The sequence below is a fragment of the Mesorhizobium sp. WSM4871 genome (assembly GCF_055811295.1).
On record NZ_JBVVPU010000003.1, the window covers coordinates 1 to 112791 of the forward strand.

General features: G+C 63.8%; 106 protein-coding genes and 1 other RNA gene. 68 read left to right on the forward strand and 39 right to left on the reverse strand.

The features are described 5' to 3' along the window. From AC0L2H_RS06645 to AC0L2H_RS06655, 3 genes are all read right to left on the reverse strand, one after another. The coding region (locus AC0L2H_RS06645) for a thiamine pyrophosphate-binding protein (RefSeq protein WP_473589480.1) at positions 1-276 on the reverse strand (276 nt) is incomplete at its 3' end. After that, the gene (locus AC0L2H_RS06650) at positions 273-1448 is read right to left on the reverse strand and encodes a CaiB/BaiF CoA transferase family protein (RefSeq protein WP_473589481.1); all 1176 of its coding nucleotides are present in this window, start codon (positions 1446-1448) and stop codon (positions 273-275) included. The genes AC0L2H_RS06650 and AC0L2H_RS06645, both read right to left, overlap by 4 nt. Before the next feature lie 81 nt (positions 1449-1529). Then, a complete protein-coding gene (locus AC0L2H_RS06655) occupies positions 1530-2462 on the reverse strand; it encodes an alpha/beta fold hydrolase (RefSeq protein WP_473589482.1) in 933 nt (310 codons plus the stop codon). 196 nt (positions 2463-2658) lie between these two features. Here AC0L2H_RS06655 and AC0L2H_RS06660 point away from each other — a divergent pair, with 196 nt between their 5' ends. Beyond that, on the forward strand, positions 2659-3672 hold the full coding sequence (locus AC0L2H_RS06660; RefSeq protein WP_473589483.1) for a ribonuclease T2 family protein: 1014 nt from the start codon (positions 2659-2661) through the stop codon (positions 3670-3672). Between the two features lie 26 nt (positions 3673-3698). Here AC0L2H_RS06660 and AC0L2H_RS06665 read toward each other — a convergent pair whose 3' ends face one another. Continuing rightward, a complete protein-coding gene (locus AC0L2H_RS06665) occupies positions 3699-4994 on the reverse strand; it encodes a GGDEF domain-containing protein (RefSeq protein WP_473589911.1) in 1296 nt (431 codons plus the stop codon). Between the two features lie 260 nt (positions 4995-5254). Here AC0L2H_RS06665 and ettA point away from each other — a divergent pair, with 260 nt between their 5' ends. From ettA to AC0L2H_RS06690, 5 genes are all read left to right on the forward strand, one after another. Continuing rightward, positions 5255-6904: an energy-dependent translational throttle protein EttA gene (ettA, locus tag AC0L2H_RS06670; RefSeq protein ID WP_473589484.1), complete on the forward strand. Its 1650-nt coding sequence runs from the start codon at positions 5255-5257 to the stop codon at positions 6902-6904. Positions 6905-6963: 59 nt separating this feature from the next. Beyond that, positions 6964-7200: a type II toxin-antitoxin system RelB family antitoxin gene (relB, locus tag AC0L2H_RS06675; protein WP_473589485.1), complete on the forward strand. Its 237-nt coding sequence runs from the start codon at positions 6964-6966 to the stop codon at positions 7198-7200. Positions 7201-7202: 2 nt separating this feature from the next. Beyond that, on the forward strand, positions 7203-7466 hold the full coding sequence (locus AC0L2H_RS06680) for a type II toxin-antitoxin system RelE family toxin (protein ID WP_473589912.1): 264 nt from the start codon (positions 7203-7205) through the stop codon (positions 7464-7466). Next, positions 7463-8254: a trans-aconitate 2-methyltransferase gene (gene tam / locus AC0L2H_RS06685; protein ID WP_473589486.1), complete on the forward strand. Its 792-nt coding sequence runs from the start codon at positions 7463-7465 to the stop codon at positions 8252-8254. Before AC0L2H_RS06680 ends, tam begins: the two co-directional genes overlap by 4 nt. 212 nt (positions 8255-8466) lie before the next feature. Next, positions 8467-9588: a beta-ketoacyl-ACP synthase III gene (locus AC0L2H_RS06690; protein WP_473589487.1), complete on the forward strand. Its 1122-nt coding sequence runs from the start codon at positions 8467-8469 to the stop codon at positions 9586-9588. Here the strand turns inward: AC0L2H_RS06690 and AC0L2H_RS06695 are convergent. Continuing rightward, positions 9552-10154 (reverse strand): methyltransferase family protein, encoded by a 603-nt coding sequence (locus AC0L2H_RS06695; RefSeq protein ID WP_473589488.1) that lies wholly within the window; start codon positions 10152-10154, stop codon positions 9552-9554. The two genes, AC0L2H_RS06690 and AC0L2H_RS06695, sit on opposite strands and share 37 nt — an antisense overlap. After that, the gene (locus AC0L2H_RS06700) at positions 10136-10342 is read right to left on the reverse strand and encodes a hypothetical protein (RefSeq protein WP_473589489.1); all 207 of its coding nucleotides are present in this window, start codon (positions 10340-10342) and stop codon (positions 10136-10138) included. Before AC0L2H_RS06700 ends, AC0L2H_RS06695 begins: the two co-directional genes overlap by 19 nt. 17 nt (positions 10343-10359) lie before the next feature. Between AC0L2H_RS06700 and AC0L2H_RS06705 the strand changes: the two genes are divergently transcribed. Next, on the forward strand, positions 10360-10995 hold the full coding sequence (locus AC0L2H_RS06705) for an MOSC domain-containing protein (protein WP_473589490.1): 636 nt from the start codon (positions 10360-10362) through the stop codon (positions 10993-10995). Positions 10996-11024: 29 nt separating this feature from the next. Here the strand turns inward: AC0L2H_RS06705 and AC0L2H_RS06710 are convergent, their stop codons facing one another. Next, on the reverse strand, positions 11025-11336 hold the full coding sequence (locus AC0L2H_RS06710) for a DUF2293 domain-containing protein (RefSeq protein ID WP_107651581.1): 312 nt from the start codon (positions 11334-11336) through the stop codon (positions 11025-11027). Next, the gene (tsaA, locus tag AC0L2H_RS06715) at positions 11333-11857 is read right to left on the reverse strand and encodes a tRNA (N6-threonylcarbamoyladenosine(37)-N6)-methyltransferase TrmO (RefSeq protein WP_473589491.1); all 525 of its coding nucleotides are present in this window, start codon (positions 11855-11857) and stop codon (positions 11333-11335) included. Before tsaA ends, AC0L2H_RS06710 begins: the two co-directional genes overlap by 4 nt. A 183-nt stretch (positions 11858-12040) precedes the next feature. Between tsaA and AC0L2H_RS06720 the strand changes: the two genes are divergently transcribed. Together AC0L2H_RS06720 and metF are read left to right on the forward strand one after the other, a co-directional pair. Beyond that, positions 12041-13063, forward strand: a complete 1023-nt coding sequence (locus AC0L2H_RS06720) for an ArsR/SmtB family transcription factor (protein ID WP_473589492.1) — start codon at positions 12041-12043, stop codon at positions 13061-13063. Continuing rightward, complete coding sequence (metF, locus tag AC0L2H_RS06725) at positions 13063-13980, forward strand: methylenetetrahydrofolate reductase [NAD(P)H] (RefSeq protein WP_473589493.1); 918 nt, start codon at positions 13063-13065, stop codon at positions 13978-13980. The genes AC0L2H_RS06720 and metF overlap by 1 nt, the downstream gene beginning before the upstream one ends. A gap of 437 nt (positions 13981-14417) precedes the next feature. Here metF and AC0L2H_RS06730 read toward each other — a convergent pair whose 3' ends face one another. Further along, entirely contained in the window at positions 14418-15356 is a 939-nt protein-coding gene (locus tag AC0L2H_RS06730; RefSeq protein ID WP_473589494.1) for a DMT family transporter, read from the reverse strand. A 200-nt stretch (positions 15357-15556) separates the two neighbouring features. Between AC0L2H_RS06730 and AC0L2H_RS06735 the strand changes: the two genes are divergently transcribed. Further along, positions 15557-16777: an alanine racemase gene (locus AC0L2H_RS06735; RefSeq protein WP_107651578.1), complete on the forward strand. Its 1221-nt coding sequence runs from the start codon at positions 15557-15559 to the stop codon at positions 16775-16777. A gap of 107 nt (positions 16778-16884) precedes the next feature. On the opposite strand, the gene AC0L2H_RS06740 is transcribed toward AC0L2H_RS06735, so the two are convergent. Together AC0L2H_RS06740 and AC0L2H_RS06745 are read right to left on the reverse strand one after the other, a co-directional pair. Next, positions 16885-18063: a lytic murein transglycosylase gene (locus AC0L2H_RS06740; protein WP_473589495.1), complete on the reverse strand. Its 1179-nt coding sequence runs from the start codon at positions 18061-18063 to the stop codon at positions 16885-16887. Positions 18064-18167: 104 nt separating this feature from the next. Then, positions 18168-18965: a glycoside hydrolase family 25 protein gene (locus tag AC0L2H_RS06745; protein WP_473589496.1), complete on the reverse strand. Its 798-nt coding sequence runs from the start codon at positions 18963-18965 to the stop codon at positions 18168-18170. Between the two features lie 227 nt (positions 18966-19192). Between AC0L2H_RS06745 and AC0L2H_RS06750 the strand changes: the two genes are divergently transcribed. After that, the gene (locus AC0L2H_RS06750) at positions 19193-20572 is read left to right on the forward strand and encodes a serine hydrolase domain-containing protein (RefSeq protein ID WP_473589497.1); all 1380 of its coding nucleotides are present in this window, start codon (positions 19193-19195) and stop codon (positions 20570-20572) included. Between the two features lie 29 nt (positions 20573-20601). Here AC0L2H_RS06750 and AC0L2H_RS06755 read toward each other — a convergent pair whose 3' ends face one another. From AC0L2H_RS06755 to AC0L2H_RS06770, 4 genes are all read right to left on the reverse strand, one after another. Further along, positions 20602-21279 carry a class I SAM-dependent methyltransferase gene (locus tag AC0L2H_RS06755; protein ID WP_473589498.1) on the reverse strand — a complete coding sequence of 226 codons (678 nt, stop codon included), beginning with the start codon at positions 21277-21279 and terminating at the stop codon, positions 20602-20604. Further along, the gene (locus AC0L2H_RS06760; protein WP_473589499.1) at positions 21276-22574 is read right to left on the reverse strand and encodes a BtaA family protein; all 1299 of its coding nucleotides are present in this window, start codon (positions 22572-22574) and stop codon (positions 21276-21278) included. Before AC0L2H_RS06760 ends, AC0L2H_RS06755 begins: the two co-directional genes overlap by 4 nt. A gap of 58 nt (positions 22575-22632) precedes the next feature. Continuing rightward, the gene (locus AC0L2H_RS06765) at positions 22633-22827 is read right to left on the reverse strand and encodes a hypothetical protein (RefSeq protein WP_473589500.1); all 195 of its coding nucleotides are present in this window, start codon (positions 22825-22827) and stop codon (positions 22633-22635) included. Positions 22828-22908: 81 nt separating this feature from the next. Further along, entirely contained in the window at positions 22909-26802 is a 3894-nt protein-coding gene (locus AC0L2H_RS06770; protein ID WP_473589501.1) for a hydantoinase B/oxoprolinase family protein, read from the reverse strand. Positions 26803-26984: 182 nt separating this feature from the next. Between AC0L2H_RS06770 and AC0L2H_RS06775 the strand changes: the two genes are divergently transcribed. The 7 genes from AC0L2H_RS06775 to AC0L2H_RS06805 all read left to right on the forward strand — a co-directional run bounded on the left by AC0L2H_RS06775 (position 26985) and on the right by AC0L2H_RS06805 (position 30963). After that, positions 26985-27185: a hypothetical protein gene (locus AC0L2H_RS06775; protein WP_083918660.1), complete on the forward strand. Its 201-nt coding sequence runs from the start codon at positions 26985-26987 to the stop codon at positions 27183-27185. Positions 27186-27361: 176 nt separating this feature from the next. Continuing rightward, positions 27362-28081 (forward strand): TerB family tellurite resistance protein, encoded by a 720-nt coding sequence (locus AC0L2H_RS06780; protein WP_473589502.1) that lies wholly within the window; start codon positions 27362-27364, stop codon positions 28079-28081. Further along, positions 28078-28845 (forward strand): peptidoglycan recognition protein family protein, encoded by a 768-nt coding sequence (locus tag AC0L2H_RS06785; RefSeq protein WP_473589503.1) that lies wholly within the window; start codon positions 28078-28080, stop codon positions 28843-28845. Before AC0L2H_RS06780 ends, AC0L2H_RS06785 begins: the two co-directional genes overlap by 4 nt. A 185-nt stretch (positions 28846-29030) precedes the next feature. Next, positions 29031-29777, forward strand: a complete 747-nt coding sequence (locus AC0L2H_RS06790) for a lytic transglycosylase domain-containing protein (RefSeq protein ID WP_473589504.1) — start codon at positions 29031-29033, stop codon at positions 29775-29777. Between the two features lie 60 nt (positions 29778-29837). After that, positions 29838-30247: RNase P RNA component class A (gene rnpB / locus AC0L2H_RS06795), an RNA gene on the forward strand. Between the two features lie 143 nt (positions 30248-30390). Then, positions 30391-30654 carry a type II toxin-antitoxin system ParD family antitoxin gene (locus tag AC0L2H_RS06800; RefSeq protein WP_473589505.1) on the forward strand — a complete coding sequence of 88 codons (264 nt, stop codon included), beginning with the start codon at positions 30391-30393 and terminating at the stop codon, positions 30652-30654. Positions 30655-30660: 6 nt separating this feature from the next. Continuing rightward, entirely contained in the window at positions 30661-30963 is a 303-nt protein-coding gene (locus AC0L2H_RS06805; protein WP_473589506.1) for a type II toxin-antitoxin system RelE/ParE family toxin, read from the forward strand. A 9-nt stretch (positions 30964-30972) separates the two neighbouring features. On the opposite strand, the gene AC0L2H_RS06810 is transcribed toward AC0L2H_RS06805, so the two are convergent. Beyond that, on the reverse strand, positions 30973-32088 hold the full coding sequence (locus tag AC0L2H_RS06810) for a cystathionine gamma-lyase (protein WP_473589507.1): 1116 nt from the start codon (positions 32086-32088) through the stop codon (positions 30973-30975). Between the two features lie 395 nt (positions 32089-32483). On the opposite strand from AC0L2H_RS06810, the gene mraZ reads away from it, so the two are divergent. The 21 genes from mraZ (at position 32484) to AC0L2H_RS06915 (ending at position 58726) form a co-directional block, all read left to right on the forward strand. After that, positions 32484-32942, forward strand: a complete 459-nt coding sequence (gene mraZ / locus AC0L2H_RS06815) for a division/cell wall cluster transcriptional repressor MraZ (protein WP_107650509.1) — start codon at positions 32484-32486, stop codon at positions 32940-32942. After that, the gene (gene rsmH / locus AC0L2H_RS06820; RefSeq protein ID WP_473589508.1) at positions 32939-33970 is read left to right on the forward strand and encodes a 16S rRNA (cytosine(1402)-N(4))-methyltransferase RsmH; all 1032 of its coding nucleotides are present in this window, start codon (positions 32939-32941) and stop codon (positions 33968-33970) included. Before mraZ ends, rsmH begins: the two co-directional genes overlap by 4 nt. Before the next feature lie 4 nt (positions 33971-33974). Next, positions 33975-34370, forward strand: coding sequence for a cell division protein FtsL (gene ftsL / locus AC0L2H_RS06825; protein WP_473589509.1), 396 nt, complete (start codon positions 33975-33977; stop codon positions 34368-34370). Further along, positions 34367-36121: a peptidoglycan D,D-transpeptidase FtsI family protein gene (locus AC0L2H_RS06830; RefSeq protein ID WP_473589510.1), complete on the forward strand. Its 1755-nt coding sequence runs from the start codon at positions 34367-34369 to the stop codon at positions 36119-36121. The genes ftsL and AC0L2H_RS06830 overlap by 4 nt, the downstream gene beginning before the upstream one ends. A gap of 54 nt (positions 36122-36175) precedes the next feature. Further along, positions 36176-37630 carry a UDP-N-acetylmuramoyl-L-alanyl-D-glutamate--2,6-diaminopimelate ligase gene (locus tag AC0L2H_RS06835; RefSeq protein WP_473589511.1) on the forward strand — a complete coding sequence of 485 codons (1455 nt, stop codon included), beginning with the start codon at positions 36176-36178 and terminating at the stop codon, positions 37628-37630. Then, positions 37627-39060 carry a UDP-N-acetylmuramoylalanyl-D-glutamyl-2,6-diaminopimelate--D-alanyl-D-alanine ligase gene (locus tag AC0L2H_RS06840; RefSeq protein ID WP_473589512.1) on the forward strand — a complete coding sequence of 478 codons (1434 nt, stop codon included), beginning with the start codon at positions 37627-37629 and terminating at the stop codon, positions 39058-39060. Before AC0L2H_RS06835 ends, AC0L2H_RS06840 begins: the two co-directional genes overlap by 4 nt. A 26-nt stretch (positions 39061-39086) precedes the next feature. Beyond that, entirely contained in the window at positions 39087-40169 is a 1083-nt protein-coding gene (gene mraY / locus AC0L2H_RS06845; RefSeq protein WP_097575393.1) for a phospho-N-acetylmuramoyl-pentapeptide-transferase, read from the forward strand. 8 nt (positions 40170-40177) lie between these two features. Then, positions 40178-41578 carry a UDP-N-acetylmuramoyl-L-alanine--D-glutamate ligase gene (gene murD, locus AC0L2H_RS06850; protein WP_473589513.1) on the forward strand — a complete coding sequence of 467 codons (1401 nt, stop codon included), beginning with the start codon at positions 40178-40180 and terminating at the stop codon, positions 41576-41578. Then, positions 41578-42729, forward strand: a complete 1152-nt coding sequence (gene ftsW / locus AC0L2H_RS06855; RefSeq protein ID WP_473589514.1) for a putative lipid II flippase FtsW — start codon at positions 41578-41580, stop codon at positions 42727-42729. The genes murD and ftsW overlap by 1 nt, the downstream gene beginning before the upstream one ends. 1 nt (position 42730) lies before the next feature. Then, positions 42731-43855 (forward strand): undecaprenyldiphospho-muramoylpentapeptide beta-N-acetylglucosaminyltransferase, encoded by a 1125-nt coding sequence (murG, locus tag AC0L2H_RS06860; protein ID WP_473589515.1) that lies wholly within the window; start codon positions 42731-42733, stop codon positions 43853-43855. Continuing rightward, positions 43855-45261: a UDP-N-acetylmuramate--L-alanine ligase gene (gene murC, locus AC0L2H_RS06865; protein ID WP_473589516.1), complete on the forward strand. Its 1407-nt coding sequence runs from the start codon at positions 43855-43857 to the stop codon at positions 45259-45261. The genes murG and murC overlap by 1 nt, the downstream gene beginning before the upstream one ends. Further along, positions 45258-46223 carry a UDP-N-acetylmuramate dehydrogenase gene (gene murB / locus AC0L2H_RS06870; RefSeq protein WP_473589517.1) on the forward strand — a complete coding sequence of 322 codons (966 nt, stop codon included), beginning with the start codon at positions 45258-45260 and terminating at the stop codon, positions 46221-46223. The genes murC and murB overlap by 4 nt, the downstream gene beginning before the upstream one ends. A gap of 323 nt (positions 46224-46546) precedes the next feature. Further along, positions 46547-47473 carry a D-alanine--D-alanine ligase gene (locus tag AC0L2H_RS06875; RefSeq protein ID WP_473589518.1) on the forward strand — a complete coding sequence of 309 codons (927 nt, stop codon included), beginning with the start codon at positions 46547-46549 and terminating at the stop codon, positions 47471-47473. Continuing rightward, complete coding sequence (locus AC0L2H_RS06880) at positions 47461-48402, forward strand: cell division protein FtsQ/DivIB (protein WP_473589519.1); 942 nt, start codon at positions 47461-47463, stop codon at positions 48400-48402. The genes AC0L2H_RS06875 and AC0L2H_RS06880 overlap by 13 nt, the downstream gene beginning before the upstream one ends. Continuing rightward, on the forward strand, positions 48399-49706 hold the full coding sequence (ftsA, locus tag AC0L2H_RS06885) for a cell division protein FtsA (protein WP_097575401.1): 1308 nt from the start codon (positions 48399-48401) through the stop codon (positions 49704-49706). Before AC0L2H_RS06880 ends, ftsA begins: the two co-directional genes overlap by 4 nt. A 66-nt stretch (positions 49707-49772) precedes the next feature. Continuing rightward, positions 49773-51428, forward strand: a complete 1656-nt coding sequence (gene ftsZ, locus AC0L2H_RS06890; protein WP_473589520.1) for a cell division protein FtsZ — start codon at positions 49773-49775, stop codon at positions 51426-51428. Between the two features lie 289 nt (positions 51429-51717). After that, positions 51718-52665, forward strand: a complete 948-nt coding sequence (gene lpxC / locus AC0L2H_RS06895) for a UDP-3-O-acyl-N-acetylglucosamine deacetylase (protein ID WP_473589521.1) — start codon at positions 51718-51720, stop codon at positions 52663-52665. A 258-nt stretch (positions 52666-52923) separates the two neighbouring features. Further along, positions 52924-53793, forward strand: a complete 870-nt coding sequence (locus tag AC0L2H_RS06900) for an outer membrane protein assembly factor BamD (RefSeq protein ID WP_473589522.1) — start codon at positions 52924-52926, stop codon at positions 53791-53793. Between the two features lie 13 nt (positions 53794-53806). Beyond that, complete coding sequence (recN, locus tag AC0L2H_RS06905) at positions 53807-55480, forward strand: DNA repair protein RecN (RefSeq protein WP_473589523.1); 1674 nt, start codon at positions 53807-53809, stop codon at positions 55478-55480. Positions 55481-55829: 349 nt separating this feature from the next. Continuing rightward, positions 55830-58034, forward strand: coding sequence for an NAD-dependent DNA ligase LigA (gene ligA / locus AC0L2H_RS06910; protein WP_473589524.1), 2205 nt, complete (start codon positions 55830-55832; stop codon positions 58032-58034). Continuing rightward, positions 58034-58726 carry a DUF2461 domain-containing protein gene (locus AC0L2H_RS06915; RefSeq protein ID WP_473589525.1) on the forward strand — a complete coding sequence of 231 codons (693 nt, stop codon included), beginning with the start codon at positions 58034-58036 and terminating at the stop codon, positions 58724-58726. Before ligA ends, AC0L2H_RS06915 begins: the two co-directional genes overlap by 1 nt. Positions 58727-58761: 35 nt before the next feature. Here AC0L2H_RS06915 and AC0L2H_RS06920 read toward each other — a convergent pair whose 3' ends face one another. Further along, complete coding sequence (locus AC0L2H_RS06920; protein WP_473589526.1) at positions 58762-59520, reverse strand: SDR family NAD(P)-dependent oxidoreductase; 759 nt, start codon at positions 59518-59520, stop codon at positions 58762-58764. A gap of 161 nt (positions 59521-59681) precedes the next feature. On the opposite strand from AC0L2H_RS06920, the gene AC0L2H_RS06925 reads away from it, so the two are divergent. From AC0L2H_RS06925 to AC0L2H_RS06975, 11 genes are all read left to right on the forward strand, one after another. Next, positions 59682-61091 carry an aldehyde dehydrogenase family protein gene (locus AC0L2H_RS06925; protein ID WP_473589527.1) on the forward strand — a complete coding sequence of 470 codons (1410 nt, stop codon included), beginning with the start codon at positions 59682-59684 and terminating at the stop codon, positions 61089-61091. Between the two features lie 15 nt (positions 61092-61106). Beyond that, positions 61107-61910, forward strand: a complete 804-nt coding sequence (locus AC0L2H_RS06930) for an N-formylglutamate amidohydrolase (RefSeq protein WP_473589528.1) — start codon at positions 61107-61109, stop codon at positions 61908-61910. 71 nt (positions 61911-61981) lie between these two features. Continuing rightward, a complete protein-coding gene (locus tag AC0L2H_RS06935) occupies positions 61982-62566 on the forward strand; it encodes a helix-turn-helix domain-containing protein (RefSeq protein ID WP_097575411.1) in 585 nt (194 codons plus the stop codon). A 156-nt stretch (positions 62567-62722) separates the two neighbouring features. Beyond that, positions 62723-63448 (forward strand): ABC transporter ATP-binding protein, encoded by a 726-nt coding sequence (locus AC0L2H_RS06940; protein WP_473589529.1) that lies wholly within the window; start codon positions 62723-62725, stop codon positions 63446-63448. Between the two features lie 43 nt (positions 63449-63491). Beyond that, positions 63492-64646 carry an ABC transporter substrate-binding protein gene (locus AC0L2H_RS06945; RefSeq protein WP_473589530.1) on the forward strand — a complete coding sequence of 385 codons (1155 nt, stop codon included), beginning with the start codon at positions 63492-63494 and terminating at the stop codon, positions 64644-64646. Between the two features lie 55 nt (positions 64647-64701). Continuing rightward, complete coding sequence (locus AC0L2H_RS06950; protein WP_473589531.1) at positions 64702-65406, forward strand: ABC transporter ATP-binding protein; 705 nt, start codon at positions 64702-64704, stop codon at positions 65404-65406. 7 nt (positions 65407-65413) lie between these two features. Beyond that, positions 65414-66313 carry a branched-chain amino acid ABC transporter permease gene (locus tag AC0L2H_RS06955; protein WP_107650485.1) on the forward strand — a complete coding sequence of 300 codons (900 nt, stop codon included), beginning with the start codon at positions 65414-65416 and terminating at the stop codon, positions 66311-66313. A gap of 32 nt (positions 66314-66345) precedes the next feature. Next, a complete protein-coding gene (locus tag AC0L2H_RS06960; protein ID WP_473589532.1) occupies positions 66346-67422 on the forward strand; it encodes a branched-chain amino acid ABC transporter permease in 1077 nt (358 codons plus the stop codon). 33 nt (positions 67423-67455) lie between these two features. Next, the gene (locus AC0L2H_RS06965; RefSeq protein ID WP_473589533.1) at positions 67456-68850 is read left to right on the forward strand and encodes a glutamine synthetase family protein; all 1395 of its coding nucleotides are present in this window, start codon (positions 67456-67458) and stop codon (positions 68848-68850) included. Positions 68851-69087: 237 nt separating this feature from the next. Next, positions 69088-69816 (forward strand): AzlC family ABC transporter permease, encoded by a 729-nt coding sequence (locus AC0L2H_RS06970; protein ID WP_473589534.1) that lies wholly within the window; start codon positions 69088-69090, stop codon positions 69814-69816. Further along, complete coding sequence (locus AC0L2H_RS06975; protein WP_097575419.1) at positions 69813-70109, forward strand: AzlD family protein; 297 nt, start codon at positions 69813-69815, stop codon at positions 70107-70109. The genes AC0L2H_RS06970 and AC0L2H_RS06975 overlap by 4 nt, the downstream gene beginning before the upstream one ends. Positions 70110-70264: 155 nt before the next feature. On the opposite strand, the gene AC0L2H_RS06980 is transcribed toward AC0L2H_RS06975, so the two are convergent. Next, complete coding sequence (locus AC0L2H_RS06980; RefSeq protein ID WP_473589535.1) at positions 70265-72109, reverse strand: aminopeptidase P family protein; 1845 nt, start codon at positions 72107-72109, stop codon at positions 70265-70267. 320 nt (positions 72110-72429) lie between these two features. Between AC0L2H_RS06980 and AC0L2H_RS06985 the strand changes: the two genes are divergently transcribed. After that, positions 72430-72615 carry a hypothetical protein gene (locus AC0L2H_RS06985; RefSeq protein WP_473589536.1) on the forward strand — a complete coding sequence of 62 codons (186 nt, stop codon included), beginning with the start codon at positions 72430-72432 and terminating at the stop codon, positions 72613-72615. Positions 72616-72635: 20 nt separating this feature from the next. Here the strand turns inward: AC0L2H_RS06985 and AC0L2H_RS06990 are convergent, their stop codons facing one another. Beyond that, a complete protein-coding gene (locus tag AC0L2H_RS06990) occupies positions 72636-73508 on the reverse strand; it encodes a 50S ribosomal protein L11 methyltransferase (protein ID WP_473589537.1) in 873 nt (290 codons plus the stop codon). Between the two features lie 86 nt (positions 73509-73594). Then, the gene (locus tag AC0L2H_RS06995) at positions 73595-74173 is read right to left on the reverse strand and encodes an SCO family protein (RefSeq protein ID WP_473589538.1); all 579 of its coding nucleotides are present in this window, start codon (positions 74171-74173) and stop codon (positions 73595-73597) included. A gap of 197 nt (positions 74174-74370) precedes the next feature. On the opposite strand from AC0L2H_RS06995, the gene AC0L2H_RS07000 reads away from it, so the two are divergent. The 3 genes from AC0L2H_RS07000 to AC0L2H_RS07010 all read left to right on the forward strand — a co-directional run bounded on the left by AC0L2H_RS07000 (position 74371) and on the right by AC0L2H_RS07010 (position 76168). Then, positions 74371-74886, forward strand: coding sequence for a CreA family protein (locus AC0L2H_RS07000; protein ID WP_473589539.1), 516 nt, complete (start codon positions 74371-74373; stop codon positions 74884-74886). Positions 74887-74996: 110 nt separating this feature from the next. After that, the gene (locus AC0L2H_RS07005; protein ID WP_473589540.1) at positions 74997-75638 is read left to right on the forward strand and encodes a DapH/DapD/GlmU-related protein; all 642 of its coding nucleotides are present in this window, start codon (positions 74997-74999) and stop codon (positions 75636-75638) included. 101 nt (positions 75639-75739) lie between these two features. Beyond that, on the forward strand, positions 75740-76168 hold the full coding sequence (locus AC0L2H_RS07010) for a low affinity iron permease family protein (RefSeq protein ID WP_473589541.1): 429 nt from the start codon (positions 75740-75742) through the stop codon (positions 76166-76168). A gap of 2 nt (positions 76169-76170) precedes the next feature. Here the strand turns inward: AC0L2H_RS07010 and AC0L2H_RS07015 are convergent, their stop codons facing one another. Continuing rightward, positions 76171-77037 carry an SDR family NAD(P)-dependent oxidoreductase gene (locus AC0L2H_RS07015; protein ID WP_473589542.1) on the reverse strand — a complete coding sequence of 289 codons (867 nt, stop codon included), beginning with the start codon at positions 77035-77037 and terminating at the stop codon, positions 76171-76173. A 133-nt stretch (positions 77038-77170) separates the two neighbouring features. Between AC0L2H_RS07015 and AC0L2H_RS07020 the strand changes: the two genes are divergently transcribed. After that, positions 77171-77452 (forward strand): hypothetical protein, encoded by a 282-nt coding sequence (locus AC0L2H_RS07020; protein WP_473589543.1) that lies wholly within the window; start codon positions 77171-77173, stop codon positions 77450-77452. Positions 77453-77508: 56 nt separating this feature from the next. Here AC0L2H_RS07020 and AC0L2H_RS07025 read toward each other — a convergent pair whose 3' ends face one another. From AC0L2H_RS07025 to AC0L2H_RS07035, 3 genes are all read right to left on the reverse strand, one after another. After that, a complete protein-coding gene (locus tag AC0L2H_RS07025; protein ID WP_473589544.1) occupies positions 77509-78609 on the reverse strand; it encodes a DUF930 domain-containing protein in 1101 nt (366 codons plus the stop codon). Between the two features lie 180 nt (positions 78610-78789). Continuing rightward, complete coding sequence (locus tag AC0L2H_RS07030; protein WP_473589545.1) at positions 78790-79143, reverse strand: TMEM175 family protein; 354 nt, start codon at positions 79141-79143, stop codon at positions 78790-78792. Further along, the gene (locus tag AC0L2H_RS07035; RefSeq protein ID WP_473589546.1) at positions 79104-79364 is read right to left on the reverse strand and encodes a TMEM175 family protein; all 261 of its coding nucleotides are present in this window, start codon (positions 79362-79364) and stop codon (positions 79104-79106) included. Before AC0L2H_RS07035 ends, AC0L2H_RS07030 begins: the two co-directional genes overlap by 40 nt. Before the next feature lie 138 nt (positions 79365-79502). Between AC0L2H_RS07035 and AC0L2H_RS07040 the strand changes: the two genes are divergently transcribed. Continuing rightward, positions 79503-80711 carry an MFS transporter gene (locus tag AC0L2H_RS07040; protein WP_473589547.1) on the forward strand — a complete coding sequence of 403 codons (1209 nt, stop codon included), beginning with the start codon at positions 79503-79505 and terminating at the stop codon, positions 80709-80711. Positions 80712-80721: 10 nt separating this feature from the next. On the opposite strand, the gene AC0L2H_RS07045 is transcribed toward AC0L2H_RS07040, so the two are convergent. From AC0L2H_RS07045 to AC0L2H_RS07055, 3 genes are all read right to left on the reverse strand, one after another. Beyond that, positions 80722-82194: an MATE family efflux transporter gene (locus tag AC0L2H_RS07045; protein ID WP_473589548.1), complete on the reverse strand. Its 1473-nt coding sequence runs from the start codon at positions 82192-82194 to the stop codon at positions 80722-80724. 104 nt (positions 82195-82298) lie between these two features. Beyond that, positions 82299-83780, reverse strand: a complete 1482-nt coding sequence (locus AC0L2H_RS07050; RefSeq protein ID WP_473589549.1) for an esterase-like activity of phytase family protein — start codon at positions 83778-83780, stop codon at positions 82299-82301. A 163-nt stretch (positions 83781-83943) separates the two neighbouring features. Further along, a complete protein-coding gene (locus AC0L2H_RS07055; RefSeq protein WP_473589550.1) occupies positions 83944-84645 on the reverse strand; it encodes a response regulator transcription factor in 702 nt (233 codons plus the stop codon). Between the two features lie 322 nt (positions 84646-84967). Between AC0L2H_RS07055 and AC0L2H_RS07060 the strand changes: the two genes are divergently transcribed. Next, a complete protein-coding gene (locus tag AC0L2H_RS07060) occupies positions 84968-87154 on the forward strand; it encodes a hybrid sensor histidine kinase/response regulator (protein WP_473589551.1) in 2187 nt (728 codons plus the stop codon). After that, positions 87151-87864, forward strand: a complete 714-nt coding sequence (locus AC0L2H_RS07065; protein ID WP_473589552.1) for a response regulator — start codon at positions 87151-87153, stop codon at positions 87862-87864. Before AC0L2H_RS07060 ends, AC0L2H_RS07065 begins: the two co-directional genes overlap by 4 nt. 88 nt (positions 87865-87952) lie before the next feature. Here AC0L2H_RS07065 and AC0L2H_RS07070 read toward each other — a convergent pair whose 3' ends face one another. Continuing rightward, positions 87953-88804: a cation efflux transmembrane domain-containing protein gene (locus AC0L2H_RS07070; protein ID WP_473589553.1), complete on the reverse strand. Its 852-nt coding sequence runs from the start codon at positions 88802-88804 to the stop codon at positions 87953-87955. A gap of 107 nt (positions 88805-88911) precedes the next feature. Here AC0L2H_RS07070 and AC0L2H_RS07075 point away from each other — a divergent pair, with 107 nt between their 5' ends. Both AC0L2H_RS07075 and AC0L2H_RS07080 read left to right on the forward strand, forming a co-directional pair. Beyond that, positions 88912-89352, forward strand: a complete 441-nt coding sequence (locus tag AC0L2H_RS07075; RefSeq protein ID WP_473589554.1) for a hypothetical protein — start codon at positions 88912-88914, stop codon at positions 89350-89352. A 104-nt stretch (positions 89353-89456) separates the two neighbouring features. Beyond that, positions 89457-90311, forward strand: a complete 855-nt coding sequence (locus AC0L2H_RS07080; protein ID WP_473589555.1) for an ADYC domain-containing protein — start codon at positions 89457-89459, stop codon at positions 90309-90311. On the opposite strand, the gene AC0L2H_RS07085 is transcribed toward AC0L2H_RS07080, so the two are convergent. Further along, entirely contained in the window at positions 90312-91337 is a 1026-nt protein-coding gene (locus tag AC0L2H_RS07085; protein ID WP_473589556.1) for a LacI family DNA-binding transcriptional regulator, read from the reverse strand. Between the two features lie 192 nt (positions 91338-91529). Between AC0L2H_RS07085 and AC0L2H_RS07090 the strand changes: the two genes are divergently transcribed. From AC0L2H_RS07090 to AC0L2H_RS07110, 5 genes are all read left to right on the forward strand, one after another. Next, entirely contained in the window at positions 91530-92567 is a 1038-nt protein-coding gene (locus tag AC0L2H_RS07090) for a Gfo/Idh/MocA family protein (RefSeq protein ID WP_473589557.1), read from the forward strand. Beyond that, positions 92567-93472 carry a sugar phosphate isomerase/epimerase family protein gene (locus AC0L2H_RS07095; RefSeq protein ID WP_245437096.1) on the forward strand — a complete coding sequence of 302 codons (906 nt, stop codon included), beginning with the start codon at positions 92567-92569 and terminating at the stop codon, positions 93470-93472. The genes AC0L2H_RS07090 and AC0L2H_RS07095 overlap by 1 nt, the downstream gene beginning before the upstream one ends. A gap of 207 nt (positions 93473-93679) precedes the next feature. After that, positions 93680-94693 (forward strand): substrate-binding domain-containing protein, encoded by a 1014-nt coding sequence (locus AC0L2H_RS07100; RefSeq protein ID WP_473589558.1) that lies wholly within the window; start codon positions 93680-93682, stop codon positions 94691-94693. Positions 94694-94776: 83 nt separating this feature from the next. Beyond that, complete coding sequence (locus tag AC0L2H_RS07105) at positions 94777-95574, forward strand: ATP-binding cassette domain-containing protein (protein WP_473589559.1); 798 nt, start codon at positions 94777-94779, stop codon at positions 95572-95574. Then, entirely contained in the window at positions 95571-96614 is a 1044-nt protein-coding gene (locus AC0L2H_RS07110; RefSeq protein ID WP_473589560.1) for an ABC transporter permease, read from the forward strand. The genes AC0L2H_RS07105 and AC0L2H_RS07110 overlap by 4 nt, the downstream gene beginning before the upstream one ends. 160 nt (positions 96615-96774) lie before the next feature. Here AC0L2H_RS07110 and AC0L2H_RS07115 read toward each other — a convergent pair. The 4 genes from AC0L2H_RS07115 to AC0L2H_RS07130 all read right to left on the reverse strand — a co-directional run bounded on the left by AC0L2H_RS07115 (position 96775) and on the right by AC0L2H_RS07130 (position 103467). Then, positions 96775-97526, reverse strand: a protein-coding gene (locus AC0L2H_RS07115) for an IS5 family transposase (protein ID WP_107653189.1) whose coding sequence is annotated in 2 segments (ribosomal slippage) — positions 96775-97196 and positions 97196-97526 — 753 coding nt in all. Because the reading frame shifts where the segments join, the coding sequence is not laid out codon by codon here. An 80-nt stretch (positions 97527-97606) separates the two neighbouring features. After that, positions 97607-100285, reverse strand: coding sequence for an ATP-dependent helicase (locus AC0L2H_RS07120; RefSeq protein WP_473589561.1), 2679 nt, complete (start codon positions 100283-100285; stop codon positions 97607-97609). Positions 100286-100424: 139 nt separating this feature from the next. Next, positions 100425-101693 carry a flavin-containing monooxygenase gene (locus AC0L2H_RS07125; protein WP_473589562.1) on the reverse strand — a complete coding sequence of 423 codons (1269 nt, stop codon included), beginning with the start codon at positions 101691-101693 and terminating at the stop codon, positions 100425-100427. Positions 101694-101826: 133 nt separating this feature from the next. Next, positions 101827-103467 (reverse strand): LuxR C-terminal-related transcriptional regulator, encoded by a 1641-nt coding sequence (locus tag AC0L2H_RS07130; protein ID WP_473589563.1) that lies wholly within the window; start codon positions 103465-103467, stop codon positions 101827-101829. A gap of 265 nt (positions 103468-103732) precedes the next feature. Here AC0L2H_RS07130 and AC0L2H_RS07135 point away from each other — a divergent pair, with 265 nt between their 5' ends. Then, entirely contained in the window at positions 103733-106045 is a 2313-nt protein-coding gene (locus tag AC0L2H_RS07135) for a glucose/quinate/shikimate family membrane-bound PQQ-dependent dehydrogenase (protein WP_473589564.1), read from the forward strand. A gap of 9 nt (positions 106046-106054) precedes the next feature. On the opposite strand, the gene AC0L2H_RS07140 is transcribed toward AC0L2H_RS07135, so the two are convergent. After that, positions 106055-106486 carry a hypothetical protein gene (locus AC0L2H_RS07140; RefSeq protein WP_473589565.1) on the reverse strand — a complete coding sequence of 144 codons (432 nt, stop codon included), beginning with the start codon at positions 106484-106486 and terminating at the stop codon, positions 106055-106057. A gap of 40 nt (positions 106487-106526) precedes the next feature. Further along, positions 106527-106685, reverse strand: a complete 159-nt coding sequence (locus AC0L2H_RS07145; protein WP_473589566.1) for a hypothetical protein — start codon at positions 106683-106685, stop codon at positions 106527-106529. 280 nt (positions 106686-106965) lie between these two features. Between AC0L2H_RS07145 and AC0L2H_RS07150 the strand changes: the two genes are divergently transcribed. Further along, entirely contained in the window at positions 106966-107859 is an 894-nt protein-coding gene (locus tag AC0L2H_RS07150) for a dienelactone hydrolase family protein (protein ID WP_473589567.1), read from the forward strand. Positions 107860-107871: 12 nt separating this feature from the next. Here the strand turns inward: AC0L2H_RS07150 and AC0L2H_RS07155 are convergent, their stop codons facing one another. The 3 genes from AC0L2H_RS07155 to AC0L2H_RS07165 form a co-directional block, all read right to left on the reverse strand. Continuing rightward, on the reverse strand, positions 107872-108321 hold the full coding sequence (locus AC0L2H_RS07155; RefSeq protein ID WP_473589568.1) for a response regulator: 450 nt from the start codon (positions 108319-108321) through the stop codon (positions 107872-107874). Further along, a complete protein-coding gene (locus AC0L2H_RS07160) occupies positions 108318-109466 on the reverse strand; it encodes a histidine kinase dimerization/phosphoacceptor domain -containing protein (RefSeq protein WP_473589569.1) in 1149 nt (382 codons plus the stop codon). Before AC0L2H_RS07160 ends, AC0L2H_RS07155 begins: the two co-directional genes overlap by 4 nt. A gap of 131 nt (positions 109467-109597) precedes the next feature. Beyond that, entirely contained in the window at positions 109598-110515 is a 918-nt protein-coding gene (locus AC0L2H_RS07165; RefSeq protein ID WP_473589570.1) for an EamA family transporter, read from the reverse strand. Positions 110516-110605: 90 nt separating this feature from the next. Here AC0L2H_RS07165 and AC0L2H_RS07170 point away from each other — a divergent pair, with 90 nt between their 5' ends. After that, positions 110606-111085, forward strand: coding sequence for an Lrp/AsnC family transcriptional regulator (locus AC0L2H_RS07170; protein ID WP_473589571.1), 480 nt, complete (start codon positions 110606-110608; stop codon positions 111083-111085). Between the two features lie 1317 nt (positions 111086-112402). Here the strand turns inward: AC0L2H_RS07170 and AC0L2H_RS07175 are convergent. After that, positions 112403-112600, reverse strand: a complete 198-nt coding sequence (locus tag AC0L2H_RS07175) for a hypothetical protein (RefSeq protein ID WP_473589572.1) — start codon at positions 112598-112600, stop codon at positions 112403-112405. Positions 112601-112791: the final 191 nt, after the last annotated feature.

Consider the following 112791-nt stretch of genomic DNA (forward strand, 5'->3'; position numbering starts at 1 on the left):
GGGAACCGAATCCTGCATGGCGATGTGGATGCCGGCCGAGGCGTTGGTGGCGCCGGGGCCGCGGGTGACGAAGCAGACGCCGGGCCTGCCGGTGAGCCGGCCATGGCAGTCGGCCATCATCGCCGCACCGCCTTCCTGGCGGCAGACGATGGTGCGGATCGGCGAATCGTGCAGCGCGTCGAGCACGGCGAGATAGGATTCTCCCGGCACGCAATAGATGCGGTCGGTGCCGTTGGCTTCGAGCGCCTCGACGATCAATTGTCCGCCGGTCTTCATTTTCCTGATCTCTCCAGCTCGGCAAGGATTTCTTCGGTGTGTTCGCCCAGACGCGGCGAGGGCCGCTCATAGACGAGCGGCGTGCCGGACATGACCATCGGCGCGCGCACCGAAGGCAGAAGATTGCCATGGCCGTCGTCGAGGTCGAGCCGCATGCCGCGCGCAATGGTCTGCGGATCGGCAAACATCTGGCCGATATTGTTGATCGGGCTGGCCGGTACGCCTGCTGCTTCGAGCCTGGCCAGCAACGGATCGCGATCGAAAGCCTTCAGCGTCTCGATCACGCGTTCGCGCAGCTTCGACCGGTTGGCGACACGGGCGGGATTGGTGGCGAAATCGGGGTTCGCAGGCAATTCGTCGAGACCGACGGCAGCACAGAATTTGGCGAACTGGCCGTCATTGCCGACGGCCAGGATGATGTGGCCGTCCTTGACCGGAAGCACCTCATAGGGCGCGATGTTCATATGGGCATTGCCCATCTGCACCGGCGATTTTCCAGAGACCAGATAGTTTAGGTTCTGGTTGGCGAGCGCCGAGATCTGGCTGTCGTAGAGCGCCATGTCGATATGCTGGCCTTCGCCGGTCTTCTCCGCATGGCGAAGGGCGGCCTGGATGGCAATGACCGAATAGAGGCCGGTGAAGATATCGGAGATGGCGACACCGGCCTTTTGCGGCTCGCGCCCGGCCTCGCCGGTGATCGACATCATGCCGGACATGCCCTGGATGATGAAATCGTAGCCGGCGCGTGGCGCATAGGGTCCGTCCTGGCCGAAGCCGGTGATCGAGCAGTAGATCAGGCGCGGGTTGATCTTGCGCAGGCTGTCATGGTCGAGCCCGTATTTCCTGAGGCCGCCGAGCTTGAAATTCTCGATCAGCACATCCGCTGTCGCGGCCAGCCGGCGCACCGTCTCGGCGCCTTCCGGGGTCGAGAAGTCGACCGATATGGAGCGCTTGCCACGATTGCAGGAATGGTAATAGGCGGCCGACAGGTTCTCGCCGTCATGGCTCATGACAAAGGGCGGCCCCCATTTGCGGGTGTCGTCGCCGCCGTCGGGGCTCTCGACCTTGATGACATCGGCGCCGAGATCGGCCAGCAACTGGCCGGCCCAGGGCCCGGCCAGGATGCGGGCGAGTTCGATGACGCGCACGCCTTTCAGTGGAGGCTCAGTCATGCATCACCACAGATTGATCGGAAGCGCAGCCTCTATCAACCCCTATCGCCGCTGTCACGGTCCTTGCGATGGGCCAACCCATCAGGCTTTCAACGTGCCACCGGCCCATGTGGCGAAATCGTTCATGACGATGTCCCTGTTCACCTCGTTCAGGCTTTCATGGCGGGTCTCGGCGTAAACCTTTGAAACGAGATTCGAAAAGCCCATCCTTTGCATGCGCCCGGCAAGGTGGCTGACCGCCTTGCCGCCGTCGGTAGCCGGGTCCTTTTCGCCGCCGACCAGATAGATCGGCAGGGTCCTGCGGATATCGGAAAAATTGGCATCGACGGCGCCGTGGAAGATGAAGCCGAACACGTCGCGCCACATCGACACCGAGGCGTCCCAGCCGCAGAGCGGATCGGCGACATATTTGTCGACTTCGGCCGCGTCGCGCGACAGCCAGTCGAATGGCGTGCGGTGATCGGGGACCGCCTTGCCCCAGGCCTGGAATGTCAGCCGCGGCAGCAGGCGCGACGGGACATCGGAGCCCAGCCGGAATTTTTCCCAGGCCAGGATGGCCAGGGCGGCATGGCCGGCGAGCCCGGTGGAAAAATTTGCGTTCCAGATAGCGGCGGCGTGCAGCCGGCCCGAAAGGGCAAGCATGAAATTCAGCGCCACGAGGCCGCCCATCGAATGGCCGAAAAGAATGACCGGGAGACCGGGATGTTCGCTGGCGATCAGATCGTGCACGGCCGCCACATCGGCAATGACCTTGATGCCGCCATCCGTTTGAGCGAACCTGCCGAGGGGGGCATCGGGCGCCCTGGTTGCGCCATGGCCGCGATGGTCATGGGCGTAGACGTGGAAGCCTTGCTGACCCAGAAAGGTGGCGAAGCGGACATAGCGCGCGGCGTGCTCGGCCAGGCCGTGATTGATCTGGACCACGGCGCGCGGGCGGCCTTCGGCGCGTTTGACATAGAGGTTGAGCTCGGCCCCGGTCGGCGAACGCAATATGCGCTGTTGGCTGAATGACATTTCTCGTTTCGTCCCCAACGCGTTTTTCCACGCTTGCCAAGCGTTGTGTGCCGGCGCCTATCTCGCGTCAATCCGACGGCGGCGTTTTCCGCAGCTGTTCTTGCCTGGCAGTATCGCAATTCTGACATGGAAAATCCTGATATCGGGAAGAGGGCGGCAGTCTGCTGCCGCAACATTTTTCAATCGGGGAATTCTCATGCGGACAGGTCTTGCTTTCGGATTGGCGCTTTTGCTCATGTTGCCGACGGGTACGGCGCGCGCCGAGGTGAAGCTGAGCGGCGCCTTCGTGGCCGACGCCGCCTGTCCGGCGACGCATGCCATCAAGAGCGGCAAGAACCCCGGCGACATCTCGACCAGCGCCGGACAGAGCTACGATCTGCTGGCCGGTAACAAGGATGCGCCGACGCATTATCTGATCCGTGTGCCGGGAGCGGATCCGGAGCGCCGCTGGGTGAAGGTCAGTTGCGGCCATGTTTCGGGCGGCAGCGCGTCAACCGGGCCGGCAACACCCGCGCCGGCCGATCAGGGCAAGCCCGCGGCCTCGGGAAAACCCGAATATGTCTTTGCGTTGAGCTGGCAGCCGGCTTTCTGTGAGACAAAGCCGGGCAAGACCGAGTGCAAGACCCAGCCCACTCGCGGCTTTGACGCGACGCATTTCACTCTGCACGGGCTGTGGCCGCAGCCGAATGGGAATTTCTATTGCCAGGTGGCAGCAGCCGACAAGGCCAACGACAATCCGGCCCATTGGCAGGACCTGCCGCCGGTCGAGCTCGATGCGAATACGCGATCTGAACTCGACCAGGTGATGCCGGGCACCGCATCGGACCTCGAAAGGCACGAATGGATCAAGCACGGCACCTGCTATGGCAAGAACCAGCAGGACTATTTCACCGATGCGCTGAGGCTGATGCGCGCGGTGAATGCTTCGCCGGTGCGCGATCTGTTCGCAAAGAACATCGGCAAGCAGCTGACGTCAAATCAGATTCGAAGCGCCTTCGACAGCGCCTTTGGTAAGGGGGCAGGTGAGCGGGTCCGCGTCTCCTGCCTGGTCGATCCCTCGAACGGCAGGCGGCTGATCGGTGAGCTGACGCTTGGCCTGACCGGCCCAATCGGCCCAGACAGTACACTTGGCGAGCTGATGCAGTCTGCCGCACCGACGAACAATGCCGGTTGCCCGAAGGGCGTCATCGATTCCGTGGGGTTCCAATAACAGGTAAGCAAGCAGGCAGCCCGGAGCTATGCCCCGGCGCCCAGTCCTGACCTGGTCCACGCCTTGAGGCCGTCGGCCTCGTTGCCGCCCGGTTCGCCGACGGTGCGGTCGCGTCCGGTCGATTTGGCCCTGTAAAGACGCTGGTCGGCCAGCGCGAAAAGATCGGCAAGGCAACGGGTCGACTCGCTGACGGTGGAAATGCCGGCGCTGACGGTGATATCGAACCGGCTGGTGGCCGCGGTTGCCTTGACCGCGTGCCTTATGCTCTCGCCAAGCAGCCTGGCGAGCGAATGCGGACGCGAGCAAAGGATAGCGAATTCCTCGCCGCCGATCCTGAACACCTGGTCCTCGGGGCTGGCGATCTCGCCGAGCAGGGCCGCGACAGATTTCAGCACCTTGTCGCCCTCGGCGTGGCCGAAACGGTCGTTGATTGATTTGAAGTGGTCGACATCGATGATCAGGAGGCTGAGCGGCTTGGCCGTCCGCAGGCTGGCGGTAACGGCGGCTTCGCCGTCGCTATCGAAGCGGCCCCTGTGCAGCAGGCCGGTGAGGCCGTCGCGGCCGACATGCTGGACCAGCGCCTCATAGCGCTCGCGATAGGTCAGCGTGTCGAAAATGTCGGAGAGGCCGCGTGGTGCCGGGACCTGCCGCGCCTCGAACCATTTGAGATAGGCGACGAGCATGGTGGCGTAGGCGAGTGCGGCCACCATCTTGGCGAACCAGCCGCCGAAGAAGACCGCGATCGGTGCGCCGGTGACGAAATGCAGCGCGGCGAAAAATCCCGCCTGGTCGAAGGTCAGCACGCAAGCGACGCAGACCAGGATGCGGGTAAACAGCGCCTTGCGCAGATAACGTCCGAGCTTTTCGTAAAGCAGGATGATCAGGATGGCGTCGATGAACAGCAGCGTCGTGCCCCACACCATCAGCCAGCCCATCTGGTCGATGAAGCCGATGTCGGGAAGGTTGCCGCCGGGAAGCGGTGAGATCGCATGCATGCGCAGGATCAGCACCAGCCCGATCATCAGGGCATTGCCGAGCAACAGGCCATAGATCGGCTGACGGACGGTGGCCGCGTCCTCCTTGATGTAAAGCAGGAGAAGCATCACCAGCTTGCCGGAAAACAGCACCGCCGAGCCCGGCGAAACCATGCCGAAGGGCAGCGCGACGTAGAACACGCTGGCGAGGTAGGTTTCCAGAAAATGCATGACGCCGAGCGCGCAGACGAACACGCCCAGGCCGATGCGGTGCCTGAACCGGAAAAGCGTGGTCATAACGCCGAAATAAAGCGCCGCTTCGGCAAGGAGCAGGAAACTGTTCAGCAATGCCTTCGACCCGATCCCTCTGCGGAAATCGCGCTCACCGCCGATTTCCCCACTCAACACCGTTTTGACGCGGAATGGTTAACCAGTGCTTGCGCCAGGCTCTGCGACGAACCGAAAACGTCGCCAATTCGGTGAGCGCTTGACGGCCAAAGGCAGGATTGATGCGCCAAAACCGTTTGCCGTTCGGCGCCGCATCACCTACATAGCGCGCAACTTCCATTCAATCCGACATTCCAGTCGACTTTTCAGGGAAAGCGCGCGTGGCACGCCAGTTCATCTATCACATGGCCGGCCTCAACAAGGCCTATGGCACCAAGAAGGTGCTTGAGAACATCCATCTGTCCTTCTACCCCGACGCCAAGATCGGCATCCTCGGCCCCAACGGCGCCGGCAAGTCGACGATCCTCAAGATCATGGCCGGCATCGACAAGGAGTGGAACGGCGAGGCTTGGCTGGCCGAAGGCGCCACCGTCGGCTACCTGGCGCAGGAGCCGGCGCTCGATCCGACCAAGACCGTGTTCGAGAACGTCATGGAAGGCGTCGCCGCCAAGACCGCCATCATCGAACGCTACAACGAATTGATGATGAACTATTCCGATGAGACGGCGGACGAGTCGGCCAAGCTGCAGGACGAGATGGACCGGCTGAACCTGTGGGATCTCGAACAGCAGGTCGAGATGGCCATGGAGGCGCTGGGTTGTCCGCCCAAGGATGCCGACGTCACCAAGCTGTCGGGCGGCGAGCGCCGTCGCGTCGCGCTCTGCCAATTGCTGCTGCGCCAGCCGGACCTTCTGCTGCTCGACGAGCCGACCAACCATCTCGACGCCGAAACGACGGCTTGGCTGGAAAAGCATTTGCGCGCCTATCCGGGCGCGGTGATGATCATCACCCACGACCGCTACTTCCTCGACAATGTCACGGGATGGATCCTCGAACTCGACCGCGGCCGCGGCATTCCCTATGAGGGCAACTACACCAAGTATCTCGAGGCCAAGGCCAAGCGCCTCAAGCAGGAGGGCCGCGAGGACGACGCCCGCCAGCGCGCCATCGGCCGCGAGCGCGAGTGGATCCAGTCCAGCCCGAAGGCAAGGCAGACCAAGTCGAAAGCCCGTATCCAGGCGTTCCAGGATCTGCTGGATGCGGCCGATAAGCGGCGTCCGACCGACACGCAGATTGTCATTCCGCATGGCGAGCGGCTCGGCAATGTGGTGATCGAGGTCGACGGCCTGTCGAAGGGTTTTGGCGATACGCTGTTGATCGAGGGTCTGGAATTCAAGCTGCCGCCCGGCGGCATCGTCGGTGTCATCGGCCCCAACGGCGCCGGCAAGACGACGCTGTTTCGCATGATCACCGGCCAGGAGAAGCCGGATGCCGGCACGATCCGCGTCGGCGAGACGGTCAAGCTCGGCTATGTCGACCAGAGCCGCGACGCACTCGATCCGTCAAAGACGGTGTGGGAAGAGATTTCGGGCGGCGCCGAAGTGGTCAAGCTTGGCAAGTTCGAGGCCAACACGCGCGCTTACTGCGCGTCGTTCAACTTCCGTGGTGGCGACCAGCAGCAGAAGGTCGGTAACCTCTCCGGCGGCCAGCGCAACCGCGTGCACCTGGCCAAGATGCTGAAGACCGGCGGCAACGTGCTGCTGCTCGACGAACCGACCAACGATCTCGATACGGAAACGCTTGCCGCGCTCGAAGACGCGCTGGAAAATTTCGGCGGTTGCGCCGTCATCATATCGCACGACCGCATGTTCCTCGACCGTCTGGCGACGCATATCCTGGCCTTCGAGGGCGACAGCCATGTCGAATGGTTCGAGGGCAATTTCGAGGATTACGAGCAGGACAAGATTCGCCGCCTCGGGCCGGAAGCGGTCAACCCGCATAGGATGACGTATAAGCGGCTGACAAGGTAGGAACGGATTGGTTGCAAGCGTTCCAGGCTGCTCGTACAATCACGGGAAGGAGATAAAACATGCTGAATGTGGAGCTTCCTGTCGCGCTGGAAAAACGTCTTGAGATCGTGGCAAGGAAAACAGGCCGGACAAAGCACGACGTCGTCGTTGACGCCATTGTCGAGCAAATCCAGGACTTGGAGGACGGACTAATTGCTCTCGAACGCCTTAACGATGGCGAAGGTGAATGGCTTTCTCTGGACCAAGTTAAGGAACGACTGGGATTGGACGATGCAAGCGACCGCAGTGACGGTTGATCGTGTGGACAATTCGTGTCGAGAAGCGTGCGCTGAAGGATATCTCCAGATTGCAAAGGTCCGATCAGCGTCGGATTTTGGATTTCCTGGAGAACAGGCTCGCCCAGCGCGATAATCCGTGTGAACTCGGCGAAGCGCTAACAGGACCGCTGGCAGGTCTCTGGAAATATCGTGTGGGCTCATTCCGGATTCTGACAAGAATCGACGACAGCGCCATCGCGATTTGGGTGGTTCAAGTGGGCGACCGTCGCGAGGTTTATCGATGAGTACGGCCGCGAGAGAAAAGCCCGACTGGTCCGCCGCCCAATATCTGAAATTCGAGGACGAGCGTACGCGGCCGGCGCGGGACCTGGTGGCGCAGGTGCCGGTGGCGTCGCCGCGCCGGGTGGTCGACATCGGCTGTGGGCCGGGCAATTCGACCGAGCTTCTGGTCGAGCGCTGGCCGGAGGCGCAGGTGATCGGCTTCGATACCTCGCCCGACATGATCGAGAAGGCGAGGGCGCGCCTGCCCGGCGTCACCTTCGCCCTGGCGGATGCGGCGGCGTGGCAGCCTGAAAAGCCCGTCGACGTGATCTTCGCCAATGCGGTGTTCCAGTGGCTGCCGGAGCATCCGGCAGTTTTTCAGCGGCTGATGGGGTGCCTCACGCCCGGCGGCGCGCTTGCGGTGCAGATGCCCGACAATATGGCCGAGGATTCGCACCGGCTGATGCGCGAGACGGCAGCGGATGCTCCGTTCAAGAAAAAGCTCGAAGGCGCGGCCCGCGCGCCGCTGCCGCCGGTCTCGTTCTACTACGATCTTCTGTCGCCATTTTCCGATCGGCTCGACATCTGGCACACCATCTACAATCATCCGCTGGCCAATGCCGGGGCCATCGTCGAATGGGTGAAGTCGACCGGGCTGAAGCCCTTCCTCGATCCGCTGGAAGAGGATGAGCGGCAGCTTTTCCTGCAGCGCTACACCGCAAAAATAGCGCAAGCCTATCCAGAGACAGCGAACGGCAAGGTGCTGCTGCGCTTTCCCCGGCTTTTCATCGTCGCGCGGCGCGCCGCTTAGGAACTCTCAGGCACACCGAAGACTCTCATGCGCCGCGCTTGATCCGGTTTCGCCGTCATGCGCATTTCCGCGGCGCGAGGTCGTGGCCTCTTTTGTCTCAAGTCCCCTTGGTTTAAGCCGGCGTAAACCGACCAGGTGTGAAAACAGTTGCGCCGAGCTTTCGCGGCGCCCACATGAAAGCCGCAACGCCTGCGCACGGGGACGGACTGGAAATGCATCGCGTCATCATCAGCGGCCTCGGCGTTGAAATCCCCGAGCCCTCGATCACCAATGAAGAACTGGTTGCCAGCTTCAACAGCTGGGTCGATACCGAAAATGTGCGTCGGCAGGCTTCAGGAGAGGCGCTGCTGGCGAAATCGGACAGCGCCTTCATCGTCCATGCTTCCGGCGTCAGGACCCGCCATGTGATCGAACGGGAGGGCATTCTCGATCCGACCCGCATGGCGCCGCGCATTCCGGCGCGGCCGGACGACGCGCTGTCGCTGCAGGCCGAGTTCGGCATCGCATCGGCGAGGAAGGCGCTCGACCATGCCGGCCTCGAACCGTCCGACATCGACCTGGTGATCTGCTCGTCCTCGCATCAGCAACGGCCCTATCCGGCCATCGCCATTGAAATGCAGGAGGCACTCGGCACCAAGGGAGCCGGTTTCGACATGGGGCTTGGCTGCTCGTCGGCGGCGGCGGCATTGCACATGGCGGTCAATCTGGTGCGCTCGGGCGCGCACAAGCGCGTCCTGGTGACGACGCCCGAGATCATCACCGGGCATCTGAATTTCCGCGACCGGCAGACACATTTCATCTTCGGCGATGCTTCAGTGTCGATGATTGTCGAGGGGCTCGCCAAGGGTGACAAGCGGCCAGGCCGCTTCGAGGTGCTGGACACCCGGATCTGGACGCAGATGTCCAACAACATCCGCACCAATCTCGGCTACCACACGCGCACCGCTCAGGACGATCCCTACATGATCAACCTCGAAGGCAATTTGATCAAGCAGGTCGGCAACAAGGTGTTCAAGGAAGTCACCGTCGCCGGCCACAAATTCATCGTCGAATTCCTGGCCGAGCACGGGCTGACGCCGGAAGCGATACGCCGCTTCTGGCTGCACCAGGCCAATGCGCGCATGAACGCCATGATCCTGAAGCTGTCGTTCGGCCACGAGGTCGGCCATGACCGCGCGCCGATGGTGCTGGAGCGGCTCGGCAACACCGCCGGCGCCGGCGCCATCGTCGCCCTGTCCGAGAACCATGCCGACATGAAGGCCGGCGACTACGGCCTGCTGTGTGCTTTCGGCGCCGGCTATTCGATCGGTGGCGCCTTGTTGCGGATGCTATAACTATTGGGTGCGAAAGGCACCAGCATCGGCACGCGGCTGGCATAGTCGTCATAGGCGGCGCCCAATTCGCCGCGCAGGAACTCTTCCTCCAGTCTGGCCTTGACGACGATGCCGATGGTGAGCAGGGCGGCCCCGGCGATGCCCCAGACCGTGCCTTTCGCCGACATGGTGGCGAGAATCGCCAGCAGCAGTCCGGTATAGATCGGGTGCCGGACCAGCCCATAGGGACCAGTATCGACAACATGGTGTCCGGCCTTGGCGGTGACCGTGCCCGACCATAGCCGGCCAAGATGCAGCCTGGCCCACCAGGAGAAGACGAGAGCGATGGCGAGCAGGGCGACGCAGATCCAGGCCTCGGTGAGGGTGGGCATCCAGAGCCGCAGCCGGCCGACATAGCCGTGTGCCGGGACAAACAGCAGGATCACGCCGGCCATCCACAGGGCGCGATAGCGAAGTTCCGCCTGGAACCCGGCACGCTTCGCCACCGGATCGGCCCAGACAGCGGCTGCGATCCAGGACACGAGCCAGAACAGCCAGAGTGCCGCGATTACGGGCGCGGGTTGCATCGGGAACCTCCTCGTAGCGCCATCACCAGATCGCCGCCGCGCGGCGGCAATGCGGCGCGGCGCAAAAAGACACCGGATTTCTGGTAAGAAGATCGTGATCGACGACGACGCGTATCAACCCGGTTGATGCCCATCAACCCGGTTGATTGGATCATCAGTGCTTTCGACTGGACCCTGTCCGGCGACATCGGCTAGATCCCAATGCATGCAACAGACGACAACCACACCGGACCTGTTTCCCGAAGCGGAGACGCCTGTCGAAATCGTCCCGGCGCGCAAGCTTGCTGCTAAGGTCGAGGCGCTCTATGTGGCGCCGTTCGATCACTTCGAGACGCGTGCGGTCGATGAACTGCGGTTGGGGTTCGACGGCATCGAGGGTGATTTCCACGCCGGTGCGACGCGGCGCTCCGGCGGGCGTGAACCCTGGTATCCGCGTGGCACCGAGATGCGCAACGAGCGGCAATTGTCGATCGTTGCGGCCGACGAGCTGGCGATCGTGGCGGAACGGATGGGCATCGCGGAGATCAAGCCGGAGTGGATCGGCGCCAATCTGCTGATCGAGGGCCTGCCGCATCTCTCCATGCTGCCGTCCGGCACGCTCATGTTCTTCAGGGGTGGCGTCACCGTCAAGGTCGACGCGCAGAACGGGCCTTGCCGCATCGCCGGACGATCGGTCGCCGAACACGCCGACATGGCTGATCGGGAGGCGGGCGCGCTGGCGTTCCCGAAAGCGGCGAAGCGGCTGCGTGGCCTCGTCGCCTGGGTCGAAAAACCAGGCACGATCGTTCCCGGCGAAGAGATTTCGGTGCGCGTGCCCGAGCAGTGGATCTACCGGGCATAAAGCGCGCTGGGGCTAGCCGCCGAGGCGCCTCACTCGTCATCGTCGTCGTCGAGCAATCGGGTGGCGCGCCAGCGGGTCAGCACGATGTTGGTCTGTTCGATGACGAAGAAACGCGCCGAGTCGCGGTCATAGCCCTCGGCCAGCAGCTTTTCGTAATCGGTATGGGTGTGGCGGATATGGGCAATGGTCGCCAGCCACACGGCAATCGTCGGCGGCAAGGTCTTCATATGCACCGCGCCGGCGTCGGCGCGGATCCTTTCCATGTCGGCATAGGGCGCCAGCGGCAAAAGCGCAGTCAGCGCCTTGGCGATGGCGCGGCGGCGGCCGGTCGGCGCGCTCATTGTGCATCCCGCCCAGGGGGCTCGTCGCGCCCGGCAATGGTCGCCTCGGCGAAGGCATCGGTCGAGGCGAAATAGGGCTTGATGTCGATGACCGGCGTGCCGTCGAGCACATCGATGGCGTCGATATCGATGCGGCCGGTGTCGATATCGACGGCGACGAGCCTGGCGATATGCAGCCCGACCGGGTTCGGCCGGGCAGGGGAGCGCAGCGAAAAAACACCTTTCGGTTCAGCGGCATGGCGGGGTTTCTGAACAATGAGAGTCCGCGGCGCATGGTGCAGCCAGGACAGGATGACGACGTGGCTGGCGCGCTCCAGCCCGAGCAGGCCATCACGGTAGGGCCGGTCGATGGTAATGATCGCCGGCTGGCCGGTTTCCCGCGCCGCCCTCATGTTCTTCGGACAGGTCTCGCGAGTCGTCCACGGCGAGGCGATGCGGCCGATGAAGACGACATGGCCGTCCGGCGGCATATCGGCCGGATCGGTTTCCAGAAGCCTTTCACCGCTGCGCGTCTCGAACATGGTTTTCGCCTCTATCATGTTTCCCGCATGTCGTGGCCGAAAACCGGTTCCCCGCCTGGATGCCGGTCCAGGCTTGCAAGATCACGCATGCGCCATTTTTTTGTCCGAAAGCGACATAGTGCTTGCAAGACACTGAAAATCGACATAAACATATGTTTATATCTTTTCAAAGAGAATACGCCGATGCATGTCGCACTCGACACGATGGTGGATACGTTGAAGGCGGCGGCCGAATCCAGCCGGCTGCGCATCCTGGCGCTGTTGTCGCGCGGCGATCTCACGGTTTCCGATCTCACGGAAATCCTCGGCCAGTCGCAGCCGCGCGTGTCGCGCCATTTGAAGCTATTGCTGGAGGCCGGGCTGATCGGCCGCTACCAGGAGGGCTCATGGGCCTTCTTCCGACTGTCGGATTCGGACGCGGCGCGCGATTTCGTGCTCAGGCTGGTCTCCGGCATCCGTGGCGCCGATCCGCAGGTCGAGCGCGATCTCGAGCGGCTGGCTTCGGTCAAGCGCAAGCGGCAGGACCGCGCCGCCGAATATTTCTCCGAAAACGCCGCAAGCTGGGACCATATCCGCTCGCTGCATGTGCCGGATCGCGCCGTCGAGACAGCCCTGTTGAAGCTTGTCGGCAAGCGGCCGTTCCAGTCGATGCTGGATCTCGGCACCGGCACCGGACGATTGCTCGAAATCTTCTCGCCGCTCTACCGGCGCGGCGTCGGCATCGACATGTCGCGCGAGATGCTGACGGTGGCGCGGGCCAATCTCGACAAGGCCGGCATTTCGAACGCGCAGGTGCGGCAGGGCGATATTTTTGCGCCGCCGGTCGAGCGCGATGCCTTCGATCTCGTCACCATCCACCAAGTGTTGCACTATCTCGACGATCCCGCCCGCGCCATCCGCGAGGCGGCGAGGCTGCTGCGCCCGGCCGGGCGGCTGGTGATCGTCGATTTTGCGCCGCACGCGCTGGAATTCCTGCGCGACCAGCATGCTCATGTGAGGCTGGGTTTCTCCGATCGGCAGATCGCGGACTGGTTTTCCGAGGCCGGGATCGACCTCGAGGACAGCCAGGAATTCGAACCGCGCGGCGGCAATGAAGCCAGGCTCACGGTGAAGCTGTGGCTCGGCCGCGACCGCCGCATGCTGATTGCCGATCCTTCCAACGACCGACAAGCGGTCAATGCATATCCAATAGGGGAAACCGCCTGATGAACCAGTTCCGCTTTTCCCGCCGTCCCGATATCGGCGAAAAGATCCGGGTTTCGTTCGAGTTCTTCCCGCCGAAGAACGACGAGATGGAGGCAAGGCTGTGGGACACCGTCACCCGGCTGGAGCCGCTCAGGCCGAAATTCGTCTCCGTCACCTATGGCGCCGGCGGCTCGACGCGCGAGCGTACGGCCCGCACGGTCAAACGCATCCTCAACGAAACGGCGCTGACGCCGGCCGCACACATGACCTGCGTCAACGCCGCGCGTCACGAGGTCGACGCTGTGGTCCAGGAATTCGCCGATATGGGCGTCAAGCGCTTCGTCGCCCTGCGCGGCGACCCGGCCGAGGGCGTCGGCGCGGCCTACCAGCCGCATCCGGACGGTTATGCCAATGGCGCTGAGCTGGTGGGGGCGCTGAAGGGGATTGGCGATTTCGACATCTCGGTCTCCGCCTATCCGGAGAAGCACCCGGAAAGCCCCGACTTTGCCACCGACTTCGACATGCTGAAGCGCAAGGCCGACAATGGCGCGACACGGGCGATCACCCAGTTCTTCTTCGACAATGATCTCTACGAGCGTTATGTCGAGAAGGCGCGGCGGGCCGGCATCTACATCCCGATCGTGCCGGGCATACTGCCGGTGCATAATTTTACCCAGGTCGCCAATTTCTCGTCGCGCTGCGGCGCGCTGGTGCCGGCATGGCTGGCCGAACGCTTCGACGGACTGCAGAACGACCCGCAGACGCATGCGCTGGTCGCGTCGGCGGTGGCGGCCGAGCAGGTGCTGGATCTTGTCGAGCGCGGCGTCGGCGATTTCCATTTCTACACGATGAACCGCGCCGATCTGGTCTTTGCCATCTGCCACATGATCGGCATCCGTTCGCATGAAGTGGAGGCGGCGGGTTCAGCGGCGGCATAGGCCTAACAACCTTCAGGAGAATGTGAAAAGGCCGGGTAACAACCCGGCCTTTTCAATGATTTAGCTTATTGGTGCTGGTCTCTCCCCGCTCTGGCGGGTCTACGGAAGAAAGCCCATAATGAGGGCTCCGATGAAGGCAAACGCAGCACAAATCATCAGTGCGTTGATTGGCCTCGTGAGTCCCATTCCATAGCCTCCTCTAAACAGCTATATCCGAGAGTCTAGGTTCATTTGTGCCACAGGCAAGCGGAAAATGTGCTGCAATGCGACGAGATTGTGGAAATTGCGACCCGCTCTTCGCCTTTAAGCCTTGAAACTCTTCGGCAAAATGCTGCTGCGGCCTTGTGCATAAATTGTGGCGAAGCCTAGGCCATATTGAGGATGACAGAGCTGGATCGGCCCGAAATCGGAATCGATTTTGGGGCCGAGGCGGCGATTCAAGGTGTTGGAGCGGCTCTAATTCGACGCGGGGCGAACAGGCGCCCATCGATGGTGACGAGGCCGAAGGCGATCAGCGCCATGCCGCCGAGCTCGAACAATTCGAGCCGTTCGCCGAGGAACAGGAAGCCAAGCAGGATGGCGCTGGCCGGCACGATCAGCGTGACCAGCGAGGCGTTGGTGGCGCCGGCAGAGGCGACGAGGTTGAAATAGAGGATGTAGGCGAAAGCGGTCGACAGCAACGCCAGCGCCAGCACCGCCGCCCAGACCGGCGGCGAGGCAGAAAACAGGCCGGTCGGGCCGTAAGCGATAAGCACGACCGGGATCATGATGATGGTCGAGGCGGTCAACTGTCCGGTGGCGATGACCGGCGAGGGCACACCCTTGAAGCGGCGGGCGATCATCAGCGCGACCGCATAGGATATCGATGCGCCGATCAGCGCGAATTTCGCCCAGACCGGGCCGCCCAGCCCGGCAAGCAGGCCGGGGCCGATCATGACAGCGGTGCCGGCGATGCCGAGCGCGATGCCGGCAAGCTTGTTCCAGGAGAGTTTCTCGTCCGATGTCAGGGCGTTTGCAAGGATCAGCGTCCAGAACGGCGTCGTCGAATTGAGCACGGAGGCGACACCGGCGCCAAGCTCGGTCTGGCCGGCGAAGATCAGCGAGAAGGGAATGACATTGTTGGCGAGCGCCAGCAGGAAGAACAGGCCGGCATGCGGCAGGGCAAGGCGGAAGGAGGGACCGCGCAGCGCGAGATAGAGCTGTAGCGCTATGGCCGCGATGGCGACGCGAAACAGCACCAGCACCAGTGGCGGAAGCTCGGCAACCGCAATGCGGGCAAAGAAGAACGAGCCGCCCCAGATCGCACCAAGCAGCAGAAGCTGCCCCCAGTCCTTCAGCACCATGGGCCCGCGTGTCGTGTTGGCAGCTATCGCCATGTGAATTGTCCCTCCTGCGGACCAGTCAGGATGAAGCCAATAGCGGGTCCCGCGACAAGAACCACCCGAAACCCGACTGTTGGCCTAGCACTCGTGCCGCCCGGCCTAGCCCCGCGGCGTCAGGGTGCGAGACACAGAATTGTTTTCATTAGCCGCTAGCTTGGATTAATTGTGCGCAGCCTCAGTCAAGGGATTTCTCCATGCAGCGATTCGAAAATGCCCGCGAAGCGGCGCTGGCGCTTCGCCCGGACGATCCGGTCTATTGCTTTCGCCCACAGGTGCTCAAGGCCGACGCCAGGCAATTCATGGGCATGTTTCCCGGCAAGACCGCCTATGCGGTCAAGACCAATGGCGAGCAGATCGTGCTGAAGGCGCTGGTCGAAGCCGGCGTCGGCGCCTTCGACGTCGCCTCGCCAGGGGAGTTCGCCGCCGTGCGCGCGGTCTCGCCCGATGCCGAAATGCTCTACATGCATCCGGTCAAGGCGCAGTCGGACATCAAGCTGGCGCTGGAGAAATACGCCATCCGCGTCATCTCGCTTGACCATGAGGACGAACTCACCAAGCTGACGCGCGTGGTGCGGGCGCTCGACATTGACCCGGGGGCCATCACCGTGTTCGTGCGCATCCAGACCAAGGGATCGGCGGCGTACGAGCTGTCGAAGAAATTCGGCGCCGGGCCGGCCTATGCGGTGGAACTCGCCGAGCGGCTGAACCGCACCGGCTACAAGGTCGGCCTGTGCTTCCATGTCGGCTCCCAGATCGAGGATCCCGACACTTATGAGCGGGCGCTGGCCTCGGCCGACTGGGTGCGCAACCGGCTGACCTTCGATGTGGCGGGGCTCGATGTCGGTGGCGGCTTTCCGGCCGAATACGGCCATGATCCCAACCGCAAGCAGATCGAGATGCCGTCGCTCGGCCAGATCATGTCGCGGCTTTCCGGCGACCTGAAGGAGTATCAGTTCGACCAGATGCCGCTGGTGGCGGAGCCGGGCAGGGTGATCGTGGCGCGATGCCTGTCGCTGATCGTTCGCGTGCTGCTGCGCAAGGGCAAGCGGCTCTACATCAATGACGGCATCTGGGCGTCGCTGTCGGATTCATGGACCGGCAAGATCACGTTGCCGGCGCGCTTCATACCCGATCCCGCGATCCGCTCGCGCAATGGCGCGGAGAAGAACATCGTGCCATTCAAGGTCTGCGGTGCGACATGCGATTCCGTTGACATCCTGTCGCGCCCATTCTGGCTGCCGGAAACCGTCGACACCGGCGACTGGATCGAAATCGGCCATATCGGCGCCTACTCGCTGTCGCTGAGGACCCGGTTCAATGGGTTCTATCCCGACACATTCGTCGAGGTGACGACGCCATTCGACGAGGGCGACGCGCCGCAAGGGTTTGCGAGTTTGGAGACGATGGCGGATTAGGGAATAGTGAGTAGGAGGTAGTCGTTAGCAAGCACCGGAATGCTGCCTGGGAATTTCGCTACTGACTATTCCCTACTGACTATTCCCTACTGACTACTCACTTTCTTTCACAACTTCGCCAGCAAGTCCGGCGTCGGCCAACCATCGACGGGCAGGCCGAGCCGCCTCTGTTCCTTGCGGATCGCCTCGCGGGTGTTGGTGCCCAGAATGCCGTCGACCGTGCCCACGTCATAGCCTTTGGCCTCCAGCCTGGTCTGCAGCGCCTTCATCTGGTCGCCCTTGAGGCCGGGTTCGGGGTTGCGCGGGTCGATTTGCGGGGCGCCCGCCAGCCTCGCGGCGAGATTGGCCGCGGTCAGCGCATAGGTGAAGGACTGGTTCCATTCGAGATAGACGTCGAAATTGTCGTAGGCCAGAAAGGCCGGTCCCTTGCGGCCCATGGGCAGCGCAAGACCCGCCTTCAGGCCATTGTCGACAAGCGGCGTGCCGTCGGGGTTGGTGACGCCCCACTGCGCCCACTGCGTCAGCGGCAGCTTGTTGGTGCGCCCCGTCTGGTCCCACGGCATGTCGTCGGGCACGCGGACCTCCTCGATCCAGGGCTGGTCGCGTTTCCAGCCGCGCGACATGATCTTGCTGGCCGTGGTCATGATCACATCAGGGGCGCTGCCGCGCAGGTCGACCACTTCGTCGCCGTCGCCATCGACGCCGCGGGTCAGATAGTCGGAAGGCAGCATCTGCGTCTGGCCGATCTCGCCGGCCCAGGCGCCGGTGACGTCGGCCGGCAGGACGCCCCGGTCGATCAGCGTCAGCAGCGGCACGATCTGCGGCCGGAACAGTTGCGGACGGCGGCAGTCGTGCGAGAGCGTCACCAGCGCATTCAGCGTGTGGAAATCGCCTTGCACGGCGCCGAAATCGGTTTCCAGCGCCCAGAAGGCGGCGATGACCGGCGCCTGGACCCCAAATTCGCGATCGGCGCGGGCAAAGACATCGGCATACTTCTTCAGATTGACCGCGCCCTGCTTCAGCCGGTGGGACGAGATCATGCGGTTGGAGAATTCGAGGAATGTCTGGGTGAACACGCCCTGGGAGCGGTCGCGCGCCAGCACCTTGTCGTCGATGGTGGCTCTCTCCAACGCATCGAGGCCGGCACTGCCGACACCGGCCGCCCTGGCCTCCGCCGCTACGCCCTGCTTCCAGGTCTCGAAATCGCCGCCGCATTGCTGCGCCGCCGCCGGCAGGGCCGAAGCGGTCAGGAGCAACGCCGCGAGAATTTCAAAGCGCAATCGCATTGCGATCCTTTCGAAACAAATGCGGTCTTCCAAGACGGGCGTCCAGGACGGGCGTCGCGGAAATCCGCTACCGGCTGTGTCGAAAGCAGGCGACAGGCCCGGTGTCAACGGGTGTTCTGCCGCAGCCATTTGTTCCAGGCGGCTTCTGAGCCGTTGAAGACATTGATGTCGGCCTTGCCCTGGATACCCGGCACGATGCCGGTTCCTGTGTACTGCCAGAAGGTGAAGGGGTGGCTGCCGTATCTCTCGCGCGGGTGGCCGGCCACCGAACGCAGCCAGTAGGGATAGCCGCGGAAGGTCGACAAATTGTTGTCGTCGAAGAAATCGATCGAGGTGTAGATGATCGGCTTCTTGCCGTAATGCTTCTCGAGGATATCCAGGAAGATGCTCATCTCGCTGCGCACCGTTGCAGCGTCGGGTCGCAGCTTGCAGGTCGGCGACTGTGGGTTCCATTCCATGTCGAGAACAGGCGGTAGCGCCGACCGGTCTCTGGGCACGTTGCGGATGAACCAGCGCGCTTGCGTGGCGGCGGGCGTGCAAAAATAGTAAAAATGGTAGGCCGCGCGCGGAATTCCGGCCGCTTTCGTGCGGCTCCAATGCTCGTCAAAGAAGCTGTCGAAGCGATCGCCACCTTCGGTCGCCTTGATGAAAACGAAGGAGATGCCGCTGGCCCTGGCCGCCTGCCAGTCGACCGAGGTCTGGTATTTGGAGACGTCGGTGCCGTGGACGGCATAATTCCAAGGCGCGCCGCTGTCCCATTCATGCGGATCGGAGTCGGCGAAACGGGGAGCCCGCACCGCAACCGTCGGACTGGAGCCCGACGGCGCCAACGGTGCCAGATCGTCGACTGTCGAGCAGGCGCCAAGCAGTGCAAGCATGACGAGGACCGCGAAACGGCGCATCACTACTCCTGAGCCGGTTTCAGCCGGCCGCTGATGGGTCCGTTTCCTGGGTGCCCCCTCGGTCTGGCCCCTGCCGGACGCTCACCCCATAGGATCGCCCAGCCTATCCCGTGATCGCCGATCATGGTTGATAACAGGTTGACGGCGCTCGACAAGAAACACGATTTGCGGAAGCAATGGCGGCAAATCGATGACATCAGCCTTGTGCCGGACCTAGAAAGCGGAAAATGCGGATCGTTGCGAAGATCGTCAAGTGGCTGCTGGGACTGGTCGTGCTGGCGGTCGTCGCACTCGCTGCCTGGCTCTATTTCGCGCCGCCGGAACTGATCCGCGTCGGCTCGGGCTATTCGGCCAAGATCGTCTGCTCGAATGTCTTCATCGCGGGACGCGATGCCGACGAGGTGCTTGCCGTCGATGTACAGGCGCCAGGCCATCCGCTGTTGAGGCTGATGCGGGTGTCGGTGGACAAGGAAAAGGGCACGGTTTCGGCCGGGCTGTTCAGTGCGTTTGGCAAGAGCGTCGCGGTCGTTCGCGACGGGCTTGGCTGTGCCGTGGTTCCGGACGGCAACACCGCCGCCGCCAAGACCATCACCGGGGCGGCGTTGACGCCGGCGCCGCCGCCTGACGCGCTGTGGCCGGAAGGCGATAAGGTCGACACCTCGCAGAATCCCGAAATCGCCAGGATTCTCGACGATGCGGCGCTGACCGGTTCAGGCATGCGCGCTGTGGTGGCGGTCAAGAACGGCCACATCGTCGCCGAGCGCTACGGCGACGGCTTTTCCGAGAAGTCGCCGCTGCTCGGCTGGTCGATGACCAAGACGGTGAATGCCGCCATCGTCGGCACGGTTATAAAGGACGGCAAGATGGCGATGACCAACCAGGGCCTGTTCGGCCCTTGGAAAGCCGATGGCCGCGCCGCCATCAGCCTCGCCGACATGATGGCGATGTCGAGCGGGCTCGAATTCAACGAGGATTATGGCGACGTCGCCGACGTGACGCGCATGCTCTACCTCGAGCCCGACATGGCGGGCTTTGCCGAATCCAAGCCGCTGACCGGCGACGTCGGCAAGGTGTTCTCCTATTCGAGCGGCACGGCGGTGATGCTGTCCCGGCTCTGGCAGGATGCGATCGGCGACAAGGACAAGGCGCTGGCATGGCCGAGGGTCGCCCTGTTCAATCCGCTCGGCATGCAGAGCGCGGTGCTCGAGGCCGATGAGCATGGCACCTTCGTCGGTTCGTCCTATCTCTACGCCACGGCGCGCGACTGGGCGCGCTTCGGACAGTTCCTGCTGCAGGATGGGGTCTGGAACGGCAAGGAGATCCTGCCGGCCGGTTTCGTCGGCTGGATGCGGGAAGCCACGCCCGCCTCGAAAGTCTACGGCAAGGGCCAGTTGTGGATCGAGGGTCCGGGCGACGAGGAAAGCCCCGGCGCCGGCGTTGCCGCCGGCCTGCCCCAGGATACGTACTGGATGGAGGGGCATGACGGGCAGACGATCGCCATCATTCCCTCCGAGAAGCTCGTAGTGGTGCGGCTTGGGCTTACGCCGGCCAAGCTCGGCTACCGACCGCAAACGATTGTTGGTGCGTTGGTGAAGGCGCTTGAATAACGCCACCAGCCGATCGGAAGAAGGCTTCGCTAGCCGACGATCGCCAACCAGGCGTAGCCGCGATAAAGCGTTCTGAATCGAAGGCTTGCGCCAACTCTTGCGGATTCCGATTCCAGGACGTCGCGCAACGCTTCACGCGGCTCGACATGGAATTTTGCCAGCCAGCCGCGCAGCAGCGTGCGGAACCAGCGGGGCAGGGCCTCCTGCTGGCCGAAATCGACGACATGCAGCGAGCCATCGGGTGAGAGGGCGGCGAGTGCGGCCGACACAGTCTTTTCCCAGCCGGGGATCATCGATAGCGAATAGGATACAAAGATGCGGTCGAAGCGCTCGACGCCGAACAGAGCCTTGGCATCGAAATCGGTGGCGTCGCCGCGCGCCAGCGTGACGCGTCCGGACAGGCCTTCGCGGGCCATGGCGGCGTTGGCCGTCTCCAGCATTTCGGCCGAAATATCGAGGCCGTAGAAACGGGCATCGGGATAGCGGCGGGCGGCGAGCACGATGTTGCGGCCGGTGCCGCAGCCGAGTTCGAGCACGGTGCCGCCGGCCGGCACGTCGAGCCCCGATATCAGCCGGTCGCGGCCGAGCAGGTAATATTTGCGGGTCAGGTCGTAGAAATGGCGCTGCCAGCGATAGACGCCGTCCATCAGTTCGGCATGCCCGGTCGGCGGTTTGCCGTGCCCGGCCGGCAGTTCGCTGGTGCTCATGCCGGCCGCTTCACATAAAGGTGGAAACCGCCATATATTGCCGAACGGTCGCTGGCCGAGAACTCGCGCGAGGCCTCGTCCTCATAATTCCACTGGTCGAGCAGCGAATTCGAGACGCGGCCGGGCAAAAGGCTGGGTTCGGCCGCGGTGCGGAAGATGACGCGGGCGCCAGTGGATGCTGTGCGGGTGATCTCGGCCCACAACGCATTGAGCTGGTCGTCGGTCATCCAGTCCTGCGCGTCGAGCAGCACGAAGCGGTCGACCGAGCCGGCATCCTTGGCGGCGAGGAATTCGATCAGATTGGCGTGGTGAATGGCGACGCGATCGACATTGTTGCGGATCGTCTCGTAGTTGCGCTTTTCGAGATAGGCGGGCAGCGCTGCTTCGCCCGGGTCGGGATAGCGGCGCGCGAAAGCCTGCCAGGCGAAGTAATTGGTCTGCAACGGAAAATCGCAGGCGAGCTTTTCCAGCCTCGCTTTCAGGACGCTGGCCATGGTGCCGTCGCCCGAGGTGATCAGCGAATCGTACTGTGCCGGCGGTATGCCGAGGCCGAACAGCGAGGCTTTTCGCGAGGTGGCCCATTTCAGCAACGGTTTTTCGAAGACGGGCGCCAGTTCCTCGTTGAAGAAGCGGCGCTGGTCGGCAATGGTTTTCGCTTTCATGATGCCGGCGGGATCGACACCGAAGAATTTGGCCGTGCGGTGGCCCATGGCGATGAACAAGCCGAGCAGGCCGGTCTGGTAGAAGTTGCGGTCGAAAACGGCGATGCGGCGACGACCGCGCCAGTTGCGGCGCTCCCAATAATGGCGGCTGACCGGGTCGAGATGCGGGGCGATGAAGCGGTCGTAGGCTTGCGAATTGTGGCTGGTGTCGGCGGCGCCGAAGAAGCGAAACAGGTCGGCCTGCGAGGGCAGATGGCGGACCGCCTCCAGCTTCATGCGGTTCAGCGCGATGTGGGCGGCGTTGAGATCGACGGCGTCGATCCTTCCGGGCGAGCGGGTGAGATAGGCGAGGATGTTGCAGCCGCCGGAGGCGATGGTGACGATGCGATGGTCCTGTCCTAGCTGCATGGCCTCCATGTCGACATCGGGGTCTTCCCAGATCTGCGGGTAGACGAGGCCGGAAAACAGCAAGGCGAACAGCCGTTCGGAGACACCGGCCTTTGACAGGGGACGGTTCTGGTAGACGGCTTTTCCAACTTCCTTGCCACGTCGAAAAACGAGTTCCCCGGAAAGATCCGTCATGACAAGGTGATTCCCCATTTGCGTTGGCGCAAGCGGGTAACGCAGGGTCATGACAAGCCGGTGACAATCCGTCGACGCGCCTTTATATGAGACCGCCACGAACACGCCCTTACGGCAAACCAGTTGCGCGCACGTCATCCTCTCCAAGTGTAAAGCCCCACTGATACGGAGTGAGGCCGATTGGCACCTTGCTGTAGGACGGCACTGACGGGATGACGCCGGGCCTGAGCGACTGGTATCCGTCAAGATAGCCGTCGTTGAAGGTCTTACTGGGGTAGGCGGGGATGTTCTTCACGACGGACATGGCCACTTCTCCTCAGAATGTCGCGGACATGCGCCCGCCTTGCCAAGCTGGCTCGCCATGTCCTCGTTCAGCAAGCATCCATCACTGCCGGCCAAACCCACCTGGCGTCGGTGTCGTGAGGATGACGGCATCGCCGGCGTCGAGCACGGTCTGGTCGCAGGCTTTCAGCAGCTCGATCGCACCATCCTTGCGACGGACCTTGGTCGATCCGGCCTCGCCATCGCCGCCGCCCTCCAACCCTTGGGGTGGGCGGTTGCGGTGCGAGGACAGGATCGCGCATTCCATCTTTTCGAGGAAACGGATGGTGCGTTTGGTGCCGTCGCCGGCACTCCATCTGCCCTTGCCGCCGGAGCCTTCGCGGATGTGGAAATCCTCGAGCAGCACGGGAAAGCGCAGTTCCAGCACTTCCGGGTCGGTGAGGCGTGAATTGGTCATATGGGTGTGGACGCCGGAGGTGCCGGCAAAGCCGCGGCCGGAGTTCATCCGGCCGGCGGGCGAGCCCGAGCAGATCGTCTCGTAATACTGATACTGTTTGTTGCCGAAGGTGAGGTTGTTCATCGTGCCTTGCGCATTGGCCATCGCGCCCATGGCGCCGAACAGCGCGTTGGTGACATGCTGCGAGGTCTCGACATTGCCGGCGACGACCGCGGCGGGGTAGGCGGGTTTCAGCATGCAGCCATCGGGGATGACGATGTTGATGGGGCGCAGGCAGCCGGCATTCATCGGGATCATGTCCTCGACCATGACGCGGAAGGCGTAGAGCACGGCGGCGCGGGCAACCGGCTCGGGCGCGTTGAAATTGTTCTTCTCGACCTTCGACGTGCCGGTGAAGTCGACCGTCGCCTCGCGCTTTTCCCGGTCGACCGATATCTTGACCTTGATCACCTGGCAGGTGTCGGTTGGATATTCGTATACGGAACTGTCGGGCAAGCGCTCCAGCACGCGGCGCACGCTTTCGGCTGCATTGTCCTGGACATGGCCCATATAGGCCTCGACGACATCGAGGCCGAAATGCGCGACCATCCTGCGCAGCTCGGCGACGCCCTTTTCGTTGGCGGCGATCTGCGCCTTGAGGTCGGCGATGTTCTGATGCGGGTTGCGCGCGGGATAGCGATGGTCGGTGAGCAGCGTCTCCAGTTCCTTCTCGCGGAAGCGGCCGCGATCGACGATGCGGAAATTGTCGAACAGCACGCCTTCCTCGTCGACGGTGGTGGCGAGCGGCGTCATCGAGCCGGGCGCCGTGCCGCCGATATCGGCATGGTGGCCGCGCGAGGCGACGTAGAAGAGTATTTCCTCCCCCCTTGAGGGGGAGGTGGCGGCGAAGCCGTCGGAGGGGGTCGCCGCGGCAGTGCTCGACGTTCCTGTGGTGCCTCCTGAGAGGACCCCACCCAGCCGCTGCGCGGCCACCCTCCCCTCAAGGGGGAGGGAAAAGACCGGCGTGACCACGGTGATATCAGGCAGGTGCGTGCCGCCATTGTAGGGTGCGTTGAGGGCGAAGACGTCGCCTGGATGGATGTCGCCGGAGTTGAGCCGGATGATGGTTTCCACCGAACGGTCCATGGAGCCGAGATGCACCGGCATGTGCGGCGCGTTGGCGACCAGCGCGCCATGGCGGTCGAAGACGGCGCAGGAGAAATCCAGCCGTTCCTTGATGTTGACGGAATAAGCGGTGTTTTGCAGCGTCACGCCCATCTGCTCGGCGATCGACATGAAGAGATTGTTGAAGACCTCCAGCATGACCGGATCGGCCCCCATCTTCCCGGAGAGACCGGTGCCGAGCGCTGCCTGCCGGCGCTTTTTTTCGACGCGACGCAACAGCACGTGGTTCCTGGCGGTGATTTCGGCCTGCCAGCCCGGTTCGACGACGATGGTCTGGTTCGGCTCGATGACCAGGGCGGGGCCGGCAATCTTGTGCCCCGGTTTGAGCGTCTCGCGGCGAAAGACGCCGGCATTGCGCCACGCTCCCTCGGTGAAGATTTCGCGGGTCTGCGAAGGGTTTAACGTGAGATCTTCGGTTTCTGAATCACTTTCGTCGCGGCCGGCGCCGCCGGTGTCGGTGCCTTCGACGCCAACGGTTTCGACGATCATCGGCTTGTCGTCATAGACGAAACCGAACTGCGCCTTGTGGGCGATTTCGAAGTCGCGTTTGGCCTGGAAAATCGAGTCTGCCTCGAAATTCACCGGCAGTGTCGTATCGGTGCCGTCATAGCGAATGTGCAGCACCGGTTTCGCGGCAACAGCGTCCTCGGCGATGCCTTGTGCCGAGAGGTCGGCGATGACGGCCTTTCTCAAGCTGGCAATGAGGTTGCCGATCTCGGTTCGGGACTCTTCGGCAAGAGGTTTGAGCAGCGCCTGCTGGCGGGAGGCAAAGACCGAGGACAGGCCGATGCCATAGGCCGAAAGCAGGCCGGAAAAGGGATGGATCAGCACCGCCTCCATTCCAAGCGCATCGGCGACCAGGCAAGCGTGCTGACCACCGGCGCCGCCGAAGCAGTTCAGGAGATATTCGGTGACGTCGTAGCCTCGCTGCACGGAAATCTTCTTGATGGCGTTGGCCATGTTTTCGACGGCGATGGTGACGAACCCTTCGGCGACGGCCTCCGGAGAGCGGCCGTCGCCGATTTCGGCGGCAAGTGCCGCGAATTTCTCGCGCACCGTTTGCACGTCGAGCGGCTGGTTCTGGCCGGGTCCAAAAATGGCCGGGAAGAAATCGGGCTGCAGCTTGCCCAGCATGACATTGGCGTCGGTGACGGCCAATGGCCCGCCGCGCCGGTAGGCTGCCGGACCGGGATTGGCGCCGGCGGAGTCCGGGCCGGCGCGGAAGCGACCAGCCTCGTAATGCAGGACCGAGCCGCCGCCGGCGGCTACGGTGTGGATGCGCATCATTGGCGCGCGGATGCGCACGCCGGCGACCTCGGTGTCGAAGGCGCGCTCGTAATCGCCGTCATAATGGGCGACGTCGGTCGAGGTACCGCCCATGTCGAAGCCGATGACCTTGTCGAAGCCGGCGAGCTTCGCCGTCTCGACCATGCCGACGACACCGCCGGCCGGGCCGGACAGCAGCGCGTCCTTGCCCTGAAACATGTCGGCGGCGGTGAGGCCGCCCGACGACATCATGAACATCAGGCGGGGTTGGCGCTGCCCCTCACCCTTACCCTCTCCCCGTGAAGAACGGGGAGAGGGGGGCGTCAGCGTTGGAGCTTCACCCTTCTCCCCGTCACTATACGGGGAGAAGGTGCCGGCAGGCGGATGAGGGGCAGCGCCAGCGCCGGTTGCAATAATCCCCAGTTCACCCGCCACCTTCCCCACATATCTCGACAGGATCGGCGACAGATAGGCGTCGACCACAGTGGTGTCGCCACGGCCGACAAGCTTGATCAGCGGCGAAACCTCGTGGCTCACCGAGACCTGTGAAAATCCGAGCTTGCGGCAGACTTTTGCAACCGCCTTTTCATGGTCGGGATATTTCCATGCATGCATGAAGACGATCGCGACAGCGTCGATGCCGTCCGCCTTTGCCTGTTCGATGGCCGGCCGGCAGGCGGCGATGTCGAGCAGTCTTTCAACGCTGCCGTCGGCGCGCACGCGTTCGTCGATCTCGATGACGCGCTCATAGAGCTGTTCGGGAAGGACGATCTCCTTGGCGAAGATGTCGGGACGTGCCTGATAGGCGATCCTCAGTGCATCGCGAAAGCCTCTGGTGATGAGCAGCAGCACGCGGTCGCCCTTGCGCTCCAGAAGCGCGTTGGTGGCAACGGTGGTGCCCATCTTGATGTCGCCGATCAGGCCAACGGGGATCGGAGCGCCGGATTTCAGCCCGAGCAGTTCGCGAATGCCGTGGATGGCAGCATCGGCATAGGCTTCGGGGTTTTCGGACAGCAGCTTGCGCGGGTGCAGCGCGCCCTGCGGGTCACGGCCGATGACATCGGTGAAGGTGCCGCCGCGGTCGATCCAGAAATCCCATTTTGCGGTCACGATATGGCTCCCGGCATTTTCACTGTTCGATCCTGTTAGTTCGAGATGCCCCGGCGGGCAATCGCCAAAGGATATGAAGATGTTACAGGTGGAAATGCAACGTTACGAAACTGATGTCCGCCTCATGCATTTTGTCCTCGACCGCCACCGGTAACGGCGGCGTGATCAGAGGAGAAAAAGTTATGAAAAAGCTCATTCTTGCGTCGGTTTCGGCGCTTGCACTGCTCGGCGTTGCGGCCTGCAGCGACAGCGGCACCGATAATACGACCACGCAGAGCACCAATCCGCCGGCCGCCGAACAGCCGATGCAGCCGGCCCCTGACGCCACCAAGCCTGCCGAACCGGCTCCGGCTCCTGCGGCGCCTGCTGCCCCAGCGCAGTAGTTCATACGCCCAATTTGGGGGAGGCCGGTCAACGCCGGCCTCCCTTGCTCTGGTTCAAGATACGCGCGCCTAGCGCCGCAAAGCCGCTGTTTCGTGCGCCACCAAATTGTTGGCGTGGAGCATTGGGGCGTTGTCTTCGCTTGATAGCGATGGCCGGTTGGTCCTATTAAGCCCTCATGTCGATTTGGGACCGCTTCGGCGACTTCATCACCCGCGTTTCGTCTTCAGCCTCGTCGGGTGTCGCCGATGTCGTGGAGGCCGTGCGTACGGTTTTCTCGGGCGATGCCGATTTGCGCCGACGCGTTGCCTTTTCGGTGGCGATGATCGCGCTGTCTGCCAAGATGGCCAAGGCCGATGGCATCGTCACGCAGGACGAGGTGCGGGCCTTCCAAGAAATATTCGAAGTGCCGAGAGAGCAGACGCGGAATGTGGCGCGCCTCTACGATCTGGCCAAGCAGGATGTTGCCGGGTTCGAGACCTATGCCGAGCGCATGGCGCAGCTTTGCGGCTCCGGCCAGACGAACTGCGTGATGCTGGAGGACATTCTCGACGGGCTGTTCCACATCGCCAAGGCCGACGGTCTGGTGCATGAGCGCGAAGGCTTGTTCCTGCATCGCATCGCCGAGATCTTCCGGATCGAGGAGGCGCACTACCAGAGCATTCTGGCACGCCACGTCAATCTCGGTGCCGGAGATCCCTATGTCGTGCTCGGCATCGAACGTGGAAAGCCGTTCGAGGAGGTCAGGAAGCGTTATCGCAAGCTGGTCTCGGACAACCATCCCGACCGGCTGATCGCACGCGGTCTGCCCCAGGAATTCATCAAGATCGCCACGACCAGGATCGCCGCGATCAACGCGGCCTATGAGATGATCGAGCGAGGTCTGCGGCACGCATGAGCGGCTTCCTGCCCGACGAGCCGAACGCCGAGGTAAGGGTATCGCCGAATTTCGGTCCGCGGCGCGAAACGACCAGGCCCGACATGATCGTGCTGCACTATACCGGCATGAAGACCGGCCCGGGCGCCGAAGCATGGCTGTGCGATCCGGCCAGCGAAGTCTCGGCGCACTATCTCGTCCATGAGGACGGCCAGATCGTCCAGATGGTGAGGGAAAGCGACCGTGCCTGGCATGCCGGCAAGAGTTCGTGGTTCGGATGCGCCGACATAAATTCCTGTTCGATCGGTATCGAGATCGTCAATCCTGGACATTCGCTGGGCTATCGCAGCTTCCCTAAACGACAGATCGATGCCGTGATCGGCCTGTGCAAGGGGATCGTCCGGCGCCATTCCATTCCACCCCAGCGGGTGCTCGCCCATTCCGACGTGGCGCCGGGACGCAAGATCGATCCGGGTGAGAAGTTCCCGTGGAAGGCGCTGTTCGAGGCCGGTGTCGGCCATCTCGTCGGGGCGGCCCCGGTCAGGCGCGGCGCGGTGCTTAAGGCCGGCGATGCAGGCGTGGGGGTCGAGGCGTTGCAATCGATGCTGGCGCTCTACGGTTATGGGGTGGAGATATCGGGAGTTTTCGACCGGCAGACCGAAATCGTGGTCGAGGCTTTCCAGCGGCATTTCCGGCAGCGCAAGGTGGATGGCCTCGCCGACGCATCGACGATCCGCACGTTGGAAAGGCTGCTTGCTTCCGCAAGGTCAGTTTCTCCAAAGTAATCTTTTCACCGTCATAAAGTTACAGCCTGTCACTCAAAGTGACTTGCATCGCCTTGTTTGACGCAAAATCGGCCGTCAAAGGCCATCCGTGCAAGTTGTCGGGCCTCTAATCCCCCAGATGTTCCGATGTTGATTTAGCGTATCTGCGCGAAGTTCTTCGCGCGGCTCAGACAGAACAGGATCACATGCAGAAATTGACCGTTGTAACGGCAGCTGTTGCTGCCGGCGTAATGACTTTTGCCTTCAGCACGGCGAATGGCGCCCCACTGAGCCCACGGGCCGACCAGGGCCTCGCTGTCGCAGCCGGAAAGACCGCCATGCCGAAAGCCGGCCAGGGCGCAAAGGCAAAGAGGACAGCCAGCGCGAAAGTGGAAAAAGCGGCTGGGGTAAAGGCCAAAAAGGCGACTTCGGCAAAAAGGGCGACCTCGGCGAAGAAGGCAGTCTCCAAGCGGCATGTGAAGCGCCATAAGAAAAATATCGACCGGACGACAACGGCCTCGATCGACCGCAAGAGCAGGGCGGTGCCGACTGCGACGGCCGGCGGCACTGGCCAGTATTCGGCGATCATCGCCCGTTACGCCGCCACCTACGGCGTGCCGGTGTCGCTCGCCAACGCCGTCGTCAAGATCGAGAGCAATTACCAGCCAAACATCGTCGGCGGCGCCGGCGAGATCGGCCTGATGCAGATCAAGCCGGCAACGGCGCGGATGATGGGCTACACCGGCTCAGTCAAGGGCCTGTTCAATCCCGACACCAACATCAGATATGGCATGAAATACCTCGCCATGGCGCGCGGCCTCGGCGGCGGCACGACCTGCGGCACGATCCTGAAGTACAATGCCGGCCATGCCGCCAAGCGCATGAACCCGGTGTCGGCCGCCTATTGCGGCAAGGTCAAGGTGCAGATGGCCGCGCTGGGGGCGCCGGCGTGAACTGGTCATAAGTCGCTTTTTCGTTTGCGTTTTTTGGCGTGAACCCCTTTATACGCCTTGCCAGCTGGCCGGGCGGCCGCACCCGCGAAGCCGAAAGGCTGCGGGTGAGGAAAGTCCGGGCTCCATGGAGACACGGTGCCGGTTAATGGCCGGCGGGGGCGACCCCAGGGAAAGTGCCACAGAAAGCAAACCGCCACGATCCGGCTTTGCCGGATTCGGGGCAAGGGTGAAAGGGTGGGGTAAGAGCCCACCGCGCGACTGGCAACAGGAGCGGCACGGTAAACCCCACCGGGAGCAAGACCGAATAGGGACGGTGCGAGGGGAAACCCTCGGGGGCTGTTTCCGGCTCACCGTCCGGGTAGGTTGCGTGAGGCGCATGGCAACATGCGCCCAAGATGAATGGCCGCCACGTTCTCGCGCCGCAAGGGGCGAGGGCCATACAGAACCCGGCTTACAGGCCAGCTGGCAATTTTCTTCCCCGATCTTTCCAGGAAATCAGCAGGTTGCGCCCTCGGGCGCGCCTATTGATTTATGCGTTTAAGAAATTGCGGCGTTCGTTGAAATCGGTGCGATTAAATCGTACCATGCGCTCGGGCAGCATCAGGTAGCCATTATGGGTCAGGTCGACAAACGCAGCATCACGCTTTCGCCGGAACTGGCAGCGGCAGTCGACGATGCAGTCGCCGCCGGCGAATATGCTTCGGCGAGCGAGGCGATACGCGACGCCCTGCGTCAGTGGAAGGATCAGCGCGACCTGCTTGGCTATACGGTCGAGGAGTTGCGCAAGCTGGTGCAGGAAGGGATTGACAGCGGGCCGGGGCGATTTGCATCGCTTGACGAAATCAAGGCTGAGGCGCGGAAACGATTGAACCGATAGCGCGGTATGAATTGGCTGCCTATCAACAGAGGCGCTCGCGCAGAAGAAGATCTGATCGCGATCTGGCTTCACGTCGCGCAAGACAGCGGGGCTGCGGCAGATCGGTTGCTCGACCGGATCGAGGCCCGCTGGCAGCAACTGGCAACCTATCCGTTATCGGGTGCACCGCGCGACGATATCGCACCCGGCATTCGTCATCTGGTCGTAGGCAACTATCTCACCTTCTATCGCGTGGGCGACGAGGCAATCGAAATCGTCCGTGTATTGCATGGCCGGCGCAGGATCGAAGCCGACGACCTCAGTTCGTGATCGATCCGCTCAGTCGCCAAGCTTGTTAAGCGACGCCTCGATCGCTTGCCAAAGCTCTTCCACCGGCTCGCAGCCGACCGACAGGCGGACGAAGCCTGGCGGTACCGCGTCGCTTCTCTTCGCCCGTCGTTCGGCGGAGCTATGGACGCCGCCGAAGGAGGTCGCCGCCTGCATCAGCGCGCAATTGTTGATGAAATCCTCGGCCTTGTCCTCCGAATCCAGCACGAAGGAGATGAGGAAGCCGAAACGCTCCATCTGGGCGCGGGCAAGATTGTGGGACGGATCGCCTTCCAGTCCGGGATAGCGCAGGCCGCTGATCGCGGGGTGGCCTTGCAGCCGCCGCGCCAGCACTTCCGCCGAAGAGCACATGCGGTCGAAGCGCACGTCGAGCGTTTCCAGGCCGCGATGCACCAGCCACGCCTCGAATGGGCCGGGAATGGCGCCCGACACCTCGCGCCAACCGGAAACCGCGGCGATGATGTCCGCATTGCGGCTGGCGACATGGCCGAACAGCACGTCGGAATGGCCGTTGGGCGCCTTGGTGTCGGCGGCAATGACGATATCGGCGCCGAAATCGAGCGGGCGCTGGCCGAAGGGCGTCATCGTCGTGTTGTCGACGGCGAGGATCGCGCCGGCTTTGTGCGCGGCTTCGGCGACGGCGGCAATGTCGCAGATGTCCAATCCCGGGTTGGCCGGCGTCTCGACGAAAACAAGGCGATAGCCGTCGAAGCCGCCGTCGAGGAAGCTCGATGTCGGGCGGACATCGTAGGCGATGTCGAAAGACCTCAGGAAGCGATCGGCCAGGGCTCTCGTGGCGTGATAGCCATCCGCAGGCAGCAGGATCCGGTCGCCGGATTTCAGCAGCGCGAAAAACACCGCCGAGATCGCAGCCATTCCGGAGGGGAAGCCGACGCATGGCGCGTCTTCCAGGTGCGCCAGCATGTGCTCGACGGCCCTCCATGTTGGATTGTCGTATCGGCCGTATTCATCAAGGCCCGCAGCATCGCCCGGTGTGTGGAAAATGGCGGCCATGGTCAATGGCAAGGGAATTGGATCGCCCTTGGCAAGCCCACCGCGACGCAGGTGAGGAAGTGCCGCAGCGCGTGACCTGGCTGTTTCAGACATCGATTCAAACCTTGTTTCTGCAGCGGACCCTACCGTCAGGTCACGGCTTGCAGCAAGCGACGTCCGGTTGGGCCAAGCGGCTCTAAACGCTTCGTTAGGCTTAATGGAGGACAAACACGGGAGTGCCGTCAAAGTCGCTCTCACCGGTTGTGGCGCGCGCGTTTGTGAAGCCTGTTCCCGTTGACGCCCATAACGCCCCATGATATCCCATATCGATATTCAAGCCTTCGTTCCGCGTCAGGGTGAAGCGTACGCCAATCGGGCAGCCGCGGCGGCTGCGCGATTGCCCGCTTTCACCCCTCGGAGCGGCATGGATTTCGGGCGGGGACCGCGCTGCGGCGGCGCGGACGGCAAAATGCAGAGGGGTGCGGCGGCGCAAGCAGCTGTAGCGCGTAATGGACCGGTTTCTGTCGAACGCGGTGAACAGGATCGATGCGAAGGGGCGAGTGTCCGTTCCGGCGCATTTCCGCGCGGTCGTGCAGAAGCGTGGCTATTCGGAGCTCTATGCGCTGCGTTGCCTGGACCGTCCGGCGATGGATGTCGGCGGGCTCGACCTGCTCGACCGCTACGAGCAGCGCATCGCCCAGGAAGACCCCTTCCTGCAGACGGCGGACGACATGTCGTTCTTCTGCCATGGCGACGGGACGTTCCTGAAGCTGGATCAGGACGGACGCATCACGATGAGCGATTTCATCCGCGAGCACACCGGCATATCGGCAGAAGTGGCCTTTGTCGGTCGCGGCAATTTCTTTCAGATCTGGGAGCCTGGGCGGCTAGCAACCTACGGAGCGGAAGCGCGCGCCCGGCTTTTGCAGCTTCGGCAGGGGACGAAGCCCGGGGAGCGGCCGGAATGATGGCGGGTCACGGCGATGATATCAACGCCGTTGGCGGACCGGCCCGCCACATTCCGGTCCTCCTTGCCGAAGTGCTGGAGGCGCTTTCGCCCAAGATCGGCGAGGTGATCGTCGATGGCACATTCGGCGCCGGCGGTTACACCAGGGCCATTCTGGCGAGCGGCGCCTCGGTCGTGGCCATCGATCGCGATCCGGATGCGATCGCGGCGGGGCGGGACCTCGAAGCACGGTCGGACGGCAAGCTCCGGCTTGTACGCGCGCCATTCTCGATGCTGGACGAGCAGGTCGAAAGCGCCGACGGCGTGGTGCTCGATATCGGCGTCTCCTCCATGCAGATCGACCAGGCGGAGCGCGGCTTTTCGTTTCGCGCCGACGGACCGCTCGACATGCGCATGGCGCAGGCGGGCCTGAGTGCCGCCGATGTCGTCAACTCCTTCAAGGCGGGCGATCTTGCCCGCATCTTCGGTTTCCTCGGCGACGAGCGCCATGCCGGCCGCATCGCCCGCATGATCGAGAGCCGCCGCGAAAAACGCCCGTTCGAGCGTACGCTCGATCTTGCCGATGCCATCGAGACGCATATCGGCCGCGCTCCTAAGGACAAGATCCATCCGGCGACCCGCGTCTTCCAGGCGCTGCGCATCTTCGTCAACGACGAACTTGGCGAACTGGCCAAGGCGCTGTTTGCGGCCGAGCGCGCGCTGAAACCGGGCGGGCGGCTGGCCGTGGTGACGTTTCATTCGCTGGAAGATCGCATCGTCAAGCGCTTCATCGCCGACCGTGCCGATCACGTGACCGGGTCGCGGCATATGCCCGAGGCGCAGGCGCGCCTGGCCACCTTCCGCAAGGCGGGCGGCGGGGTGACGCCCGGCGATGCCGAGATAGCGGCCAATCCGCGGGCGCGTTCGGCAAGGCTGCGCGCCGCCATCCGCACCGAGGCGCCGGCGCGCGCCGGCGATTTTGCGATTTTCGGTCTGCCAAAACTTCCCAGCCCAAAACTTCCCGGCGCCAATCGGCCGGGAGAGAGGTGAGCACGTGTTTCGTACCAGCGACATAGTCCTGATCGCCGTCATGGTCTCGGCCGCGGCCCTGACCTACAAGACCAAGCGCGAGGCCGAGGAACAATTGGCGGCGGTGCACAAGGTCCAGGCGCAGATCCGCTACGAGGAGGATACGATCGACCTCTTGAAGGCGGACTGGAGCCTGCTGACCCAGCCGGCGCGCCTGCAGAAGCTGACCGAGATCTACAAATCGCAGCTTGGCCTGGAGCCGGTCAATGCGCGCCAGATCGTCGGCCTGGACGACCTGCCGGCCAAGCCGGTCAACATAGAGGACCTTTCGTCCCAGCGCCTGGGCGGCATGGCCGACAATTCCGGCAAAGGATCGTCGGACGGCAAGGATCCCGTCGTCACCGGAGGCATCGTGCAATGATCGCAAGATTTCCAGTGATTTCCAGACTGGCAGCGATCGCAAGACTTCCGCCGAGGCTGGAGCGCCGCGCGAAATCCGCCGAAGGCGGCTCGATCGTGGTCGAGGGCGCCCGCAAAGCGACCGGCGGCAAGGGCAGGACCCGCGTCGTGATGACGATGGCGGTGTTCTTCGGCATCTATGCGACGATTGCCGGGCGGCTGGTCTATCTCGGGTTCCAGAATCCCGACCTGTCCGGCGGTCCGCAGAGCCGGGTGACGGCGTCGCGACCCGATATCGTCGACCGCAATGGCGAGGTTCTGGCGACGGACATCAAGACGGCATCGCTGTTTGCCGAGCCGCGCCGCATCGTCGACGCAGACGAGGCGATCGAAAAACTCTCGACGGTGCTTCCCGAAATCGACTACGAGCAGACCTATCACAAGCTGAAGAGCGGCGCCGGCTTCGTCTGGCTGCAGCGGCAACTGACGCCCAAACAGCAATCCGAAATCATGCAGCTCGGTATCCCCGGCTTCGGCTTCCGCACCGAAAAGCGCCGCTTCTATCCGGCCGGCGAAACCTCGTCCTACATTGTCGGCCTCACCAATATCGACAATCAAGGCATCTCCGGCATGGAGAAGTACATTGACGAGCAGGGGCTGAGCGATCTTCAGGCCTCGGGCCTGGCAATTGCCAAGGATCTGAAGCCGGTGCAGCTCTCGATCGACCTGCGCGTCCAGCATATCGTGCGCGACGAGATCGCCACCGGCATGGAGAAGTACCATGCGATCGCGGCCGGCGCCGTCGTGCTCAACGTCAAGACCGGCGAAGTGGTGGCGATGGCCTCGGTGCCGGATTTCGATCCGAACAATCCCTATAACGCGCAGGACAAGGACCGGCTGAACCGCATGTCGGCCGGCCTTTACGAGATGGGCTCGACCCTCAAGAGCTTCACTACAGCCATGGCGCTCGATTCCGGCAAAGTGACACTGGAAAGCCGTTTCGACGCTTCGCGCCCGATCAGGATCGGCCGCCAGACCATCCATGATTTTCATGGCAAGGGGCGGGTGTTGTCGGTGCCGGAAGTGTTCATCTATTCCTCCAACATCGGCTCCGCCAAGGAAGCCGAAGCGGTTGGCATCGAGGGGCACCGCGAATTCCTGCATCGCCTGGGCATCCTCGAAAAGATGCAGACGGAATTGCCGGAGGTCGCCCGCCCGACCGAGCCCAAGGTCTGGAAACAGGTCACTTCGATCACGGTCGCTTTCGGCCACGGCGTGTCGACGACGCCGTTGCAAACCGCGGTCGGTTGCGCCGCACTGATGAACGGCGGCTACCTGATCGAGCCGACATTCCTGACGCGCACGCAGGAGCAGGCGATGTCGGTGGCCAAGAAAGTGGTCAGCGAAAAGACCGTCGAGGCCATGCGCTACCTCTACGCGCTCAATGCCGAGAAGGGCTCGGGCAGGAATGCCAGGGTTCCGGGCTACCGCGTTGGCGGCAAGACGGGAACGGCGGAGAAGGTGGTCAACGGCCGCTACGCCAAGGACAAGAATTTCAACGCCTTCGTCGCCGCTTTCCCGATGGACGATCCGAAATACATCGTTCTCACGATCGCCGACGAACCGAAGCCGGAAAAGCCCGGCATGGGCGCGACGGCTGCCTCGAATGCTGGCGTCATGGCCGCAAACATCATCCGACGTTCGGCTTCCATGCTTGGCGTGAAGCCAGATTTCAGCCATGAAAATGGTGCAACGCTGGTTTCCTATCAGTGATTCTTAGGGCGCGCCGGCAACAGCGCGCTATTTTGTTGAGATGAACGGGGTTCGATGAAGCTGAAAGATCTAGCCGGTGTCCTGCCTGTCGAGGGGACAGCTTCCCCCGATATGGAGGTTACCGGGATTTCGTCGGATTCCCGCACGGTCAAAACCGGCGTCGTCTTTTTCGCGCTCGCCGGCACGAAGGCGGACGGCGCAGCCTATGCCGCCGATGCTGCCAGGCGGGGTGCCGCGGCGATCGTGGCTAGCAAGGGCAGCGCCATTGCCGGACTGAAGGTGCCGGTTCTTGCCGTCGACGATCCACGCCTGGCGCTGGCGCTGAGTGCGGCCCGTTATTTCGGCAAGCAGCCGCGGACCATGGTCGCGGTGACCGGCACCAGCGGCAAGACGTCGGTCGCCGCCTTCACCAGGCAGATCTGGGAGCAGTCGGGCTTTGCCGCCGCTTCGATCGGCACCACCGGCGTGGTGGCGCCGGGCCGCAATGAATATGGCTCACTGACCACGCCCGATCCCGTGGCCTTGCACAGGCTGCTCAGGGAATTGGCCGATGCCGGCGTCACCCACGCGTCGATGGAAGCCTCCAGCCATGGGCTCGACCAGCGCCGGCTCGACGGCGTGAGGCTTGCCGCCGGCGGCTTCACCAATCTTGGCCGCGACCACATGGACTACCATCCGACGGTCGAGGACTATCATCGCGCCAAGCTGCGCCTGTTCGACGCGCTGCTGCCGAAGGGCGCGCCTGCCGTCATCTTTGCCGACGATCCGTGGTCGCAGCCGACGATCAAGGCGGCACAGGCGGCGGAGCTGAACGTGCTGACGGTCGGCCGCCGTGGCGAATTCCTGAGGCTGAAGCGGGTCGAGCACGAGCGCCATCGCCAGCGCGCCGAGGTGGAAGTCGACGGCGTTCTCCACGAAGTCGACCTGCCGCTGGCCGGCGATTTCCAGATCGCCAACGCGCTGGTTTCGGCGGGACTTGCCATCTCCACCGGAGTATCTGCCGCCAAGGCCTTGATGGCACTGGAGAAATTGAAGGGTGCGCCGGGCCGGCTGGACCTCGTTGGAACGACGTCCAATGGCGCGCCGGTCTATGTCGACTATGCGCACAAGCCGGATGCGCTGGAGAACGTGCTGGCCTCGGTGCGGCCCTTCACCACGGGCCGCGTCATCGTCGTGTTCGGCTGTGGCGGCGACCGCGACAGGGGCAAGCGGCCAATCATGGGCGAGATCGCCACGCGGCTCGCCGATGTCGTCATCGTCACCGACGACAATCCGCGCTCGGAAGTGCCTGAAACGATCCGCGCCGCCATCCTTGCGGCCGCGCCCGGGGCCATCGAGATCGGCGATCGGCGCAAGGCGATCCACGAGGCGGTCGCCATGCTCCATGCCGGCGACACACTGATCGTGGCCGGCAAGGGCCATGAGGAAGGCCAGACCATCGGCACCGAGACGCTGCATTTTTCCGACCATGAGGAAGTCCGCTCGGCGCTTCGGGAACGCGCCGCATGAGTTTCCTGTGGACCTCCGCGGATATGGTTGCCGCCATGGACGGACGGCCGCTCGGTCCGATGCCGGAAGGTGTCACCGGCATCTCGATCGACAGCCGCAGCCTTGCGGCGGGCGAGGCCTTCTTCGCCATCAAGGGCGAGGCGATGGACGGTCATGATTTCGCGACCGCCGCCATCAAGGCCGGCGCCGGTGTGCTGGTCGTCGCCGAGGGCAAATTGCCGGCGCTCGGGCGGCTGACGGCGCCGATGATCGTCGTGCCGGACGTGCTGGTGGCACTTGAAAGACTTGGCGTTGCCGCTCGTGCCCGCTCCAATGCCAAGATCATCGCGGTGACCGGTTCGGCAGGCAAGACCACCACCAAGGAGGCACTGCGCCATGCGCTGTCGGCTGTCGGCAAGGTGCATGCCTCGGCGCAATCCTTCAACAACCACTGGGGCGTGCCGCTGACGCTGGCGCGGATGCCGGCCGACTGCGACTATGCCGTCTTCGAGATCGGCATGAACCATCCGGACGAGATCCGGCCGCTGGTCAAGATGGTCCGGCCGCACGTCGCCATCATCACCTTGATCGCGGCGGCGCATCTCGGCTTCTTCCGCAACCTCGACGAGATCGCCAAGGCCAAGGCCGAGATTTTCGAAGGCCTGGAGCCGGGCGGCGCGGCACTGCTTAACCGTGACGATCCGCGTTCCAAGCTGCTTGGCAAGATGGCAAGGGACGCAGGCGTCGAGCATGTCTACGGCTTCGGGGAAAATGCCCGCGCCACCTTCAAGCTCGTCAAATGCGTGCTGCATGCCGACCATTCGGTCATCACCGCCAAAATCGGCGGGCAGGAGGTCACGGCGCGTATCGGCGCGCCCGGCCGCCATATGGTGCAGAATGTGCTGGCGGTGCTCGGCGCCGCGCATCTGGTCGGCGCTGATATCGCCCGGGTGGCGATGGCGCTGGCCGATCTTTCAGCCGAACGCGGGCGCGGCAAGCGCCATGTGCTGCGCCACCCCAAGGGATCGATCACGCTGATCGATGAGAGCTACAACGCCAATCCGGCATCAATGGGCGCTGCAATGGCGCTGCTCAATGCGACGCCTGTGTCGGGCGAAGGCAGGCGCATTGCCGTGCTTGGCGACATGCTGGAACTCGGCGACCACTCGGCGAAGCTGCATGCCGCGCTGGCCGATCTCATCGTCGGCACCGGCACAAGCACAGTCTTTCTCGGCGGCCCGGAGATGCGGGCGCTGGCCGACATCCTGCCAGACGAGATCAAGACGGAATATCGCGCCGGCGCCGAGGATTTGAAGCCGGTGCTGTTGTCGACATTGAAGCCTGGCGACGTGGTGATGGTCAAATCGTCGAAAGGTATTGGATTTTCAAAGCTGGTCGAGGCATTGCTCGGCAAATTTCCGGCGCAAGCTACAACCAGTAAACCGACCTAGGGTCAGTCCCGGGGGGACCGAAACGCATGTTAACACTGCTCGTCGATTTCGCGGACAAGATCTCGGTCTTCAATGTCTTCCGTTACATTACCTTCCGTACCGGCGGGGCGCTGATCACCTCGGCGCTGATCGTCTTCATCTTCGGACCAGCCATCATCAACTCGCTGCGGCTCAGGCAAGGCAAGGGCCAGCCGATCCGCGCCGACGGGCCGCAGACGCATTTCAAGAAGGCCGGCACGCCGACCATGGGCGGGCTGATGATCCTGTGCGGCATCGTCGGCTCCTCGCTTTTGTGGGCAAACCTTTCCAGCATCTACGTCTGGGTCGTGCTGCTGGTGACGCTCGGTTTCGGCTCGATCGGCTTTTATGACGACTATCTCAAGGTGACCAAGCAATCGCATCTCGGCTTTTCCGGCAAGGCGCGGCTGGGGCTCGAATTCGTCATCGCCGGCATTGCCGCCTGGGTGATCATGCATAACGGCCAGGCGCCGTTCTCATCGTCCCTCACCTTTCCCTTCGCCAAGGAATTTCTCATCAATCTCGGCTGGTTCTTCATCCCGTTCTCCTGCTTCGTCATTGTCGGCGCCGGCAATGCGGTGAACCTGACAGACGGCCTCGACGGGCTGGCGATCGTGCCGATCATGATCGCGGCGGCGTCCTTCGGCGTCATTGCCTACCTCTCCGGCAACGCGGTGTTCGCCGAATATCTGCAGATCCATTTCGTGCCCGGCACCGGCGAACTGGCGGTGGTTCTCGGCGCGGTGATCGGCGCCGGCCTCGGCTTCCTGTGGTTCAACGCACCGCCGGCGGCGATCTTCATGGGCGATACCGGCTCGCTGGCGCTGGGCGGGCTGATCGGCACGGTCGCGGTCGCCACCAAGCATGAGATCGTGCTGGTCATCGTCGGCGGGTTGTTCGTGGTGGAAATCCTGTCGGTGATCATCCAGGTCGGCTACTTCAAGATGACCGGCAAGCGCGTGTTCCTGATGGCGCCGATCCATCATCATTTCGAAAAGCTCGGCTGGACCGAGAGCCAGGTGGTGATCCGCTTCTGGATCATCGCGGTCATCCTGGCATTGGTCGGCCTATCGACCCTGAAGCTCAGATAGGAGGCCGCTTGATCCCCGCAGCATCCTTCGCCGGCAAACGCGTTTCGCTCTTCGGGCTCGGCGGCTCGGGGATCGCCACGGCGCGCGCGCTGATCGAGGGCGGGGCGGACGTGCTGGCCTGGGACGACAATCCCGACAGCGTCGCCAAGGCAGGCGCCGTCGGCATTGCGACCGCCGACCTGCGCGGCGCCGACTGGACGAAATTCTCGGCTTTCGTGCTGTCGCCCGGCGTGCCGCTGACGCATCCGAAGCCGCATTGGAGCGTGGAGCTGGCGCGCGGCTCGGGTGTCGAGATCATCGGCGACATCGAGCTTTTCTGCCGCGAGCGGACGTTGCGGGCGCCGGCTGCACCCTTCATCGCCATCACCGGCACCAATGGCAAATCGACGACCACGGCGCTGACGGCGCATATCCTGAAATCCGCGGCGCGTGACACGCAGATGGGCGGCAATATCGGCCGCGCGGTGATGACGCTCGATCCGCCGGAGCCGGCGCGGCATTATGTCGTGGAATGCTCGTCCTATCAGATCGACCTGGCGCCCTCGATCAATCCGACCGCGGGCGTCCTGCTCAATTTGACGCCGGATCATCTCGACCGCCACGGCACCATGCAGCACTACGCCGCGATCAAGGAACGGCTGGTGGCGGGCAGCGAGGTGGCCATCGTCGGCATCGACGATTCCTGGTGCGCCCAGATCGCCGACCGGCTGGAGCGGGCGGGCCGGCATGTCATCCGCATTTCCAAGCGCTTGCCGCTGACCGACGGCTATTTCGCCAGTGGCACCGACCTGATGGAGGCGGTGCATGGCCGCTTCAGCCGCGTCGCCTTTCTCGAAGGCATCGGCTCGCTGCGCGGCCAGCACAATGCGCAGAACGCACTGGCCGCTGTGGCCGCCTGCCTCAAGGTCGGGCTCTCGCTCGGCGAGATCCAGTCGGGCCTGGAAAGCTTTCCCGGCCTGGCGCACCGCATGGAGCAGGTCGGCCGCAAGGGCCATGTGCTGTTCATCAACGATTCCAAGGCGACCAATGCCGATGCGGCGGCACCGGCCCTCTCGAGCTTCAACCGCATCTACTGGATCGCCGGCGGACTGGCCAAGGAAGGCGGCATCGAGCCGTTGCGCGGCTTCTTCCCGCGCATCGCCAAGGCCTATCTGATCGGCGATGCCGCGCCGGCCTTTTCGGCGACGCTGGGCGAGGCGGTGCCTTACGAGATATCGGGCACGCTTGCCGCGGCGGTGGAACATGCCGCAAGGGATGCGGCCAGGGATGAGTGCGGCGAGGCAGTGGTGCTGCTTTCGCCGGCCTGCGCCAGTTTCGACCAGTTCAGGAATTTCGAAGTTCGCGGCGACGCGTTCAGGCAAGCCGCGAACGCCATTGATGGCGTGAAGCCCATCGGAGGGATACGATAATGCAAAGCCGTCTCGACAAAAGCCCGGTCGCCACCTGGTGGTGGACGGTCGATCGCTGGTTCCTGGCAGCGTTCCTGTCGCTGATGGGGCTTGGCATCGTGCTGTCCTTCGCGGCCAGCCCGGCGGTGGCCCAGCGCATCGGCCTCGACAGCTTCCACTTCGCCACACGGCAGATCATCTTCACCATCCCCGCACTTGGCGTGATGCTGGCTGTCTCCTTCATGGAATCGCGGCAGATCAGACGCATGGCGCTGGTCATGCTTGGTATCACGCTGGTCCTGATGGTGGCGGTGCTCTATATCGGCGTCGAGGTGAAGGGTGCGCGGCGCTGGGTGTCGTTTGCCGGCCTGTCGATCCAGCCATCGGAATTCCTGAAGCCGGCCTTCGTCGTCATCTGCGCCTGGCTGTTTGCCGAGCACAAGCGCCAGCCCGACATTCCAGGCAATCTGTTCGCCATGCTGCTGCTGGCCCTGGTCATATCGCTGCTGGTGGCGCAGCCGGATTTCGGCCAGACCATGCTGGTGCTCGGCACCTGGGGGGTGATGTTCTTCATGGCCGGATTGCCGTGGCTGTGGATCATCGCGCTGGGCGCCGCCGGCATAGGCGGCGTGTTCGCCGCCTATACGGTGTTTCCGCACGTCGCCGGCCGCATCGACCGTTTCATGACCGGCGAGGGCGACACGTTCCAGGTCGACATGGGCCGCGAGGCGCTGATCAATGGCGGCTGGTTCGGCGTCGGGCCGGGCGAGGGCACCGTCAAGCGGGTCATACCGGACAGCCACGCCGACTTCGTCTTCTCGGTCGCCGGCGAGGAATTCGGACTGATCATGTGCTTCTTCATCATGTCCATCTTCGCCTTCATCGTGCTGCGCGGCCTCAACACGGCGCTCAAGGAGCAGGATGATTTCACGCGCTATGCGGTTGGCGGCCTGGTCACCGTCTTCGGCCTGCAGTCGGTCATCAACATGGCCGTCAATCTGCAGCTGATGCCGGCCAAGGGCATGACCTTGCCGTTCATCTCCTATGGCGGCTCCTCGCAGATCGCCATCGCCATCTCGATGGGCATGGTGCTGGCGCTGACGCGCAAACGGCCGGAACGGCGCAAGCAGATGGGCTTTGCGCCGCCGGCGCGCGCCATGCCGGCGGAATGAAATGGCCAAGGGGGTCATTCTTCTGGCGGCAGGCGGCACCGGCGGGCATCTGTTCCCGGCCGAGGCGCTGGCGCACGAACTGAACCGGCGCGGCTGGACGGTTCATCTGGCCACCGATGACCGCGCCGAGCGTTTTGCCGGCCAGTTCCCGGCTGCCAGCATCCACCCGATCCAGTCGGCGACGATGGGTTCGAAAAATCCTTTCGCCGTGCTTGCCGCGTTCTGGAAGATATGGGGCGGGGTGCGCCAGGCCTCCTCGGTGATCGGACGGATCAAGCCCGCCGTGGTCGTCGGCTTCGGCGGTTATCCGACGCTGCCGCCGCTCTATGCGGCGACGCGGCGCAAGGTGCCGACGCTGATCCACGAGCAGAACGCGGTGATGGGGCGCGCCAACCGGGCGCTGGCCGGCCGCGTCGACGCCATTGCCGGCGGGTTCCTGCCGCAGGATGCAAGTGCTGCGGGCGCCAAGACGGTGACGACGGGCAATCCGGTCAGGCCGCATGTGCTGGAGGCGGCAAGGACGCCCTACAGTGCATCCGCGGGCATGCAGCCGTTCCGGTTCCTGGTGTTCGGCGGCAGCCAGGGCGCACAGTTCTTTTCCGATGCAATGCCGGCGGCGATAGCGCTGCTTTCGGACGCACAACGCAAGCGACTAGTGATTACGCAGCAGGCACGCGCCGAGGACGTGGAGAAGGTGAAGGCTGCCTATGCCGCGCTCGGCATCGAGGCCGAGGTGTCGCCGTTCTTCACCGACATGGCGGCGCGCCTGGCGGCGGCGCATCTGGTGATGTCGCGATCCGGTGCATCGACCGTGTCGGAAATCGCCGTGGTCGGCCGCCCGGCATTGTTGGTGCCCTATCCGCATGCGCTCGACCACGACCAGGCGGCCAATGCCGCGGCCCTGGCCGCGGCAGGCGGCGCCGAGGTACACCCGCAATCCTCGCTGTCGTCCGAGCGCATAGCGCAGCTGGTCGGCGGCCTGATGGACGATCCGGAGCGGCTCGCCGCCATGGCGGCGGCGGCGAAATCGGCCGGAAAACCGGATGCCGCGCGGTTGCTCGCCGATCTGACAGAGGCTATTGCGTCGAAGAAAAACGTTTCGGAATTCAGGAAGGAGACGCATTGATGAAGATGCCGCAGACGATCGGCCTTGTGCATTTCATCGGCATTGGCGGTATCGGCATGAGCGGCATCGCCGAGGTGCTGCACAATCTCGGCTACAAGGTGCAAGGGTCCGACCAGGCCGACAGCGCCAATGTGCAGCGGCTGCGTGACAAGGGCATCGAGTGTTTTGTCGGCCATCACGCAGACAATCTCGGCGACGCCGAGGTGGTCGTCGTTTCGACCGCGATCAAGAAATCCAATCCGGAACTGAAGGCCGCGCGCGAAAAGCTGTTGCCCATCGTGCGGCGCGCCGAAATGCTGGCCGAACTGATGCGCTTCCGCCAGGCGGTGGCCATCGGCGGCACGCATGGCAAGACGACGACGACCTCGATGGTGGCGACGCTGCTCGAGGCAGGCGGGCTCGATCCGACCGTGATCAATGGCGGCATCATCAATGCCTATGGCACCAACGCCCGCATGGGCGACGGCGAGTGGATGGTGGTCGAGGCCGACGAGAGCGACGGCACTTTCCTCAAGCTGCCGGCCGACATCGCCGTCGTCACCAATATCGATCCCGAGCATCTCGACCATTACGGCTCCTTCGACAATGTGCGCGAGGCGTTCCGCCAGTTCGTCGAGAACGTGCCGTTCTACGGCTTCGGCGTCATGTGCACCGACCATCCGGAAGTGCAGGCGCTGGTCGGCCGCATCGAGGACCGGCGCGTCATCACCTATGGCGAGAATGCGCAGGCCGATGTGCGCTTCACCAACCACCGCATGGCGGGTGCGACCTCGGAGTTCGACGTGGTGATCCGCGACCGCAAGACGCGCGGCCAGACGACGATATCGGACCTGCGCCTGCCGATGCCTGGCCGCCACAACGTCGCCAACGCGACGGCGGCGATCGCCGTGGCGCATGAGCTCGGCCTTTCCGCGGAGGCGATCAAGAAGGGCCTGTCGTCCTTCGCCGGCGTCAAGCGCCGCTTCACCCACACCGGCTCGTGGAACGGCGTCGACGTGTACGATGATTACGGCCATCATCCGGTCGAGATCTCGGCGGTGCTGAAGGCGGCGCGCAGCGCCACCAAGGGCCGCGTCGTCGCCATTGCCCAGCCGCATCGCTTCACCCGGCTGCATGATCTGTTCAACGAGTTTTCCACCTGCTTCAACGACGCCGACACGGTGATGGTGGCGCCGGTCTATGCGGCGGGCGAAGAGCCGATCGACGGGGTGACATCGGATGCGCTGGTGTCGCGCATCCGCGCCGGCGGTCACCGCGACGCGCGCTATATCGACGGCCCGGCGGCCATCGCGCCGGTTATCCGGGATCTGGCCAAGCCGGGCGACTTGGTCGTCTTCCTCGGCGCCGGCAACATCACCCAATGGGCCTATGCATTGCCCAGGGAACTCGGCGGAAGCGTGTCATGATGCGCGGCCAGGCGTTGATCGACAAGCTTGGCGACCGGCTTGCCGGCCTGCGCGGCCGCATCACGCCGAATGCCGAGATGGACAAGATCACCTGGTTTCGCGCCGGCGGACTGGCTGACGCATTGTTCCAGCCGGCGGACGAGGACGACCTCGCGGCATTCCTGAGAGCTGTTCCCGAAGATATCCCGCTGACCGTCGTCGGCGTCGGCTCGAACCTTCTGGTGCGCGACGGCGGCGTGACGGGCTTCGTCATCCGCCTTTCGGCCAAGGGTTTTGGCGAGGCCGAGGCGATCGGCCCGACCACGATCAAGGCGGGCGCGGCTACGCCCGACAAGCGCCTTGCCGCCGTCGCCTACGAGGCCGGCATCGGCGGCTTCCACTTCTACCACGGCATTCCGGGCGCCATCGGCGGCGCGTTGAGGATGAACGCCGGCGCCAATGGCGTCGAGACGCGCGAGCGCGTCGTCGAAGTGCGGGCGCTCGACCGCAAGGGCAATGCGCACACGCTTGATAACGCCGACATGGGCTACGCCTATCGCCACTCAGCGGCACCTTCCGGACTGATCTTCACCTCGGCTGTGTTCGAAGGCAGCCATGAGGACAAGGCCACCATCAAGGCGGCGATGGATGCCGTCCAGCATCATCGCGAGACCGTGCAGCCGATCCGCGAAAAGACCGGCGGCTCGACCTTCAAGAATCCGGAAGGCACCTCGGCCTGGAAGGAGATCGACAAGGCGGGATGCCGGGGGCTGATGATCGGCGGCGCGCAGATGTCGCCGATGCATTGCAACTTCATGATCAACACCGGAACCGCGACCGGCTACGATCTCGAATATCTCGGCGAGACGGTGCGCACGCGCGTGCTAGAGAAATCAGGCATCCGGCTGCAATGGGAAATCAAGCGCATCGGCGAGTTCCGGCCGGGGCATGCGGTACAGGAGTTTCTCGGGCAATTGCTTTAGCGCGGCCTGATGTTCATGTGATGCTTGAACTTCAAACGCTGTGAATCGCCGCGAGACCGTTGCGCCAAAGACTCACAACGCAATTTTTATGGCCGTTTTCACGGAAAGTGAATCTCTCGGAATCGTAAGCACTTGCCAGTGAATCAACTCTCTGATTCTCTGCCTGAAAGCGTTTCCTGATTTGAGTCGTTCGACGCGTTCCCGCGTTTTCCGTCTGGGGGGGCAACCTGCCGGAAGACTCGGACTCAAGGTTGCGGAATCGTGGGAGCAAAGACTGCTCCGATCGAGAGATGCCGGCCCGCCGTGAGAGGGGATGACGGGAAATGAAAAGCAAGCATGTGGCCGTTCTGCTGGGGGGATTCTCGTCCGAGCGGCCCGTGTCTCTGTCCTCGGGGAAAGCGTGTGCCGATGCGCTCGAGAATGAAGGCTACCGGGTCACCCGCGTCGACGTCACGCGCGATGTCGGATCGGTGCTGGCCGAGCTCAAGCCCGACGTCGCCTTCAATGCGCTGCATGGCCCTTTCGGCGAGGACGGCACCATCCAGGGCATCCTTGAATATCTGGGGATTGCCTATACCCATTCGGGCGTGCTGGCTTCGGCGCTGGCCATGAACAAGGAGCAGGCCAAGAAGATCGCCAAGGCCTCCGGCATTCCGGTGGCGGAATCGAAGGTGACGAACCGCTTCGCCATCCAGAACAAGCATCCGATGAAGCCGCCCTATGTGGTCAAGCCGGTCAGCGAAGGGTCGAGCTTCGGCGTCGTCATCGTGCATGAAGGTCAGTCGCATCCGCCGCAGGTGATCGGCTCGTCCGACTGGAAATATGGCGATACCGTCATGGTGGAGCGCTACATCCACGGGCGGGAGTTGACCTGCGCGGTGATGGGCGATGTGGCGCTCGGCGTCTGCGAGATCATCCCGACCGGCCATTCCTTCTACGACTATGATTCAAAATATGTCGCGGGCGGATCAAAACACGAATGCCCGGCAAAAATTTCACCGAATATTTACCAAAAAATACAGACACTGGCGCTCAAGGCTCACCAAGCCGTCGGTTGCCGGGGCGTTTCCCGATCGGACTTCCGCTATGATGATCGTCACTCCGAAAACGGCGAAATTGTCTGGCTCGAGATCAACACTCAGCCCGGCATGACGCCGACATCCTTGGTGCCTGAAATCGCCGCGCAAGCGGGACACTCGTTCGGCGATTTGTTGAGTTGGATGGTGGAGGACGCTTCGTGTTTGCGTTGAGGTGGGGACAGGGCAAGGAGAAGGGCGCGGCCGGGCCGGCGCTGTTCGGCATGCCGTTGTCATCAGGCCATTTCGTTTTGCCACGCCTGCTTCGCCGGCCGGTGCGCGTTCTGGCACGCCTGGGCGAGGGTGATTTCGAGGCGCCGCCTTTCTCCGCCGCAATCCTGTCGGCAGTGCTGCTGGCTTCGGGTGGCGCCTATGGCGCCTATCTCGGCGGACATGTCGAGAGCATCGTGCAGAGCGTCACTGCCCGCACCGGCTTTGCCGTCGATCAGATCAAGGTGGTCGGCAATCGGGAAACCTCCGAGATCGATATACTGGACAGGCTGGAGCTCGACGGCTGGACCTCGCTGATCGGCTTCGATGCCGAGGCCGCGCGCGAGCGCATCGCCACGCTGCCCTGGATCGAGGTCGCGGCTGTGCGCAAGGTCTATCCGCACACGCTGGAGGTGCGCGTCGAGGAGCGAGTGCCCTTCGCGCTCTGGCAGCAAGGCAGCGAGCTTTCCGTCATCGAGAAGTCCGGCAATGTGATCGCGCCGTTCTCCGGCGGCAAGCAGGCATTGCTGCCGCTGATCATCGGCGCCGGCGCGCCGGCCATGGCGCCGGATTTCCTTGCCAGGATCAAGAAATATCCAGAGCTTGCCGCGCGGATCAAAGGCTATATCCGCATCGGCGAACGGCGCTGGGACCTGAAGCTGGAAAACGGCATCACCGTCAAGCTTCCCGAGGATGGCGAGGATCAGGCGATCGCCGATCTGGTCAGGATGGACCATGAGAACGGGCTTTTGACGCGCGACATCGCTGCCGTCGACATGCGCCTTTCCGATCGTCTCGTCGTCCAGTTGACGCCGGAAGCGGCGACACAGCGCCAGGCCGCGCTCAACGAAAAGCCCAAAGTGCTGAAGCGCAAGCCGGAGACGAACATATGAGCTGGCTTGGCGGCAACAGCGATGCCTCGTCGCGCCGGTCCGGCACCTTGACGGTGCTCGACGTCGGCTCGAGCAAGGTGTGCTGCGTGGTGGCGAAGCTGAAGCCGCGCGATGACGGCAAGCTCTTGCGCGGGCGCTCGCATCGCATCCAGGTGATCGGCATCGGCCATCAGAAATCGCAAGGCGTCAAGTCGGGCGTCGTCATCGATCTCGACAGGGCCGAGCACGCCATCCGCCTCGCCGTCGACGCCGCCGAGCGCATGGCCGGACTGACGGTGGATTCGCTGATCGTCAACATGACGGCCGGCCGGCTGAAGAGCGAGACCTTCTCGGCCACCATCAACCTTGGCGGCCATGAGGCCGACGAGGCCGATATCAAGCGCGTGCTTGCCGCCGGCGCCAAGCAGGCGCTGAGGGCCGAGCGCGAGGTGATCCATTCGCTTCCCGTCGGCTTTTCGCTGGACGCCGAGCGCGGCGTGCGCGATCCGCGCGGCATGGTCGGCGATCAGCTCGGCGTCGACATGCATGTGCTGACGGGCGATGCCGCGCCCTTGCGCAACCTGGAACTCTGCATCAATCGCTCGCATCTGTCGGTCGAGCGCATGGTGGCGACGCCCTATGCCAGCGGGTTGGCCGCACTGGTCGACGACGAGCTCGAAATGGGCGCGGCCTGCATCGACATGGGCGGCGGCACCACCACGATTTCGGTGTTTTCGGAAGGCAAGTTCGTGCATGGCGACGCCATTGCCGTCGGCGGCAACCACGTCACGCTGGACATGGCCAAGGGCCTGTCGACCTCGCTCGATGCCGCCGAGCGGCTGAAGGTGATGCATGGCTCGGCGCTGCCCGGCAGTGCCGACGACCGCGACCTGGTGTCGATCCAGCCGATCGGCGAGGAAGGCGAGGTGCCGTTGCAGATACCGCGGTCGGTGATGACGCGCATCATTCGCGCGCGCATCGACGAGACGCTCGAATTGTTGCGCGACCGGCTGAACAAATCCGGCTACGGCAATGCCGTCGGCAAGCGCGTGGTGCTGACCGGTGGCGCCAGCCAGCTCTCCGGCCTGCCGGAGGCGGCGCGCCGCATCCTCGGGCGCAATGTGCGCATCGGCCGGCCGCTCGGCGTCGCGGGTCTGCCGGAGGCGGCCAAGGGGCCGGCTTTCTCGACGCCGGTCGGGCTTTTGATCTACCCGCAGATGGCGAGCTTCGAGAGCCATCCGGCGAAAGGCATTTCCGGTCTGAGAATGACCGGAACGGGCGGAAAACTGCATCGAATGAGTCAGTGGTTGAGAGACAGTTTCTAATTGACGGGGGCAGCCCCATAGGCGGCCGCGGCGGCGAAGCGGCGTGAAAGGCAAAGGACGGAGACAATGACCATCAATCTGCAAAAGCCGGACATCACCGAGCTCAAGCCGCGGATCACCGTGTTCGGTGTCGGCGGCGGCGGCGGCAATGCCGTCAACAACATGATCACCGCGGGCTTGCGCGGTGTCGAGTTCGTCGTGGCCAACACCGACGCACAGGCGCTGACCATGTCCAAGGCGGAACGGTTGATCCAGCTCGGCGCGCATGTCACCGAAGGCCTGGGCGCGGGATCGCAGCCGGAAGTCGGCCGCGCGGCGGCGGAAGAATGCATCGACGAGATCATCGATCATCTGTCGAACACCCATATGTGCTTCGTCACCGCCGGCATGGGCGGCGGCACCGGCACGGGAGCGGCTCCGGTTGTCGCGCGTGCCGCCCGTGAAAAGGGCATCCTCACGGTCGGCGTCGTCACCAAGCCGTTCCATTTCGAAGGCCAGCGCCGCATGAAGACGGCGGATTTCGGCATCGAGGAATTGCAGAAATGCGTCGACACCCTGATCGTCATCCCCAATCAGAACCTGTTCCGGCTGGCCAATGACAAGACGACCTTCGCCGATGCCTTCGCCATGGCCGACCAGGTGCTCTATTCCGGTGTCGCCTGCATCACCGACCTGATGGTCAAGGAAGGCCTTATCAATCTCGACTTCGCCGACGTCCGCTCGGTCATGCGCGAGATGGGCAAGGCGATGATGGGCACGGGCGAGGCTTCCGGCGAGGGACGCGCCATGGCCGCCGCCGAGGCGGCGATCGCCAATCCGCTGCTCGACGAGACCTCGATGAAGGGCGCCAAGGGCCTGCTGATCTCGATCACCGGCGGCCGCGACCTCACCCTGTTCGAAGTCGACGAGGCGGCTACCCGCATCCGCGAGGAGGTCGACCAGGACGCAAACATCATCCTGGGCGCGACATTCGACGAGGATCTCGAAGGCGTCATCCGCGTTTCGGTGGTCGCCACCGGCATCGACAAGTCGGCGGCTGAAATCGCCGCCGCGCCGATCGCCATCCGTGCGGCGCCGCCCAAGCCGGTCAACCGCCCGGCGGTCCCGGTCACGGAAAGCCGTCCAGCGCCGGTCCAGCCCGCCTATGAGCCACGCGCGGCCGACCCGGTTGCCGAGGCGATCCAGCTCGCCGAGGCGAATGCGGCCGCGATGGCACGCCCCGCACCGGTTGCCCAGGCGGACGACTTCCGCCCGCAGAACAAGATCTTCCAGGCGCCGCCTCCCCAGCCGCAGCCTATGCTGCAGCCGGTCGTCCAGCAGGCGATGCCGCAGCGTGAAGTGCTTCAGCCGGTGGCCGCGGCACCCCAGCGCATGCCGCGCGTGGAGGATTTCCCGCCTGTGGTGAAGGCTGAGGTGGAAGCCAAAAGCCGTCCTGCCGATCACCATGAGAACAGCGGGCCGATGGGATTGATCAAGCGCCTGACGAGCGGCCTGACCCGCCGCGAAGAGGAGCCGGCACGGTTGCAGCCGGCACAGCCGCGTGAACCGAAACTGCGCCAGGCGGCCCCCGAAGTGCGCCGCCTCGCCAGCCAGGATCCGCAGCTTTACGCGCCGCGCCGCGGCCAGTTGGACGATCAGGGCCGGCTGACGCCGCAGGCCAGGACCATGCAGGAGGACGATCAGTTGGAGATTCCGGCGTTCCTGCGCCGTCAGGCCAACTAACCTGTTAACGGCCTGTAACAATTGTTAACAGGCAAGCAAGAGATTGTTTGCCTGTTAACTTAGAAAACCTTTATAAAACAGCATCTTAAAATGCTGCGCTCCCTCCCGGTCGCGGTTACAGAGAGTAAGAAACCGTGATTTGGAGTCTCCATGCCGGATCACTATCTTCCCGCGACAAACGTCGGTTTGCCGGGATTCGGGGAGTTGGCCCTGCCTGCCGATCAATCAAGTGCCGGGCAAATGCCGCGCCCCTTGGGGGCCGACAAGGCGGACTTGGGCAGCGTGGGCTATGGGGTTTGTCTTGCAGGACTACCAGACGACACTTAAATCGCGCGCGACGCTGACGGGCACCGGCGTCCACAGCGGCAAACCGGTTACCGTTCATTTTCTGCCGGCGGACGCCGACACGGGCGTTGTGTTCCACCTTTCGAATGGAAGCGAGAGCCGCGAATTTCGTGCGCTCGTCGCCGAGGTCGGCGCCACCGACCTTTGCACCATGCTCGGCGATCCCGAAGGCGAGCATATCGCCACTGTCGAACATCTGATGGCCACTGTCTTCGGTCTCGGCATCGACAACATCGTCATCGAAATCGACGGCCGCGAGGTGCCGATCCTGGACGGCAGCGCCATGCCGTTTGTCGAGGCCGTGGACCAGGTCGGCATCGACACGCTGCCGGTCAAGCGCCGGTACATCCGGGTGGTCAAGCCGGTTCGCATCGAGAACGGCGCGTCCTGGGCGGAATTCAGGCCTTATGACGGTACGCGTTTCGAAATCGAGATCGATTTCGAAAGCCCGGCGATCGGCCGTCAGCTCTTCGCGTCCGACATCAACCCCGATATTTTCCGCCGCGACGTCGCGCGGGCCCGCACCTTTGGTTTCATGAAGGATGTGGAACGGCTGTGGGCCGCGGGCTATGCGCTCGGCTCGTCGCTGGAGAACTCGCTGGTGATCGGCGACGACAACCGCGTGATCAATATGGGCGGCCTGCGTTATCCCAACGAGTTCGCTCGCCACAAGACGCTGGACGCCATGGGCGATCTGGCGCTGGCCGGCGCCCGGTTCATCGGCTGCTTCCGTTCGTATCGCGGCGGCCACAGGCTGAACGCGGCCGCGCTGCGCCGGCTGTTGTCGGACCGTTCGGCCTTCGAGATCGTCGAGACGACGCGCCGCGAGCGCGGCCGAGCCGCCGAGATGCGCGCGGTCTACGCGCCCGTCTACGCCCCTTGGATGATCTGATTTTTAACGTTTTTCAGGCCTTATGAGAGGCGACCTGTGTTGCATGAATGCACCATAGGCCGCTGAAAAGGCATAGGCGTTCAGGCGACGCCAAACCGCCACAAAAATGTGCGATTGGCCGGCGATAGCGTTGCCGGGCAAGGCGGTTATGGTTTATGGCTGCTGCCGACGACTGGTGCATGTCGCTCAAAAGTGGGTACCGGTTGGGGGCGACATGCAAAGTGCATCAAAATAACGCCGAAAGGGCGGAATTCAATCATGGTCTTCAAGCGAGTTGGTCAATCGAAAGCGCCGCAACGGGCTGTTTTCCTGGCGCTTTCGGTGGTTGTTCCATCGCTCTTCCTGGCTGCCTGCATGTCGTCCGAGAAAGATGTCGATCTGTCGACCTATGTCGAGCAGACCGAACCGGCCGACGTTCTCTACAACCAAGGCCTCGCCAATCTGAACGCCGGCCGCCTGAATGAGGCGAGCAAGAAATTCGACGCCGTCGACCGCCAGCACCCCTATTCGGAATTCGCCCGCAAATCGATGGTGATGGGCGCCTTTGCCGACTATCGCCAGGGCAATTATGACGAGGCGATCGGTTCGGCCAAGCGCTATCTCACCCTCTATCCGTCGACGGACGACGCCGCTTATGCCCAGTATATCATCGGGCTCAGCTACTACCGGCAGATCAAGGACGTCACCCAGGACCAGAAGGAAGCGCGTCAGACCGTGCAGACCATGCAGGATCTGGTGACGCGCTGGCCCGATTCGGAATATGTCGACGACGCCAAGGAAAAGATCCGCTTTGCTAACGATCAGCTCGCCGGCAAGGAGATGCAGATCGGCCGCTACTACCTCGAGCGGCGCGAATATATCGCGTCCGTCAAGCGGTTCCGCAATGTGGTGGAAAACTATTCCAACACGCGCCATGTCGAGGAAGCGCTCGCGCGCCTGACCGAGAGCTACTATGCGATGGGTCTGACATCGGAAGCGCAGACCGCGGCAGCCGTGCTCGGCACCAATTACCCTGACAGCCAGTGGTACAAGGATTCCTACAAGCTCCTGCAAAGCAATGGGCTTGCGCCGCGCGAGAATGCCGGGTCGTGGATATCCAAGGCCGGGAAGCTGATCACCGGCGCCTGATGCAGGCGTAGCGATGCTTTCCAGATTGTCGATCCGCGATATCGTTCTGATCGAGAAGCTGGACATCGACTTCTCGTCCGGCCTCTCGGTGCTGACCGGCGAAACCGGAGCCGGCAAATCCATCCTGCTCGACGCACTGTCGTTGGCACTTGGAGCCAGGGGCGACGCCTCGCTGGTGCGCCATGGCACGGCGCAAGGCCAGGTCATTGCCGTGTTCGATGTGCCGCGCAACCATCCTGCCCGGATGCTGCTTGCCGACAACGCCATCGAGGATGACGGCGACATCATCCTGCGCCGCGTGCAGACGGCGGACGGCCGCACCCGCGTCTTCGTCAACGACCAGCCATCCAGCGTGACGCTGATGCGCGATGTCGGCCATGCCCTGGTCGAGATCCACGGCCAGCACGACGAGCGCGCCCTGGTCGACCCAGGCGCGCATCGCGAATTGCTGGACAGTTTTGGCGGTCATCTCGGCACTGTCCGTGCGACAGGCGAGGCGTGGCGCTATTGGCGCAGCTGCGAACAGGACCTGGCCAAGCACCGCGCCAAGGTCGAGGCGGCGGCGCGCGAGGCCGACTATCTCAGAGCCGCGGTCGCCGAATTGACGAAGCTCGATCCCCAGCCCGGCGAGGAGACCGAGCTGGCGGAACTGCGCGCCACGATGATGCGGGCGGAAAAGATCGCCTCGGAAATCCATGACGCGCAGGATGTGCTCTCCGGACCGTCCTCGCCCCTGCCGCAGCTCGCCAGCCTGCTCCGGCGCCTGCAGCGCAAGGTGAGCGAAGCGCCGGGCCTGCTCGACGACGTGGTCAAGTCGCTCGACGAGGCGATGCTGTCGCTCGACGCGGCGCAGTCCGGTGTCGAAGCCGCGCTTCGCGCCACCGAATACGATCCGCAGCGGTTGGAGAAGGCGGAGGAGCGGCTGTTTGCGCTGCGCGCCGCCTCGCGCAAGCACAGCGTGGCGGTCGACGATCTGGCGCAGTTGCGCGACACGATGGCCGCCGACCTTGCCGATCTCGATGCCGGCGAGGAGCGCCTGCACGGGCTGGAAAAGCAGGCCGCGGCGGCGCGCGAGGCCTACGATATTTCGGCGGCACAGCTGTCGTCGCTTCGCCATGCCGCGGCCGTCGGGCTGACCAAGGCCGTCATGGCCGAACTGCCGGCGCTGAAGCTCGAACGGGCCGAATTCATCGTCGAAATGACGAGCGCGCTCGACACCCGCATGGAAGAAGGCATCGACCAGGTCGAGTTCTGGGTGCGCACCAATCCCGGCACGCGGCCAGGGCCGATGATGAAGGTCGCTTCCGGCGGCGAGCTGTCGCGCTTCCTGCTGGCGCTGAAAGTGGCGCTGGCCGACCGTGGCTCGGCGCCGACCCTGGTCTTCGACGAGATCGACACCGGCGTTGGCGGCGCGGTGGCGGACGCCATCGGCCAGCGGCTGGCGCGGCTGTCGAAACGCGTGCAGGTGCTCTCAGTGACGCACGCGCCGCAAGTCGCGGCGCGCGCGGCGACGCATTTCCTGATCTCCAAATCCGGCGGCGCCGACAGGGTTGCAACCGGCATCGCCGAGATGGACCGGGCGGCGCGCCAGGAAGAGATCGCGCGCATGCTGGCCGGAGCGACCATCACCGACGAAGCCCGCGCGGCGGCCGAGCGGCTGCTGCGCGAGAATACTGCGGCGGCTTAGGCTGTGCCGATATTCAGGTGAGGCCGGCCTGCGAAGGGCGGCTTCCTGCGCTTCCGGTGCTCACGTACCCAAAAGTACGCTCCGCTCCGGCCTTCGCCGGCCGAAGCCCTCGTAGGGGCCTCCGTGCTATGAACGCTACGGCCGGCGTAGGCCGGTTCTCGGAAGCCACCCTTCTCGACTCGGCCTGACCTGAATCTCGACACATCCGCGAGGTGTGTGATTCTCCATGCCTGGAATCTGAGTCAGGAGATGGCTGCATCCCGCTGTTCAGGCATGATTTTCTTGCGGGCTGGCTCCCTTGCGGCAAATCCTGATCTATAGTGTCGCGCCACGTTCAGGGAAGAAAAGCATGTCCGAAAAACCTGTCGATTCGCTCAGCGAAAGCGAGGCGGCCAGCGAGCTGAAGCGGCTGGCGCAGGAGATTGCCGAGCACGACCGGCGCTACCATGGCGAGGACGCGCCGATAATCACCGACGCGGAATATGATGCACTGACGCGGCGCAACCTCGCCATCGAAGAGCGCTTCCCCGACCTGGTCCGTGAAGATTCGCCATCGCGCCGGGTCGGCTCGCCGCCGGCGGAGGGCTTTGCCAAGGTGCGCCATGCGGTGCCGATGCTCAGCCTCGCCAAGGCCTATACCGACCAGGACGTCACCGACTTCATCGAACGCGGCCGGCGCTTCTTCGATCGCGACAAGGATCTCGACATCGCCTTCACCGCCGAGCCGAAGATCGACGGGCTGTCGGCTTCGCTGCGCTATGAAGGCGGCGTGTTCGTGCAGGGTGCAACGCGCGGCGACGGCACTGTCGGCGAGGACATCACCGCCAATCTCAGGACGATCGCCGACATTCCCAAGCGCCTGAAAGGCTCGGGCTGGCCGGATGTCATCGAGATACGCGGCGAGGTCTACATGACCTATGCGGAATTCGAGGCACTGAAGCAACGCTCGATGGCGGCCGGCGGCCAGGACTACGTCAATCCGCGCAATACGGCGGCCGGGTCGCTGCGCCAGAAGGATCCATCCGTCACCGCCAGCCGCAATCTCAGGTTTTTCGCCTACGCCTGGGGCTATACGACGGCGGATCCCGCTCCGACGCAGTACGATTCGGTGCAGAAATTCAAAGAGTGGGGGTTCCAGATCAGCCCGCTGATGGTGCGGGCCAAGTCGGTCGAGGAACTGGTCGCGCATTACCACCTGATCGAGGAGCAGCGCTCGTCGCTGGGCTACGACATCGACGGCGTCGTCTACAAGGTCGACCAGCTGGAACTGCAGCGCCGATGGGGTTTCGTCACCGGCGAACCGCGCTGGGCCGTCGCGCACAAATTCCCGGCCGAACAGGCCATGACGACGGTGCAGAGGATCGACATCCAGGTCGGCCGTACCGGCACGCTGGCGCCGGTTGCGCGGCTGGCGCCGGTCACTGTCGGCGGCGTCGTGGTCGAAAATGTCACGCTTCACAATGAAGACTACATCAAGGGCCTGGACAGCACCGGCCAGCCGATCCGCGACGGCATCGATGTGCGCATCGGCGACACGGTGGTGATCCAGCGGGCAGGGGACGTCATCCCGCAGATCGTCAGCGTCGTCATCGACAAGCGGCCGGCCGAAGCCGTGCCGTACGAATTTCCGCATATCTGTCCGATTTGCGGCTCGCCGGCGACGCGCGAGATCAACGAGAAGACCGGCAAGGAAGATTCCCGCCGCCGTTGCACCGGCGAACTGATCTGTCCCGCGCAGGCCGTGGAAGGATTGCGCCACTTCGTGTCACGTGGCGCGTTGGACATTGAAGGCCTCGGCGCCGAAAACATCGACCTGTTCTTCAATGCGGGTTTGATCAAGACCGCCGCCGATATCTTCACGCTCAGGGATCGGCGTCCGGCGGTGACCAAGGCGCTGGCCGAGCGGCGCGAGGAGCAGGCCAGGCAGCGTGAGGCCGCGTCGGGCAAGACCCGCAAGAATGTGCGCAGCGTCGAGGAACGCAATTACGAAGGCCTCGACAAGCTCTTCGCCGCCATCGACTCTCGCAGGGAACCCGAGCTTGACCGCTTCATCTTCGCGCTGGGCATCCGCCATATCGGCGAAACGACGGCAGCCGTGCTTGCCCGAACCTTCTCGACCATCGAGGAGCTGATCCGCGTCGGCAAGGAGACGGCAGCGGCGGCCGATCCGCACACCGTGTTCCCATCGATCAACGGCATCGGCGACACGGTGATCAACGCGCTGCGCGATTTCTTCGGCAACGAGCGCAATGACGACGTGTTGGATGCGCTGCTCGCCCAGGTCCGGCCGAAACCATACATCGTGGACATCTCCGCCGACAGCGAGGTCGCCGGCAAGACGATTGTGTTCACCGGTACGCTGGAAAAGATGACGCGCCCGGAAGCCAAGGCGATGGCGGAACGTCTCGGCGCCAAGGTCGCGGGCTCGGTTTCGGCCAAGACCGATCTGGTCGTTGCCGGACCGGGCGCCGGCTCCAAGCTCAAGCTCGCTACCGAAATCGGCATCGAGGTGATCGACGAGGACGCCTGGCTCGCGCGGATCGGCAAGGCGTGATGGCCGGCACGTTCAACGGTTTCGGCCAGAAGGCCATCCCATTTCTCAAGGCGCTGGATTTCCACCAGAGCCGGGAATGGTTTCAGGAGAACCGCGACCTCTACGACCGTGAGCTTTATGAGCCGTTCGGAGATCTGGTGGAAACGCTTTCCGGACGCTTTGCGGCGGCGGGGCTGGGCTTGCGGGGCGATCGCAAGAAATCGCTGTTCCGCATCAACCGCGACGTGCGGTTTGCCAAGGACAAAAGGCCCTACAACAGCCATCTGTCGGCCATCCTGTCGCCGGATGGCACCAAGATGGAGCAGGGCGTGTTCTTCGTCTACATCGGGCTCGACCGTTGCTTTGCCGGCGTTGCCTGGTGGCAGCCTGGCCCGGAGCTGCTCCAGGCCATGCGAAAGGCGATCGCGACCAAACCGGCGGAATTCCGCGGCCTGATCGGGAAACTGAACAAAGCCGGCCTCGAACTCGACACGGAAGGATGCCTGAAGCGCGCGCCACGCGGCTTCGAGCATGTCAGCGAAGCCGATCTCGCCCAGGCCGTCCGCAACCGGCATTTCGCCGTCCACCACACAATCGATCCGGCCGGCATCCACACGCCGGCCCTCGTCGATGAACTCGTCGACTTCTCTCTACGCGCCAAGCCACTGCTGGACTGGGGCAGGGCGATCCAGGGCAAGGTTTCGGTGGGTTAGGGTTTGCCGGTCCGATCCGATCGCTTCTATGACGGTTACATCCGCATCAAAAGACCGCCGTCGACGGGAAGTTCTATCCCGGTGATGTAGCTTGCCGCGTCGGAGAGCAGGAAAAGCGCTGCGTTGGCCATGTCCTGCGGGGTGCCGATCCGGCCGAGCGGCGCGTAACTGGCGACCGCCGAGCGCTTTTCCTCGGTGTCCCAGCGCGCCTGCAATGGCGTCAGCGCCATGCCCGGACAGATGGCGTTCGACCGGATGCGGTCGCCGGCAAGCTGCATGGCCAGCGATTTGGAAAGCGCGCAGACGCCCGCCTTCGATGCCTGGTAGGCATCCTGCGGGTTCGCGTCGCCGCGATACCACTGGATGGTCGAGAAGTGGACCATGGCCCCGCCGCGCCCGCCGGAGCGCATGTAGGGGACGACCGATCGTGCCGTGTGCACGAAGGATTTCAGGTTGATGGCGAAGACCTGGTCCCAGACGTCGAGATCCATGTCGAGAGCCGATCTGTCGCGGCCGAACCAGAGCACGCCGGCGACATTGGCGAGATAGTCGATGCCGCCGCGCTCGCGGCCCGCCGTGCCGACGACCTGTTCGACGAAGGCGGCGTCGGTGAGATCGCCTTGCGCGAAATTGAGCCTGTCGTCATAGGATGCGAATGACGCCGGACGAGCCTTCACGTCGATAGCGGTCACGGAGGCTCCTGCTTCGAGCAGCGCAAGCGCGATCGCTTCGCCCATGCCGCCACCGGCGCCAGCGACAACCGCGTGCCTGCCGGTGAAATCATAAACGATCATCTGCTTTCCCTCATCTGCTCCGCCCAACGCGATCGCTGGACAATGCCGGACAATAGGGGCGGATAAAAATTCCATCAAGCGGTATTAGAAAAAATTTGCCAAAATGGAAAATCGCGATATCGTGCCCGGATGACTTCCCAGCTCGAACGGATTTCACGACCATGAATTTGCATCCCGGCGCGCGGACCTTCTCCGTGACCTCTCCCGTCGACGGCTCGACCTATGTGACGCGTGGCTATGCTGACGGCACGGCAATCGAGGCCGCGCTGACGCGGGCCCGGGCGGCATTGCCGTCCTGGCGGCGGATGCCGCTGGCCGAGCGCCTGGCGATCCTGCTGCGCTTCGGCGAGGAGATGAAGGCGCGGGCCGCCCCGCTCGCCGAGATGGTCGCATGGCAGATAGGCCGACCTCTGTGGCAGGCGGATGAGACGCCGCGCCTGGCGCTGATCGGACAGCTGCTTTCCGACATCGCTCCGCAAACGCTGGCGGACGTGCCTTATCCCTCCGACGAGACCATCCGCCGCTATGCGCGGCCGGTGGCTGGCGGCCTGCATCTGTCGATCTGTGCCTGGAACTATCCGACCGCCATGCTGGGCTATCTGGTGACGTCGCCGCTTGCGGCCGGCAATGTCGTGATCTTCAAGCATTCGCCGCAGACACCGCTGATCGCGGAGGTGGCTGAGGAGGCGTTCCGCGCCGCCGGCGGTCCCGAAGGCGTGTTCCAGAGCCTGCATCTCGATCACGCGGACGCGGAGCGCCTGATTGCCTCCGGCACCTTCAATGCGGTGAACTTCATCGGCTCGGTCAATGGCGGCCGGCGCGTCCATGCCGCCGCCGCCGGCACCTTTACCCAGGTGCATCTCGAACTCGGCGGCAAGGACCCAACCTATGTGCGGGCCGATGCCGACGTCGATGCGGCGATACCGCTGATCGCCGAAGGCACATACTCCAATGCCGGCCAGTCCTGCTGCTCGGTCGAGCGCATCTATGTCGACCAGGCGATCCATGACCGCTTCGTCGACGCTCTTGTCGCCGAGACTGCGAAATGGACCATCGGCCATCCGATCGGCGAGAAGCCGATGGTCGGCCCGGTGGTGCGGGCGAGCGCCGCTGAGACGATCCGCGATCTCACCGAAAGCGCGGTGCGGGCAGGGGCGCGGCGGCTGATGCCGCAGGACGGCGCCCTCAAGGCCGCGGGGCTCGGCGCCGCCTACGTCGCTCCGGAAGTCCTGGTCGGGGTCGACCACGGCATGCAGATCATGCGCGACGAGCTGTTCGGGCCGGTGGCTTGCATCCAGCCGGTCAACAGCGACGATGAGGCGCTTCGGTTGATGAACGACAGCGATTTCGGCCTCAGCGCCTCGATCTGGACGCAGGACATCGACCGCGGCGTGGCGCTGCTCGATGAGGTCGAGGCCGGCACCGTCTATCTCAACCGCTGCGACCACGCCGACCTGCATCTGCCCTGGGGCGGCATCAAGAATTCAGGCCTCGGCCGCACCAATGGCCGCGCCGGCCTGATAGAAGCGACGGCGGCGAAGTCCTATCACGTCCGCTCGGTCATCGGTTGAATTGGAGGTCGTGCGGTGAACGCTGCGAGCCTTGCAGGGCTTGACGATGCAACCGTCGAGGTGCTGGCCGCAACCAGTGTCGAGCGGCTGCTGCCCGGCGCGGCGAGCCCTTATCTGCTGATCGCCGAGCACGCCGGCAATCTCGTGCCGGCGCCATGGCATGACCTTGGCCTGGCCGCACCCTATCTTGGCACACATTTCGCCGTCGATATCGGCATCGACGCCTTGACGCGCCGGCTGTCGCGGACGTTGCGGGCGCCGGCCGTGGTCGCGCATTATTCGCGGCTGTTCCTCGACTATAACCGACCGGCGGGCGAGTGGGACTTCATGCGGCCCGATCTCGGCGGCATTCCGGTGCCAGGCAACCTCGCGGTCGGTGCGACGGACGCCAGGCTGCGCAAGCGCATCGCCTGGGCGCCGGTCGAACAAGCGATTATCGAGACCGCGGCAGGCAGGCAGGCGCTCGTGTCGATACATTCCTTCACTCCGGTGATGGGCGGCATCAGGCGCGACGTCGACATCGGCGTGCTCTGGCGCGAGCCGTCGGCCTTCGTCACGTCGGTGCTCAAAACCATCGGCGCGCATGGCGCCGAAGCAGGCTTGAGGATCGGCGACAACGCGCCCTATGACTGGCGTCAGGCGGTTGGCTACACGCTGAACCGCCACGGGCTCAAGCAGGGCAGGCCCTGCCTCTATCTTGAAGTCCGCAACGACCTGCTTTCCGATCCGGAAACTTTCGAACTCGTCAGCCAGACCCTGGAGGCAAGCTTTGCCACTGTCGCGATGTCACTATGGCCGAAATCAGCCGTAGCCGTCTAAAGGCTGGACGCCTTCCGGCCGCGCCGCTAGAGCTTGTCGAATTGGAAACACGACAGCCAAGGGCGTGGGCGATGCAGGGCAATGTGGGCAGCAAGATCCGGGATGCGCGCAAGGAGCAGAACATCACGCTGCGCGACCTCAGCGAGCGCTCCGGCCTTTCGGTCTCGCAACTGTCGAAGCTCGAGAACGGCAAGGCGCGCCTGACGGTCGACGTGGCGCTGATGATCGCCGGCGTGCTGCATGTGCCGGTGGCTTCCTTCCTGTTCAGCCCGAAGCCGGGCATGCAGGCGCGCCGCTCGATCACACGCGCCGGCAGCGGCATCCTGCATCAGGGCAACGCCATGGAATTCGAGGTGTTGTGCAGCGATTTTCGCGACAAGACCAATATTTTCTGGCGGGTTACGCTGCGGGCAAGGAGCTTCGAGGAGAATGGCGGCTGGCGCAGCCATTCGGGCGAGGAGTTCATCCATGTGCTCAGCGGCAGCCTGGAACTGCACACGGTCCACTATGACCCGACGGTGCTGCAACCGGGCGACAGCATCCTGTTCGACGGCGAAATGCGGCACGCCTATATCGCGCTCGGCGACGAGCCCGTGGTCATGCTGATGTCGAACACAGTCCCGCGCGACGGGCTGCCGGCCGGCGCTGGAGTCTGATCCCGATCGGCCGGATTTCAGGCCCGGAATTAGGCTCCCACAAGAATATTTTCTAAAATGGAAAAAAATACTTGTTATGGAAAAGTCAGGGGTCTAGCATCCTGATGACCGGCTGACAGGAGAAAAAGCCATCGGCCGGGATGGGAGATGTGACCGATGCTGTCGGTTGAGGCAGTCAGCAAGACCTTTGGCGGCGTGCAGGCCTTGCGCAGTGCTTCGCTGTCTTGCGCGGCCGGCGAAATCCTCGGCTTGATCGGCCCCAACGGCGCCGGAAAATCCACCCTGGTCAACGCGATCGCCGGCGTGCTCAAGCCGGATGCCGGCAGCGTGACGCTGGCAGGCAAGGAAATCACCGGCCACGGTCCCGAGCATTGCGCGCGGGCCGGCGTTGGCCGGACCTTCCAGACCATCCGGCTGTTCAGGGATTTGACCGTCCGGCAGAATGTCGAGGTCGCATACATCACCTGTCGCTCGGTTCGCCCCGATGTCGCGGCCCGCATCGGCGTCGACCGGCTGCTTGCCCAATATCAGCTGGACGGCTTCGCCGATGTTCCGGCCGGGACATTGTCCTATGGCAGCCAGCGCCGGCTCGAAATCGCCCGCGCGCTGGCGCTCGGTCCGCTGCTGCTTCTGCTCGACGAGCCCGCGGCCGGGCTCAACGAAGATGAATCCGAGACGCTGGCGGTGGCGATCGAGGGTATTCGCAGGGATGTCGGCTGCGCGACCATCGTCATCGATCACGATCTGCGTTTCATCAACCGGCTGTGCGACCGGCTCTGCGTCATGGACCAGGGCCAGGTGATCGCATCCGGGCAGACCGAAGAAGTGTGGCGCGATCCGCGCGTTATCGAGGTTTATGTCGGGCAGTCCGAGACATCGTGACGATGCCTGGGAACTGACACAACAAGAGAGAAGGAGGGGTTCAATGGACAGGATGATCTTGGGGGCCGCGATTGCCGCGGCGGGGCTCTTGCAGGTGGCGCATGCCGGCGCCGCCGATCTGAAGATCGGGCTCGCCGTTGCGATGACCGGTACCTACGCGCCTTACAGCGAGGCAGAAGGCGCGCGCTGCATGGCCGACAAATTGAACAAGGCGGCTGGCGCCGGCGATCCCAAGATCGAACTGATGATCGAGGACAATCGTTCCGATCCGCAGCTTTCGGTTTCGCTCGGCCAGAAGTTCCTCGATGCCGGCGCCCAGGTCATCACCGGCGTGCCGTTTCCGGATGCGCTGATCCCGACCGCCCAGATCGCGGAGCCCTATGGCGCCACCGTGTTTTCGGCGCCGAACACCCAGATCGAGATGCAGCAGGCCGGCCTCGACAATTTCATCGCCGGCGCCGTGCCCGATCCGATCAATGCGGCGGCAACCGCCGACGCGCTCTATGGCAAGGGTGCGCGCACCGTGGCGCTGCTGGTCTCGCCGGATGCCGGATCCTATTCGGAGAAGCTGCCGGAATGGTTCGGCGAGGTGTTCGAGCATCTCGGCGGCAAGGTCGTCTCCAAGCTCAACTATTCCTGGGGCACCACCGACTGGTCGCCGCAGATCGCCAGCATCAAGGCACTGCCGCAGAAGCCGGACGCCATCCATGTCTGCGGCGTGCTGCCCGATGTCGGCATCCTCATTCGCCAGCTGCGCGCCAATGGCTATGACGGCTGGGTCGCCGGTTGCGATGCCTTCGACGACAAGTCGCTGGAAGGAACCGTCGGCGATCCGGCGTCGCTGGAAAAGGTGATGTTCGCCACCCATGGCGCGACCGGCGTCGACAGCCCGATCGACCACTTCCTGGCGCAGTGCAAGGCCGATGGCTACAAGATCAACGGCATCTTCGATGCACTCGGCGCGGATATGGTGCAGATCAGCTATGAGGCGGCGAAGAAGTCCGGCACCGTAGAGCCCGCTGCCTTGCGCGAAGCGATCCGTGCACCCGGCGGCTATCCCGGCACTACGGCGCCGATCATCTCCTTCGCCGAAAAGAAGGGCTATCCGGTCAAGGCCGTGCCGGTGATGGGATTCTCCGGCGGCAAGCGCGTGCTCATCACCGACGCGCAGCCGACCTTCGTCCCTGCCTTGAAGTGATTGGCAAAGCTGTTTCGATGAATGATCGGGCGATAACTCCAGTGCGGGCCGGTTCGTGCTGAAGGTCGAGAATCTGAGCGTGCGCTATGGGGCGGTTGCCGCCGTGCGCGACCTGTCGCTGTCGGTGGGGCAGGGCGAGCTTGTCGCCCTGCTTGGCCCGAACGGCGCCGGCAAGAGCTCGACCATCAACGCGCTGACGGGCCTTGTCGCACCGTCGGCCGGCCGTATCGTGCTCGACGGCCGGGACATATCGCGTATTCGAACCGAGGACCGCATTCGCGCCGGCCTGACATCGACGCCGGAAGGCAGGCACATCTTCGCCAATTTGACGGTCGGCGAGAACCTGCGGCTGGGCGCGGCGACGCGGCGCGATCCCAAAGGCGTGCGCCAGGACATGGAGCGCTTCCTCGCTTTGTTCCCGGTTCTCTCCGAGCGCTATGCACAGGCAGCCGGCACGCTTTCGGGTGGCGAGCAGCAGATGCTGGCCATTGCGCGATCGCTGATGTCGCGGCCCAAGCTTCTGCTTCTCGACGAACCCTCGCTGGGGCTGGCGCCGAAGATCGTCGTGCGGATCTTCGATTTCATCGGCCAGCTCAAGGCCGAGGGGCTGACGCTGCTGGTGGTCGAGCAGAACGCCAGGCAGGCGCTGCGCTTTGCCGACCGCGTCTATGTCATGAGTTCCGGCGCGCTTCGCTTCGACGGGCCGCCATCCGGGCTTGCCGACGAACATGGCCTCCTCAATCTCTATATCGGCGGATAGGCGCGGCATGGACTACGCTTTGCAGCAACTTTTGAACGCCCTTGCCTTCGGCGCGGAATATTCGCTGGTGGCGCTTGGCCTGGCGGTGGTGTTTTCGATCATGGGGCTGGTGAACTTCGCCCATGGCGAGATCATCGGCGTTTCGGCCTACAGCGTGTTCCTGGCAGCGGCGCTGGGGCTGACGTCGCCAATCGTCGCGGTTCTGCTGGCCATTGCGGCGGCGGCGCTGGCGGCGGTCGCCTTCGAGCGCGTGGCGTTCCGGCCGGTGCGCTATGCGCCGACGACGACGGGATTGCTGACGGCCTTCGGCGTCAGCATCGTCGTGCAGAACCTGTTCATGCTGCTGATCTCGCCGAAGCCGCAATCGGTCTCGATCCTCAATGGCCTGAACCAGATGTGGTTCTTCGGGCCGTTCGCGGTGTCGTCGCTTCAGGTCATGGAATTGATCGTCTCCGGCCTGACCATCCTGGCCCTGGTGCTTTTCCTGAACCGGTCGACGCTCGGCCTGGCCATCCGCGCGGCCTCACGTGATTTCGCCACCGTTCGCCTGATGGGCATCAGGGCCAACCGGGTGATTGCCACCGCCTTTGCCATTTCGGGCGCGTTGGCCGGCATCGCGGCCGTGTTCATCATGGCGCGGCGCGGCAGCGTCTCGCCCGATCTCGGCTTCAGCCTGGTGCTGAAGGCTTTCGTGGCCTGCGTCATTGGCGGCTTCGGCTCGCTTCCCGGGGCGGCGGTCGGCGGCATGCTGCTCGGCTTCATCGAAGTCGGCCTGCTCGTCGCCTTGCCGCAGGAATATGGGGGCTTCAAGGACGCGCTTACCTACGTGATCATCGTCGCGCTCCTCGTCTACCGACCGGAAGGCCTGCTTGGCCAACGGGTGGAACTCGGCGACAAGGAGATTTGAGGGTGGGGAGATCTGGGGTGGCGAGAGCAGAGATGCCGCAGGTGATCGAAGATACCGCACCTGCCGCTGCCGCACGGCCCGGCGGCGCCTTGGCGCGCTCGCTGGTCGGCGGGCTGGTGACGTCGTTGCCGGTGCTTATCGTCGGGCTGCTGATTCTGAACTTCGCGCCGACTTACTACACCTTCCTGGCGCTCGGCGCCTTCGTGAACCTGATCGTCGTCGTCGGCCTGCAAGTGTTCATGGGCAACAGCAACATCGCCAATCTTGGCCACAGCGCCTTTGTCGGGCTTGGCGCCTATGGCGTGGCCATCCTGTCGACGCCGCTGGCGATGAAGAAGCTTTCTATCCCCAATGCCCCGTTCGGGTTCGCGACGCTTGAGCTCGACCCCGTCTCGTCGGCGCTGCTCGCGCTGCTTGCGGTCGGCATTCTGGCCCTGCTCAGCGGCAAAGTCATCAGCCGCCTTTCGGGCGTCGCCGCGACGATCGTCAGCCTGGCGCTGCTGATCATCGTCCACTCGGTGTTTCTGAACTGGGCCGATCTGTTCAAGGGCAACCAGGCCTTCTTCGGCATCCCGAAGGTGGTAGGCCTGCCCTGGATGATGGCAATGTCGGTCGTGGCGATCGTGCTGGCGCGGCTGTTCAAGGACAGCCGCTGGGGCCTGCAGCTGAGGGCCAGCGCCCAGAGCCCGCAAGCCGCCGCCGCCCTCGGCATCGATGCCCGGCGCCTGCGCCTCGTGTCATGGGTGTTGTCGGCGCTGATCTGCGGCCTGGCTGGCATTCTCTACGCCTATTTCGCCGGCACGATCAGCCCGAAGCTGTTCTACTTCCAGATGATCTTCAACACGCTGGCGATGCTGATCCTCGGCGGCATGGCGACGGTCACCGGCGCGGTGACCGGCGTCATCGTGCTTTCGGTCGGGCTCGAATTCATCCGCAGCATCGAATCCGGCGTCACGATTGCCGGCATCCAGTTGCCGCAATTGCTCGGCCTGTCGGGTGTGGCGCTTGGCGTCGTCATCGTGCTTTGCATGGCCTTCCGGCCAAGCGGCATCAGCGGCCGCTACGAACTGGACGAGTTGCTGTCGCGATTTTTCAGGCGCGCAAAATAGCGAAGCCTGGTGTTTCTTGGTGGAGGTTTGAAAGTGGAATTTGAGGACAGGGTCGCGGCGTATGCGCCCGAGCTTAAGGCGTTGCAGAGCAAGCTGGCAGCCGACGGCGTCGAATTCATCGAGATCCATACGGTCGACACGTCAGGCGCCTTCCGCTCGAAGATCGCGCCGCTCAAATTGTCGAGCCATGGCGAGTCGATCAATGCCATCCTCTATTGCGTTACCCATGGCGACGGCCAGCCGATGGGTGATGTCGCCTTCGCCTCGGCGAGCGCCAATGAAGAGAACGGCTTTCCCAACATCAAGGGCATCATCGATCCAGCGACCGTCGTCCGGCACGGCTGGAAACCGAAATTCGCCTCGGCCATCACCCGCGCCTACATGCTCGACGGCGCGGTCTGCCCGTTCGATCCGCGCGGCGTTCTGGCCAAGGTCGAGGAGCGGGCCAATGCGCTTGGCTACGAAGCGCGTTTCGCGCTCGAATATGAGTTCGGCATTTTCCATGCCGACCATGATCTGATGCGTGCCGGCCGCTATCGCGAGTTGAAGCCCTGGGGCCATTCGCTGATCAACTACGATCTGGTGCGCAGCGGCGAGTACCAGGATTTCGCCGCCGAGTTCATCACCCGCATGAAAAGCATCGGCATCGGTGTGGCCTCGCTGGTGACCGAATACGGCTTTGGCATGTATGAATACGCGCTGACGCCGAAGACGGCGCTGCAGGCGGCAGACGACGCCATGCGCGCCAAGCTGCATCTGCGCGAATTGTGCGCCGAACGCGGGCTTGTCGCGACCTTCATGACGCGGTTCCAGCCGCCGGGCAAGGAGAGCGCCTGTGGCGCGCACCATCATGTCAGCCTGTGGCGCGACGGCAAGCCGGCCTTCCCGGCCGGTCCAAACCGGCTGACGCCGGTCGCCGAGAAATTCCTTGCCGGCGTACTCAACCGGATGCAGGAAACGCACCTGTTGTTCCGGCCCACCGTCAATTCCTATCGCCGCTTCGATCGTGGCGCGTGGTCGCCGGAAGACGTCGCCTGGGGTTTCGAGAACCGCACCGCGCCGATCCGCGCCATCACCACACCCAGTGACGACGCCTGCCGGCTGGAGCATCGCGCGCCCGGAGCCGACATCAACCCGTATCTGTCGATCGCGGCGATCCTGGCGGCGGGCTGCGAGGGGATCGAGAAGGATCTTTCGCTCGAAGCACCGGCGACATCGAACCTCGCCAATCTCGACAAGCCGAAACTGCCGCGCACGCTCAACGCCTCGATCGAGGCTTTCGCAACGTCCGATTTCTGCGCCGAGGCCTTCGGCGAGGTGTTTCGCGACAATTACGCCGAGAGCCGGCGCGCCGAACAGGCGGCCTTCGACGCCTGGCAGGCATCGCATATCACCGACTTCGAATGGCAGCGCTATTTCGTCAGCTGAAGCGAGCGAACTTGCCGGCATTCTGTGCCTGGCGCGGTCGGGGCGATCATTTCGGTTGATCGTTTGGCTCAAGCGAATTGGTGTGACAAGGCCGGCGACCCTCCCTACATCAGGCTCTTTGATCGCATCGGCCCGAAAATCGATACCGATTTTCGGAAAACACGATGCGTAGACTCAAAATTGTTAGAGCGTCCTTTGCCCGTCCAATAGGACGCGCGGCGCTCTAAGGAGCGGTGGATGTCGGTGGAAGCGATCTCCGAAAACGGCGCCAGAAGCGATTTCTGGCAAGGAGTGCGGCTTTCGATGCCTGTCGTGGTGGCGTCGGCGCCGTTCGCGCTGCTGTTCGGTGCGATCGCCGTCGACAACGGCTTCTCGGTGCTTGAAGCCTTCCTGATGAGCGCCCTGGTCTTTGGCGGCGCCAGCCAGATGGTCGGCATCGAATTGTTCGGTCAGCACGTCGCGCCATGGCTCATCGTGCTGTCGATCTTCGCGGTGAATTTCCGTCATGTGCTCTATTCCGCGGGCATCGGCCGGCGCATCGCGCACTGGCCGCTGTTCCAGCAGGCGCTCGGCTATTTCATCCTCACCGATCCGCAGTTCGCGGTGGCCGAGCGCAAGGCGGAAGCCGGCGAAACCGTCGGCTTCGCCTGGTATCTCGGCCTGGGGTTGCCGGTCTATGTGTTCTGGGTGATCGAAAGCGCGTTGGGTGCGGTGTTCGGCAAGCTCATCCCGGACACGCATGCGCTGGGCATCGATTTCCTGCTGCCGATCTATTTCCTTGGCCTGGTCCTGGGCTTTCGCAAACGGCCATTGTGGCTGCCGGTGGTCATGGCAAGCGCTGCCGCCTCCATCATCGCCTACAAGACGGTCGGATCGCCATGGCACGTTTCCATCGGCGCCATCGCCGGCGTGCTGCTTGCCGTAATCCTGCCGCCCCACCATAGCGGCGTCGAGGCGCGGCCATGAGCACGACCTTGTGGATCATCATCGCCGGTGCGGTCGCCACCTATCTCACCCGCATTGGCGGGCACCTCGTCATCTCGCGCTTCGAAAACATCCATCCGCGCGTCGAGGCCGGGCTGAACGCCGTGCCGGCGGCGGTGCTGACGACACTGGTGGCGCCGGCCGCCCTCACAGCCGGACCGGCGGAATGGGCGGCGCTCATCGTCACAGCGCTGGTTTCGCTGCGCGGCGGGCTGATGGCGATGTTCCTGGCGGGTGCCGCGGTGCTGATCCTGGCGCGGCAGTTCGTGGGGTAAGGTATGTTGATATTCAGGTGATGCCGGGCCTGCAAACGGCGGGTTCCTGCGCTTCCGGTGCTCACGTACCAAAGTACGCTCCGCTCCGGTTCTCGGAACCCACCGTTTTCGACTCGGCCTGACCTGAATCTCAACACCTTGTGCCTCTTCGAAAATCAGATCTTGGCGTCGTGCGGCAGCGGTGCGGTTGCCTTTTCCAGCCAGGCCAGCGTTTCGCCATCGAGCATCGGTCCGATCTCGGCCAGCACGCGCGCGTGGTATTGGTCGAGCCAATGCAGCTCGTCGCGCGTCAGCAGGTCCGATCGCACCAGCCTGACGTCGATGGGCGCCAGCGTCAGCGTCTCGAAACCGTGCATGGCGATGTCGCCGCCCTCTATCGCCTCGGCCGGGGTCACCAGGACGAGGTTCTCGATCCGGATGCCGTAGGCGCCTTCCTTGTAGTAGCCGGGCTCGTTGGAGAGGATCATGCCGGCAAGCAGCTTTTCGGTGCCGGTCCTGGCGATGCGTTGCGGGCCTTCATGCACGGCCAGATAGGAGCCGACGCCATGGCCGGTGCCGTGGGCGAAATCGCAGCCATGCCGCCATAGCGCGATCCGCGCCACCGCGTCGATTTCGGAGCCGCGCGTGCCCGGGGGAAAGCGCAAAATGGAAATGCCGATCATGCCCTTGAGCACCAGGGTGAAGCGCTCGCGCATCTCCTCGGTCGGCTTGCCGATCGGTACGGTGCGGGTGATGTCGGTGGTGCCGTCCTGGTACTGCCCGCCGGAATCGAGCAGGAACAGTTCGCCGGACTTGAGTTTGCGGTTGGTGGCGCGCGAAACGCGATAGTGCATGATGGCGCCGTTCGGGCCGGCGCCCGAAATCGTGTCGAAGGACACATCGCGCAGCGGCATCTGCGTTTCCTCGCCGGTGCTGCGGCGGCACTCCTCGAGCTTGGTGACGACGGCGATCTCGTCGAGCTTTCCGGGCTTCTGGCGGTCGAGCCAGCAGAGCAGCCTGGCAATGGCGGCGCCGTCGCGGCGATGCGCGGCGCGCGCGCCGTTGATCTCGGCCTGGTTCTTCGTGGCGCGTGGAATGCGGGCGGGGTCGGGCGCTGCAATGACGGTGCCGCCATTGTCCTCGACCAGCATCCGGAGTTTTTCGGCCGCCAGCACCGGGTCGAGCGCTATTCTGGCGCCGCCCTTGGCGAGCGCCGCGACAGCTGCTTCGAACTCGCCGGGTTCGTGCAGGTCGGCGAGCTGGGTCAGATAGGCGGCCACCGTGCGCGAGAATTTGCGCTGGTCCATGAACAGCTGATGCTTGCCGTCGGCGGCAAGCACGGCGAAGCCGAGCGCCAGCGGCGTATGCGGCACGTCGCCGCCACGGATATCGAAGGCCCAGGCGATGGAAGACGGGTCGGTCAGCACGGCATGGGTTGCGCCGTCCTTGCCGATGGCCGCCGCCAGTTGCACCAGCTTGTCCCGGCCCAGTTCGCCGGCGAAGCCGATCGGGTGAATCTCGACCGGCGCCAGCGGCGGTTCGGGCTGGTCCGTCCAGATGGCGTCGATGGGATTCCTGTCGAGCGGCACCAATACGACGCCCGATTTCTCGGCCGAGGCTTTCAGCGCCTTGACGTCGCCGATCGTCTGCAGCCACGGATCGAAGCCGAGCCGCACGCCCTTGCCGAGATTGTCCTTGATCCAGATGGCAGGTGGTTTGTCGACCAGGCTCTCGATCGCAAAGATGTCGAGATCGACCTCCTGGCGCACCTGCAGCGTGTAGCGCCCGTCGACGAACATGGAGGCGCGCTCGCCAAGCACGATGGCGACGCCGGCCGAGCCGCTGAAACCGGTCAGCCATTTCAGCCGCGCCGAGCGGTCGGCGACATATTCGCCCTGATGCTCGTCGGCGCGGGGCACGATGAAGCCATCCAGCCCATTGGCCGCCAGCCATTGGCGCAGGAGCGCCACACGCGGCTTGCCGACGGCAGGATCGCCAGCGGAATCAAAGGTCTGGAACATGGTGGCCTCTCCTCGGATGCTGGCCGCAACCTAGAGCATTTTGCAGCCAAGTGGAATCACTTGGCGTCGCACAAATGCGGCCAAAACAAATAGATAGAGCGGGATGCGCATTCAATCTGAACGCATCCCGCTCTAGCTGTGCATGGCTCCGAAAATCGGAATCGACTTTATTGCGTCGCCCACCGGCTTGGCGGGAATCAGGGGGAGGTCGCTTTTTCGCATGGAGGCTATGCGGAATAGGCGATTCCCAGACAGGTCAGCAAAGCTTACCTTTCAACCGTGGAGGAATGTGTCCCTGTTGTCCTGCAAAGGAGACTGTCATGCCCACGATTCCAGCCAGACGCGGATTTTTCAGAAACGCCATGAACGCGCTGATAGAAGCCCGCCAGCGCGAAGCGAACCGATATGTGAGCGGTGTGCTGCTCTACCTCGACGACGAAACGTTGAAGGCGCACGGCTATGATCGCGAAGACCTGAGGAAGGCCGCAAAATCCCCCTACGTCTGAGCGATTTTGCGGGTTGACGCTCACCGCTTGAGATGGATCGTCACCCAGCCCTCGCGGTGCACGGTCCTGACATGGCGGAACTGCTGGCCGACATAGGCCGCAATCACCGCGTCGCGCTGCCGGTCGAGGATGCCTGACAGCACGATCGAGCCGCCCAAGCCGATATGCTTGGCCATTTGCGGCGCCAGCCGCATCAATGGCCGCGCCAATATGTTGGCGACGATGAGGTCGAAGGGCGCGCGCGCGGCAAAGATCGGATGGTGGAAACCCGGCGCCATGACCGTTTCGACCAATGCCTTGACGTGGTTGAGACGGGCATTGGCAGCGGCCACCTTGACGGCGACCGGGTCGATGTCGGTGGCCAGCACCGGGATATGCGCAAGCTTGGCCACGGCAATGGCCAGCACGGCGCTGCCGGTGCCAAGGTCGAGCGCGTTGCGTGGGTGCTCGCGCCGCACGACCTGTTCCAGCGTTTCGAGGCAGCCGGCGGTGGTGCCGTGATGGCCGGTGCCGAAGGCCAGCCCCGCCTCGATCTCGATGGCGAGCTCACCGCTGCGGCGTTTTTCGCGGTCGTGCGCGCCATGGACGAAGAAACGGCCGGCACGCACCGGCTTCAGCCCTTCCAGCGAACGCGCCACCCAGTCGATATCGGGCAGTGCCTCGCGCACGATCGGCCTCGATAGCGAAAGGTCGGCCAGAATGCCCTTTACCCGCGCTTCCGCCGCGTCGACATCGCCGTCGGCATAGAGCGACACTTCGTGGATGTCACGGTCTTCGTCGACCTCCAGCACGGCAATCGGCAGGCCGTCATCCTCGAAGGCCGCTCCCAGGGCCGCGAAGATACGGTCGGCCTCGATCTTGCCGACCGTGAAGTAAAGCCGCGTCTGGGTCATGGACGGTGTTCTTGTTTGAGCATGATCTTATCCGAAAACCGGTTCCCACTTTTCGCTGGCGCGGTCCTTCGGTTCGGGATCATGCACTAGCCTTCCGCAGCCAGGCGCTTGAGCTTGGCGATGGCGGTGTCGGCGCTTTCGCCATAGGCGATGGTGCCGGCAAACTCCCCCTTGGCGTTGAGCAGCAGCACCGAGGCGGTGTGGTCCATCGTGTAGTCGCCGTCGCCGGTGTCGACCTTTTTCCAATAGATGCCGAAGGCCTTGGCCATGGCGTGCACCTTGTCCGGATCACCCGAAATGCCGGTGATGCGGTCGGAAAAATTGCCGACATAGGTGTTCATGATCGCGGGCGTATCGCGCTCGGGGTCGACCGAGACGAAATAGGCGCGCAGATCCTTGCCGCTGTCGCCCATCGTCTTCAGCCAGCCGGCCAACTCGAAAAGCGTGGTCGGGCAGACCTCGGGGCAATGGGTGAAGCCGAAGAAGACGACGCTAGGGTGGCCGCGAAGGGCGGCCTCGGTGATTGGAGCACCCTTCTGATCGACCAGCGCGAAGGGTGCGCCGTAGGGCTCGCCGCCATAGTGGCCGCGGTACCAGTCGAAGGTGAGCCAGCCGATGCCTGCCGCCATCAGGACGAGAATGCCGACCAGAATTGAACGCATCATCTGTTTTGTCCGTCGTGATTTTCATTGGGCGCAAGGGATCGGCGCGCCGTTTGGCGACCACTCTTAACTGTTTGATCCTGCGCACGCAAAGATGTCGCGTTGCCGCAACCGGCGGGTCCGCACGCACGATCCTGCTTGCAAAGCGCCGTCCTTTGCCCCACCTGAGACCGGCAAACTCGAACCGCAGGAGGCACCCGTTGCCAGGATTGATTGGGCCAGGACTGATTGGACGAAAACTGATCGGGGGCGCTTTGGCCGTATGTCTGGTCATCGGCGCCGGCGCGGCCGTCGCCCAGGAGGTCGGCAAGGTTGGCGTCGACTGGCTCGGCAACGACATCATCGTCGAGGCGATCAAGGATCCGAAGGTCGAAGGCGTGACCTGCCACGTCTCCTATTTCGACCGCGGCGTCATCGACCGCCTGCAGAAGGGCAACTGGTTCGAGGATCCGTCCGATTCCTCGATTTCCTGCCGCCAGACCGGACCGATCACCATCGGCGACATCGACATGAGCGAGGCCGGCGAGGAGGTGTTCAAGCAAGGCATCAGCCTGATCTGGAAGAAGCAGGTGGTGAACCGCATCTACGACAAGGCCAACGAGACGCTGATCTACCTGTCGCATTCGCGCCAGGTGCAGGACGGCTCGGCGAAAATGTCGGTCACCACGGTGCCGCTCTACGGCCAGAACGTGGTGTGGACCAAGGGCAAGCCCTAGTGGGCTCCGGCAACAACTGACGGATCATTGGTCCTGCTTGCGGGACCAATCGCGACGCGACAATTGCTCCCGCCTTGCAGGAGCAATTGCGCTGACGTAAATCCGCCGGCATGGATCGTGCCGAAAACCTTGTCCCGAAAGATCCCGAGCCGCGCATTCATCCGACCGCGGAATTGAAGGCGTGCAAGCTCGGGCGCTATGCCTCGATCGGCGAGCGCGTCATCCTGCGCGAGGTAACGGTCGGCGATTTCTCCTATTTCGAGCGCCATGCCGAGGCGATCTACACCACGATCGGCAAGTTCTGTTCGATCGCCGCCAACAGCCGCATCAACGCGCTGGAACATCCGATCGAGCGCCTGACGCAGCACAAGGTCAGCTACCGGCCGAACGAATATTTCCGCTGGCTGGGCGTCGATGCGACTTTCCGGGAGCGGCGGCGAGCCAAGTCCGTCAGCATCGGCCACGATGTCTGGATCGGCCACGGCGCAGTCATCCTGCCTGATGTGACCATCGGCAATGGCGCGATCGTCGGCGCCAATGCCGTGGTGACGCGCGACGTGCCGCCCTATGCCATCGTCGCCGGCGTTCCGGCCAGTCCGCTGCGCCAGCGTTTCACCACCGATATCGCCGCACGTATCGAAAATCTTGGCTGGTGGGACTGGCCAGTCGAAAAACTCGCCAGGGCAATCCCCGACATGCAGGCGCTGCCGATCGAAACCTTCCTCGACCGCTGGGAAGACGCCGCGTCCTGACCTCGTTCAGGCGCGTACCCGGCCGCAATCGCAAAATACTCCTCTCGCTGGGAACCCTGACCCGCCGCCGGTTGTTTCTCCCTGCCATCGAGGGAGTTCAGATGTTCGAGAAGCTTTTCACCAGGATCGCCAACAAGGTCGCCCGTCTTTCCGGCATGCCGCTGACATTTGCCCTCTGTTGCCTGATCGTCGTGACCTGGGCGGTAACCGGGCCGATTTTTGGTTTTTCGGACACATGGCAACTCATCATCAACACCGGCACTACGATCATCACCTTCCTGATGGTGTTCCTCATCCAGAACACCCAGAACCGCGACGGCGCGGCGATCCAGGCGAAGCTCGACGAGCTGATCCGGGTCGGCAAAGCCCACAACCACTTCATCGGCATCGAGCACCTGACCGAATCCGAAGTCGAGGAGATTCGCGCCAAATGCGAACGCGCGGCAAAACGGCATGACCGACAGGTCGCCGAGATGAACGCCAAGAAGGCCGCTGGCCAAAAGCGCGGCGCGAAAAAGCAGGCAGCCTGAGTTCAGCGCTGCATGAAGGCCGCGAAAGCGTCCTTGTGATCCGGGTGCCAGCGCGAGAGAGCAGGGCGGTTCTCGATGATGTCGCCGATCGCCCAGGCCATGCGCTTTTCGTCCATGGGCCGCGTCGCCTCATTGTCCGGGCACAATATGTAGAAGTCGTCCCGCATCAGCGAGGCCAGCATGAAGTCGATGACCTGCTCGCCGGTCCAGGCGCCGGCCGGCTTTTGCGTCGCGCCCTCGGTCAGGCCCGTGTAGGTGAAACCCGGGATGAGCAGATGCGCCGACAGATGGGCGCCCGGCTCGTTGCGCAGCGCATGCGCCAGCCCTTCGGTGAAGGTCTTCAGGGCCGATTTGGAGACGTTGTAGGCAAGGTTGCCGGGCGGCGTGGTGATGCCTTGCTTGGAGCCGGTGTTGACGATCAGGCCCGGCTTGCCAGCGGCCAGCATGCGCGGCGCAAAGGCCTCGACGCCATGGACAACGCCCCAGAAATTGATGTCCAGCAACCGCTTCCAGGCATCGCGGTTCTCCCAGGGTTTGCCGGGATTGTTGCCGACGCCGGCATTGTTCATCAGCAGCGACACCCCACCAAAGGCGCCGAATGCCTTTTCCGCCAGCCGGTCGATTTCACTCGCTTTCGAAACGTCGGTCGGGATCGCAAGCACGGCGCCGTCACCGCCGATCGTGGCGATGGCACGGCCGGCTTCGTCGAGACGCGCGCCGCCAATATCGGCCAGCACGATCTTCATGCCCAGCGACGCCAGCCGCCTGGCCGCGGCAAGGCCGATGCCGCTGGCGCCGCCGGTGATGACGGCGACATTGCCGGAAGCGAGAGCGGGCAAGGCAGTCTGGATTTCGGCGTCGGTGGTCATGGTTTTTTCCTTGTTTGAAGTAGCGCCGAACTTAGCGTGGGATGCGGCTCAGGCAAGCTTCTCTTGGCGTCTTCGGGTTGACCACATCGGCAAGCGCTGCGCATGTTGCCCGGCGAAAGAGGAGATTTTCCGATTGACCGACTGGATCGAGATCCTGAAAGAGCAGACCGCCACCGGCGACCAGATGGGCCGCGAAGTGGCGCAGATGCTGGCCAATCCCGATATCACCGAGGCGCAGGTGAAGACGCTGTTTTCGGCACTCGAAAAACAAGCGGAATTTGTCGAGAAGCTGCGCATGGCGCTGGAGAAGTTCGGCCATGATTTTTCCGTGATCAAGGCCGCCGAACGGCTGGAGGAGCGCTATGCCGATCTTGCGGCCTCCGTGGCGGAGAAGCTGAAGGCGATGCGCAAGTAGCCCAATTCCAGGAAAGGTGCGGAGTGGTTCCCTGCGGAATGCCTCAGCGTGGCCTGCTAGCGACCAGACAGTCCGTAGCGGGCCCATTCGCTGGGCGGGATCACAGGTCCGACACGGAAGGTCAAGGACAAGACTCGCGTCGCGTCGGTGTCGACCTCGCACCGGAAGCTTACATGATACCATCCCGTTGTTGCGCGGAAGGCGGCATCCGGAACGTCAACAATATTACCCACCTTCAGCAGAGCTTTTGGCAACAGCTCGGGAAGATATGAGGCGTCCAGCAGTCGCTGGTTCAATGCGTTGGCGCAAAGTGCGGCAACACGCTGATCGCGAGGCACGCCGCCCATTGAGGCGGTGGCAAACGCATCGCCCGTAGCGCCTTGCGAATAGAGTCTGCGAACACCTGGAAGGCCTGAATAAGCCAGTGATGCGGCAGCGGGGGCGTCCGTGGAACTTGGCCTTCTCGCGCTTCCGCCTCCGGGCTTCGCGACCTTTGCGGAGTTGGGCTTCGGCGTGGGTCTGGGCCGGGGCGCTTCGGCTGATGTGGGAAGCTCGACCTCATCGTCGCTGCCGGCAGCAGCCGACGGCGTTGGTGCCGCCTGCTTGTCGGCTTGCGTTCCCACATCCTGTTTGTCTACGTCCTGGGCCGATGGTGCCTGCTTTTGCTGTGTGGGCTCGGCGTCCTTCGCTGCGATTGCCGAGTTGTCGCCGACCTTGGCTGAATCTGCCTGCTCCTCGGCCTTCGGCATGACAGGCAGCTTCGAATCGTCATTCTTTGCCGGTGACGGCGCGTTGTCTTGAGGGCTGCTCCCTTCCAGGGATTTCCTGGGGCCGGTATCCTTCTCGCCGAACTGAAAAACAGGCTTCAGGACCTCGATTGGCGACGGCTTGCGCGGCTGCCTTTCCGGCGCAGGCGGCTTTTCAACCTTCTGCTCGGGCGGTTTTTCGACTTTGGGAGCCTTTGGGGGAGCAGGTTTCGGCTTTGGCCTGTCGGGCGGAGGTACGAGCGCGACATTTACCGGTTGCTCGTCCTGCGGCTGCTGGGGAGGCGTCGACAGGCCGTAGACCAGGAGCGCTGCGATGAGCGCATGCAGGACCAGCGATGCGGGCAGGCCCCACAGTAAATTCCGACGCCGCGCTCTTGTCTCGTCCTTCATCTAGACCGATGTGGAGTGAAATAGCGGCGGCATCAAGCATGAGCGTGGGAGCGGCGCGATTTTAGCCGCTGGACAGGTGATGATTTGGATGCGCATCCGCGTGTGGTGCCAAGCGGGTCGACAAAGGTGCGGCTGTGGAGAAAACCCCACATGGCCACAATGCCGGCAAAACCCTCGGACCTATTTTTCGATCATTCGCTCGAACCGCCTGTCTGGAACAAACCAGATCATGGCGACAAGCACATAGATGGCGACACCGATCCATTGGTTGACGAAGGTGAGCAAGACACCGGCGATGTAGAGCGCCAGCGAAATCTTGCCCTTGCTGTCATGGCCGACCGCTTTTGCGAAGGTCGTGTCGGCGCCATGCAGGTGGCGCAGCCTGCTGACCAGGATGGCGTAGGCGACGGCGCAGAGGACAAGATCGACGCCGTAAACGGCGACCGGCACCGGGGCGAAGTGGTTTTCGCCCATGAAGGCGGTCGTCACCGGCATCAGCGACAGCCAGAACAGAAGATTGAGGTTTGCCCACAAGCGCCGCCGTCGACGCGCTGCACGGTGTGGAACATGTTGTGGAGGTTGTTCCAATAGATGCCGACATTGATGAAAGACAGGACATAGCTGAAGAAAACCGGCCATAGCGGCAAAAGCGCCGAAAGATCCTCGCCATGCGGCACCTTCAGCTCCAGCACCATGATGGTGATGATGATGGCGACGACGCCATCGGTGAATGCCTCAACTCTGCCTTTGCCCATGGATGCTCCCTAATCGATCGGCGGAGATTACGAGAGGTTCTCGCGCAAGACCATACCGCCAGAATTGTCAGGAGCGGGTTCGGCGTTCGGAACGGCCGCCTTACACAGACGTTGGGTTCCAACTGGCCGGAGGTCGCCATGACCAGCTACGCTCAAACCGTGACGCGCGACAACCAACTCGGCGGCGGCGCCGCAACGGCTGCTGTTGCCGCCATGATCGGCGCGCTGTTCGCCGGCAGCACGGCGCTGACACCACTTTACGTGATCTACAAGCAAGCTTTCGACTTTTCCCAGATCACGTTGACGCTGGTCTACGCCGTCTATGTCGTCGGCAACCTGGCGGCACTTCTGTTTTTCGGCCGGTTGTCGGATGCCATTGGCCGCCGTCCGGCGGCGTTGGCGGCAATGGCCGTCGCCATGGCAAGCGCGCTTCTCTTCCTTTTCGCCGAAAACCTGGCGTGGCTGGACATAGCCCGCATCTTGAGCGGCCTTGGCATAGGCGTGGGCGCAGGAACCGGCACCGCCTGGCTTGCCGAGCTGCTCGGGGGCGAGGACAAGTCGCGCGCCGCCATCGTTGCCACCAGCACCAACTTCATCGGCCTCGGTCTCGGCGCGCTGGTGTCGGGGCTGCTCGCCGAATACGCGCCGTGGCCGCTCAGGCTGACCTTCGTCGTCTATCTCGCCTTGCTTGTGCTGATCACGCTGCTGATCTGGCGCACGCGCGAGACCGTGCCGCGGCCGGGGCGGCTTGCCGATGTCTCGATGCGGCCGCGCCTTTCGGTTCCAGCCGATATCCGCACGCGTTTCGTGGCGCCCGCGGTGACCGGCTTCGCCGCAATGGCACTGGTCGGCTTCTATGCCGCGCTGGCGCCGAGCATTCTGGCGCAGCAGCTGCATGTGACCAATCATGCCGGCGCCGGCGGGCTGTTCTTCGAACTGGCGATGGTGACCGCGGCGACCATTGTGGCGACGTCGCGTCTGGCAAGCCGCACCGTCATGTTGGCGGCGCTTGTCCTGATGCTCCCGACGGTCGCGGTGATCGTCGCCGCGCAGTATTTCGCGTCGATGGCAACCATGATCGCCGGCACCGCGCTCTGCGGCGTGGCGGCGGCATTCGGCTATCGCGGCGGCCTGCAAGTGGTCAACCAGATCGCGCCGCCCGACCGGCGCGCCGAGGTGATGTCGGCCTTCTTCATCTGCTGCTTCTGCGGCAACGCGTTGCCTGTCATCGGCATCGGCATTCTGTCGAGCTGGACCACGGCGACCACGGCAAGCCTGGCCTTTGCCGTGACGATCACGGTCTTTTCCCTGGTGGCGCTGGGGTTCGGCGCGAAATACGCGCGTTGAACCAGCCTCTTCAGCCGTTCGACGTTTCCGGCGACAGATGCGCGCGCTGGCGCGGCACGCCGAGGCCGGTGTCAGGCGGCTCGCCGGCCGCCGGCCTGTCCTCGATCATGTGCATGGTGCGCCAGCGGCCGAAGCGATAATAAGCGGCGGCGAGCAGGAGCGAGGCGATCGAACCGGCGGGAAAGCTCCACCACAGCGCTTCCTCGCCGATCACGCTCCTGACGAAGTAGGCAAAGCCGGTGCGCACGATCAGCACCGAAATCACCAGGATGATCAGCGGCGGCATCACCGCGCCGGTGGCGCGCACGGTGGCGAAGAGCACGATGGTGACGCCGAACAGGATGAAGGACCAGGACGCGACATTGTTGATGTGGGCGGCGATGTCGATGGCCGCGCTGTCGCTGCTGAGGAACAGGCCGAGCACCGGGCGGTCGAAGACGAAAAGCAGCGCGACCAGCGCGCCGGTCAGCACCAGGTTGAAGCCGACGCCTGACATGGCGATATGGCCGATCCGGTCCCAGCGGCCGGCGCCGACATTCTGCGCCGCCATCGAGGAGACCGCGGCGCCGATCGCCAGCGCCGGCATCTGGATATAGGTCCAGAGCTGGGCGGCGATGCCGTAGGCGGCCGCGACCTGCGAGCCATAGGAGTTGACCATGCCCATCACAGTCAGCGCAGCGACCGAGATGACGATCATCTGCAGGCCCATCGGCACGCCCTTGAAGACGACGATGCGCAACAGCGCCGGGTCCGGCCGCAGCAGAGCGAGGTTGGCGCCGGCCAGCCGCAGCGGGTGCTTGCGTGCATAGAGCACGACGAGGATGGCAATGACGCTCACCGTCTGGCCGATCAGCGTTGCCGTGGCCGATCCGGCGATGCCGAGCTCGGGGAACGGGCCGATGCCGCGGATGAGCAGCGGGTTCAAGACGATGTCGAGCACGACGGCCAGCGCCATGAAGAAAAACGGAGTGCGTGAATCGCCGGCGCCGCGCAGCACCGTCATGACGAAGGAGAGCAGGTTCATCATCGGCACCGCGACGAAGATGATGCGCAGATAGGAGCGGGCGAGCGGCAGCGCGTCGGCCGGCGTGCCGAGCGCATTGAGAATTGCGTCGACCCAGATCCAGCCGCAGACCGCGAACAGCACCGAGACGGCGAAGAAGAAGGTGGCGCTGGTGCCGACGATGCGCCGGGCCTCCGGCAGGTCGCGGGCGCCGACCGATTGCGCGACCAGGATGGTCGCCGCCATGCCGATGCCGAACACCGTGCCGAGGATGAGGAATAGCACGAGGTTGGCGTTGGAGGTCGCCGTCAGCGCCGATTCACCGAGGAAGCGGCCGACCCAGACGGCATTGATCGATCCGTTCAGCGATTGCAGCACGTTGGCGCCGAGTACCGGCAACGCGAACAGCAGAAGCGTGCGTGGGATCGGGCCGCTGGTCAGGTCGCCGGTGCGGCGGCGCGCGGGCATCTTTTCGTCCATGGCGGGCTATTCGGCAAAAGGCTCAACTGAATCAGGCCCGCGATGATATCGCAGGCCTGATTCCCATGCACCTTTTTCCAGCCAGGGCGGGCCAGATGGCTGGGCTAGTTCGCGACGAGGCTGTTTCCCGACAGGCCGGGGAGCGTGACCTGATAGACAAGGAACATGGTGTCGACATCGGCGCCGTCCTCGGCCTTGTAGGGCGCGCCGACCTGGAAACCGTCCTGCGTCATGAAGTCGTTGTCATTGGCGACGAACAGGAAATAGTCGTCGGGCAGCTTGGGGTCGAGCACGCTGACCAGCGACATCGCTTCCCACTTCTCCGAAAGGTTGTCCTTGTCGTTCGGCTTGCCATTGTGCAGGCCGAAGCGGCCAAGCTCGGCCTTGTCGTTGAGGTCGATGAACGGCGTCAGCCTGGCCGGAGTCACTGACGGGTCGAGCACGCCCTTGGGCGCCACCGGCTTGCCGGCGGCGTCGAAGGCGCCGCCGGCGATGTCGGTGGCGGCGGAGAGGTCGACGATGTCGATCTTGCGATAGAGCGAGGCGTCGCCCTTCAAGCCCTGGCCGTTGCCGCTGTCGCGCGCCAGCATCAGGAAGGTCTTGTCCGACAGCGCGACGATTTCGCTCTGCGCCGCAACCTTGGTCTTGTCCTTGGCATCCTTGAACACCGGCAGCGGCACGACATATTCATGCGCCAGCTTCAGGTGAGCGGGATCGGAGGCGTCGTAGACCAGCGCCCTGGTGTTCTGGCGCGTCGAAGGCTGATCGCCGCCGTCCTGCCGCGGCGCGGATTGCAGCACCGCGATCAGGAACTTGCCATCCGGCGTCATCGCCATGCCTTCGAGGCCCTGGTTGTTCTGGCGGCCGGTCTCGGGATCCTTCGGATCTGGTCCGGCGGCACCGGGGCCTGGATTGTCCGATGCAAAATTCGGCGTGCCATGGCGCATTGGCACCAGCGCCGCCGGCGGTTGCGTGGCCGACATCAAATGGCCGTCGGCCGAGAAGCGATAGATGTTCGGGCCGTATTCGTCGGAGATGAACATCGTGCCGTCGGGCAGCCGCACGATCGCCTCGTTGTCGAGCGCCAGCTTGCCATTGTCGGCCTGCGGCAGCATCGGCATGTCGCCGCTTGCTGCGCGCACACCGTTGAGCGGGTCGAGGCCGGTGGCGTCGGCATTCTTGTCGTCGGTCAAGAGCATTGTGTCGGCGAGCGTCGCCTTGACGCCCGACTGTTCCTGTCCGGCGGCGGGCGCCGCGCCCGGTGCTACCGGTGCAAGCTCGATGGCGATGGTGTTGAGGCGCGGCCGGTAGTCGGTGGTGCCGACGACGTTGTAGCCGCGATCCGGCAGCAGCCAGAGCGAACCCTTGTAGCCGGCCGCGTCATGCGTCCAGCCCTTGGCGTCGATCGACATGCCGGAACCGGAGCCGAAGGTCTCGCCGAACTTGTCCTTCTGGCTGGCCGGAATGCGGCCGACGCCGACCAGTCCCTTGTTGACATAAGCGACGCCATCGGCGAGCGCCGGGGTGAGGGCGGTGAACAAAGCGAGCGCGACACCGAGCGAGGCGGTTCGATACAGATTTTTCATGGATATCCCCTTTGTGACGAAGCGTGCCGGAGCGGGCGCAACCTAGGGGCGTCGCATCGATGATGCCGCCCGCGCCTTTCCGCCAAGCGGTCTAGGACGCGAACATGATACTTGCGTGACAGGGCGGCGCTGACCTCGTCAGGTAGAGGTCGGCGGGTTAGCGTCACCCTCGCGGGTGCAGATATCCGGCCCCGCGGATCGTCTTGATCAGCTCCGGCTTGGCCGGATCCTTTTCGAGCCGGCGGCGCAGCCGGGTAATGCGGCTGTCGATGCTGCGGTCAAAGGGTTCGTCGCCTCTTGGCGGCGCAAGGTCGAGCAGTTCGTCGCGGCCGATGACCTGACCGGGCCGGGTGGCGAAAGCCGCCACCAGGTCAAGCTCCATCGGCGTCAGCGGAAAGGCCACGCCGTCAGCGTCGAGGACGTTTCGCGCGCGCGAATCGAACACGTAGGTTCCGAAGGCGAAATGCCCGGCGGCCAGGACGCCGCCATTATCCGCCCGCTTTGGCCTGCGCCGGCGCAGCACCGCGGCGATCCGCGCTTCAAGCTCGGCTGGAGCAAAGGGTTTTGCGAGATAGTCGTCGGCGCCGACCTCGAGGCCCGCCACCTTGTCGAAGACCGAATCGGCACCCGTCAGCATCAGAATGCCAGCGTCGTGATGCTCGCGCAGCCAGCGGGCCAGGCTGAAGCCGTTCTCGCCCGGCATGTTGAGATCGAGAACGACAAGATCGGCTTTCGCCGCGGCGATGGCTTCGCGCAGTTCGACGCCGCCGGAAGCGATACGTATCTGATAGCCTTTCGCCTGCAAATAGTCGGCGATCATGAACGCCACATCGGTCTCGTCGTCCACGACAATGATGTCGGCCATGCGTTCCCCCGCGGCGAGCGACGCGCCAAAGGTACAGGGCATTCGCCGCGGGTCAACCGCGGGGATGGCCCACCCGCCGGCGATTTCGGGTCGGTTCGACACAATTGAAACAATGGAGGCCGAGAAAACCGGGCCAGGGGCAACATCGCGACATCGTTGTGAAACCTCTGTGTCGTTGTCTATCCAGCAACATTGCCAATGACGACGCGTTGGCGACACGGCCAGATAATGGCTGACTTGACAGGCCGGGGGCCGACCAGTCCACTGGCCCGTGCGGGAACAGAACCGTCGCGACGGCGCATCCGTCTGGGGAGATCTCGCCTTGCCGGCCTCCTGGAACCAGCCCTTGTCCCGGCGTTACGCGCTGGCGATGGCCGCCCTGCCTCTCATATTGCTTGTCGCCGGTCTCGGCCTGCATCAGTTCCATAGTGGGCAAGGTTCGCTTCTTCCCTACGCGGTCATCCTGGCCTGCCTGCTGGTCTTCCTCTTCGCCGTGCACAGGATATTTCCGCCCGAACTGGGGCGTCCGGCTGCCTTCGACGCGTTCGGCGGCGATGCGGTCGAACAAGAACTTGCCCGACAGGCGTTGGCGGAAAGCGAGCAGCGCTATCGCAGCGTCGTCGAGTTGCAGACGGAGTTCGTCGTGCGAATGTCGCCGGACGGCTATTTGAGTTTCGTCAACGATGCCTATTGCCGGGCCTGCAAAATGACCCGCGAACAGCTGCTGGACCCGTCCTGGTGCGAGCTCGACGTGCTGCCGCCCGACGAGCGGCGCCGGTTTGTCGAGCATCTTGCCCGCCTGACCCCCGACGCGCCGGACGCCGGGATGGAACTTCTCAATGCGATGCCCGACGGCACGCGCAGATGGCTGGCCTGGAACGACCATGGCATTTTCGACAGCGACGGCCACCTTGTCGAAGTGCAGTCGGTCGGTCGCGACATCTCCGACCGCGTCCTGGCCGAGCAGGCGCGGTTTGAAGCCGAGAAACTTTCGGGAGAAAGGGAGGCGCAATTCCGCGCCATCGCCGAAGGCGTGCCGCTGCCCATCATCATCTCGGCAATCGAAGGGCCGGAAATCCTGTTCGTCAACGAGCCGGCGCGCAAAACGCTCGGAGTCGAGGTCGGCCAGATCGGAGCGGAAGCGATATCGACCTGGGAAGATCGTGCAAGGCGAGACGATCTGCTGCGGCTTTTGCTGAAAGATGGCATCGTCGACGCATTCGAGGCCGGCATGACCACCATGCAGGGGTCGAGAATCGATACGCTGGTTTCGGCGCGCCTCATCACGCGAGGCGGCCGTTCGGCCATGCTTGCGGCCGTCACCGACATTACCCGCCAGCGCGAGGCCGAGGCCGAGATCGCGCGCCAGCGTGAGACATTGTATCAGTCGGAAAAGCTCTCCGCGCTTGGCTCGCTGCTGGCGGGCGTGGCGCACGAACTCAACAATCCGCTTTCCGTCGTCATCGGCTACAGTTCGATGCTGAAGGAATTCTCGACCGACAGCACGACCGTGGGGCGCGCCGACAAGATCCACGCGGCGGCCGAGCGATGCTCGCGGATCGTCCGCACCTTTCTGGCGATGGCCCGCAAGAAGCCGCCGACCAGAGGCGCCGTCGACATCAATGAAGTCGTCACCGCTTCGCTGGAACTTGCCGCCTACGGCTTGCGTTCGGCAGGGGTCGAAATCCGCACCGAACTGGAGGAACCGCTTGCCAACATCTGGGGCGACAGGGACCAGCTGCATCAGGTGGTCACCAATCTGGTGGTGAATGCGCAGCAGGCCTTGCTGCAGGTTCCGCACCCGCGGCGGCTGACCATCGTCACGTCAGGGGAAGGCGATGTCGTCGAGATCCTTGTCGCCGACAATGGTCCAGGCATGACCGAAGCGGTCCGCGCACGCGCCTTCGAGCCGTTCTACACGACGAAGCTGGCCGGCGAGGGCACCGGGGTCGGATTGTCGGTCTGCCAGGGCATCGTCAGCGCCCATGACGGCAGCATAGAGCTGGATACGGCGGAGGGCCGCGGCGCGCGGTTCACGGTCCGGCTTCCGAGCGGCAAGGCAGAGGCCGTTGCGCCCGAGGCCACCGGAAGGATGTCGCCGGCGCCGGCGGCCGCGCGCATCCTGGTGGTCGACGACGATGCCGACATTGCCTCGATGATCGCCGAGATGCTGCGCCGCGACGGCCACGACGTTACCATCGCCGACGATGCGAATGCTGCGCTCAAGGCGGTGCGCGAGGATGGGATCGACCTGTTGATCAGCGACATACGCATGCCCGGCCTCGACGGTCCCGGGCTCTATCGCGCGCTGGAAGAACTGCGCCCCGGGCTCACCCGGAGGTTGCTGTTCGTGACCGGCGACACGCTGGCGCCCGAGATCGACCGCTTCATCGGCGAGACGGGCGCGCCGGTGATCGAGAAGCCGCTCGATCCGCAAACCTTTCGCAGGCTGGTGACGGAGCGCCTGAGAGCGATGGAAACCAGCGCAATGGAAGAGGCCGAAGCGTGACGGGACAGAAATTGCTCATCGTCGACGACGAAGCGTCCTTGCGCGAGATGCTGTGCGACTACCTGCCGATGCATGGCTTCGACGTTCGGGCCGTTGCGGATGGCGCGGGCATGAGCATCGAGCTTGACCGCTTCGGCCCCGATCTCGTTATTCTCGACGTCAATCTCATCGGCGAAAGCGGCTACGATCTCGCCCGCGAAATCGCCAGGCGGAGCCGCGCCGGCATCCTGATGCTGACCGCCGTCGGCGACCTGCCGCATCGCCTCGAAGGTCTTGCCGCCGGGGCGGACGATTATATGGCAAAGCCGTTCGAGCCGCGCGAATTGCTGGCGCGGGTGAGGAGCGTCATCCGACGCCTGGGCGAGGAAGAGCGAACGCCGGCGAGCCGCATTCGTTTCGGCCGCTGCGTGCTCGATATGGCCGGCCGCACCATGGTCGATCCCGATGGCGCCGATGTGCGGCTGACCTCCATGGAGTTCGACCTGCTATGCGTGTTCGCGCGCCATCCCCGGCAGATATTGTCGCGCGACCAGCTTTGCAGACTCGCGCACAACAGGGATCTCGAGCCGGGCGACCGAAGCATCGACATCCGCATCACCCGGCTGCGCAAGAAGTTCGAAACCGAACCCGATGCTCCGGCGGTGCTGGTGACGGTGCGTGGCGAAGGTTATTTTTACGAGCCTGCTCACGACGTCGCCGGGCATCGCTAGAAACGGGGCTGCCGGAAGAAGAAGTCGCCGGGAGAAGCGGCTTGACGACTGGCCTGCGGCCGGGATGGATCAAGGCGGTCCCTTGTTCTCACACAACCGGTTTGCGCGCCCTGCGGAACTGCCGTCGCAGGCTTCGAACGGCATCGCGCACCACGGGAACGGTCCAGCGCGCTGTCATCGTCGCGATCAGCAGTCCGGCGACCGGATCGATGAAGCGGGCAATGACGGCGCCATGCCAGACCATCGCTATTGCAAGGGAGGCCGCGATCAGCAGATTCGAGGAGAGCTTGTCCGAGAACAGGCAGATCTGCGCGCGGGCCAGCGCGGAGGGGGCAGCCATGTTGCGGGCCTTCCAGCGGCGCAGGATCCAGAAATTGACCGCCGCGTAGGCCACGTTCAGGCCCAGGGCGAGAACGACGCCGGGACCGTGGGGCTCGACACCGCCGAGGGCGATGCGCTGGACAGCGACGCCCGCGACGACTGCCATGGAAAGGCACATGCCGACGGCGGCGAGCGCGTTGACGAGTGTCTCGGCCAAGGCTGCCCGGCGCTTGTTCATGCCCGGTTTCCTGCCGCCGCCAGTCACAACCAGGACGCAGACCAGCACCAGCATGTCCATCAGCGTCAGCACGAGATCGGCGCGGATGGTCAAGGAGGTGGACGTTGCCGCCGCATACGCCGTCAGAAGCAGGCCGGGAGTGCCCGCCAGCACCGCCAGACGGGCCGTTCGGGCAGCCGCGCCATCCGATCCATCATTGGTTTTTCGCAAAGCTTGCATCGCCAGAAATCTCCCCGTTCTGACGTCATCGATGCGGCAGGGATGTTGCGTGGATTTGCCGACTTGCTGCTCAAAGGTTTCCTTTGTGTCGCCGCGCCGTGCGCACTGGGCGCGGCGCCCGGACGATCGCCACAACTGAAACAATCGCGACGAATTCGGCATTCGTCCGAAACAGTCGGGAGCGAGAAGCCGCGCCATGGAGCGAACCCGACGGGATGGCTCCGCGGAAAATGAAAAAGGAAACCAAGATGTATTGCTTCAAGATTTATATGGCCGCCGCTGCGGCGATGGCCTACCTGGCCGCACCGGCCAGCGCCGGAGGCCCGGAAGGCACCAACGGCAAGTCGCTGAACGGCCTGATGCAGAATTCGCTGACCAGCAACTCGTTGACGAGCAATTCGCTCACCAGCAATGGCCTCGGCGTCTATGCACTCAACGGCGTGCATGCCGACGGCATCGTTTTGGCGAAAAGCCTCGCTCCGGCCGGCAAGTCCGTCGTCGACCCGAACGACCGCAACTTGCCGGCTGTTCAGCGCGGCGGTGGCTCCATCATCGACCCGAACGATCGCAGTTTGCCGGCTGTCCAGAAGAACAATGTCCGATCGTCGACCGCCGGAAAGCAAAGCAATGGCCTTCCGTCCGTCAACCACGGCTTTGGCGGGGGTGACGGGGCTAACCATGACCGGCCGACCCCCTCGCCGAGGCGTTAGGCATCAACGATAGACGGGCGGCCTTGTGCCGTCCGTTCTCTGTCAATGAAACAACCCGCCGAACTTCAAACCACCATTCACAAAGCGCACCGTCAGGAGCCCAAATGCCACGTCGCGGGAACTACACATTGGTCGCCATCGCCACCGCCATCTTCGGCATCGCCGCGGCATTCCCGGCCGCGGCCGGGAGCGGAGAGATGATCGGCTCGATTTCCGTCGTGGGCACACGGTTCGAGGTGACGACAGAAGACGGTCGCATCGTCCCTCAGGACGATCTCGTCGGCGCCGTTCTGACCATCGGCGACGGGCAGGACCGGGTGCCGTTGCGCATCGATGCGGTCGAGACAGATCCGCGGAATCCCGATGGCGCGATCATGCTCTACTCCATGTCGAGCCGTGACGCGGCGACCGGCGAGTGGCACAACATCTGCGAAGCCGACATTGAAGGCCGGCGCATGGGCTTTCCGCTCGCCGGGATCTGGACGCAGGACGGGCGCCATCTGCCGTTCGGTACGGCCTTCAGCATCACCTGCACCGGCGGCGCTCAGGCGAAATGCGTGCGCTTCGGCTATCGGCCTTGGGAAAGATCGGCGGACGGCACGTCGCTGTGGGACCATCATCAGGCGTGCACCCGCATGATCCGCGCCGATTATTGCGGCGATGGCGTCGGCCACACCCGCAACGGGACGCCGATCGTCGTCTACGACCGCAAGGGCATCCAGCAGGACGAGGCGGTGCCGGACATGTCGTTCGAAGCGGCATGGGATGCCGGCGGCGCGCTTTGCGTCAGCCACACGAGAATACCGGATGTGCTGACGATGGAGGGGCTGGCGCGGATCTGCCCTGATGTGCGGCGACAGGAGCGGCCAGCGGCGTGCGAAAGCCTGGCCGGGGCGCTGATCCTCAACCGTTCGATCGACCTGCGCCGTGGAGCGGGGCGTCAACCGACCGCGCCGTGATCAGTCGCTGTCGCGTGCGATCAACTCGAGCGGCCAGACTTCGCGAATGGTCCTCGGACCTTCCTCGCCGGCGTAGGCCGGGATCGAGGCCAGCAGCATTTCGGCGAGCCGCCGTCCCATCGGCTCCAGGGGAGGGCGGAAGGCAGTCAGCGCCGGCGAGAAATAGCGGCAGAGCGGCGTGTCGACGATGACGATCACCGCCATGTCGTGGCCGGGCCTGATGCCCATCTCGGCCAGCGCCTTGCAGCCGCCGAGCGCCATGGCGTCATTGTTGAAGATGATGGCGGTCGGCGGGTTCCGGGAATTCATTACCCCCGGCGTCACTTCGTAGCCGCCGGCCTCGTTGATGAAGCCGGACGCGATCAGTTCGGGATCGACCTCGATGCCATGCCGCCGCAAGGCCTTGCGATAGCCGGCCAGAAAGAGATAGCCGAAATTGAGGTTGAGCGATGGACGGATGGCGGCGATGCGGCGGTGGCCGCGCGCAACGAGGCGATCGACGGCGTCGGCGCCGGCCTTTTCGAAATCGAGGTCGAGCGAGGGATAGGACTTGCCACCGGACCGGCTGCGCCCGAGCGTCGCGAACGGGAAGCCGACCCTGGTCAGATAATCGATGCGCTCGTCCTCGCGCCGCGTCCAGGCCAGCACTACGGCGTCGGCCCGGCGTGTCTCGACGACGCGGCGCAGGCGCTCCTGCTGATAGTCGCCCGGCGCGCCCATCACCACGATCAGGTCGAGCCCGCGTTCGGCGAGTTTCGCCTGCAGTCCCGTCAGGAACGGAATGAAGAACGGCTCGCCATACTGCTGGTCGCCGGGATGCGGCTGCAGCATGAAGGCGATCGAATGGGTCGAGCCGCGCCGCAGGCTGCGCCCGGACTGGTTCGGCGAATAGTTCAGCTTTGCCGCGGCATCGAGCACGCGCTGGCGCGTATCGGCATTGACGTCGGCGCGCCCGTTGAGCGCACGCGACACGGTGCCGATCGAAATATTCAGGTGACGCGCGAGGTCGTGGATGCTGGACGCCAAGGACAGTTCTCCCCCTTGCTTGGCTAGCACCGGCAGCCGCGCAGGCCAAGGATAAAGACGATTTTTCGCGAGCGGCCAATTGACATTCTATCTCATCAGGTGTGTTGTCGTAAACGTTTACGGAAAAACGTTTACGGTGATGCCCGTGAATGCCGTGACTTCGGTCTGGAGGGGCCGAACGGGAGGAGTTGGATGATGGATGTCGTCCTGGTCGGCTGCGGCGCGATGAGCAAGCGCTGGCTCGATGCCGCAAGGCAGATCGACGGGCTCAGCATTGTCGGCCTTGTCGATCTCGACGCCGAGCGGGCGAAGGCGAGGGCGCTCGAATACGAGCTTTCCGATGCCGTCATCGGAACCAGCCTCGACGCGGTGCTCGACCAGACCAAACCCCAGGCGGTGTTCGATGTCGTGGTCCCCGCCGCCCGGCGCGATGTCGCGCTTTCCGCCTTTGCGCATCACTGTCATCTGTTGACCGAGAAGCCGCTGGCCGACAGTCCGGAGAATGCGCGCGCCATCGTCGAGGCGGCGCGTCAGGCGGGCCGCGTCCATGCCGTCGTCCAGAACCGCCGCTACCTCGCCAATGTCAGGCGCATCAGGCGCTTTCTTTCTTCCGGCGCCATCGGGAAGCCGACCAGCATCCATGCCGACTTCTTCATCGCCCCGCATTTCGGCGGCTTTCGCGAGGAAATGGCCCATGTCCTGCTGCTCGACATGGCGATCCACACATTCGACGCCGCCCGCTACATGGTCGGCGGCGAGCCGGTGAGCGTCTATTGCCAGGAATGGGAACCGACGAATTCCTGGTACCGGCAGGGATCGTCGGCCAGTGCTGCCTTCGATCTCGGCGGCGGAAAGGTCTTCACCTATGCCGGCTCCTGGTGCGCAAATGGCTTCCGCACCAGCTGGGAAGGCAGCTGGCGCATCGTCGCCGAGCGCGGCAGCCTGCTCTGGGACGGCCATGACGATCTGAAGGCTGAGGTCGCGCTGTCCGTCCGGGACGGGCTTTTCGACAAAACCGAGCCGGTGGACGTGCCGCCGCTCGATCCGGCGGACCGCGTCGACGGCCATCTCGGCATCATCAGGGATTTCATGCACGCCATTGAGACCGGCACCGAGCCGGAAACGCGCGGCACCGACAATATCAAGAGCCTGGCCATGGTCTTTGGCGCCATCGAAAGCGCCGAGACCGGGCGCCGGGTGTCGATCGCAGAACTCAAGGACGCACAATGATGCCAAACCCGCTTCTCGATATCAGGATCGGCACCATGGTGCGGGCCAATCTCGACGACCCGGCTGCCTATATCAAGCAGATCCTGCCGCTCGGCTTCGAGAGCATCCAGCCCTTCTTCTGGCAGACGCTGGGCGGCAAGGACCTGCCGAGGCTGGCCGGCCAGATCCGCGACGCCATCGGCGATGCCGACGTCATCGTCTCGTCGCTGGGCGTATTCGGCAACCCGCTGGAAAGCGGCGATATCGATCAGGGCGTGCTGAAGGCCTGGGAGACGGTCATCGACAATGCGCATCTGTTTGGAACCAGCGTTGTCAGCGGCTTCACCGGCCGCATCCGCGGCAAGAAGCTGACCGACAGCCTGCCGCGCTTCCGCGAGGTCTGGGGGGAACTGGCCAAGCGCGCCGCCGACAAGGGCGTGCGCATCGCCTTCGAGAATTGCGCCATGGACGGCAACTGGGCCAGCGGCGACTGGAACATCGCCCACAATCCCGACGCCTGGGAGCTGATGTTCAACGAACTGCCCGATGAAAATCTCGGCCTCGAATGGGAGCCCTGCCACCAGCTCGTCTATCTGATCGACCCGATGCCCCAGATCCGCAAATGGGCGCCGCGCATCTTCCATGTCCACGGCAAGGACGCGACGGTGCGCTGGGACGTGATCCGCGAGCATGGCGTGTTCGGCCGGCTGCCATTCGTGCAGATGCGCACGCCGGGCTTCGGCGACAGCGACTGGACGCGGGTAATCAGCGAATTGCGGCTCGCCGGTTACAAGGGCGCCATCGACATCGAGGGCTGGCACGACCCGGTCTACCGCGGCGATCTCGAGATCACCGGGCAGGTTCGGGCGCTGGACTATCTCAAGCAATGCCGGGGAGGTGCGACGTATCTGCCGAACCCGGCGTGAGGCTAATGCATGTCGCGCAAAAGTGTGCAGCGGTTTTGCGACAACGACATGCATCAAACAGGGACTTAAAGCGCGTCGCATGCATCCGTTCAAACGCGACGCGCTTTAAGCTGGCGGGAGGAGCCGGCCAGCGAAGCATTGCGGCGACAAGCCGAAGCATTCGTCGAAACCCCTCGGCTTGCGAGGGAACAATGGGAGGATAAGTGCATGAGCATCGCGATGAGAACGACAGTTCTGCGCTCGACCGTCGTGGCCGCCGCCACGGCGCTCGCTGCCGCAATCTCCACCTTGCCGGCGCAGGCACTCGACGCCCAATGGTGCAAGGATGTCCATATCCGCTACTTCGTCGGCGGCGCCGAGGGCGATGCCTTCGGCACCATCGTCTACAACGGCGCCAAGCAGGCGGCGGCCGATCTCGGACCCAAGGTCGACTACATCTTTTCCCAGTGGGATGTCGAGAAGATGGTGCAGCAATTGCGCGAAGCGGTCGCGGTCAAGCCCAACGGCATCGCCATGATGGGTCATCCCGGCGACGCTTCCATCATGCCGCTGGCCGAACAGGCGCACAAGGACGGCATCAAGATGATGTACCAGAACGTGCCGGTGCCGAAAGTGGTGGAAGCGTTCGGCGGCGGCTATGTCGGCGCCCAGCAGGAACAGCAGGGTCGCGCGCTCGGCGCCGAGGCGTTCAAGCTGGCCGGGCTCAAGGCCGGCGACAAGGCGATCATGATCGGTCCGTTCGAGAACGAGGCCCGCGGGGCGCGCGAGCGCGGCACCGTCGCCGCGCTGAAGGAAGCCGGCGTCGAGGTCATCCAGCTTTCCTCGCCGCCAAGCGGCGAATGGGCGTCCGACCCCAATCTGGCCATCCCGGTGATCACCGCGGCACTGCTCAACAACCCTGATGTCAAGGCGGTCGGCTATCCCGGCGGGCAGATGCTTGGCAACGTCCCGACCTACATGCAGGCGGCGGGCAGGAAGCCGGGCGACATCTTCAATTTCGGCTTCGACACCAGTCCGCAGATCGTCGAGGGCTTCAAGGGCGGCTGGGTACAGCTGACGGCCGACCAGCAGCCGTTCCTGCAGGGCTATCTGCCGATCCTCAGCCTCTGCCAGCAGGTGGTGCTTGGGCTGGCGCCGATGAATGTCGACACCGGCGCCGGCTTCGTCACGCCGCAGAATTATGAGATCGTCGCCGAGCTGGCCAAGCAGGCGCTGCGCTGACCTCCCAAGCCGTCGGCCGGGATCTGGCCCGGCCGGCGGGGCCGCTGGCGGGGAACGCCGGCACGAACTCAAGCGAGGATCCGATGGCCGAACGCATCATCGAACTGCGCGATATCAAGAAGTCCTACGGTCAGGTCTATGCGTTGGGCGGGGTCAATCTCAGCGTCGACCGCGGCGAGGTGGTCGGCCTGATCGGCGACAATGGCGCCGGCAAGTCGACGCTGATCAAGATCCTGTCCGGCGTGGTCCAGCCGACCAGCGGCGAGATCCTGGTGCGCGGCGAGCCGGTGACCGGATGGAGCCCGGCGCGCTCGCGCGACGCCGGCATCGAGACGGTGTTCCAGGACAGGGCGCTCGCCGTGCAGCAGACCATCGTGCGCAACATCTTCATGGGCCGCGAGCTCACCAGCTTTATGGGCTGGCTCAAGGTCAACAAGGAAATAGAAGAAGCGAGCCGGCTGATGCGCGAGATCGGCTTCACCTCGAAAGTGTTTACGCCGCACTCGATCGTCGGCCAGCTCTCGGGCGGCGAGCGCCAGGGCGTCGCGATCGCGCGCGCCATCTACAAGAAGGCGGAGCTGATCGTGCTGGACGAGCCGACGACCGCGCTGTCGCTGACCGAGACCGCCAAGGTGTTCCACTTCGTGCGCCAGGTGCGGGCGAGCGGCCGATCGATCCTGTTCATCGGCCACAACATCCACCACGTCTTCGACATCGCCGACCGCTTCGTCGTGCTCGACCGCGGCAAGGTCGCGCTCACCGCCGGCCGCAGCGAGGTCAAGTCGGCCGAGGACCTGATCAACTTCATGGAAGACGTGGCGCATCCCGGCGGCCTGCCCGGCTTGCACGACGCCGGCGACGCGGGGAGGGCAGCGCGATGAGCAAGATCATGGAACCCGATCTGCAAAGCCCGCTCGGCGGCACGCATAATGAGGGGAAAGAATGGCGACATCCGTCCGACAATTGGCTGCGTGGCTTCATCCTCGACAACCGCGCTTCACTCGGCACGCTTGGCGTGTTCATCGTCATGATGGCGGTGTTCATGATTGCCAACCCGGTCGTCTTCACCACCTGGTATCTCTACAGCTCGGTGCTGACCACGCTGCCGGTGGCGCTGTTCGTGGTGGTGCCGCTGGTCTTCGTCGTCACCTGCGGCGAGATCGACCTGTCGTTTCCGGCGACAATGGGCTTTGCCTCATGGGTGTTCGCGCTGGTGGTGCAGGCCGGCTACGACCCGTTTCTCGGCATTGCCGCGGCACTCGTCACCGGCATGCTGCTCGGCTTCCTGGTTGGGTCGCTGGTCGTCTATGGCGGGCTGTCGTCGCTGATCGCCACGCTCGGCATGAATTTCCTGCTGCGCGGCCTGATCCAGATCATCAACGAGGGCAAGTCGACGGCGCTGACCAGCCTCGCCGACAGCTGGGCCTACAAGATCTTCTCCAGCCAGATCTGGGGCATCCCGGTGCAGATCTTCTGGGCCATCGCCTTCGTCGTGCTGTCGGCGCTGCTCTACAACAGGCATCGCTTCGGTGCGCAGGTGAGGGTGGTCGGCGACAATCCCGACAGCGCCCAGCAGATGGGCATCGACGTCAAGCGGGTGCGGGTGAAAGTGTTCGTCTTCGTCGGCATCGGCGCGGCGATCGCCGGCACGTTCTCGGTGATGATCAACTTCACCTGGTGGCCGACGGCCGGTGACGGCTATCTGCTGCCGGTGCTGGCCTCGGTCTTCGTCGGCGGCACGCCAACCTGGGGCGGCATCGGCACTGTGGTCGGCGGCGCCATCGGCGCGGTCACGGTGGCGTTCATCCAGACCGGCGTGGTGGCGGCGGGACTGAGCGGCTTCTACGTCCAGTTCTTCAACGGGTTGATCATCATCCTGTCGCTGCTCGGGCATAAGTGGAACCAGGCAAGGTACAGGTGAGGGCAGTTTCGTTGACGGGCCGCATGCGTTGATGGAGGGAGACGCCCGTCGCTTCGTCATCCTCGGGTCTGCGCGACGGAGCTTCGCTCCTGCTTCGCCCGTGGATGACGAAGGTGGGGAGGCTTCCGCCAGAGAATGTCGCTTTAAGGCTTGTTGAGATTCACCGTGAGTTTATGACGGCGGCTGCGAGATTGATGAAGGCTGCGAAGCTCTGATCGGTTTTGTCGGCGCGCATGGCGATACGCTTGAATTCCTTGAGCTTGCAGAAGAAGTTCTCGATCAGATGGCGCCATTTGTAGAGTTCCTTGTCGAGCGGCAGGGGAAAAGTACGACGTGAGTGCTGTGAAATAACGATTCTGGCGCCGCGCTCATTCAGGTCGGCAATGATGGTGTTGCTGTCGAAGGCTTTGTCGGCGATCAAGCCGCCGAAACAGACACCATTGATGAGCGGTGCAACACCCACCGTGTCGAACCGCTGGCCGGGCAAAAGAACAAAGCGCACAAGATTGCCAAGTGCATCGGTGAGTGCCAGGATTTTGGTTGTCATGCCGCCCTTGGAGCGGCCTATGGCCTGGCTTTGAGTCCCCCTTTTGCGCCCTGGCCGTGGCGGTGGACCTTGACGATGGTGGCATCGACCATGGCGTATTCCATATCCGGCTCATCCGAGCAGGCCTCGAAAAGCCGAATGAAAACATCGGCTTTGACCCAATCGCGGTATCGCTTGAAAACCGTGTTCCAGCTCCCGAAGAAGGCTGGAAGGTCGCGCCACGGGCTTCCTGTCCGCACGATCCAAAGCAATGCCTCAATGAAGCGGCGATTGTCGCCACCACTTCGTCCGGGATCGGCTGGCTTACCCAGACAATGCGGTTCCATCTTCGCCCATTGGGCGTCCGTCAGCACAAATCGTTCCATCCAAAGCTTGAATCACAATCAAGCCAAAAGTGGAATCCTGAATCTCAACAAGCCTTAGGACAACAGGGCAAGTAGGCGGCTCAAACGCCAGTGACAAACCCGTCCAGCACGCGTTTCTGGCCGGCCTTGTCGAAGTCGATGGTCAGCTTGTTGCCTTCGATTGCCGCGATGTTGCCGTTGCCGAATTTCTGGTGGAAGACGCGGTCGCCGACGCTGAAGGCCGACGGCGTGTCGGCGACGGATTTGGCGACCAGCTCGCCGTCGATGGTGCGGCCCTTGACGCTGGTGCGGCCGGCGCCGTAGCCGGAGTCGGTCTCGCCATAGCCGATGCGCTCGACCTGATGGCCGGAGCGCGAGCCCCAGTTGCGGTCGGTCGCCTCGGTGCGGTTGGCTTGCGCGCGCTGCCAGCCCGGCGTCGCATATGTGTTGGAGAAGCTTCCCGATTTCTCTTCGCCGACATTGTCGAAGCGCGAGGCGCCGTAAGGGTTCTGTCGGCCGCCACGGCCCGAGGCGAATGAGCCGCCACCATAGGAATTGCCATAGCCGCCATAGGAGTTGCCGCTTTCGGCGACCTCGACATGGGCTTCCGGCAGTTCTTCGAGGAAGCGCGAGGGAATGGTTGACTGCCACAGGCCATGGATGCGGCGGTTGGAGACGAACCAGAGGTGCAGGTTCTTCTTGGCCCGGGTCAGCCCGACATAGGCGAGGCGGCGCTCTTCCTCGAGCCCGGAGCGGCCGCCTTCATCCAGTGACCGCTGATGCGGGAACAGGCCTTCCTCCCAGCCGGGGAGAAATACGGTCTCGAATTCGAGGCCCTTGGCCGAATGCAGCGTCATGATGTTGACGGCGTCGAGGGACTCATTCTGCTCGGCGTCCATCACAAGTGCTACATGTTCAAGGAAGGAGCGCAGCGATTCATACTCCTCCATGGAGCGGATCAGCTCCTTCAGGTTCTCCAGCCGTCCCGGTGCTTCCACCGAGCGGTCGTTTTTCCACATGTCGGTGTAGCCGCTCTCCTCCAGAATGGTCTCGGCGAGTTCGGTGTGCGGCGTGGTCTCCAGCGCTTTTTGCCAGCGTTCGAAATTCGCAGCGACCTCGCGCAGCGCGGCGCGCGGCTTCGGCTTCAGCTCGTCGCTTTCGGCGAGCTTGGCGGCGGCCTCCAGCATCGGGATGCGCAGCGCGCGCGCGGTGTCGTGGATCTGGCGGATGGTGGCTTCGCCAAGCCCGCGCTTCGGCACGTTGACGATGCGCTCGAAGGCGAGGTCGTCGGCGCCTTGCGCGACGACGCGGAAGAAGGCCAGCGCGTCGCGGATTTCCATGCGTTCGTAGAAGCGCGGGCCGCCGATGACGCGGTAATTGAGGCCGAGCGTGACGAAACGGTCCTCGAATTCGCGCATCTGGAAGGACGCGCGCACAAGAATGGCCATGTCGTTGAGATTATGCTTCTGCCGCTGATAGGCCTCGATGGTCTCGCCGACGGCGCGCGCCTCTTCCTCCGAGTCCCAGGCGGCGTGGACATGCACCTTCTCGTCGTCCTCGGCGACTTTTTCGGTGAACAGCGTCTTGCCGAAGCGGCCCTCATTGTGGGCGATCAGGTGGGAAGCCGTGCCAAGAATGTGCGCGGTCGAGCGGTAGTTGCGCTCCAGCCTTATGATGGTGGCGCCGGGGAAATCCTTGTCGAAGCGCAGGATGTTGTCGACCTCGGCGCCGCGCCAGCCATAGATGGATTGATCGTCGTCGCCGACGCAGCAGATGTTTACGGTGGCCGGGCGCTGATATCCCTCCCCCTTGAGGGGAGGGTGGCCGGGCGAAGCCCGGTCGGGTGGGGTCCTGGCGGCAGTGCTCGACGTTTTTGCGGTGCCTTCTGCGGCGACCCCCTCCGCCCGCTTCGCGGGCACCTCCCCCTCAAGGGGGGAGGATTGTGGCCGCTGCGCCAAGAGCCGCAGCCACATGTACTGCGCGGTGTTGGTGTCTTGGTACTCGTCGACGAGGATGTATTTGAAGCGCTTGTGGTATTCCTTCAGCACATCGGGATAGGCGCGGAAGATGCGGATCGGGTGGCACAATAGGTCGCCGAAATCGCAGGCGTTGAGCGTCTGCAATCGCTCCTGATAGGCCTTGTAGAGCTCGCGGCCCTTGCCGTTGGCGAAGGAGCGGGCGTCGCCCTCGGGGATGTCGGCCGGGCCAAGCCCCTTGTTCTTCCAGCCGTCGATCATCTGGGCGAACTGCTTGGCCGGCCAGCGCTTGTCGTCCAGCCCCTCGGCCTGGATCAGCTGCTTGATCAGGCGCACGACGTCGTCGGTGTCGAGAATGGTGAAATCGGATTTGATCCCCGCCAGCTCGGCGTGCCGGCGCAGCAGCTTCACGCCGATCGAGTGAAACGTGCCGAGCCAGGGCATGCCCTCGACATTGCCTTCGCCGATCAGGATGCCGATGCGCTGCTTCATCTCGCGCGCCGCCTTGTTGGTGAAGGTGACGGCGAGGATCTGCGAGGGGAAGGCCTTGCCAGTGGCGAGGATGTGGGCGATGCGGGTGGTGAGCACGCGCGTCTTGCCGGTGCCGGCGCCGGCCAGCACCAGAACCGGGCCTTCGGTGGTCTCCACCGCCAGCCGCTGCTCGGGGTTCAACCCCTTGAGATAGTCGGGCGCATTGTTTTGGCCGCTGCGGGCGGCCATGGCGCGCGCGGCGATGCCGGACGGGGCCGCGGGCCGCGCATTCGGTTCGTCAAAAAAGGGCATGTCTTCCGAAAAGCCGGACATCGCCCCCGAATGTAGTGATTCGGCAGCGAAAGGCCAGAAGTGTCTACGTTTTGTTCCGATTTGGAAGCCGAATTGCCGATCGCCGTGCGAATATTATCGCCCGGCGCCCGACAATCCGGCCAAAGCCCTCTTGCGAGTGTTAGCTGGCGGCGGCCCGCATGCGCTCGCCGATCTTGTCGGCGACGTAGCCGGCATCGCGTGCCGCGCCGTGGATCATCGTGGAGGAGGTCGAATGCTGGAAATGCAGACCGCAGACATAGAGGCCCGGTTCGCCCTCCACAGTGCCGCGATACTGCTTCACCCGGCCAGTGTCGTCGAAGACCGGCAGCTTGATCCAATCCAGCCCGGCGCGGAAACCGGTGCACCAGATGACGTTCGAAACGTCGAGAACCTGGCCATCGTCGAGCAGCGGCTTGCCGTCACTGACGCCGGCGACGCGGGAGACCCTGCGAATGCCGGCGGCGTCCAAATCGCCGGGCTTGACCCGGATCAGCGGCAGGCCATGGGCCAGTTGCCCCGGCTTGGCCCTGCGGCCCATTGGGGTGTCGACCGTGAGCAATCGGTGGAAAACGATGCGGAAGACGATCGGGAGGACCAGGCGCATGGCAAAATAGCCATTGTAGGCGACCGGGATGTTGCCGGGATGTCGTCCGGCCAGCCAGACCTGGTGCGTGCGGGCGAGATCCATGGCGATTTCCGCGCCGGAATTGCTGGCGCCGACCAGCAGCACGCTGCCCGTATTGAGCTGCGCGGGATTCTGGTAGGCGCTTGAGTGGAATTGCCGGATCGACGGATCGAGCGATGCGGCGAAATCCGGGATTTTCGGCTTCTGGTAGCTCGAGGCCGCGGCCACGACGTGATTGGCGACGTAGCGGGTCCGGCCCGATGTGACGACATAGCGGTCGCCGGTACGGGTCACCTCGTCGACCTTGACGGCGGTGCGTACCGGGAGGGCGAATTTCCTCGCATAGGCTTCGAGATAGTCGGCCATCTCGTCCTTGGTCGGGAAGGAATAGCGGCCAGCGGGGAAGGGCATGCCGGCCAGTCCGTCAAAGCGCGCCGGCGTGAACAGGCGCAACGAATCCCAGCGTGAGCGCCAGATGTCGCCGACGCGTTCGCGCGCTTCCAGGATGACGAACTTCACGCCCTTGCGGGCGAGGTGATAGCCGACGGATAGGCCGTTTTGGCCGGCGCCGATGACGACGACATCGACATGTTCTTCCCTGCGCGCGGGCCGCTTTTCGTCGCCTGTTGGCGCCTGGCTGCCCGTTGCCAGCAGTGCGCCGGCCTCCAGGTGCATGAACGCCGCACCCTGTTCCAGCAACGCGCCGGCGCGCGCCCTGGTTTCGGTGATGCCGACGCCATGATGGCCGTGTGGTTTCATTTCGTGGGTCGAAGTCGGGTTCATGATCGCTCCATGCGGTTCGTCAGTGTGGAGCAAAATAGCGAACCGGCACGGCGCCGCTTCGGGGAGACACCTCACGAGAGAAGAAAATGCCATGGGGATTTTCCCCCATGCCCCACGCGATCTTCGGATCCTGTCAGACCAAGCCGTTTTGGAAGGCGTAGGCTGCCGCGGCGGTGCGCGAGTTGACGGCCAGCTTGTCGAAGATGTTGCTGAGATGTCGGTCGACGGTCTTTTCGCTTAGCCCTAATTCTGTCGCGATCAGCCTGTTCGTCTTGCCGGTGGCGACGAGGCCGAGGACCTCGATCTCGCGCCGCGTCAGACCATGCGAAGATGAAGCGGCCGGCCGCATCAACAGATTGACGCGAGCGAGGTCGGGTGCGGCGCCAAGCGCTGCGAAAACCGATCTGGCGACCTCGAATTCCAGTTCGGCTCCATCTTCGTCGCCAAGCATGCGGCAGGCCTGACCGGCCAGCACGCGCAGACGCGCCTCCAGATAGGGCGCGCCGGCGCGCTGCCAGATCGTCAGCGCTGCACGGAAATGGCCGAGCGCTGTCGCGGCATTACCGCCAGCGATCTCGATTTCGCCTCTCGCCTGCGAGGTCATCGCGGCCAGGATCTCGGTGGCGAAGCGGCCGGCGATCGCCTCCAGTTCCGCGCAGGCTTCGCGCGCTTCGTCGACGGCGGCCGCTGCCATCATGATCTCGACCACCGCCGGCAGCAGGCGGGCACGGCCCAGCGGCGCCCTGGTCGTGGCCAGCACACGGCGAATGGTTGCCGCCGCCTGCTCAGCCCGGCCCTGCGTGAGGCGCAGCAGCGCCATGCCGGGCTGCGGCTCCAGTCCGAGCCGGCTGGCGGTGCGGTAGAGGTCTTCGGCGGCGGCGAATTCTCCGCGCAGCCGATGGATTTCGGCCTCCTGATAGGCCGCGCCCGCCGCCGCTTCGTTGCCGATGGCATGCGTCAGCGACAGCGTCGCGCGCCTGGCCTCGGCGATGGAGTCCTGCCAGGCGCCGTTCAATTCCATGATCTCGGCGCGGTGCAACAGGCAGACGCCGTTGAACTGCACCAGTTGCGGCTGCGCCCCGCACCAGTCCGACAGCGCTTGCGTCCATTCGCGCGAACGATCGAATGCGTAGACCTGTCGGCACGCGGCGATGAGGTTGCAGTAGATGAGGCCGGTGACGATGGGCGAGAGCTTGCCGTCGGCGGCCGGCAGCATGGCTTCGTCGAGCAGGGCGATGCCTTCCTCGACCCGGCCCTGCCGGACCAGCGCGCGCCCGAGATAGCATCTGGCGAAGGCGATCAGATCGATGTCGCAACAGCGTTCGCCGATCGCCAGCGCCTGCCTTGCCAGCGCCTCCGATGCCGGATCGTTGCCGGTCATGATTTCCTTTTGAGCCGCCACCAACACCAGATAGCCATGCGCCGCACACTCGCGGCCGAAGCCATCAGCCAGGCGCTGCGCCTGCTGGATACAGGCAGTTGCGTGGCCTTCCTCGCCCAACGCCATAAGCCTGAAGCCACGGAAGAATGCCCAATACGCCGCCTGGTCATCACGGCCCGCTTCGATATGGATGTTGAAGAGACGCTCGCCGGCAGCGAAGATGTCCTGATCGCGGTCCAGCATCCCCGCCGACCAGAGCAGCCGTTCCAGGTCTTCCACGCCAAGAGACGCGATCTCGTCCGTTGCCTGAAGAAGCGCGAATGCGTCCGCCCATGCCCGTTGCGCGTAGGCGTGGCGGGCCCGTTCGAGCAACGAGGCGGCATCGGCTGTCATAGGCAGAGCATAGCATTGCCTGATAGCAGGCAGAAGAATGGCGGATGCCACGCCCTGTCATTTCAACGTGAGCGACAGCAGGACCAAAGGATAAGGCGGATCATTGCCTGTGGTATCGGAGGATATTGTCCTGCTGATTTGACACCGCGTGCAGGCCAGCGGAAAACTGCGGCAGCGAGATGAAACAGAATCAATAGCAGCTACGTTTCCATTTCGTAATGGCGGTTTCGGCCGCTCGCCTGCTGGGCTTCAAAGGAGTGTCGTTATGGCAACCGTCCTTACCGCCGTGGTCCTTTTCCTCATCGGCCTGGCGCTTGGCGGCGGCGGCATCTGGTTGGCTTCGCTGGGCGGCAGTTGGTACTATGTCATAACAGGTCTCGCTTTCCTGATCGCCGCCTGGCTGCTCTACAGGCGCAAGTCCCTGGCGCTATGGCTCTATGCGGCGATCGTGATCGGCACGCTTTGCTGGGCGGTCTGGGAAATCGGCTTCGACTGGTGGGAGCTCGGCCCGCGCGGCGGCATCATCGTGCTTGTGGCGCTGTGGCTGCTGACGCCCTGGGCGCGGCGGGGGCTCACCGGCCCGGACGGGCGGGCGCCGCTCATCCTGGCCGTGCTGGCCTCGCTTGCGGTGGCAGGCTATTCGATGACGGCCGATCCGAAGGATATCGCCGGCCAGCTCAACGCCGACAAGGTGACGCCGACCGCCGATCTCGGCGGCGATGTGCCTGCCGGCGAATGGCACTATTATGGTCGCACGCAATATGGTCAGCGCTATTCGCCACTCGACCAGATCACTGCGGACAATGTGGCGAAGCTGCAGCCGGCCTGGACCTACCGCACCGGCGATGTGAAAGGGCCCGACGACATCGGCGAGACGACCTATCAGGTGACGCCGCTGAAGGTCGGCGATACGCTCTACATCTGCACGCCGCACAATTTCGCCATCGCCATCGATGCCGCGACCGGCACGGAGAAATGGCGCTACGATCCGCAGGTCAAGCTGGACAAGGACCGCCAGCACCAGACCTGCCGCGGCGTGTCCTACTATGCCGACGCCAAGATCGCCGCCGGCCAGCCCTGTGCCTCGCGTGTCTACCTGCCGACCTCCGATGCGCGGCTGATCGCGCTTGACGCGGCGAATGGGCAGGTCTGTCCAGCCTTCGCCGAGGGCGGCACGTTGAACCTGATGGCCAATATGCCTTATCCGAAGTCGGGTTATTACTATTCGACCTCGGCGCCCTTGATATCAGGCGGCAAGATCATCGTCGGCGGCGCGGTCAACGACAATTATTCGACCGAGGAACCGTCCGGCGTCATCCGTGCCTTCGATGTCGATACCGGCGCGCTGATCTGGAACTGGGATTCCGGCAATCCGGACCAGACGACGCCGCTGGCAGAGGGCCAGACCTACACCCACAACTCGCCCAACATGTGGTCGACGGCGAGCGCTGACGAGAAGCTCGGCCTGCTCTATGTGCCGCTTGGCAACCAGACGCCGGACCAGCTCGGCGCCGGACGCAGCGCCAATGTCGAGAAATTCTCCTCCTCGATCACCGCGCTCGATCTCAACACCGGACAAGTGCGCTGGGTGCGGCAGACCGTGCACCACGACCTCTGGGACATGGACGTGCCGGCGCAGCCGACGCTGGTCGATATCACCACGGCCAGCGGTGTTGTGCCGGCACTGGTCGGGCCGACCAAGCAAGGCGATCTTTATGTGCTCGACCGGCGCAGCGGCGAGCCGATCATTGCGGTCAACGAGGTTCCAGCGCCGGGCGGCGCGATCGAAGGCGATCACACCGCGCCGACGCAGCCGGTCTCGGATCTGAGCTTCAATCCGAAGCCGCTGACCGGCGCCGACATGTGGGGCATCACCATGTTCGACCAGCTGGCGTGCCGGATCGAATTCCAAAGCCTGCGCTATGAGGGCCGCTATACGCCGCCCTCCGTGCAGGGTTCGCTGATCTATCCCGGCAATTTCGGCACCTTCAACTGGGGCGGCGTGGCAGTCGATCCGGTCCGCCAGGTGATGTTCGGCATGCCGACCTATCTGGCGTTCAAGTCGCAGCTCATTCCGCGCGACCAGGTGCCGCCGCCGGACGAAGGGCGCGGCAGCGAACAGGGCCTCAACCGCAACGAAGGCGCGCCCTACGCGGTGGTGATGGGGCCGTTCCTGTCGCCGCTCGGGGTGCCTTGCCAGGCGCCGCCCTGGGGCTATGTGGCGGGCGCCGACCTCAGGACCGGCAAGATCGCCTACAAGCACCGCAACGGCACCGTCTACGACATGACGCCGCTGCCGCTGCCGTTCAAGGTCGGCGTGCCGGGCATTGGCGGGCCGATGATCACCGCCGGCGGCGTCGCCTTCCTGGGGGCGGCGGTCGACGACTATCTGCGCGCCTATGACCTGACTTCAGGCAAGCAGCTCTGGCAGGCCAGGCTGCCGGCCGGCGGACAGTCGACGCCAATGACCTATACCATCGCCGACGGGCGCCAGTTCGTGGTCATCGTCGCCGGCGGCCATGGCTCGGTCGGCACCAAGCCGGGTGACTATGTGATGGCTTACACGCTGCCGAAGTAGAGCGTCCTTCTAAAGCCCGAGATGGGCTTTCAGGCTGGGCACCGATGCAAGCACCTCATTGGTCAGCTGGGGGCCGGCGGCGGTTTCGGCCTGCTGGATCAGCGTCGTGCCGGCCTGTCGGATCTGCGCCAAGTCGAGGCCGGACGATTCGAGCGCGGCGACGCCATTGATCAGCGCGCCGGTCTTTGCGCCGAGAACGCCGCCGAGCGCGCCCTGCAGCGACGACAGCAGGCCACCACCCGAGGCCGCGCCGGCAGCCATGACATCATATTTCTGGGCCAGGGCATCGGCCCCGGGGATCTTGGCGAAGAAGCTGGATAGGGTCGTGCCTTCAGCCTCGTGATCGAGCACAGAGAAAATCGTGCCGACGACCTTTTCCGTCGTTGCCTGGTCGAGGCCGGCTTTCTGTGAGACGGCATCGACGATGCTCTGGACGTCCATGGTATACTCCCCTCGGTCTTGGGCCGGTCTCAGCCTTGGGTCAGTCGCGGGTTTTCGAGCGACCGCCGGCAGGCCGGCGCCGGTTGCTGCGGACCTTGACCATCGATCGCCGGGTGGCAGCGAAGGCAGCGGACCGAAGCGCGAGCACGGCGGCTGCAAGCAGGAATACGCTTGCGAGGATCGGAGTCGGGAAGGTCATGAGCGCTATCCTTCTTGTCAAAGCCAGGCAGGTTGGCGAGGTCATCCACCCGCAGCTTTCCTCTATATTGTGTCAGGAACGTCAAGATTTGCCACCGATTACAGGAAAGTGATGACGGCCTGCGCGTTCGTGTCACGGTTTCGTGCCGAGTGCCGCATAGCCAAAGCGAGCCGAGCGACGTTCGTGGAGCGTCGCGCGCCTCACTCATCCGTGACTGGACCATGCGAGGTCCGGCCCTATCTTGCGCAGCAGGGGAATTCCGAAATCAAGGAGCGAGCCCATGACAATGTCCGCCGGACCCGCCAAGCCCGTCATCACCCAGGCGATGATCGACGCCTATGACGAATATACGCATCTGACGCTCGACCGCCGCCGCTTCATGGAGCAACTGACCAGACTTGCCGGATCGGGCGCCGCGGCGGCCACGATCGCCCCGCTGCTGGCGGCGAATGCGGCCCAGGCGGCGATCGTTTCCGAGGACGATCCGCGGGTGACGGGCGAGGACATCACTTTCCCGGGCAGTAGCGGCGAGATGAAGGGCTATCTGGTCAAACCGGCCGGCCAGTCCGGCAAGCTCGGCACCGTCGTCGTCATACATGAGAACAGGGGTCTCAACCCGCATATACGCGACGTGGCACGGCGCGTGGCGCTGGAAGGGTTCGTGGCGCTGGCGCCGGACTTCCTGTCGCCGCTCGGCGGCACGCCGGTCGACGAAGACAAGGCGCGGGATCTGTTTCCCAAGCTCGATCCGGCGCAGACCGCAGCCAATGCCGTGGCGACGGTCGCCTTCCTCAAGGGGCACCAGGACGGCAATGGCAAGGTCGGCGCGGTCGGCTTCTGCTGGGGCGGCGCCACCGTCAACATGCTGGCGGTCAATGCGCCCGACCTCGCAGCCGGCGTCGCCTATTACGGCATGCAGCCGAAGGCCGAGGATGTGCCCAAGATCAAGGCGGCGCTGCTGCTGCACTATGCCGGGCTCGACACGCGCATCAATGCCGGCATCGACGCCTTCAAGAAGGAACTCGGCGCGGCCCATGTCGAATACACCGTCTATGTCTATGAAGGCGCCAACCATGCCTTCAACAACGACACGTCGGCGGCCCGCTACGACAAGCAGGCGGCCGATCTTGCCTGGAGCCGGACGGTCACCTTCCTCAGGGAGAAGCTGGCGTAGCGGGTCTGGTTGTCAGGCGGCCGTCGGTATCCAGACCGTCTGGAAGGCCGGCGACAGAGTGAAGCCCGCCGGCAGCACCGACTCGGGTGGCGGACGACGGACGCCTTCCTGCAGATAGCGCAGTGCCGACGTCAGCCCGTTCATCGTGTAAGGTTTGGCGATGACGCCGATCGCGCCGGCGAAATGATCGGGAATGCGTTTTGGATTGGCGGTCATGAACACCACCATCGAGCGCTTGCTCTGACGGAAACGTTCGGCCACTTCGACGCCGGTCGCGCCGTCGGCCAGATGAATGTCGACAAAGGCGATGTCGGCGTCTGTTGAATCGACCATCTCGACCGCTTCGCCAGAGGAGGTCGCCCAGCCGACGACGCTGTGGCCGGCTTCCTCGATCAGACTTTCCAGTTCCATGGCCAGCAACGCCTCGTCCTCGACGATCAGGACCTTGAGCGGTTCAATCATGACACATTCCCTTCTTGCTGCGGTACATTCGGCATTCTGATGACGACCCGGGTGCCCGGGCCGGCATCTCGCCATTCGACGTCGGCATGCAACTGGCGGCCGAGGGACTTGATCAGCCGCATGCCGAAAGAGGCATCACCATTGGTATCGGCCATGCCGACGCCGTTGTCGGTAACTTCGATATTGAGGTGGCCATCGGGCTGACTCATCTTGATGCCGATGCTGCCGGCGATCGATCCGTCCGGCTTTTCCTTGAAGGCGTGTTTCAGGGCGTTGGTGACGAGTTCGTTGACCATGAGGGCCACGGGGGTGGCTTTTTCGGCAGAGACGACGATCGGATCAAGCTCGAGCTTCGATGTTATCTCGGAACGTCCCGATGCCGTGAGCAGATCCGAAATCAAGTCGCGGGCGAAGTCGGAAACGTCGAACCTGCTGACGTCCTTCGATTGATAGAGCCTGCGATGCACGGTGCTCAAGGCCTCGATGCGTTCCAGCATCGTGGTCAGCGATTGCCTTATGCCTTCGTCCTTGATGGTCCGGCGCTGCATGATGATCAGTGAAGAAATCATCTGCAAATTGTTCTTGACGCGATGATCGACCTCATGAAGCAGTGTTGTCTGCGCCTCCAGAGCGGCTTCCAACTCCTTCGTGCGTTCCCTGACCGCCTTTTCGAAGCGTTCCTTCTCAGCGCTCATCCGATGTTCGGACAGCTTGCGGTCGGAAACGTCTAGCTGCGAAGCGAAAAAGAACTGCAGCTCGCCTTTGTCATTGGATACCGGGCTGATGTAGAGCGCGTTCCAGAACGTCGAGCCGTCCTTGCGATAGTTCAAGAGATCGATGCTGATATCGCTGCGGCTCGCGATCGCTTCGCGAACCTGTTCCACGGCCACCCTGTCAGTCTGTGGTCCCTGGAGAAAGCGGCAGTTCTTGCCCAGAACCTCCTGCCGTTCGTAGCCGGTAAGGCGCAGGAAGGCGTCATTGGCGAATACGATAGGGTTGTCCGGCCGCCGGGGATCGGTGATGATCATCGACATCCTTGTGGCGCGGATGGCCGCCGCGAACGGATCGCCCTTGCCGTGCTCGGCATGCAAGTCGTCCGTCATGTGCCATGCATCGGCCGGCTCACTGGGGCGTTTCCAATCCATCTTTTGCTCCAACCGTTTTCGAAAGGACAACGGCGTAAAGGCGGGATTGGTTCAATCCCAAGCTTTCCGGTCGCAGCTGCTCGAATCGGGGAACCAAAGCAGGATTTTTACAAGCTATTGAAATAGATTGATTAATCAATCTGCTCTGGACCCGCCGGCTTGTGGAAGGCGACGCCGGCCACGACCAGCGCGATGCCGAGGCAGTCGGCGAGGCTCGGTATCTGCCGCAGCACAACGACGCCGATCAGCGTCGCGGTGACCGGCAGCAGCGACAGCATCAGCGCGAAGCTCGCACGCGGCAGCCGCGACATGGCGAGCTGGTCGCAGATATAGGGGATGACCGACGAGCAGATGCCGACGCCGATGGCGGCGACGAGCAGCGTCGGGACCGAGAAGGCCGGCAGCGCATCGGCAATGCCGACCGGCAGCACGATAAGGAAGGCGACCGCCATCGCGGCGCCCAGGCCGGCGATGCCGCCGCCGGCGCCGGCGCGGGCAATGCGATGGCCAAGCACGATGTAGAGGACGAACAGCGCGCCGTTGAGGAAGGCCCAGAACAGGCCGACCGGGTCGCTCGACCATTTCACGTCGATCAACAGCAGGGTGCCGGTGACGGCGACGGCAAGGGCCGCGAGATTGCGCGGGCTTCTGAGGCCGACCAGCGCGACGCCGATGGTGCCGACGAATTCGATCGCCGCGACCAGCGAGATCGGCAAGCGGTCGAGCGCCAGGTAGAAGGAACAGTTCATGACGCCAAGGCAGACGCCGAAGGCCAGAAGCAGCAATCTCGTCGAGCAGTCGGCGCGGGCAAAGACCGTCCACGGCCGGGTCAGCGGCGCGAAGACAAGGGCGGCAGTGGCGATGCGCAGCCATGCCATGCCGAGCACACCGACATGCGGGAACAGCAGCACGGCGAAGGCTGGGCCGAGATAGTGGAACACGGCGCTGACGCCGAACCAGACATGCGGCGGCAACGCACTCGCCAAATTCGCAAGGGCTGGGCCGGCGAGGGCAGGGCTGGCTACGGGTGCTTGCGCTGGATCCTTCATGGGATCATTATCGCAAGGCATTTTTTCCGGTTTATATGGATGATAACCGGCCAAAACAATCAATGGCCTTTCGATCCCGAGGAGTTCTCATTGAAATGCCTTCGAAACGAAAATCCAGATCTCGATGCCGCCGACCTGAAAATCCTGCGGCTGCTGGAAAAGGATGCGCGCACCAGCACGGCTGAGCTGGCGCGTTCGGTCGGCCTGTCGGCGCCGAGCGTGGCCGAACGCATCAGGCGGCTGCAGGAGAACGGCGTGATCGAGGCCTATACGGTCAGGATCAATCCGGCAGCGCTCGGCATGAAGCTGTCGGCATGGTTGCGGATCAGGCCGGTGCCGGGGCAACTGGCTGTGGTGGCCGAGATCATCCGCGACCTGCCGGAGATCGCGCAATGCGACCGGGTGACGGGCGAGGACTGCTTCATCGCGCTGGCGCATGTCGGCTCGGTGGCCGAACTCGAGCGGGTGATCGACCGCATCATCCCGCACGCGATGACCAACACCGCGATCATCCAGTCGTCACCGGTGACGGCGCGCTCGGCGCTCGGGGCGCTGAAGCGCCAGCCCTGATGTTCAAGAGAGAGGCGATCATTCGTGAGTGAATTAGCAACAGCCACGTATCCCGATCGACACTCATTCTGACGCTGTGGTCAATCATGGTCGAGGACGATTCGGCCCCGGGTTTGGAAGCGGCGATCGACGACGGCAAGCAGCAAACAGGAGCCGAGCGACGAAGATCTGGCCGGCGCGGCAGCGTTAAAGCCGATCCCCTACGACAACTAAGTAGGTCGGCAAACCCAACTTAGGCAGAAACCTAATGTAGGTGACCCACATTATTTTGCCGGTTCGTGTAGGGAGATCATGAAGAGTGATCAAAAATAATTCGGGCGAAGTGGCCTCAAGCCAAAACTCAGACACTGGTGGTTTGTAGAAGTTCAGCCCACCGACGAAGTAGTTGTAATTTTTGGAGCCGGTGCGAATGATGTCTCGGAGTGGGGAGTGCCAGATTCGATCAATTCCGAGGCATGCAACGGAATACGAATAGGCTACTTTCGCCAACCAGCGACAAAACAGATCCATCCTAATTCCGTGCGACTCGACACTCACTGACTTCACCCCTGGGCGCGCTAGCAGCTTGCGATATTTCTCGCCATTTTCAGAGTCTTGGAAAGCGTGCAGAAGGCCGAGACTAGGCTCATTGGGCGGGGCGCGGAGAATTGCAGGATACTCGAGAATTGGCAACGTGGTAATGATGGGCGACTCTGCGGTCGCGATCGAGCGTTTGGTTTTATGGCCTCTTTCGTCCGTAAAGATGACCCATTGAGTTGGCGGTCTTTCATGCCCATGGCGATGGAGCTCATGTTGCACTCGAAGCAACAGCAGGGTTTGGCGCAAGCATACCGTTTCAATTGTCTGGGTAATTTCCCGACACCGTTCGCATGACCCGTTTGGCAGGGTAATGCGTCCGCGCATACCCGTCGGGATGACGTGTTCTGTTGAGAGTTTCTTGTGGCTACCGCAGTAGATGCACTTTTCGGGAGAGGGTCGATCTCGCAACGTCAGCGGGGGCTCATCGGGTGGATTATAGTAAGTCCATATCGGCACTTCAGGCACCTTCACAACAGATTTTCAGTCCATCGCAGCGGCCGCAAAATATCGCTGTTTTGGACTTTAGATCTTTTAACCCATCACGTTTCGTTATTCGATGCTCTTTCTAAGTGGATGGTGTTGCCAATAGCAACGCCCCAAGCTGTCGCCCTTACTTCCCATAGGCAACCCATGCAATTCACCAACGCTGTAACCGTCGTGGGAACGCGTTGGCGCGATGAGAGAGGGTGCCGGCAAGCGGATGAGGCAGCGCAAGCCGGGAGCTATTTCACAATGGCACTACGCATGCCCGCGTTTCGAGCGCGCCTGTTTCAGGATGGCGCGCCAGCGGATCATGGCGAAGGGGATCGGTTCATTGTTGTTGGCGATGTGGAAAATCTCGTTGTTGAGATTCTTCAGCGAACGCCAGAAATCATAGTCGCTGATGCGTGGGTCGGCCGCCAGCCTGTCCGCCTCGATCTTGATGTCGGTTTTCATGCACGTTCCCCGAACCGCTTCCGCCCAGCCGCCCGTTTCACAACTCGATGTGGACGGTTTTCGACCGCCGCGCTGAGTCGTTCAACGCCTCAATTCGGCTTGTTCACGTTAAAACCTCGGTAAGGTTAACGGGGGCCGGATCGCGGTTCAAGTCATCTTGCGGGCTAGTCCCGGTTGCTTAGTGAGGCGTA

Coding starts and splice junctions, on each gene's coding strand:
- AC0L2H_RS06940 (WP_473589529.1), top strand. CDS start 62,723: ATGCTGTCGGTTGAGGCAGTCAGCAAGACCTTTGGCGGCGTGCAGGCC.
- AC0L2H_RS06730 (WP_473589494.1), bottom strand. CDS start 15,356: ATGGCGATAGCTGCCAACACGACACGCGGGCCCATGGTGCTGAAGGAC.
- AC0L2H_RS07045 (WP_473589548.1), bottom strand. CDS start 82,194: ATGGACGAAAAGATGCCCGCGCGCCGCCGCACCGGCGACCTGACCAGC.
- AC0L2H_RS07100 (WP_473589558.1), top strand. CDS start 93,680: ATGAGCATCGCGATGAGAACGACAGTTCTGCGCTCGACCGTCGTGGCC.
- AC0L2H_RS06900 (WP_473589522.1), top strand. CDS start 52,924: ATGGTCTTCAAGCGAGTTGGTCAATCGAAAGCGCCGCAACGGGCTGTT.
- AC0L2H_RS06840 (WP_473589512.1), top strand. CDS start 37,627: ATGAGTTTCCTGTGGACCTCCGCGGATATGGTTGCCGCCATGGACGGA.
- AC0L2H_RS07135 (WP_473589564.1), top strand. CDS start 103,733: ATGGCAACCGTCCTTACCGCCGTGGTCCTTTTCCTCATCGGCCTGGCG.
- AC0L2H_RS06775 (WP_083918660.1), top strand. CDS start 26,985: ATGAAAAAGCTCATTCTTGCGTCGGTTTCGGCGCTTGCACTGCTCGGC.
- AC0L2H_RS06800 (WP_473589505.1), top strand. CDS start 30,391: ATGGGTCAGGTCGACAAACGCAGCATCACGCTTTCGCCGGAACTGGCA.
- AC0L2H_RS06755 (WP_473589498.1), bottom strand. CDS start 21,279: ATGAGCACCAGCGAACTGCCGGCCGGGCACGGCAAACCGCCGACCGGG.
- AC0L2H_RS07010 (WP_473589541.1), top strand. CDS start 75,740: ATGTTCGAGAAGCTTTTCACCAGGATCGCCAACAAGGTCGCCCGTCTT.
- AC0L2H_RS06975 (WP_097575419.1), top strand. CDS start 69,813: ATGAGCACGACCTTGTGGATCATCATCGCCGGTGCGGTCGCCACCTAT.
- rsmH (WP_473589508.1), top strand. CDS start 32,939: ATGATGGCGGGTCACGGCGATGATATCAACGCCGTTGGCGGACCGGCC.
- AC0L2H_RS07070 (WP_473589553.1), bottom strand. CDS start 88,804: ATGCCGAATTCGTCGCGATTGTTTCAGTTGTGGCGATCGTCCGGGCGC.
- AC0L2H_RS07055 (WP_473589550.1), bottom strand. CDS start 84,645: ATGGCCGACATCATTGTCGTGGACGACGAGACCGATGTGGCGTTCATG.
- AC0L2H_RS06720 (WP_473589492.1), top strand. CDS start 12,041: ATGCATGTCGCACTCGACACGATGGTGGATACGTTGAAGGCGGCGGCC.
- AC0L2H_RS06650 (WP_473589481.1), bottom strand. CDS start 1,448: ATGACTGAGCCTCCACTGAAAGGCGTGCGCGTCATCGAACTCGCCCGC.
- AC0L2H_RS06745 (WP_473589496.1), bottom strand. CDS start 18,965: ATGCGCCGTTTCGCGGTCCTCGTCATGCTTGCACTGCTTGGCGCCTGC.
- ftsW (WP_473589514.1), top strand. CDS start 41,578: ATGCAAAGCCGTCTCGACAAAAGCCCGGTCGCCACCTGGTGGTGGACG.
- AC0L2H_RS06830 (WP_473589510.1), top strand. CDS start 34,367: ATGATCGCAAGATTTCCAGTGATTTCCAGACTGGCAGCGATCGCAAGA.
- AC0L2H_RS06955 (WP_107650485.1), top strand. CDS start 65,414: ATGGACTACGCTTTGCAGCAACTTTTGAACGCCCTTGCCTTCGGCGCG.
- AC0L2H_RS07075 (WP_473589554.1), top strand. CDS start 88,912: ATGGCCGCCGCTGCGGCGATGGCCTACCTGGCCGCACCGGCCAGCGCC.
- AC0L2H_RS06990 (WP_473589537.1), bottom strand. CDS start 73,508: ATGACCCAGACGCGGCTTTACTTCACGGTCGGCAAGATCGAGGCCGAC.
- ligA (WP_473589524.1), top strand. CDS start 55,830: ATGTCCGAAAAACCTGTCGATTCGCTCAGCGAAAGCGAGGCGGCCAGC.
- AC0L2H_RS06655 (WP_473589482.1), bottom strand. CDS start 2,462: ATGTCATTCAGCCAACAGCGCATATTGCGTTCGCCGACCGGGGCCGAG.
- AC0L2H_RS06690 (WP_473589487.1), top strand. CDS start 8,467: ATGCATCGCGTCATCATCAGCGGCCTCGGCGTTGAAATCCCCGAGCCC.
- AC0L2H_RS06960 (WP_473589532.1), top strand. CDS start 66,346: ATGCCGCAGGTGATCGAAGATACCGCACCTGCCGCTGCCGCACGGCCC.
- AC0L2H_RS07145 (WP_473589566.1), bottom strand. CDS start 106,685: ATGACCTTCCCGACTCCGATCCTCGCAAGCGTATTCCTGCTTGCAGCC.
- AC0L2H_RS07175 (WP_473589572.1), bottom strand. CDS start 112,600: ATGAAAACCGACATCAAGATCGAGGCGGACAGGCTGGCGGCCGACCCA.
- AC0L2H_RS07090 (WP_473589557.1), top strand. CDS start 91,530: ATGATGGATGTCGTCCTGGTCGGCTGCGGCGCGATGAGCAAGCGCTGG.
- metF (WP_473589493.1), top strand. CDS start 13,063: ATGAACCAGTTCCGCTTTTCCCGCCGTCCCGATATCGGCGAAAAGATC.
- AC0L2H_RS06735 (WP_107651578.1), top strand. CDS start 15,557: ATGCAGCGATTCGAAAATGCCCGCGAAGCGGCGCTGGCGCTTCGCCCG.
- AC0L2H_RS07015 (WP_473589542.1), bottom strand. CDS start 77,037: ATGACCACCGACGCCGAAATCCAGACTGCCTTGCCCGCTCTCGCTTCC.
- AC0L2H_RS06915 (WP_473589525.1), top strand. CDS start 58,034: ATGGCCGGCACGTTCAACGGTTTCGGCCAGAAGGCCATCCCATTTCTC.
- AC0L2H_RS06995 (WP_473589538.1), bottom strand. CDS start 74,173: ATGATGCGTTCAATTCTGGTCGGCATTCTCGTCCTGATGGCGGCAGGC.
- AC0L2H_RS06710 (WP_107651581.1), bottom strand. CDS start 11,336: ATGAGCGCGCCGACCGGCCGCCGCCGCGCCATCGCCAAGGCGCTGACT.
- AC0L2H_RS06805 (WP_473589506.1), top strand. CDS start 30,661: ATGAATTGGCTGCCTATCAACAGAGGCGCTCGCGCAGAAGAAGATCTG.
- AC0L2H_RS06700 (WP_473589489.1), bottom strand. CDS start 10,342: ATGTCGCCGGACAGGGTCCAGTCGAAAGCACTGATGATCCAATCAACC.
- AC0L2H_RS07150 (WP_473589567.1), top strand. CDS start 106,966: ATGACAATGTCCGCCGGACCCGCCAAGCCCGTCATCACCCAGGCGATG.
- AC0L2H_RS06970 (WP_473589534.1), top strand. CDS start 69,088: ATGTCGGTGGAAGCGATCTCCGAAAACGGCGCCAGAAGCGATTTCTGG.
- AC0L2H_RS06920 (WP_473589526.1), bottom strand. CDS start 59,520: ATGATCGTTTATGATTTCACCGGCAGGCACGCGGTTGTCGCTGGCGCC.
- mraZ (WP_107650509.1), top strand. CDS start 32,484: ATGGACCGGTTTCTGTCGAACGCGGTGAACAGGATCGATGCGAAGGGG.
- AC0L2H_RS07125 (WP_473589562.1), bottom strand. CDS start 101,693: ATGAACCCGACTTCGACCCACGAAATGAAACCACACGGCCATCATGGC.
- AC0L2H_RS07140 (WP_473589565.1), bottom strand. CDS start 106,486: ATGGACGTCCAGAGCATCGTCGATGCCGTCTCACAGAAAGCCGGCCTC.
- AC0L2H_RS07165 (WP_473589570.1), bottom strand. CDS start 110,515: ATGAAGGATCCAGCGCAAGCACCCGTAGCCAGCCCTGCCCTCGCCGGC.
- AC0L2H_RS06780 (WP_473589502.1), top strand. CDS start 27,362: ATGTCGATTTGGGACCGCTTCGGCGACTTCATCACCCGCGTTTCGTCT.
- lpxC (WP_473589521.1), top strand. CDS start 51,718: ATGGGGTTTGTCTTGCAGGACTACCAGACGACACTTAAATCGCGCGCG.
- AC0L2H_RS06790 (WP_473589504.1), top strand. CDS start 29,031: ATGCAGAAATTGACCGTTGTAACGGCAGCTGTTGCTGCCGGCGTAATG.
- murB (WP_473589517.1), top strand. CDS start 45,258: ATGATGCGCGGCCAGGCGTTGATCGACAAGCTTGGCGACCGGCTTGCC.
- AC0L2H_RS06660 (WP_473589483.1), top strand. CDS start 2,659: ATGCGGACAGGTCTTGCTTTCGGATTGGCGCTTTTGCTCATGTTGCCG.
- AC0L2H_RS07110 (WP_473589560.1), top strand. CDS start 95,571: ATGAGCAAGATCATGGAACCCGATCTGCAAAGCCCGCTCGGCGGCACG.
- AC0L2H_RS06740 (WP_473589495.1), bottom strand. CDS start 18,063: ATGCGATTGCGCTTTGAAATTCTCGCGGCGTTGCTCCTGACCGCTTCG.
- mraY (WP_097575393.1), top strand. CDS start 39,087: ATGTTAACACTGCTCGTCGATTTCGCGGACAAGATCTCGGTCTTCAAT.
- AC0L2H_RS06695 (WP_473589488.1), bottom strand. CDS start 10,154: ATGCAACCCGCGCCCGTAATCGCGGCACTCTGGCTGTTCTGGCTCGTG.
- AC0L2H_RS07005 (WP_473589540.1), top strand. CDS start 74,997: ATGGATCGTGCCGAAAACCTTGTCCCGAAAGATCCCGAGCCGCGCATT.
- tsaA (WP_473589491.1), bottom strand. CDS start 11,857: ATGTTCGAGACGCGCAGCGGTGAAAGGCTTCTGGAAACCGATCCGGCC.
- murG (WP_473589515.1), top strand. CDS start 42,731: ATGGCCAAGGGGGTCATTCTTCTGGCGGCAGGCGGCACCGGCGGGCAT.
- AC0L2H_RS07120 (WP_473589561.1), bottom strand. CDS start 100,285: ATGTCCGGCTTTTCGGAAGACATGCCCTTTTTTGACGAACCGAATGCG.
- AC0L2H_RS06985 (WP_473589536.1), top strand. CDS start 72,430: ATGCCCACGATTCCAGCCAGACGCGGATTTTTCAGAAACGCCATGAAC.
- AC0L2H_RS06875 (WP_473589518.1), top strand. CDS start 46,547: ATGAAAAGCAAGCATGTGGCCGTTCTGCTGGGGGGATTCTCGTCCGAG.
- murC (WP_473589516.1), top strand. CDS start 43,855: ATGAAGATGCCGCAGACGATCGGCCTTGTGCATTTCATCGGCATTGGC.
- AC0L2H_RS07130 (WP_473589563.1), bottom strand. CDS start 103,467: ATGACAGCCGATGCCGCCTCGTTGCTCGAACGGGCCCGCCACGCCTAC.
- AC0L2H_RS06760 (WP_473589499.1), bottom strand. CDS start 22,574: ATGACCCTGCGTTACCCGCTTGCGCCAACGCAAATGGGGAATCACCTT.
- AC0L2H_RS06765 (WP_473589500.1), bottom strand. CDS start 22,827: ATGTCCGTCGTGAAGAACATCCCCGCCTACCCCAGTAAGACCTTCAAC.
- tam (WP_473589486.1), top strand. CDS start 7,463: ATGAGTACGGCCGCGAGAGAAAAGCCCGACTGGTCCGCCGCCCAATAT.
- ftsZ (WP_473589520.1), top strand. CDS start 49,773: ATGACCATCAATCTGCAAAAGCCGGACATCACCGAGCTCAAGCCGCGG.
- AC0L2H_RS07080 (WP_473589555.1), top strand. CDS start 89,457: ATGCCACGTCGCGGGAACTACACATTGGTCGCCATCGCCACCGCCATC.
- AC0L2H_RS06935 (WP_097575411.1), top strand. CDS start 61,982: ATGCAGGGCAATGTGGGCAGCAAGATCCGGGATGCGCGCAAGGAGCAG.
- relB (WP_473589485.1), top strand. CDS start 6,964: ATGCTGAATGTGGAGCTTCCTGTCGCGCTGGAAAAACGTCTTGAGATC.
- AC0L2H_RS07155 (WP_473589568.1), bottom strand. CDS start 108,321: ATGATTGAACCGCTCAAGGTCCTGATCGTCGAGGACGAGGCGTTGCTG.
- AC0L2H_RS07095 (WP_245437096.1), top strand. CDS start 92,567: ATGCCAAACCCGCTTCTCGATATCAGGATCGGCACCATGGTGCGGGCC.
- AC0L2H_RS06785 (WP_473589503.1), top strand. CDS start 28,078: ATGAGCGGCTTCCTGCCCGACGAGCCGAACGCCGAGGTAAGGGTATCG.
- AC0L2H_RS07025 (WP_473589544.1), bottom strand. CDS start 78,609: ATGAAGGACGAGACAAGAGCGCGGCGTCGGAATTTACTGTGGGGCCTG.
- AC0L2H_RS06945 (WP_473589530.1), top strand. CDS start 63,492: ATGGACAGGATGATCTTGGGGGCCGCGATTGCCGCGGCGGGGCTCTTG.
- AC0L2H_RS07050 (WP_473589549.1), bottom strand. CDS start 83,780: ATGAAAAATCTGTATCGAACCGCCTCGCTCGGTGTCGCGCTCGCTTTG.
- AC0L2H_RS07160 (WP_473589569.1), bottom strand. CDS start 109,466: ATGGATTGGAAACGCCCCAGTGAGCCGGCCGATGCATGGCACATGACG.
- AC0L2H_RS07105 (WP_473589559.1), top strand. CDS start 94,777: ATGGCCGAACGCATCATCGAACTGCGCGATATCAAGAAGTCCTACGGT.
- AC0L2H_RS06750 (WP_473589497.1), top strand. CDS start 19,193: ATGCGGATCGTTGCGAAGATCGTCAAGTGGCTGCTGGGACTGGTCGTG.
- AC0L2H_RS07040 (WP_473589547.1), top strand. CDS start 79,503: ATGACCAGCTACGCTCAAACCGTGACGCGCGACAACCAACTCGGCGGC.
- AC0L2H_RS06705 (WP_473589490.1), top strand. CDS start 10,360: ATGCAACAGACGACAACCACACCGGACCTGTTTCCCGAAGCGGAGACG.
- recN (WP_473589523.1), top strand. CDS start 53,807: ATGCTTTCCAGATTGTCGATCCGCGATATCGTTCTGATCGAGAAGCTG.
- AC0L2H_RS06835 (WP_473589511.1), top strand. CDS start 36,176: ATGAAGCTGAAAGATCTAGCCGGTGTCCTGCCTGTCGAGGGGACAGCT.
- AC0L2H_RS06980 (WP_473589535.1), bottom strand. CDS start 72,109: ATGTTCCAGACCTTTGATTCCGCTGGCGATCCTGCCGTCGGCAAGCCG.
- AC0L2H_RS07035 (WP_473589546.1), bottom strand. CDS start 79,364: ATGGGCAAAGGCAGAGTTGAGGCATTCACCGATGGCGTCGTCGCCATC.
- ftsA (WP_097575401.1), top strand. CDS start 48,399: ATGAGCTGGCTTGGCGGCAACAGCGATGCCTCGTCGCGCCGGTCCGGC.
- AC0L2H_RS06925 (WP_473589527.1), top strand. CDS start 59,682: ATGAATTTGCATCCCGGCGCGCGGACCTTCTCCGTGACCTCTCCCGTC.
- AC0L2H_RS06810 (WP_473589507.1), bottom strand. CDS start 32,088: ATGTCTGAAACAGCCAGGTCACGCGCTGCGGCACTTCCTCACCTGCGT.